105 protein-coding genes and 1 pseudogene are annotated in these 114,081 nt (G+C 69.2%); 45 read left to right on the forward strand and 61 right to left on the reverse strand.

The genetic code is table 11. The annotated features are described in order from the left end of the window. Positions 1–128: 128 nt before the first annotated feature. Positions 129–1,376, reverse strand: coding sequence for an RNA polymerase sigma factor (locus ACIRON_RS24400; RefSeq protein ID WP_402996328.1), 1,248 nt, complete (start codon positions 1,374–1,376; stop codon positions 129–131). A 7-nt stretch (positions 1,377–1,383) separates the two neighbouring features. Beyond that, a complete protein-coding gene (locus ACIRON_RS24405) occupies positions 1,384–1,758 on the reverse strand; it encodes a YciI family protein (RefSeq protein ID WP_402996330.1) in 375 nt (124 codons plus the stop codon). 150 nt (positions 1,759–1,908) lie between these two features. Here ACIRON_RS24405 and ACIRON_RS24410 point away from each other — a divergent pair, with 150 nt between their 5' ends. Next, a complete protein-coding gene (locus ACIRON_RS24410) occupies positions 1,909–3,231 on the forward strand; it encodes an MFS transporter (protein ID WP_402996332.1) in 1,323 nt (440 codons plus the stop codon). Here the strand turns inward: ACIRON_RS24410 and ACIRON_RS24415 are convergent. From ACIRON_RS24415 to ACIRON_RS24450, 8 genes are all read right to left on the reverse strand, one after another. After that, complete coding sequence (locus ACIRON_RS24415) at positions 3,160–4,041, reverse strand: alpha/beta fold hydrolase (protein ID WP_402996334.1); 882 nt, start codon at positions 4,039–4,041, stop codon at positions 3,160–3,162. The two genes, ACIRON_RS24410 and ACIRON_RS24415, sit on opposite strands and share 72 nt — an antisense overlap. Positions 4,042–4,221: 180 nt before the next feature. Next, positions 4,222–5,325, reverse strand: coding sequence for a glycosyltransferase family 2 protein (locus ACIRON_RS24420; RefSeq protein WP_402996336.1), 1,104 nt, complete (start codon positions 5,323–5,325; stop codon positions 4,222–4,224). Positions 5,326–5,345: 20 nt separating this feature from the next. After that, entirely contained in the window at positions 5,346–6,701 is a 1,356-nt protein-coding gene (locus tag ACIRON_RS24425) for a metallophosphoesterase (protein WP_402996338.1), read from the reverse strand. 110 nt (positions 6,702–6,811) lie between these two features. Then, the gene (locus tag ACIRON_RS24430; protein ID WP_378727401.1) at positions 6,812–7,717 is read right to left on the reverse strand and encodes a pseudouridine-5'-phosphate glycosidase; all 906 of its coding nucleotides are present in this window, start codon (positions 7,715–7,717) and stop codon (positions 6,812–6,814) included. Further along, a complete protein-coding gene (locus ACIRON_RS24435) occupies positions 7,714–8,652 on the reverse strand; it encodes a carbohydrate kinase family protein (RefSeq protein ID WP_402996341.1) in 939 nt (312 codons plus the stop codon). Before ACIRON_RS24435 ends, ACIRON_RS24430 begins: the two co-directional genes overlap by 4 nt. 91 nt (positions 8,653–8,743) lie before the next feature. Continuing rightward, positions 8,744–9,664 (reverse strand): calcium-binding protein, encoded by a 921-nt coding sequence (locus tag ACIRON_RS24440; RefSeq protein WP_402996343.1) that lies wholly within the window; start codon positions 9,662–9,664, stop codon positions 8,744–8,746. 164 nt (positions 9,665–9,828) lie between these two features. Then, positions 9,829–11,097, reverse strand: coding sequence for an alpha-hydroxy-acid oxidizing protein (locus tag ACIRON_RS24445; RefSeq protein WP_402996345.1), 1,269 nt, complete (start codon positions 11,095–11,097; stop codon positions 9,829–9,831). A gap of 115 nt (positions 11,098–11,212) precedes the next feature. Continuing rightward, on the reverse strand, positions 11,213–11,857 hold the full coding sequence (locus ACIRON_RS24450) for a TetR/AcrR family transcriptional regulator (RefSeq protein ID WP_402996347.1): 645 nt from the start codon (positions 11,855–11,857) through the stop codon (positions 11,213–11,215). A 72-nt stretch (positions 11,858–11,929) separates the two neighbouring features. Between ACIRON_RS24450 and ACIRON_RS24455 the strand changes: the two genes are divergently transcribed. Further along, on the forward strand, positions 11,930–12,844 hold the full coding sequence (locus ACIRON_RS24455; protein ID WP_402996349.1) for a sterol desaturase family protein: 915 nt from the start codon (positions 11,930–11,932) through the stop codon (positions 12,842–12,844). A 61-nt stretch (positions 12,845–12,905) separates the two neighbouring features. Here ACIRON_RS24455 and ACIRON_RS24460 read toward each other — a convergent pair whose 3' ends face one another. The 7 genes from ACIRON_RS24460 to ACIRON_RS24490 all read right to left on the reverse strand — a co-directional run bounded on the left by ACIRON_RS24460 (position 12,906) and on the right by ACIRON_RS24490 (position 20,018). Beyond that, entirely contained in the window at positions 12,906–13,517 is a 612-nt protein-coding gene (locus tag ACIRON_RS24460; RefSeq protein WP_402996351.1) for a hypothetical protein, read from the reverse strand. Continuing rightward, positions 13,514–14,314: an HAD family hydrolase gene (locus ACIRON_RS24465; protein WP_402996353.1), complete on the reverse strand. Its 801-nt coding sequence runs from the start codon at positions 14,312–14,314 to the stop codon at positions 13,514–13,516. Before ACIRON_RS24465 ends, ACIRON_RS24460 begins: the two co-directional genes overlap by 4 nt. Further along, positions 14,311–14,802, reverse strand: a complete 492-nt coding sequence (locus ACIRON_RS24470; RefSeq protein WP_402996355.1) for a GNAT family N-acetyltransferase — start codon at positions 14,800–14,802, stop codon at positions 14,311–14,313. The genes ACIRON_RS24465 and ACIRON_RS24470 overlap by 4 nt, the downstream gene beginning before the upstream one ends. Before the next feature lie 49 nt (positions 14,803–14,851). Then, positions 14,852–15,712: an HAD family hydrolase gene (locus tag ACIRON_RS24475; RefSeq protein WP_402996357.1), complete on the reverse strand. Its 861-nt coding sequence runs from the start codon at positions 15,710–15,712 to the stop codon at positions 14,852–14,854. Next, positions 15,709–16,980 carry a serine--tRNA ligase gene (gene serS, locus ACIRON_RS24480; protein WP_402996359.1) on the reverse strand — a complete coding sequence of 424 codons (1,272 nt, stop codon included), beginning with the start codon at positions 16,978–16,980 and terminating at the stop codon, positions 15,709–15,711. Before serS ends, ACIRON_RS24475 begins: the two co-directional genes overlap by 4 nt. A gap of 52 nt (positions 16,981–17,032) precedes the next feature. Next, complete coding sequence (locus ACIRON_RS24485) at positions 17,033–17,722, reverse strand: peptidoglycan-binding protein (RefSeq protein ID WP_402996361.1); 690 nt, start codon at positions 17,720–17,722, stop codon at positions 17,033–17,035. Positions 17,723–17,822: 100 nt separating this feature from the next. Continuing rightward, positions 17,823–20,018, reverse strand: coding sequence for a calcium-binding protein (locus ACIRON_RS24490; RefSeq protein WP_402996363.1), 2,196 nt, complete (start codon positions 20,016–20,018; stop codon positions 17,823–17,825). Between the two features lie 157 nt (positions 20,019–20,175). On the opposite strand from ACIRON_RS24490, the gene ACIRON_RS24495 reads away from it, so the two are divergent. Further along, complete coding sequence (locus ACIRON_RS24495; protein WP_402996365.1) at positions 20,176–21,747, forward strand: YegS/Rv2252/BmrU family lipid kinase; 1,572 nt, start codon at positions 20,176–20,178, stop codon at positions 21,745–21,747. 407 nt (positions 21,748–22,154) lie between these two features. Here ACIRON_RS24495 and ACIRON_RS24500 read toward each other — a convergent pair whose 3' ends face one another. Continuing rightward, positions 22,155–22,565 carry a DUF4446 family protein gene (locus ACIRON_RS24500; protein WP_256328482.1) on the reverse strand — a complete coding sequence of 137 codons (411 nt, stop codon included), beginning with the start codon at positions 22,563–22,565 and terminating at the stop codon, positions 22,155–22,157. Between the two features lie 24 nt (positions 22,566–22,589). On the opposite strand from ACIRON_RS24500, the gene ACIRON_RS24505 reads away from it, so the two are divergent. From ACIRON_RS24505 to ACIRON_RS24540, 8 genes are all read left to right on the forward strand, one after another. After that, positions 22,590–23,429, forward strand: a complete 840-nt coding sequence (locus ACIRON_RS24505) for a prephenate dehydratase (RefSeq protein ID WP_402996367.1) — start codon at positions 22,590–22,592, stop codon at positions 23,427–23,429. A 3-nt stretch (positions 23,430–23,432) separates the two neighbouring features. Then, complete coding sequence (gene larB / locus ACIRON_RS24510) at positions 23,433–24,110, forward strand: nickel pincer cofactor biosynthesis protein LarB (RefSeq protein WP_402996369.1); 678 nt, start codon at positions 23,433–23,435, stop codon at positions 24,108–24,110. After that, complete coding sequence (larC, locus tag ACIRON_RS24515; RefSeq protein ID WP_402996371.1) at positions 24,107–25,423, forward strand: nickel pincer cofactor biosynthesis protein LarC; 1,317 nt, start codon at positions 24,107–24,109, stop codon at positions 25,421–25,423. Before larB ends, larC begins: the two co-directional genes overlap by 4 nt. Before the next feature lie 110 nt (positions 25,424–25,533). Then, on the forward strand, positions 25,534–26,136 hold the full coding sequence (locus ACIRON_RS24520; RefSeq protein WP_402996373.1) for a TMEM165/GDT1 family protein: 603 nt from the start codon (positions 25,534–25,536) through the stop codon (positions 26,134–26,136). A 25-nt stretch (positions 26,137–26,161) separates the two neighbouring features. After that, complete coding sequence (locus ACIRON_RS24525) at positions 26,162–27,364, forward strand: arginine deiminase (RefSeq protein ID WP_402996375.1); 1,203 nt, start codon at positions 26,162–26,164, stop codon at positions 27,362–27,364. 103 nt (positions 27,365–27,467) lie between these two features. Continuing rightward, complete coding sequence (locus tag ACIRON_RS24530) at positions 27,468–27,839, forward strand: cyclic nucleotide-binding domain-containing protein (protein ID WP_091044321.1); 372 nt, start codon at positions 27,468–27,470, stop codon at positions 27,837–27,839. 131 nt (positions 27,840–27,970) lie between these two features. Then, positions 27,971–28,858 (forward strand): adenylate/guanylate cyclase domain-containing protein, encoded by an 888-nt coding sequence (locus ACIRON_RS24535; protein WP_402996378.1) that lies wholly within the window; start codon positions 27,971–27,973, stop codon positions 28,856–28,858. 83 nt (positions 28,859–28,941) lie between these two features. Beyond that, on the forward strand, positions 28,942–29,814 hold the full coding sequence (locus ACIRON_RS24540) for a GyrI-like domain-containing protein (protein ID WP_402996380.1): 873 nt from the start codon (positions 28,942–28,944) through the stop codon (positions 29,812–29,814). Positions 29,815–29,934: 120 nt separating this feature from the next. Here ACIRON_RS24540 and ACIRON_RS24545 read toward each other — a convergent pair whose 3' ends face one another. Further along, positions 29,935–30,873 carry a DUF5926 family protein gene (locus ACIRON_RS24545; RefSeq protein ID WP_402996382.1) on the reverse strand — a complete coding sequence of 313 codons (939 nt, stop codon included), beginning with the start codon at positions 30,871–30,873 and terminating at the stop codon, positions 29,935–29,937. A gap of 35 nt (positions 30,874–30,908) precedes the next feature. Next, positions 30,909–31,679: a glycerophosphodiester phosphodiesterase family protein gene (locus ACIRON_RS24550; protein ID WP_256328485.1), complete on the reverse strand. Its 771-nt coding sequence runs from the start codon at positions 31,677–31,679 to the stop codon at positions 30,909–30,911. 377 nt (positions 31,680–32,056) lie between these two features. Between ACIRON_RS24550 and ACIRON_RS24555 the strand changes: the two are divergent. Further along, a pseudogene (locus ACIRON_RS24555) lies at positions 32,057–32,272 on the forward strand (alpha/beta fold hydrolase); the annotation flags it as partial. Here ACIRON_RS24555 and ACIRON_RS24560 read toward each other — a convergent pair. From ACIRON_RS24560 to ACIRON_RS24575, 4 genes are all read right to left on the reverse strand, one after another. After that, complete coding sequence (locus tag ACIRON_RS24560; RefSeq protein ID WP_402996528.1) at positions 32,263–32,523, reverse strand: hypothetical protein; 261 nt, start codon at positions 32,521–32,523, stop codon at positions 32,263–32,265. The pseudogene ACIRON_RS24555 and the gene ACIRON_RS24560 overlap by 10 nt on opposite strands. A 302-nt stretch (positions 32,524–32,825) precedes the next feature. Further along, positions 32,826–33,206, reverse strand: a complete 381-nt coding sequence (locus tag ACIRON_RS24565) for a DoxX family protein (protein WP_402996384.1) — start codon at positions 33,204–33,206, stop codon at positions 32,826–32,828. Between the two features lie 36 nt (positions 33,207–33,242). Next, a complete protein-coding gene (locus ACIRON_RS24570) occupies positions 33,243–33,971 on the reverse strand; it encodes an SDR family NAD(P)-dependent oxidoreductase (RefSeq protein ID WP_402996386.1) in 729 nt (242 codons plus the stop codon). Further along, a complete protein-coding gene (locus ACIRON_RS24575) occupies positions 33,968–34,738 on the reverse strand; it encodes a hypothetical protein (RefSeq protein WP_402996388.1) in 771 nt (256 codons plus the stop codon). The genes ACIRON_RS24570 and ACIRON_RS24575 overlap by 4 nt, the downstream gene beginning before the upstream one ends. Positions 34,739–34,931: 193 nt before the next feature. Between ACIRON_RS24575 and ACIRON_RS24580 the strand changes: the two genes are divergently transcribed. Further along, entirely contained in the window at positions 34,932–36,305 is a 1,374-nt protein-coding gene (locus tag ACIRON_RS24580; RefSeq protein WP_402996390.1) for a lytic transglycosylase domain-containing protein, read from the forward strand. 6 nt (positions 36,306–36,311) lie between these two features. Here the strand turns inward: ACIRON_RS24580 and ACIRON_RS24585 are convergent, their stop codons facing one another. Next, a complete protein-coding gene (locus ACIRON_RS24585) occupies positions 36,312–37,328 on the reverse strand; it encodes an NADP-dependent oxidoreductase (RefSeq protein WP_402996392.1) in 1,017 nt (338 codons plus the stop codon). 63 nt (positions 37,329–37,391) lie between these two features. Between ACIRON_RS24585 and ACIRON_RS24590 the strand changes: the two genes are divergently transcribed. The 6 genes from ACIRON_RS24590 to ACIRON_RS24615 all read left to right on the forward strand — a co-directional run bounded on the left by ACIRON_RS24590 (position 37,392) and on the right by ACIRON_RS24615 (position 42,419). After that, positions 37,392–38,285 carry an amidohydrolase gene (locus ACIRON_RS24590; RefSeq protein ID WP_402996394.1) on the forward strand — a complete coding sequence of 298 codons (894 nt, stop codon included), beginning with the start codon at positions 37,392–37,394 and terminating at the stop codon, positions 38,283–38,285. Then, positions 38,282–38,815 (forward strand): cysteine dioxygenase, encoded by a 534-nt coding sequence (locus ACIRON_RS24595; RefSeq protein ID WP_402996396.1) that lies wholly within the window; start codon positions 38,282–38,284, stop codon positions 38,813–38,815. Before ACIRON_RS24590 ends, ACIRON_RS24595 begins: the two co-directional genes overlap by 4 nt. Before the next feature lie 225 nt (positions 38,816–39,040). Then, on the forward strand, positions 39,041–40,102 hold the full coding sequence (locus ACIRON_RS24600; RefSeq protein ID WP_402996398.1) for an ABC transporter ATP-binding protein: 1,062 nt from the start codon (positions 39,041–39,043) through the stop codon (positions 40,100–40,102). After that, complete coding sequence (locus ACIRON_RS24605; RefSeq protein ID WP_402996400.1) at positions 40,099–40,755, forward strand: ABC transporter permease; 657 nt, start codon at positions 40,099–40,101, stop codon at positions 40,753–40,755. The genes ACIRON_RS24600 and ACIRON_RS24605 overlap by 4 nt, the downstream gene beginning before the upstream one ends. Then, on the forward strand, positions 40,752–41,465 hold the full coding sequence (locus tag ACIRON_RS24610) for an ABC transporter permease (protein WP_402996402.1): 714 nt from the start codon (positions 40,752–40,754) through the stop codon (positions 41,463–41,465). Before ACIRON_RS24605 ends, ACIRON_RS24610 begins: the two co-directional genes overlap by 4 nt. Before the next feature lie 27 nt (positions 41,466–41,492). Next, positions 41,493–42,419 carry an ABC transporter substrate-binding protein gene (locus ACIRON_RS24615; protein WP_402996404.1) on the forward strand — a complete coding sequence of 309 codons (927 nt, stop codon included), beginning with the start codon at positions 41,493–41,495 and terminating at the stop codon, positions 42,417–42,419. Here the strand turns inward: ACIRON_RS24615 and ACIRON_RS24620 are convergent. Beyond that, positions 42,412–42,987, reverse strand: coding sequence for a TetR/AcrR family transcriptional regulator (locus ACIRON_RS24620; RefSeq protein ID WP_402996406.1), 576 nt, complete (start codon positions 42,985–42,987; stop codon positions 42,412–42,414). The two genes, ACIRON_RS24615 and ACIRON_RS24620, sit on opposite strands and share 8 nt — an antisense overlap. 140 nt (positions 42,988–43,127) lie before the next feature. Here ACIRON_RS24620 and ACIRON_RS24625 point away from each other — a divergent pair, with 140 nt between their 5' ends. Together ACIRON_RS24625 and ACIRON_RS24630 are read left to right on the forward strand one after the other, a co-directional pair. Then, a complete protein-coding gene (locus tag ACIRON_RS24625) occupies positions 43,128–43,700 on the forward strand; it encodes a hypothetical protein (RefSeq protein WP_402996408.1) in 573 nt (190 codons plus the stop codon). A 1-nt stretch (position 43,701) separates the two neighbouring features. Beyond that, positions 43,702–45,162: a dihydrolipoyl dehydrogenase family protein gene (locus tag ACIRON_RS24630; RefSeq protein ID WP_402996410.1), complete on the forward strand. Its 1,461-nt coding sequence runs from the start codon at positions 43,702–43,704 to the stop codon at positions 45,160–45,162. Position 45,163: 1 nt separating this feature from the next. Here ACIRON_RS24630 and rraA read toward each other — a convergent pair whose 3' ends face one another. After that, a complete protein-coding gene (rraA, locus tag ACIRON_RS24635; RefSeq protein WP_402996411.1) occupies positions 45,164–45,655 on the reverse strand; it encodes a ribonuclease E activity regulator RraA in 492 nt (163 codons plus the stop codon). Beyond that, entirely contained in the window at positions 45,652–48,300 is a 2,649-nt protein-coding gene (acnA, locus tag ACIRON_RS24640) for an aconitate hydratase AcnA (protein ID WP_402996413.1), read from the reverse strand. The genes rraA and acnA overlap by 4 nt, the downstream gene beginning before the upstream one ends. Before the next feature lie 71 nt (positions 48,301–48,371). Here acnA and ACIRON_RS24645 point away from each other — a divergent pair, with 71 nt between their 5' ends. Further along, a complete protein-coding gene (locus tag ACIRON_RS24645) occupies positions 48,372–49,064 on the forward strand; it encodes a GntR family transcriptional regulator (RefSeq protein ID WP_402996415.1) in 693 nt (230 codons plus the stop codon). A 33-nt stretch (positions 49,065–49,097) separates the two neighbouring features. Here ACIRON_RS24645 and ACIRON_RS24650 read toward each other — a convergent pair whose 3' ends face one another. Then, on the reverse strand, positions 49,098–49,769 hold the full coding sequence (locus tag ACIRON_RS24650) for a TetR/AcrR family transcriptional regulator (RefSeq protein ID WP_402996417.1): 672 nt from the start codon (positions 49,767–49,769) through the stop codon (positions 49,098–49,100). 131 nt (positions 49,770–49,900) lie between these two features. On the opposite strand from ACIRON_RS24650, the gene ACIRON_RS24655 reads away from it, so the two are divergent. From ACIRON_RS24655 to ACIRON_RS24695, 9 genes are read left to right on the forward strand one after another with little or no spacing between them, the layout of a single operon-like run. After that, the gene (locus tag ACIRON_RS24655; RefSeq protein ID WP_402996419.1) at positions 49,901–50,698 is read left to right on the forward strand and encodes an enoyl-CoA hydratase-related protein; all 798 of its coding nucleotides are present in this window, start codon (positions 49,901–49,903) and stop codon (positions 50,696–50,698) included. Positions 50,699–50,726: 28 nt separating this feature from the next. Beyond that, entirely contained in the window at positions 50,727–51,875 is a 1,149-nt protein-coding gene (locus tag ACIRON_RS24660) for an acyl-CoA dehydrogenase family protein (RefSeq protein WP_402996421.1), read from the forward strand. 24 nt (positions 51,876–51,899) lie between these two features. Continuing rightward, a complete protein-coding gene (locus ACIRON_RS24665) occupies positions 51,900–52,640 on the forward strand; it encodes an SDR family NAD(P)-dependent oxidoreductase (protein WP_402996423.1) in 741 nt (246 codons plus the stop codon). Positions 52,641–52,665: 25 nt separating this feature from the next. Next, the gene (locus tag ACIRON_RS24670; protein WP_402996425.1) at positions 52,666–54,306 is read left to right on the forward strand and encodes an AMP-binding protein; all 1,641 of its coding nucleotides are present in this window, start codon (positions 52,666–52,668) and stop codon (positions 54,304–54,306) included. 5 nt (positions 54,307–54,311) lie between these two features. Then, positions 54,312–55,514: a 3-oxoadipyl-CoA thiolase gene (gene pcaF, locus ACIRON_RS24675; protein WP_402996427.1), complete on the forward strand. Its 1,203-nt coding sequence runs from the start codon at positions 54,312–54,314 to the stop codon at positions 55,512–55,514. Then, a complete protein-coding gene (locus ACIRON_RS24680) occupies positions 55,511–56,290 on the forward strand; it encodes an enoyl-CoA hydratase/isomerase family protein (RefSeq protein ID WP_402996429.1) in 780 nt (259 codons plus the stop codon). The genes pcaF and ACIRON_RS24680 overlap by 4 nt, the downstream gene beginning before the upstream one ends. Next, positions 56,287–57,186, forward strand: coding sequence for a 3-hydroxyacyl-CoA dehydrogenase family protein (locus ACIRON_RS24685; RefSeq protein ID WP_402996431.1), 900 nt, complete (start codon positions 56,287–56,289; stop codon positions 57,184–57,186). The genes ACIRON_RS24680 and ACIRON_RS24685 overlap by 4 nt, the downstream gene beginning before the upstream one ends. Beyond that, positions 57,186–58,337 (forward strand): acyl-CoA dehydrogenase family protein, encoded by a 1,152-nt coding sequence (locus ACIRON_RS24690; RefSeq protein WP_402996433.1) that lies wholly within the window; start codon positions 57,186–57,188, stop codon positions 58,335–58,337. The genes ACIRON_RS24685 and ACIRON_RS24690 overlap by 1 nt, the downstream gene beginning before the upstream one ends. Before the next feature lie 33 nt (positions 58,338–58,370). After that, positions 58,371–59,555, forward strand: coding sequence for an acyl-CoA dehydrogenase family protein (locus tag ACIRON_RS24695; protein ID WP_402996435.1), 1,185 nt, complete (start codon positions 58,371–58,373; stop codon positions 59,553–59,555). 34 nt (positions 59,556–59,589) lie between these two features. On the opposite strand, the gene ACIRON_RS24700 is transcribed toward ACIRON_RS24695, so the two are convergent. The 4 genes from ACIRON_RS24700 to ACIRON_RS24715 form a co-directional block, all read right to left on the reverse strand. Continuing rightward, positions 59,590–60,327: a hypothetical protein gene (locus ACIRON_RS24700; protein ID WP_402996437.1), complete on the reverse strand. Its 738-nt coding sequence runs from the start codon at positions 60,325–60,327 to the stop codon at positions 59,590–59,592. Between the two features lie 31 nt (positions 60,328–60,358). After that, positions 60,359–60,703 carry a VOC family protein gene (locus ACIRON_RS24705; RefSeq protein ID WP_402996439.1) on the reverse strand — a complete coding sequence of 115 codons (345 nt, stop codon included), beginning with the start codon at positions 60,701–60,703 and terminating at the stop codon, positions 60,359–60,361. Positions 60,704–60,837: 134 nt separating this feature from the next. After that, positions 60,838–62,274, reverse strand: a complete 1,437-nt coding sequence (locus ACIRON_RS24710) for an MBL fold metallo-hydrolase RNA specificity domain-containing protein (RefSeq protein WP_402996441.1) — start codon at positions 62,272–62,274, stop codon at positions 60,838–60,840. A gap of 104 nt (positions 62,275–62,378) precedes the next feature. Then, on the reverse strand, positions 62,379–63,575 hold the full coding sequence (locus ACIRON_RS24715) for an AAA family ATPase (protein WP_402996443.1): 1,197 nt from the start codon (positions 63,573–63,575) through the stop codon (positions 62,379–62,381). A gap of 205 nt (positions 63,576–63,780) precedes the next feature. On the opposite strand from ACIRON_RS24715, the gene ACIRON_RS24720 reads away from it, so the two are divergent. Continuing rightward, on the forward strand, positions 63,781–64,644 hold the full coding sequence (locus ACIRON_RS24720; RefSeq protein ID WP_402996445.1) for an Fpg/Nei family DNA glycosylase: 864 nt from the start codon (positions 63,781–63,783) through the stop codon (positions 64,642–64,644). A gap of 9 nt (positions 64,645–64,653) precedes the next feature. Beyond that, entirely contained in the window at positions 64,654–64,980 is a 327-nt protein-coding gene (locus ACIRON_RS24725; RefSeq protein WP_091043669.1) for a rhodanese-like domain-containing protein, read from the forward strand. On the opposite strand, the gene aat is transcribed toward ACIRON_RS24725, so the two are convergent. Continuing rightward, positions 64,977–65,708 (reverse strand): leucyl/phenylalanyl-tRNA--protein transferase, encoded by a 732-nt coding sequence (gene aat / locus ACIRON_RS24730; protein ID WP_402996447.1) that lies wholly within the window; start codon positions 65,706–65,708, stop codon positions 64,977–64,979. The two genes, ACIRON_RS24725 and aat, sit on opposite strands and share 4 nt — an antisense overlap. Before the next feature lie 56 nt (positions 65,709–65,764). Between aat and ACIRON_RS24735 the strand changes: the two genes are divergently transcribed. Together ACIRON_RS24735 and ACIRON_RS24740 are read left to right on the forward strand one after the other, a co-directional pair. Continuing rightward, positions 65,765–66,463 (forward strand): EcsC family protein, encoded by a 699-nt coding sequence (locus ACIRON_RS24735; protein ID WP_402996449.1) that lies wholly within the window; start codon positions 65,765–65,767, stop codon positions 66,461–66,463. A 90-nt stretch (positions 66,464–66,553) separates the two neighbouring features. Further along, complete coding sequence (locus tag ACIRON_RS24740; RefSeq protein ID WP_402996451.1) at positions 66,554–67,156, forward strand: AAA family ATPase; 603 nt, start codon at positions 66,554–66,556, stop codon at positions 67,154–67,156. Between the two features lie 18 nt (positions 67,157–67,174). Here ACIRON_RS24740 and ACIRON_RS24745 read toward each other — a convergent pair whose 3' ends face one another. The 9 genes from ACIRON_RS24745 to ACIRON_RS24785 form a co-directional block, all read right to left on the reverse strand. Further along, on the reverse strand, positions 67,175–68,374 hold the full coding sequence (locus tag ACIRON_RS24745) for a hypothetical protein (protein WP_402996453.1): 1,200 nt from the start codon (positions 68,372–68,374) through the stop codon (positions 67,175–67,177). Positions 68,375–68,386: 12 nt separating this feature from the next. Then, positions 68,387–69,508 carry a hypothetical protein gene (locus ACIRON_RS24750; RefSeq protein ID WP_402996455.1) on the reverse strand — a complete coding sequence of 374 codons (1,122 nt, stop codon included), beginning with the start codon at positions 69,506–69,508 and terminating at the stop codon, positions 68,387–68,389. After that, positions 69,508–70,617: a hypothetical protein gene (locus ACIRON_RS24755; RefSeq protein ID WP_402996457.1), complete on the reverse strand. Its 1,110-nt coding sequence runs from the start codon at positions 70,615–70,617 to the stop codon at positions 69,508–69,510. The genes ACIRON_RS24750 and ACIRON_RS24755 overlap by 1 nt, the downstream gene beginning before the upstream one ends. A gap of 100 nt (positions 70,618–70,717) precedes the next feature. Beyond that, a complete protein-coding gene (locus ACIRON_RS24760) occupies positions 70,718–71,656 on the reverse strand; it encodes a hydroxymethylglutaryl-CoA lyase (RefSeq protein WP_402996458.1) in 939 nt (312 codons plus the stop codon). Then, complete coding sequence (locus ACIRON_RS24765; protein ID WP_402996460.1) at positions 71,649–73,520, reverse strand: acetyl/propionyl/methylcrotonyl-CoA carboxylase subunit alpha; 1,872 nt, start codon at positions 73,518–73,520, stop codon at positions 71,649–71,651. The genes ACIRON_RS24760 and ACIRON_RS24765 overlap by 8 nt, the downstream gene beginning before the upstream one ends. 20 nt (positions 73,521–73,540) lie before the next feature. Then, positions 73,541–75,067, reverse strand: a complete 1,527-nt coding sequence (locus tag ACIRON_RS24770; RefSeq protein ID WP_402996462.1) for a carboxyl transferase domain-containing protein — start codon at positions 75,065–75,067, stop codon at positions 73,541–73,543. Between the two features lie 67 nt (positions 75,068–75,134). Then, positions 75,135–75,698: a TetR/AcrR family transcriptional regulator gene (locus ACIRON_RS24775; RefSeq protein WP_402996464.1), complete on the reverse strand. Its 564-nt coding sequence runs from the start codon at positions 75,696–75,698 to the stop codon at positions 75,135–75,137. Positions 75,699–75,732: 34 nt separating this feature from the next. Further along, on the reverse strand, positions 75,733–76,398 hold the full coding sequence (locus tag ACIRON_RS24780; protein WP_402996466.1) for a hypothetical protein: 666 nt from the start codon (positions 76,396–76,398) through the stop codon (positions 75,733–75,735). 10 nt (positions 76,399–76,408) lie between these two features. After that, positions 76,409–79,111, reverse strand: coding sequence for a DEAD/DEAH box helicase (locus ACIRON_RS24785; protein WP_402996468.1), 2,703 nt, complete (start codon positions 79,109–79,111; stop codon positions 76,409–76,411). A gap of 108 nt (positions 79,112–79,219) precedes the next feature. Between ACIRON_RS24785 and ACIRON_RS24790 the strand changes: the two genes are divergently transcribed. The 3 genes from ACIRON_RS24790 to ACIRON_RS24800 all read left to right on the forward strand — a co-directional run bounded on the left by ACIRON_RS24790 (position 79,220) and on the right by ACIRON_RS24800 (position 82,466). Then, positions 79,220–79,933 (forward strand): molybdopterin-dependent oxidoreductase, encoded by a 714-nt coding sequence (locus ACIRON_RS24790; RefSeq protein WP_402996470.1) that lies wholly within the window; start codon positions 79,220–79,222, stop codon positions 79,931–79,933. Between the two features lie 68 nt (positions 79,934–80,001). Next, the gene (locus ACIRON_RS24795) at positions 80,002–81,609 is read left to right on the forward strand and encodes a DHA2 family efflux MFS transporter permease subunit (protein WP_402996472.1); all 1,608 of its coding nucleotides are present in this window, start codon (positions 80,002–80,004) and stop codon (positions 81,607–81,609) included. 56 nt (positions 81,610–81,665) lie between these two features. Beyond that, the gene (locus tag ACIRON_RS24800) at positions 81,666–82,466 is read left to right on the forward strand and encodes an endo alpha-1,4 polygalactosaminidase (RefSeq protein WP_402996474.1); all 801 of its coding nucleotides are present in this window, start codon (positions 81,666–81,668) and stop codon (positions 82,464–82,466) included. 941 nt (positions 82,467–83,407) lie between these two features. Here the strand turns inward: ACIRON_RS24800 and ACIRON_RS24805 are convergent. The 4 genes from ACIRON_RS24805 to ACIRON_RS24820 all read right to left on the reverse strand — a co-directional run bounded on the left by ACIRON_RS24805 (position 83,408) and on the right by ACIRON_RS24820 (position 86,741). Beyond that, complete coding sequence (locus ACIRON_RS24805) at positions 83,408–84,232, reverse strand: hypothetical protein (protein ID WP_402996476.1); 825 nt, start codon at positions 84,230–84,232, stop codon at positions 83,408–83,410. A gap of 11 nt (positions 84,233–84,243) precedes the next feature. Further along, a complete protein-coding gene (locus ACIRON_RS24810) occupies positions 84,244–84,570 on the reverse strand; it encodes a hypothetical protein (RefSeq protein ID WP_402996478.1) in 327 nt (108 codons plus the stop codon). Then, positions 84,567–85,142, reverse strand: a complete 576-nt coding sequence (locus ACIRON_RS24815) for a hypothetical protein (RefSeq protein WP_402996480.1) — start codon at positions 85,140–85,142, stop codon at positions 84,567–84,569. The genes ACIRON_RS24810 and ACIRON_RS24815 overlap by 4 nt, the downstream gene beginning before the upstream one ends. A gap of 240 nt (positions 85,143–85,382) precedes the next feature. Continuing rightward, positions 85,383–86,741: a hypothetical protein gene (locus ACIRON_RS24820; RefSeq protein WP_402996482.1), complete on the reverse strand. Its 1,359-nt coding sequence runs from the start codon at positions 86,739–86,741 to the stop codon at positions 85,383–85,385. A gap of 147 nt (positions 86,742–86,888) precedes the next feature. Here ACIRON_RS24820 and ACIRON_RS24825 point away from each other — a divergent pair, with 147 nt between their 5' ends. After that, on the forward strand, positions 86,889–87,461 hold the full coding sequence (locus ACIRON_RS24825) for a hypothetical protein (RefSeq protein ID WP_402996484.1): 573 nt from the start codon (positions 86,889–86,891) through the stop codon (positions 87,459–87,461). A gap of 22 nt (positions 87,462–87,483) precedes the next feature. On the opposite strand, the gene ACIRON_RS24830 is transcribed toward ACIRON_RS24825, so the two are convergent. From ACIRON_RS24830 to ACIRON_RS24840, 3 genes are all read right to left on the reverse strand, one after another. Beyond that, positions 87,484–87,888 (reverse strand): hypothetical protein, encoded by a 405-nt coding sequence (locus ACIRON_RS24830; protein ID WP_402996486.1) that lies wholly within the window; start codon positions 87,886–87,888, stop codon positions 87,484–87,486. A 68-nt stretch (positions 87,889–87,956) separates the two neighbouring features. Further along, positions 87,957–89,231: a cytochrome P450 gene (locus ACIRON_RS24835; protein WP_402996488.1), complete on the reverse strand. Its 1,275-nt coding sequence runs from the start codon at positions 89,229–89,231 to the stop codon at positions 87,957–87,959. Beyond that, on the reverse strand, positions 89,218–89,523 hold the full coding sequence (locus ACIRON_RS24840; protein ID WP_402996490.1) for a hypothetical protein: 306 nt from the start codon (positions 89,521–89,523) through the stop codon (positions 89,218–89,220). The genes ACIRON_RS24835 and ACIRON_RS24840 overlap by 14 nt, the downstream gene beginning before the upstream one ends. A gap of 164 nt (positions 89,524–89,687) precedes the next feature. Here ACIRON_RS24840 and ACIRON_RS24845 point away from each other — a divergent pair, with 164 nt between their 5' ends. Further along, the gene (locus ACIRON_RS24845; protein ID WP_402996492.1) at positions 89,688–90,890 is read left to right on the forward strand and encodes a sensor histidine kinase; all 1,203 of its coding nucleotides are present in this window, start codon (positions 89,688–89,690) and stop codon (positions 90,888–90,890) included. After that, positions 90,887–91,576, forward strand: a complete 690-nt coding sequence (locus ACIRON_RS24850; RefSeq protein WP_091043727.1) for a response regulator transcription factor — start codon at positions 90,887–90,889, stop codon at positions 91,574–91,576. The genes ACIRON_RS24845 and ACIRON_RS24850 overlap by 4 nt, the downstream gene beginning before the upstream one ends. A 128-nt stretch (positions 91,577–91,704) precedes the next feature. Here the strand turns inward: ACIRON_RS24850 and ACIRON_RS24855 are convergent, their stop codons facing one another. From ACIRON_RS24855 to ACIRON_RS24875, 5 genes are all read right to left on the reverse strand, one after another. Beyond that, a complete protein-coding gene (locus tag ACIRON_RS24855; RefSeq protein WP_402996495.1) occupies positions 91,705–93,789 on the reverse strand; it encodes a DEAD/DEAH box helicase in 2,085 nt (694 codons plus the stop codon). A 13-nt stretch (positions 93,790–93,802) separates the two neighbouring features. Further along, a complete protein-coding gene (locus tag ACIRON_RS24860) occupies positions 93,803–95,443 on the reverse strand; it encodes an ABC-F family ATP-binding cassette domain-containing protein (protein ID WP_402996497.1) in 1,641 nt (546 codons plus the stop codon). A gap of 402 nt (positions 95,444–95,845) precedes the next feature. After that, positions 95,846–97,516, reverse strand: coding sequence for a M4 family metallopeptidase (locus ACIRON_RS24865; RefSeq protein WP_402996499.1), 1,671 nt, complete (start codon positions 97,514–97,516; stop codon positions 95,846–95,848). Between the two features lie 162 nt (positions 97,517–97,678). Next, complete coding sequence (locus ACIRON_RS24870) at positions 97,679–99,631, reverse strand: M13 family metallopeptidase (RefSeq protein WP_402996500.1); 1,953 nt, start codon at positions 99,629–99,631, stop codon at positions 97,679–97,681. A 126-nt stretch (positions 99,632–99,757) separates the two neighbouring features. Continuing rightward, complete coding sequence (locus ACIRON_RS24875; protein ID WP_402996502.1) at positions 99,758–100,177, reverse strand: hypothetical protein; 420 nt, start codon at positions 100,175–100,177, stop codon at positions 99,758–99,760. Positions 100,178–100,327: 150 nt separating this feature from the next. Here ACIRON_RS24875 and ACIRON_RS24880 point away from each other — a divergent pair, with 150 nt between their 5' ends. After that, positions 100,328–100,822 (forward strand): GNAT family N-acetyltransferase, encoded by a 495-nt coding sequence (locus ACIRON_RS24880; protein ID WP_402996504.1) that lies wholly within the window; start codon positions 100,328–100,330, stop codon positions 100,820–100,822. A gap of 143 nt (positions 100,823–100,965) precedes the next feature. Here the strand turns inward: ACIRON_RS24880 and ACIRON_RS24885 are convergent, their stop codons facing one another. Together ACIRON_RS24885 and ACIRON_RS24890 are read right to left on the reverse strand one after the other, a co-directional pair. Then, on the reverse strand, positions 100,966–102,180 hold the full coding sequence (locus ACIRON_RS24885) for a M15 family metallopeptidase (protein ID WP_402996506.1): 1,215 nt from the start codon (positions 102,178–102,180) through the stop codon (positions 100,966–100,968). Positions 102,181–102,240: 60 nt separating this feature from the next. Then, positions 102,241–102,813 carry a TetR/AcrR family transcriptional regulator gene (locus ACIRON_RS24890; RefSeq protein WP_091043740.1) on the reverse strand — a complete coding sequence of 191 codons (573 nt, stop codon included), beginning with the start codon at positions 102,811–102,813 and terminating at the stop codon, positions 102,241–102,243. A gap of 112 nt (positions 102,814–102,925) precedes the next feature. Between ACIRON_RS24890 and ACIRON_RS24895 the strand changes: the two genes are divergently transcribed. Then, a complete protein-coding gene (locus ACIRON_RS24895) occupies positions 102,926–103,489 on the forward strand; it encodes a TetR/AcrR family transcriptional regulator (protein WP_402996508.1) in 564 nt (187 codons plus the stop codon). 20 nt (positions 103,490–103,509) lie between these two features. Then, positions 103,510–105,852, forward strand: coding sequence for an MMPL family transporter (locus ACIRON_RS24900; RefSeq protein ID WP_402996510.1), 2,343 nt, complete (start codon positions 103,510–103,512; stop codon positions 105,850–105,852). Between the two features lie 68 nt (positions 105,853–105,920). Here ACIRON_RS24900 and ACIRON_RS24905 read toward each other — a convergent pair whose 3' ends face one another. Next, complete coding sequence (locus ACIRON_RS24905; protein ID WP_402996512.1) at positions 105,921–107,339, reverse strand: fatty acid desaturase; 1,419 nt, start codon at positions 107,337–107,339, stop codon at positions 105,921–105,923. A 77-nt stretch (positions 107,340–107,416) separates the two neighbouring features. Between ACIRON_RS24905 and ppgK the strand changes: the two genes are divergently transcribed. Next, on the forward strand, positions 107,417–108,172 hold the full coding sequence (gene ppgK / locus ACIRON_RS24910; RefSeq protein WP_402996514.1) for a polyphosphate--glucose phosphotransferase: 756 nt from the start codon (positions 107,417–107,419) through the stop codon (positions 108,170–108,172). Positions 108,173–110,329: 2,157 nt separating this feature from the next. Here ppgK and ACIRON_RS24915 read toward each other — a convergent pair. The 3 genes from ACIRON_RS24915 to ACIRON_RS24925 form a co-directional block, all read right to left on the reverse strand. Next, a complete protein-coding gene (locus ACIRON_RS24915; RefSeq protein WP_091043748.1) occupies positions 110,330–110,944 on the reverse strand; it encodes a nitroreductase family protein in 615 nt (204 codons plus the stop codon). A 133-nt stretch (positions 110,945–111,077) separates the two neighbouring features. Further along, positions 111,078–112,478, reverse strand: coding sequence for a Re/Si-specific NAD(P)(+) transhydrogenase subunit beta (gene pntB, locus ACIRON_RS24920; RefSeq protein ID WP_402996516.1), 1,401 nt, complete (start codon positions 112,476–112,478; stop codon positions 111,078–111,080). A gap of 12 nt (positions 112,479–112,490) precedes the next feature. After that, positions 112,491–114,020: a Re/Si-specific NAD(P)(+) transhydrogenase subunit alpha gene (locus ACIRON_RS24925; protein ID WP_402996518.1), complete on the reverse strand. Its 1,530-nt coding sequence runs from the start codon at positions 114,018–114,020 to the stop codon at positions 112,491–112,493. Positions 114,021–114,081 lie beyond the last annotated feature (61 nt).

Below are 114,081 nucleotides of genomic sequence, written 5' to 3' on the forward strand. Positions count from 1 at the left end.
ACCAAAACAAAAACCCACCCCCCGTGGCGTTCACCCACCCGTTGTTGGGTTTAGCCCTGACCCAAAGTCATTATTTCCTCACTTTAATTCGGATTTCCCCCCCCCCACTACCCCAACGTCACGGCAGATCACCCCCCACCCAGCTGATCCCTCCGTCTGGTCAGCAGCGCGACCTCGGCGGCGTTCTCGGCGAGCTCGATGGCCCTGTCGTACGCCACCCGGGACTCGCCGCTGCGGCCGAGCCGGCGCAGCAGATCGGCTCGGGTGGCGTGGAAGGCGTGGTAGTCGTCCAGGCTGGACCCCAGGTGCCGGTCGATCTCGGCGAGCGCGACCTCGGGGCCGTCCAACTCGGCGACGGCGATCGCGCGGTTGAGCCGGACGATGGGAGAGCCGTCGACCCGGATCATCTGGTCGTAGAGCGCGACGATCTGGGACCAGTCGGTGTCGCGGGCGTCGCGCACCGAGGTGTGAACCGCGTTGATGGCGGCCAGGATCTGGTAGCGCCCGGGCCGTGGGCCCCCGTTCGCGACCACACCGAGCCGCTCGCGCACCAGCGCGTGGCCCTCGGCGATCAGCGCGAGATCCCAGGATCCGCGGTCCTGCTCGTCGAGCCGGACCAGCTCGCCGGTCGCCGAGATCCGGGCCGTACGCCGCGCCTCGATCAACAGCATCAGGGCCAGCAGGCCGGCGACCTCGCCGTCCTCGGGGAGCAGCGCTCGGACCAGGCGGGTCAGCCGGATGGCCTCGAGGGTCAGGTCGCCGCGTACGGAGTTCTCGTGGTCGCCGGAGGAGAGGTAGCCCTCGTTGAAGACCAGGAAGAGGACGGCCAGGACGCCCGAGACACGCTCGGGGAGGTCGGCCGCCTCGGGGACCCGGTAAGGGATGTGGGCTGCCTTGATCTTGGTCTTCGCGCGGGTGATCCGCTGGCCCATCGTGGTCTCCTGGACCAGGAAGGCCTTCGCGATCTCGGGCACGGTCAGGCCGCCGACCATACGCAGCGTCAGCGCGATCCGCGCCTCGGGCGCGAGCGCGGGATGGCAGCAGGTGAACAGCAGTCGGAGCCGGTCGTCCTCGATCGCGCCGAGAGGCTCGTGCGGGGTGTCATCGTGCATCGCGACGGCCTCCTTCTGCTTGTCGTCACGCTTGGACTCGCGGCGGATCCGGTCGATCGCGCGGCGGTTGGCGGTGGTGGTGAGCCAGGCGCCCGGGTTGGGGGGTACGCCATCGAGCGGCCAACGCTCGACTGCGACCGTGAACGCCTCGGCCGCGGCATCCTCGGCGATGTCGAGGTCGCCGAAGCGCCTGGCGAGGCTGGCGACCACCCGTGCCCACTCCTCTTGGTGGGCCCGGGTGATCGCCTCGTCGATATCCGTCAACGGTGGTTCACGCCTCGGGGCCGGTCTGCATCGGGCGCACCTCGACCTTGCCGAGGCAGGCCGCAGAGGCCTCGCCGGCCAGCTTGAGCGCGACGTCGAGGTCGGGGACGTCGATGATCCAGAAGCCGGCCATGTACTCCTTGGCCTCTGCGTAGGGGCCGTCGGTGATGACCGGCTTCTCACCCATGCCGTCGACGACGGTTGCCGTCTTCGCGGCATCGAGACCGTCGGCGAAGACGAAGTAGCCCTCCGCCTGGAGCTTGTCGTTGAACTTCCCGGTCGCCTCGAACGAGGCCATCATCTCCTCCGGCGAGGCGTAGCCGTAGTTCTCCTTCTCGTAGTCCGAGTCGGGACCCCAGACGGACATCAGGTACTTGGCCATGGTGCTCACTCCTTTGTGTCGGACGGCCTCGGTGACCGCCTCTCACCCTTGCTACGAACGTCTACATCACGATCCGACACCTCTCATCGGAATTTCTCCAGGTAAATTCAGTCGTTTAGCATTGGTAACCATGTTGGAGGCCCCGCAGAAGTGAGCATCACCGCCAAGCTCAAGGGCGCCGTCGCCGACACCCGCCCCCTCCAGGAGCCGCACTTCCGACGCCTGTGGATCGCCGGGATCATCACCATGATCGGCGCGCAGCTGACCGTCGTCGCGGTGCCGGCCCAGATCTATGCGGACACCGGCTCCTCGGCGTACGTCGGGCTGACGGGTGTCTTCGGGCTGGTCCCGCTGATCGTCTTCGGGCTCTACGGCGGCGCGCTCGCGGACCACTTCGACCGGCGTACGATCCTGATGGTCTCGACCATCGGGCTGATCGGCACCAGTGCGCTCTTCTGGCTCCAGTCCGCGCTCGGCAACACCAACGTCTGGCTGCTGCTGTGCCTCTTCTCGGTCCAGCAGGCCTTCTTCGCGGTCAACTCGCCGACCCGGAACTCGCTGCTGCCCAAGATCCTGCCCGCCCACCTGCTCCCGGCCGCCAACTCGCTGCAGATGACGGTCTTCCAGGCGGGTGCCATCGCGGGCCCGCTGGTCGCCGGCGTGATGCTGCCGTTCACCGGGTTCACCTGGCTGTACGCCATCGACACCGTCACCCTCTTCGCGACGCTCTACGCGGTCGTGCTGCTGCCGAGGCTCCCCGTCGAGGGCGCCGTCGCGAAGGTCCCCGGGCTGCGTTCGGTGTGGGACGGATTCGCCTACCTGCGGCAACAGCCGGTGCTGATGATGAGCTTCGTGGTCGACCTGATCGCGATGGTCTTCGCGATGCCACGGGCGCTGTTCCCGCAGATCGCGCACGAGTCCTTCGGCGGCCCCGCCGAGGGCGGGATCGCGTTCGCGCTGCTCTTCGCGGCCATCCCGGCGGGTGCGGTGATCGGCGGGATCTTCTCCGGCTGGGTCTCCCGGATCGAGGCCCAGGGGCGCGTGGTCATCTGGTGCATCGCCGTGTGGGCCCTCGGGATCACCCTGTTCGGGCTCACCGTCGGGTTCGCGGATCTCGCTGTGGACCAGCGCACCACGGCGCTGATGCTGGGCCTCGCCGTGTTCTTCATGATGGTCGCCGGCGCCGCCGACGTGGCCTCCGCGGCCATCCGGATGTCGATCCTGCAGTCGGCGGCCGACGACAACGTACGCGGCCGGCTGCAGGGAGTCTTCACGGTGGTCGTCGCGGGTGGCCCGCGGGTGGCCGACGTCCTGCACGGAGGCGCGGCGGCCGTGGTCGGCACCGCTATCGCGACCACCGGCGGCGGCCTGCTCAACCTCCTCGGGATCGCGCTGTGCGCGCTACTCGTCCCGAGCTTCCTCGCCTACCGGGTCAACCGGAGCGCCACCACCGACCACGAACTCACGAAGTAGGTCCGCGAGCAGCTCGGGCTGGTCGATCGGCACCAGCGTCGAGGAGTCCTTGACGATCTCCAACCGCGCGTCGGGATAGTGCGCGGCCAGGCGCGGGCCGTGCTCGGCGGGCATCATCGTGTCCTGGTCGGCCCAGACCACCAGCACCGGCTTGGTGAACTTCTGCTGCCCCTCGGCCAGCTCGAGCAGCTCGTCGCGACCAGGTGCGCCGCCGGCGAACTTGATGAAGTCGCGGCGGATCGCCCGGTCGGTCAGCGACGGCGCGAACCAGCCGTGAACGAGGTCGTCGTAGAGGTGGTAGCTCTTGTCGACCGACATCCCGCCGTAGCCGGAGCTCATCTGCCGGAAGCTCTCCATGCGGAACAGCTGCAGCGCGGCGGTGAACAGCGGCGGCATCTTCGAGAGCACCGCCAGCGGCCTGGCCGCCTTGGGCGGGTAATTGTCGAAGGCCTCGCACGCCACCAGCGCCAGCCGCGCGATGCGGTCGGTGCGGTCGGCGTTGATGAGGAACTGGCCACCGCCCCAGTCGTTGAGGACCAGGGTGACGTCGTGGAGGTCGAGCGCGTCGAGGAAGTCGCCGAGGATGCTCGCCACACCCTGCTGGCTGAGGTCCGCGTCGGGCCGCATCGGCTGACGGTGACCGCCCAGCGGGAGCGTCGGCCGGATCACCCGGAAGCCACCGAGGTAGGGCAGCGCACGGCGCCACACACGGCCGTCCATCGGCACTCCATGGAGGAGTACGAGGACAGGTCCGTCACCGCCGGTATCCTCGAAATCGATCGGACCGGCCGACAGCTCGACGCTGGGCATTCAGTGGGCTCCTCGAAGCAATGGCGTGGGGTGCCCACACCTTGCCCCCAGGGGGACCGCCGTGCAACGGGAATCGCCCAATTCCCTGCGCATCTGGGTACATCGCAGGTCTTAGGTCCCTGAGCCACTAGGGCCGTCTTATACGCCCCAGGGCTTCTGGTCGAGTCCGACGGATCGGGCTCAGAGTCCGACGGGCAGGTCCTCCGCGGCGGCGAACGCCTCGATCCCCTTGGCCGGACCCCGCTCGTCGATCGTCTCGATGAGAGCGGCGAGGTCGTCGCGGCGGTCCTGCGAGACCAGCCAGGCCATCAGGCGCTGGCCACGCGGGACGGTGGTCTCCTCGAAAGGGACCCCGGCGTCGTACCAGAACTCCAGGACGGCGCCGCGCAGCAGCGACCAGTAGCGGTCGGGGTCCTCGGTGGTGGGGTTGACCGACGCCCGGAAGTGCTCCCACATGTCGATCGGGAGGATCTCGGTGCGCAGCGTACGCATCAGCTTCGACGAGCCCGAGCCGGCCACGAGCTCGACGGTCTGGCGCTTGGTGGTGATCCGCTCGAGCAGGTTGGCGATCTGGGCACGCTTCTGGGTCGCGGAGGAGAAGTCGGAGCGGACCCGCCAGTCGTAGACGACGTCGGTGAGGATGTCGAAGTTCCTGGCGGCCAGGAACGCCTGGGTCAGGGCCACCTGATCCTGGTAGCGGGTGCGCTCGGGGAAGGTGATGTCGTTGTCGGTCCAGAAGGAGCGCCGGAAGATCTTGTTCCACACGAACACGTCCGCGAGCATCAGCGGGGCGTCCTCGATCCGGCATCTGAGGCGCGTCCGGGTGTGGTTGCGGCGCATCAGCGGGGTGACGTACCTCCGCTCCTCACCGTTCACGAGGGTGACGCGCTCGGCCGAGCCGACGACGAAGTCGGAGCCCGTACGCCGCAGCGTCTTCACCATCGTGCTCCAAGCGTCACGGGGCAGGATGTCATCGGGGTCGACGAAGGTGAGCAGGTCACCGGTGGTGGCCTCGATCCCGGTGTGACGGGCGACGGAGACACCGGAGTTGGGTTGGGTGATCAGGGTGACCCGGGGATCGTTGGCCGCGATGCCCTTGACGATCTCGGCAGATCCGTCGGTCGAGCCGTCGTCGACGACAACCACCTCGATGGCGCAGACCTCACGCAACGGCTGATGAAGGATGCTGTCGAGGCTGTCGGCGACGTAGTCGGCCACGTTGTAGACGGGCACGACGACGCTCAGCAGCCTCGGCTTCCTCCTTCTGAATCCCCCCACGCGCATCAACTCTAATTGGGTGCGCATCAACGCGTCCTAGCGATGGTGAGCGTGTCGACCTCGGAGCCGTCCGTGGCGATGACTTCGAGGTCCAGCCTCGCCTGCCCCTGGGCGTCGCGCGGGTGGGCGTCGAAGAATGCGACCGAGTGGGTCGCGTCGCCGACGGCGCGGTAGGTGGTGGGCTCGGGGATCTTCAGGCCGTGCGCGTCGGTGTAGTAGGAGAGCACCGGCAGGACGTCGGGGTAGGTCGAGCCGCCACCGCCGCCCGCGGTGATGTAGATCGTCCCGTGGTTGGTGCTGACCGTGGAGCCGCGCGGCGCCTCCTGGACCGGCCTGCCGTCGCGCATCAGGTGGGTGCGCTCGTAGCAGTGGTTGTGGCCGTTGATCACGACGTCGACCTGGTAGCGGTCGAAGAGCGCCTCCCAGCGGTCGCGGATGCCGCCGTCCGAGGCGTGCGCGATGTTGGTGCAGTAGGCGCACTGGTGGAAGCCGACCAGGATGAAGTCGATGTCGTTACGGCCCCGGAAGTCGGTGAGCTGCTGCTCGAGCCAGCCGTCGAGGGTGCCTCCGAGGTATCCCGCGTTCCGCGTGTACTCGTACGTCGCGTCGTTGCCGTCGAGGGCGATGAAGGCCACGTTGCCGCGGACGAAGGAGTAGGTCTCCTGTCCGCCGCCGGCACCGTTGTCGGGGTGGCGGAAGCGAGCGCGGTGGCCGTCGTAGCCGAGCTCGCCGTTGCCGTTCTCCATCTCGTGGTTCCCGACGACGGTCATCCACGGGATCGCGTTGGCGCTGGGCTGGATCTGGGTCAGGAGCTCGTCCCAGACACCGAAGTCCTGCTGCGTCTTCCTGCTCTTGCCCTGGCCTCCGGTGTCGGCGTACGCGATGTCGCCGACGACGAAGGCGAACTCGGCGCGCTGCTGACGGATCAGGTTCACGTTGCGCGCGGCGTCCTCGGCCACACCCATGTCGCCGAAGGCGGCGAACCGGAAGGACCCCGTGGTCTTCGGGGCGGTGGTGAACGAGCCCCTGGTCGGGGTGCCCCCGTCGTGGCTGAGCCGGTAGTAGTAGTGCGTGCCCGCTCGCAGGTCGCTGAGGTCAACGTGGTGGTAGACGCTGTCGACCCGGATCGTGGAGAGCGACTCGGGTCGCACGGTGAGGCCGTAGTCGGGCGTCACGCCCAGGTCCAGCCGCGGCGCCTGCACCGACCCGGCGGTCGACCAGGAGACATTCATCTGCTTGACCGGGTCGGCCCCGTAGGACAGATGTACGCCGGTGGCCGGCGCGGCCGACCTGGCCGCCTGTGTCCACAGCACCGGGCCGGCGACGACGCCGGCACCACCGATCAGGCCGGCCTTGAGCAGTGTGCGCCTGGAAGGGGCCATCGTGGTGGGGCCAATGTGGGGGCTATCGGTCACGGGAGGATCAACGCATAGGTAGACGAGACGTTAGGCCACGTGCGGTGTCGCCGGGGTGAACGAGTGGTGATCGTTCGTCACGCGGCAACATGAGATGCTGCCATTTGCGCGCCGAAGGCTGCGTTGTCGCGTACCAGCGCGATGTTGGTCGCCAGGGAGTCACCGCCGGTCAGCTCGACGATCCTGGCGAGCAGGAACGGGGTGATGTCCTTGCCGTGGATGTCGCGTGCCTCGGCGTCGGCGAGGGCCTGGTCGATGTGTTTCCCGATCACCTCGGCGGGGATCTCGTCGGCGACCGGGACCGGGTTGGCGATGACCAGGCCGCTGGGGAGGCCGAGGTCCCAGGTGGCTTTCATCACCGCGGCAGCCTCGTCGGGGCCGTCGATGCGCAGCGGCGCCGCGAACCCGGAGCTGCGGGAGTAGAAGGCCGGGAACTCGTCGCTCCCGTTGACCAGGACCGGCACCCCATAGGTCTCCAGGGTCTCCAGGGTCAGGCCGATGTCGAGGATCGACTTCACCCCGGCGCTGACCACCGCGACCTGGGTGCGGGCGAGCTCGGTCAGGTCGGCGGAGATGTCGAAGGACGTCGCCGCACCCCGGTGTACGCCACCGAGCCCGCCGGTCACGAACGTCCTGATCCCGACCATGGCCGCCAGGCGCATGGTGGCCGCGACCGTGGTCGCGCCGTGGAGACCGCGGGCGACGACGTACGGGAGGTCGCGGACGCTGACCTTGGTCACCTCGGGGTCGGAGGCGAGCAGCTCGAGGTCGTCCTGGTCGAGGCCGGCGCGCGGGACGCCGTCGAGCAGCGCGATCGTGGCCGGGACGGCGCCGTTGTCGCGCACGATCTGCTCGACCTCGGTGGCCATCTTGACGTTGTCGGGATAGGGCATGCCGTGGCTGATGATGGTCGACTCGAGCGCGACGACCGGTCGGCCCTCGGCGAGCGCCGTGGCGACCTCCTCGGTGAGCCTCACCTTCACGCGAGCTCCCGCACGAGGGTCTCGTTGAGGTCCATCCGGACGGTGTCGTGGGTGCCACAGGTCAGCGCTGCCGCGGCGTGCCCGAACCGGGCCGCCTCGACCAGGTCGACGTCACGGAGAACCTCGTGCGTGAACGCGGCCAGCATCGCGTCGCCGGCGCCGGTGACGTCGACGACGTCGGTCGGCACAGCGGGAAGCTCCTGGTAGACGTCGTTGTAGCTGATCACCGAGCCGCGCGCGCCGAGGCGCACCCAGACGACGCCGACACCGCGGTCGTGCAGCGAGTGGACGGCCTTCTCGATCTCGGCATCGGTGCCGGCGGGCAGGTCGGTCAGCGCGGCCAGCTCGGCCTGGTTGGGCGTGACCAGGTAGAGCTCGCGATCGGCCCGGATCAGGTCCCGCGCCCGCCTCGCCTTCGACACCGAGACCGGGTCGAACCCGACGGGCACGCCGAACTCGCGGGCGAGGTCGATCGCCACGTCGGCGGTGCGGACCGGGATGTTGCCCTCGACGAGCACACCACGAGCGTTCTTGATCAAATCGCGGGCCGCCTCCACCACCAGCGGGGAGAACTCGTCGGTCGCGGCCATGTCGGCCACCGCGACCACCAGCTCACCGGAGGAGTCGAGCACGGCGTTGTACGTGCCGGTGCGTACGTCTGCCCGGCGTCGGACGTAGGTGCAGTCGACGCCGACATCCTCGGTGTAGCTGATCACCTCGTCGCCGATCGGGTCGTCACCGACGACCGAGACCAGCGCCACCGAGTCGCCCAGCCGGGCGAGGTTCTCCGCGACGTTGCGGCCCACCCCACCGGGCGAGAGGCCGGCGGAACCGGACATGCTCGAACCCATCACCACCTGCTCGTGGGCCCGAGCGTGGAGATCCATGTTGGAGCCGCCGATCACGACGATGTCTGGCGGAGATTGCGGGTTCATCACTTGCATCGTAAGTGGGGTGCTCAGATCGCGCCCCCTCATAAAGTATGAACTTGGCGCGGCCGAGGGGTGATGACGCGACCTGGTCGAGCTAGTACGTCAGTCGGTCGGCGCCGCTTCCTCCGGCAAGCTTGTCGGCTCCAGACCCACCGATGAGTCGGTCCTGACCGTCTCCGCCGGACAAGGTGTCGTTGCCGGATCCACCAGAGAGCCAGTCCCTGCCGACGCCACCGAACACCTCGTCGGAGCCACCGCCGGCCTCGACCTCGTCATTGCCGCCCTCACCCCAGATCCGGTCGCCATCGCCACCACCCTTGATCACGTCGTCGCCGGACGATCCCCAGATCCGGTCGCGCCCGTCCTCCCCGATGAGCCGGTCGGCCCCGGCGCCTCCGTACATCCTGTCGTCTCCGCCGACGCCGTAGACCCCGTCGTTGCCGGCACCGCCATAGACGTAGTCCTGGTCCGCCCCGCCGACGAGGAAGTCGTCACCGAGACCTCCGTAGATACGGTCGTTGCCCGGCCCCGCCCACATCGCGTCGTTGCCGGCGCCGCCGTAGACGACGTCGTTCCCCGCACCGCCGTAGACGTCGCCGCCGCCGCGGGCTCGGACGTAGACCGTGTCCGCACCGTTACCCGCGCTGATGTAGGTCCAATTGTTGCTGCCGTAGATGGTGTCGTTGCCGTTGCCACCGTAGAGCTCGGGCCCGGAGTACTCGACGATGCCACCGTAGATGACATCGTCACCATCGCCTCCGTAGATCTTTCCGCGCGGACCGTCGTCCAGGCGACAGATCGTGTCGTCGCCCGCAAGGCCATAGGTTTCGTCGACGTCGTACCCGGTGAGGATGACATCGTCGCCGTTGGTGGGCCTCTCGCCGTACCTCATGTCGACGGTGACCGTCTTACCGCCGCAGGTGGCGCCCCCGGCGGCAGCGGCGGGCCCGACAACGACCACGGCAGCGGGAAGAACAACAGCAGCGGCTACGGCGTGGCACCAACGAAAACGCATGAGCGAGCTCCATCTATCCGAACGAGCGAGTCGAGCAGTCACCTCGTCCCGGACACGATCGATCTGCGAGCGGGACGCTAGCAGCGCAGGCGTGTCGGCAGGGGTGAACCCGGCGTCCGTTCACAACCTGTGCCCGACGCGAGGAGCACCAGTGCCCCCGAGCTTCAGCCGAGGAGCTCGCGGCCGATCTCGTCGACGGAGCGGCAGCCGACGAGACCGAGGGAGAGGTCGAGCTCGGCGATCATGTGCTCCAGGACGGCCTGGACACCGGCGGCACCGGCGAGGGCGAGGCCGTAGACGTAGGGGCGGCCGAGGAGGACCGCGTCGGCACCCAGGGCGAGCGCCTTGAGGATGTCGGCGCCGGAGCGGATGCCGGAGTCGAAGAGGACCGGGATGCGGCCGTCGACCTCGTCGACGATGCTCGGCAGGGCGTCGATCGACGCGATGGCGCCGTCGACCTGACGGCCACCGTGGTTGGAGACGATGATCCCGTCCACGCCGTGCTCGAGCGCGCGCCGGGCGTCCTCGGGCGCCTGGAGCCCCTTCAGCACGATCGGCAGGTCGGTCATCTCCCGTAGCCGGTCGAGATCGTCCCAGATCAGGTCGGAGCGGGAGAAGACATCGAGGAAGGTCTCGACCGCGGCTCGGGCGTGGCCGGAGCGGAGGTTGTCGACGAGCTTGCCGGGATGGTGCTGGGCCATGGAGGCGACCGCGGTGAGCGCCGAGGGGATCTCCCGGAGCCCGGGTCGCACACTCATCCCGGAGCCCGCCGCGAGCCGCTCCTCGACGAGCGCACGGAAGGCGGGGTCGGAGGTGTACTGGGCGATCCCGAGTCCCCGGGCGAAGGGCAGATAGCCCAGATCGAGATCACGCGTACGCCACCCCAGCATGTGCGTGTCGAGGGTGACGACCAGCGCGTCGGAGCCGATGGCCTCGGCGCGGCGTACGAAGGACTCGACGATCGACTCGTCCTTCGACCAGTAGAGCTGGTAGAGCCGCGGGGTGTCGCCCAGGTCCTCGGCGACCTCCTCCATCGGGACCGATGCCTGGGTGGAGATCACCATCGGGATGCCCGTCGCGCGGGCCGCCGCGGCGACCTCGTGCTCGGCGCGGGGGTGGGCCAGCTCGAGCACGCCGACCGGGCCGAGCATCAGCGGCGCCGGCATGTCCACACCGAACAGGGTGGTGCGCAGGTCGCGGCTCTCGACGTTGGTGAGCATGCGCGGCACCAGCCGGTAGTGGTCGAAGGCGGCGGTGTTGGCGGCGACGGTTCGCTGCTGGCCGGCACCGCCGTCGACGTACGCCCAGGCCTCCTTGCTCATCGCCCGCTGGGCGGCCTCGGCGAGCGCCGAGGGTTCGGTCGGCACCACGGGACGGTGGCCGAACAGGCCCTTGCGGAAGATGGCCGACTGCAGGTCTCTGCCGATGCTCACGCGCGAAGGCTACTCGCGGAGGGCATTTTCCCGCCATGGCGGGCTTTTGCCGACGGTCTCGCCGATCTGGGGCGGCATTTTCCCGCCATGGCGGGAAAATGCCCCGCGCACCCGCTCAGCGCCCGGCCGGGTCGGCCACGACCGCCGCGGGCGGCTCCGCGCCGGAGAGCCCCACGATGAGCCGGTAGCACCGCGCGGTCATCTCGCTCCGCGTGACCTCGGGATGATCGAGCCACCAGGTGACGAGCGAGTCGACGACGTTCATCCACACGGCGGTCATCGCGGAGACATCGAGCGGGTCGTCGTCACCGACGAGCGCCATCAGCTCGCCGACGCCCTCCATCGCCAGCCGGGTGATCCGGTCGGTGTAGACGGCCCTCACGGCGGCGACGTCACCCGTGTCCGGGGCGGTCCCGTCGAAGAAGAGCCGCCACAGCCACGGCTGGGGCTCGAGGATGCTGAAGATCCCGTCGAGGGTGCGCAGACCGCGCTCGAGACCGACCGAGTCGTCGGCGGCGACCCGCTCCATGTCGCCGGCCAGCAGCTCGGCGCCGTAGGTGAGGCAGGCGGAGAAGAGGCCTTCCTTGGAACCGAAGTACTGGTAGACCAGCGGTTTCGAGATGCCCGCGTCGGCAGCGATCCCCGCGACCGACGCCTTGGCGAATCCGATGGTGCCGAACACCTCACAGGCTGCCCGCACGATCTGCAGCTCGCGGTCGGCGCGCGGGACGCCCTTGGTTCCAGCGTTGGCCCGTGACATGTCCAAGAGTCTAGCGGCGGCATATGACCTTGAGGTAACTTACTCGAAGGTCATATCCCTGGGAGGTCCCCCATGAACGACATGCTCGACCCGTTGAAGAACCCCTTGACGTACGCCATCCCGTTCTTCCTGATCTCGATCCTCATCGAACTGGCGGCGCTGAAATGGCTCGACCACGACGACAACCTGGCCGGTTACGTCTTCAAGGACGCGCGCACCTCGGTGCTGATGGGCCTCGGCTCGATCGTGTCGATGACCGTGTTCAAGGTGCTGACCTTCGCGGTCTACACGGCGATCTTCGCCTACGCGTCGCTGTGGCAGATTCCGGAGACGTGGTGGGGCCTGGCGATCTCGGTCGTGGTCGTCGACCTCGCCTACTACTGGAACCACCGCTTCGTGCACCGGACCCGAGTCGGCTGGGCAGCCCACCAGGCACACCACTCGAGCGAGTACATGACGTTCGCGACCGCGCTGCGGCAGAAGTGGAACCCGTGGTTCGAGTTCTTCTTCTTCCTGCCGCTGCCGTTCCTCGGCATCTCCCCGGCGGCGATCTACATCGCCTTCTCGATCAACCTGATCTACCAGTTCTTCGTGCACACCGAGACGATCGGCAAGCTGTGGCGTCCGATCGAGCTCGTCCTCAACACCCCGAGCCACCACCGCGTCCACCACGGCTCCGACCCGGAGTACCTGGACAAGAACTACGCCGGCATCCTGATCATCTGGGACCGCCTCTTCGGGACGTTCCAGCCGGAGGTCCAGCGCCCGACGTACGGCCTGACCTACAAGGTCGACACCTACAACCTTCTCCGGCTGGAGTACGGCGCCTTCCGTGAGCTCTGGAACGACGTACGCAGCGCCGACGGCTGGCGGCTCAAGCTGAGCTACGCCTTCCGGCCGCCGGGGTGGGCGCCGGAGGCCGGCCTATCGTCGAGGCAGCGGCCGGAGCCTGTCGAAGGGTATGCAGACCAGCGGACACATCCCTAGCGGAACTCCGCACGGGATGTGAGCCTTCGGCTGCATACCTCGACGAAGGAACCGCCCGGCGTCAGGAAGCCTTTCGCCGCCCGAGGATCATCACGATGATCAGACCGAGGATGCCGACGACGACGAGCGCGACACCGGGGGCGGCGACCTCGACGAGCTTCTGACCCTCGGGAGAAGCGGGCTCGCTGAAGCTCACCTGCTGGGGCTCGGGGGCGATCACCTCGGGGAACTCCTTGGCGATCTCGGCCTGGAGCTTGTCGGTGTATTCCTCGACGCGCGGCGCGCTGCCTGCGGCGAGGATCGTGCCGCCCTTCTTCTGCACGAAGAAGTAGTAGTCCTCGTTGGCGGTCAGCGACTTCTTCTGGCACACACCGGGGTTGAGCGCGACGTCGAGGTTGCTGCCGCCGGTGACGCCCTTGAGCGCCTTGACGACGGTCACCGGGTAGACCACCTGGCCCTTGGCGCCGGCCTTCCCGGGCCCGGTCACCCGCGCATGGAAGACCAGCGGCTCCTTGACCGCGTCGCTGAGCACGAAGGCGGGGCACTTCGCGGGAGCCGCAACCGGGGATGCCGAGGCAGGGGCGGGGCTCGTCATGACCACCGCTGCCACCGCAAGAGCGAAGGCAGCGAGGAACTGGGGGACGCGGCGCATGGCGAAGATCAAACCAGTCACAGGCCGAAGACTCCAGCCAGGACCCGCGCGACACCGTCATCTTCGTGCCCGGGCGCCAGGTGCGACGCGCACGCGACCACGCTCGGATGGGCGTCCGCCATGGCGTACGAGGTCCCGGCCCAGGTCAGCATCGGCAGGTCGTTGGGCATGTCACCGAAGGCGATCACGTCCGCATCGGAGATGCCGAGCTCGGTGCAGACCAGCTCCAGCGTGGAGGCCTTGGTGACGCCGGGAGCACTGATCTCCAGCAGCGGGAACGACGAGTGGGTGACGTTGACGCGATCACCGACGACGGCCGCCGCGGCCGCGAGCAGCTCGTCGGCGTCGTCGTGGTCGTGACGCCGGGCGAGCAGCTTGATCAGCGGCTCGTCGGCGAGCTCCTCGATCGGCGCGATGCGCTTGGCGGGCCGGAGGGCATCGGAGGTGTGGGCCGCGAACTCGGGCTCGCACGACCAGCCCTCGAGCGACTCGGTCGCGAAGACCAGCCCGGGGACCTCGTCCTTCAGCACCGCCGCCACCTCGGCGGTCAGGGTCGGCTCGATCAGCCGGGAGAGCCGGGGCTGATCGGTCGCGACGTCCCAGACCAGCGCTCCGTTGGAGACGATCGCCAGCCCGACGCTGCCGATGTGCTCGAAGAGCTCGCGGGTCCAGCGCAGCGGACGACCGGTCACGAAGATGACCGGCACGCCGATCTCCTCGAGCTTCACGAGCACGTCACGCGTGAAGTCCGAGACCGAACCGTCCGCTCTGACCAGGGTGCCGTCCAGGTCGGTGGCGACCAGCTTCGGCATCGTCATTCCTCTATTCTGCCACCCGGGACCGGCCTGGCCATCACCAGATGCCCGTCCTCGTCGGCGCCGCGCAGCTCGGTGAACCCGCACTTGGCGAGCACTCGGAGGCTGGCGGCGTTGGTGGGCTCGACAGAAGCCCGGATGCGTACGCCCTCTTCGTCCGCGCACGCCAGCAGACCCTTGAGCGCCTCGGTCGCGAATCCCCACCCGCGTGCCTCTTCGATCAGGCCGTAGCCGACCTCGGCCTCCGGGGTGCCGTCAGCGGCGGCGGCAGGTGGCCCGAAGAAGCCGATCGAACCGAGTACGGTCCCGTTGCGCATGATGTAGCGGGAGCTCCACCGGTCACCCTCGACCCACATCGTCGCCGCGTCGCGGTCGTCCTCGCGCGGGAACTGCGGGTGCCAGCTCTGCGGCCGCCCGATCGATCCGTCGGGATCGCGGATGGCCTCGACGTCGGCGCGGGTCCACAACGGCAGCGTCAGCCGCTCAGTCATGATGGTGGTGGGAAGGGTCACGAGCGCCAAGACTCTCAGAACAGCACTTTCAGAACCAGCGGGAGAGTTCCAGCGCCGCGCCGTCGTCGGCGACGTGGGCCGTCACCGCGTCAGCAATGGCCTGGACGACGTCGGGCGCGTTGCCCATCGCCACCCCGCGGCCCGCCCATTCGAGCATCTCGACGTCGTTGCGGCCGTCACCGATGGCGAGTACGTCGGCGGGCTCGAGGTCGAGCTGGTCGCAGACGTAGGAGAGGCCCGACGCCTTGGAGACGCCGACCGGGGTGAGGTCGAGCCAGGCGGTGTAGCCGACGACGTAGTCGATGCCGTGCAGACCGAGCTCGCGGCCGAGGGCGAGGAAGTCCTCGGGGGTCGCGTCGGGGTCGCGGATGATCACCCGGGAGACCGGGCCGGCGACCATCTCCTCGACGGGAGCGACGAGGTTCTCACCGTTGCCCAGCTCGCCCGGCGGGAACGGCCGGTTGAACCGGTAGCCGATGCCGCGGTTCTCCACCGCGACCAGCACGTTCGGCCGCTGCGCCAAGATCTTCTCGACCGCCTCGCGGGCGTCGAAGGTCTCCTCGTGCACCACGTCGACCGGCGGGTAGCGCAGCACCACCGCACCGTTGGACGCAACGATCCACAGCCGGTCCGCCCCCTCGTCCGGGATGCCGATCAGGTCGGCGATCCCGGTCATCGAGTGGGCCGAGCGACCGGAGGAGAGCACCACGTGGGCCCCGGCGTCGTACGCCCGGCGGACCGCGTCGCGCACCTTGTCCGAGAGCGCCTCGGACGGCGTGCCCGTTCCGTCGACCCAGCGCAGCAGGGTGCCGTCGATGTCGAGCGCGACGACCTTGGGCCGCCAGGCGGCCTCACCGGGCCGAGCGGTGGTGCTCTCGGTCGTGCTCACTTCTGGATCGGCTCCAGGACCTCGCGGCCGAGCCACTTCTGCAGCGCCTTCGGCACCCGCACCGAGCCGTCGGCCTGCTGGTGGGTCTCCAGGACGGCGACGATGGCGCGGGTGATCGCGGTCAGCGTGCCGTTGAGGGTGGCGACCGGGGTGGTGCCACTCTCGGTGCGCTGCCGGATGTCGAGGCGGCGCGCCTGGAAGGTGGTGCAGTTGGACGCCGAGGTGAGCTCGCGGTACTTCCCCTGGGTCGGGATCCACGCCTCGCAGTCGAACTTCCGCAGCGCCGAAGGACCGAGGTCGCCCGCGGCGACGTCGATGACCTGGTACGCCAGCTCGAGCTTGTCCAGGAACGACTTCTCCCACTCGAGGAGACGCTGGTGCTCGGCGTACGACTCCTCGACGGTGGTGTAGACGAACATCTCCACCTTCTCGAACTGGTGGACCCGGATGATGCCCTTGGTGTCCTTGCCCGCCGAGCCGGCCTCCTTGCGGAAGCACGACGAGAACGCGGCGTAGCGCCGCGGCAGCGTGTCGGGGTCGAGGATCTCGTCGGAGTGGTACGCCGCCATCGGCACCTCCGAGGTGCCGACGAGGTAGAGGTCGTCGTCCTCGATCTTGTAGACGCCGTCATCGACCTGGTCGAGGAAGCCGGTGCCCTCCATCGCCTCCGGGCGCACCAGCGCCGGGGCGATGACCTGGGTGAACCCGGCCTCGCGGGCCTGCTCCATCGCCAGGTTGATCAGCGCGAACTCGAGCTCCGCGCCGACCCCGGTCAGGAAGTAGAAGCGGCTGCCCGAGACCTTGGCGCCGCGCTCGAGGTCGATCGCGCCGAGGAGCTTGCCGAGCTCGACGTGGTCACGCGGCTCGAAGCCCTCGGCCTCGAAGTCACGGGGCTTGCCGACCTTCTCGATCAGGACGAAGTCGTCCTCACCGCCGGCCGGAGCGTCGTCGGCGAGGTTGGGGATGGCCTTGAGGGCCTTCTTCCACTCCTCCTCGGCCTCCGCCTGAGCTGCGTCGGCCGCCTTGACGGCGACCGCGAGGTCCTTCACCTCGGCCAGCAGCTGCTGCTTCTCCTCGCCCTTGGCCTGGGCGACCTTCTTGCCCATCTGCTTCTGCTCGGCCCGCTTGGCTTCGAAGTCCGCGATCGCCGCGCGCCGGGCGCTGTCCGCGGACAGCGCCCGGTCCACCACGTCGGAGGACGCGCCACGGCGCTCCTGCGAGGCACGTACGCGGTCGGGGTCTTCGCGGAGGATGCGCGGGTCGATCATGCGGCAAGGCTAGTCGACCGGACCACCAGATCTCACTTCAGTAATCGACCGGTCACCAGTAGACCGGGCTGGTCTTGCCGCAGGGGCGCAGCCACGAGCGGTAGACCTTCACGTCGGTGAAGTTGTAGGCATAGCTGTCGTTGGTAAAGTACGAGCCACCCGTGTAGGTGATGTAGGAGGCCGATGTCGCGTACGTCTTCGGGAACCCGGAGTTCGACGCCGTCGAACGCGTGCCCTTGCTGGGGATCGAGCCGTGGATCACTGGGTCCGCGAGGGAGCCGCTGGTCTTGATCACGGCCTGCTTCCACCCGGTGCTGCGCTTGTTGGTGACGGTGTAGCGGATCGACTGGCCACCGCGGACGATGACGCAGGCGTACCAGTTAGCGGTGGCGCTCGAGGAGACGATCGTGCCGGCACCGGACATACCCGCCCTGATCTTCGACCAGGTACGCGACCCGGCGATGCCGTCGGCCGACAGCCCCTTCGCCCGCTGGTACTCCTTCACCCGGGCGGTGGTCGCCGACCCGAACGAACCGTCCGGCTTGAGCCCACCGAGCACCTTCTGGAGCAGCGTCACGCAGCTGCCGGTGTTGCCGGGACGTACGGTCTTCGGGCTGCTGATCGTGCAGCTGACCGCGGCGTCGGCAGGCGCCGTGCCCGCGTCCACCGCCACCAGTCCACCCGTTGCCACAGCCGCTGCTGCCAGCAGGCCGCCCATGCGCAACCGCACCGATGTCTTCACTGTATGGATCCCTCTCGATTCTTCTGCTCTGAACTCAAAGGGGCCAGTTTCCCAAGTCGGTGCTGCCGCCCGAACCCGTACCTCTCCCGTACCTCGGGGGCTACGGAATGCGTACGCGCCGCTCGACGGACGAGCTGCTGTCGCGGCCCGTGCCGCCGTCGCCGTAGTCGCGGCCGTAGCCGCCGATCAGCCGGTCGTTGCCCGAGTGGCCGTAGAGCGAGTCATTGCCTGAGCCGCCCTCGATCCGGTCCGAGCCACCAAGGCCGACAAGCTTGTTGGCTCCGCTGTTGCCCCGCAGGACGTCTGCGTAGTTCGTGCCGGTCAGCCGCTCGAAGGTCAGCAGGCGATCCGCTCCCGCGCCGGTCGACTGCACCGAGGTCGTGTTGAGCGCGACCTTCACGCCGTTGCGTACGTTCGAGTAGGCGACGGTGTCGGTGCCTGAGCCACCCTCCGCGCGGTCGTTGCCGAGGCCGGGGAAGATCGTGTCGCTGCCGCCTCCGCCAAGGAGTACGTTGGCGCCACCGTCGCCGATGAGACGATCTGCGTAGGGGCTGCCCTTCAGGTTCTGCATTCCCACGAGCGTGTCGGTGCCGCCACCGCCGGTCGCCTTGGACATGGTCACCGTCACGGGGTTGAAGGCCGTGACGTACGAGGCGGTGTCGATCCCCGTGCCGCCGTTCAGCGCGTCGTTGCCGTCGTTGCCGGCCAGGACGTCGTCGCCGCTGTCACCACGCAGGGAGTCGGCACCGTTGCCGCCCTCCAAGGTGTCGTTGCCGCTACCGCCTTCGATCGTGTCGTTGTCGGTGTCGCCCTTCATTCGGTCGTTGCCGCCGTCACCGAGCAGACGGTCGCTCCCGGACTCGCCGACCACGGTGTCCGCGCCGTCTCCGGCGCGCACCGTGTCGTTCCCGGGCCCGCCCTTCACGGTGTCGTTGCCGTCCCCGGCGTCGATGCTGTCGGCGGAGCCGACGGTCGGGCTGTAGTAGTCCTCGTCGCCATAGATCGTGTCGGCTTCAGCCTTGCCGTGGATCGAGTCGAGACCCGGACCACCGATCAGCTCGTCCTTGCCGGCTCCGCCTTCGATGAGGTCGTTCCCGGCGCCGCCCCGGAGGTAGTTGGACTTCGCTGCTCCATAGATCTTGTCGTCGCCGGCGTCGCCGTTGGCGGAGAGTGACGTGGACCCTCCGTAGATCGTGTCGTTGCCGTTGCCGCCGTTGGCGTCGCCGCCGATCGCCCCGACATGGATCGTGTCGCTCCCGTCACCGCCGAACGCCCTCGAGCTCATATCGCCCGCAAGGGTGATCTCGTCGTCCCCGAGCCCGCCAAACACGCGTCCCGAGCCCACGCCGTTGCTCAAAGTGTCGTTGCCAGCGTCACCGCTGATCAGATCCTGCGCCCCGTAGGCGCCGCCGGTGATCGTGTCGTTCCCACCGTCGCCCCACAGTTCGTCATAGTCGGCGTACGCACCATTCCCATTGCCGAGGAAGGTGTCGTCGCCATCACCGCCATGGACGACGTCCTCACCGGCACCGTCCTGAAGCGTGTCGTTCCCGGCTCCGGCGTCGATCTGGTCGTTGCCGGCCCCGGCATCGATGGTGTCGTCACCATCCGTGCCGGTGATCACATCAGCGTGGTTCGTGCCGGTCACTGCCTCGAAGCCGTGAGCGCTGGCTGCCCATGAGGTGACGCCTGATGTCATGTCGTAGGTGATCCCCGACGCCGAACTGAACAGGTAGAAGGTGTCCTTCGACGTGTCTTCAGACCCTCCCTCGAGAACGTCACCAGCAGCATCGGACGACGTGACCTGGATCCGGTCCGCACCAGCGCCTCCGTGAGCCACGTCAGCGCCCGCACCCGGAATGATTGCGTCTGCCGCTGCGCCGCCGTAGATGGCGTCGTCTCCGGCGTCGCCGTAGAGATGATCAGTGGTGTCACCGCCATGGATCAGATCATCGCCATCGCCTCCACGAACTGCGTTCGCACGGGAGTTGCTGAAGATCGTGTCGTTGCCCCCGTCCCCATAGACCGTGCCGATGCTCGAGGTGGGCCTGAAGCAGATGACGTCGTTGCCACCCAGAGCGTGCAGGCTGACGTTCTGGTCGGGCGCGAGCACGATCACGTCGTCACCCTCGGTCGGGACCTGACTCTCGACGCTGAGGTCGACGGTGACGGGCTTGCCGCCACACTCACCATCAGCCGCAGCGGCGGAGCCGGCGAGGAGGCCACCGATGCCGAGGGCGACGGCGGGGACGGACAGGAGCCCGATGAGGGCGTACGAGGAGGCGCGAGCGCGCATGAGAGACCTCACAACGACGAGGGACCGAGGGGTGCCGGCGCCGACCCGAATCATGCGCGGAAAGCGCACGATAGCGCTTTCCGTCATGCCGTACCCGCGGTTTTGTCCAGCACGTTCATTCACTGTGTGGAAGACGTTTCGCGCATACTGACTCACCGTGCTTGACCTTTCGCGCCGCGCCCTGCTGCTCTGGGCGGCCTCGCTGTTCGCTCTGTGCGCCCTGATCGGGATCGCGGGGATCAACGGGTGGCCGCCGGTCTCGACGATCGACGAGCTCGGCCGGGACGCGACGGCGGTGACGGCGGAACACGGCTGGATGCTCGACTTCGGGCACATCGTCGAGGTGGCCACGGAGTGGTATCTCGCCGTCGGCGTCGCCCTCCTGGTCGCCGCGGGACTGTTCCGGACCTACCTGCGCGCCGCGGTCTACGTCCTCGGCGTCGTGGTGGTGACGCTGGTCGTACGCCGCGGGGTCGTGCTGCTCGTCGACCGGGACCGGCCGGTGTGGCAGCTGACGTCGTGGCTGCACGAGTCACCGTCGTACCCGTCCGGTCATGCGACCGGGATCGCGGTGCTGGCGGGCGTGATCGCGGTGGTCGTGACGATGTTCGTACGCCGCCGCGGCATCCGCCGCCTGGCCTATGCCGGCCTCATCCTGCTGGTCGTGCTCGTCGCCGCCGACCGGGTCTTCCTCGGACGCCACTACCCCTCCGACGTGCTCGGCGGGATCCTCTTCGCCGCCGGCGCCGTCTTCCTCGGCATGGCCGTCTACACGCCCCTGCCCGCCTCGCACGCGCTGGGGCGGCGGCCGCTGGTCGACTCGGTACGCGGCAACCGGAGGATCGCGGTCGTGCTCAACCCGATCAAGGTCGAGTCGGTCGAGCATTTCAAGACGATGGTCACCACGATGGCCAAGGAGTCCGGCTGGAAGACGCCGACCTGGCACCTGACCACGGTCGACGACCCGGGCAAGGGGATGGCGCGAGCGGCCCAGGCGGAGGGCGCCGACCTCGTCCTGGTGTGTGGCGGCGACGGCACCGTACGAGAGGTCTGCTCCGCCTTGGCCGGCACCGGCATCGCGGTCGGGATCGTCCCCGGCGGCACCGGCAACCTGCTGGCCCGAAACCTGTCGATCCCGCTCTACATCCGCGCCGCGATCGACGTCGCGCTCACCGGGCAGGACCGGGCGATCGACCTGGTCGAGGTCTCGGGGGACAAACTCGACGACACCAACTTCCTGGTCATGGCCGGGATGGGCTTCGACGCCGCGATCATGAGCGGCGTCAACGAGGACATCAAGAAGCGGATCGGCTGGATGGCGTACGTCCTCTCCGCCTTCAAGAGCCTGATGTTCCCGGCGATGCGGCTGGAGATCTCCGTCGACGACGGCGAGTTCACCAGGCACCGGGCGCGCACGGTCGTGGTCGGCAACGTCGGCTACCTCCAGGCGAACATGCCGCTGCTGCCGGCGGCCGCGCTCGACGACGGCCTCATCGACGTGGTGCTGCTCTATCCGCAGCGGTTCTGGTCCTGGCTCCCCCTCGCGGCCCGGGTGCTGAGCAAGCGGCCGCGCACCGACAATCTGATCAACCGGATGACCGGTGCGAGCGTCGTGATCCGGACCAACCACGACCAGCCGCGCCAGCTCGACGGCGACACGATCTCCGAGGGCCGAGAACTGCGGATGCAGTGCCTTCCCGGGCGCCTGCTCGTCCGCGTGCCACGCTGAGGACGAGTCCCGATTCGGTCCCGAATCCACACGACACGCGATGGGGTAGAACGTCCTGAGAATCAGGGCCTAAAGTCCCATTTCCCGCGTGCTTTCGGCACGTTTGGCATCGATTCTCTAGTCAATTCGGGCCCGACTCGCCGAGACAGATGTCTTGTTGACAAGTAAATATTCATAAGGTGTCTGACACGACTCGGCGTCAGCCCAGTCGGCGTCTCCAGCTGGGCTCAAGCCTGACTCCGGCCGGTGACGTGCAAGACCCACACACTGGTCGGAAATCCCCCGCGACCAGTGGTCGACTCCCGGGCCGTCCCACCCGCAGCCCGGGTTTGAAAACCGGCACGCTCGGAACGGTTCCCCCGCCATGCCCGAGCGTGCCGGTGTCGTTTTCGGCCCTGGACCCGGGATCAGCTCCTGGGCTTGGCCTGCTGGACGGCCTCGGTCTCCTCCGGCGACATCAGCTGGGACGACTTCCAGCCACTGATGCTCTTCGCGTACGACCTCGCCTCGGTGCGCCCGTGGATCGAGGTGAGCACGACCCCGTCGCCGTTGTCGTCGAGCAGAGCAAGGCACCAGCTCAGGTGGCCACCGGCGTCTCCGAAGGCGTCGAAACGCACGACCGCGAGGTGGCGCAGGTTCATCGCCGACTCGGCGCGCAGGGCCGCGACCTCGGCGCGCAGACCGGCGACGTCGGTCGGCAGCGAATCGATGTCGACAGGGTCGGAGCGGCGTACGTCCTTCGTCCGCTGCCAGGCCGCTCCGGCGAAGACCAGGGCGGCGATTGCTGTCAGCAGACTGAGAATGGCAAGAGCGAGCACAACGGGCGAATCTAGACTGTCACTGTGTCCGAGCCACATCGCATCGCCTATCAGGGCGAACCAGGGTCCAACTCACACATGGTCTGCCAACGGCACTACCCCGAGCTGGAGTCGGTGCCGTGCGCCTCGTTCGAGGACGTCTTTGCGACCGTCGAGGCAGGTGAGGCGTCGCTGGCGATGATCCCGATCGACAACTCGCTGGCCGGGCGGGTGGCCGACATCCACCACTTCCTCCCCGAGTCCAACCTGCACATCATCGCCGAGCACTACCTGCGGATCCGGTTCCACCTGCTCGGCCTTCCGGGCGCCCACCTCGACGACATCCGTACGGTCCACTCCCATGTCCACGCGCTGGGCCAGTGCCGCAACATCATCCGGGAGCACGGCTTCACCCCGGTCGTCTCCGGTGACACCGCCGGTGCCGCACGCGAGGTGATCGAGGCGGGCGACCCGACGATGGCCGCGATCTCGCCGCCGCTGGCCGCCTCGATCTACGGACTGGACGTGCTCGCCACCGACATCGAGGACGCCGACCACAACACCACCCGCTTCGTGGTGCTCTCGCCCGACTTCATCCAGGCTCCCGCCGACAACGGGCCGGTGGTGACCTCGTTCATCTTCAACGTACGCAACCTCCCGGCGGCCCTCTACAAGGCGCTCGGCGGCTTCGCGACCAACGGGGTCAACATGACCAAGCTGGAGTCCTACATGGTGGACGGGAAGTTCACCGCCACGCAGTTCCTCGCCGAGGTCGACGGTCACCCGGACCAGCCGGGGCTGAAGCGTGCCCTGGAGGAGCTGGCCTTCTTCACCACCGACGTGAAGCTGCTGGGGGTCTATCCCGCCGACCCGGCGCGGTTCTGAGTCATGCCGGACGACGAGCCGACCGCCGACCTCGGTTTCGCCCGCGTCGACCTCGACCGGGAGCGCCGCACCGGTGACCCCGAGGTCGTGTACGCCGACGGCAAGACCCCCGAGCAGGTCGTCGCGATCCTTCGCCGGCTGCATGAGGCGCATCCCACGCGCGCCGTCCTGGCCACCCGGGTCTCCGCCGAGGCGGCCGCCCTGGTCGCGGCCGAGCTGCCGACGGCGGTCCACGATGCCGAGGCCCGCGCGGTCACGCTCGGGCCGCTGCCGACCCCGCAGGGCCGGGTGTGCGTCGTCGCCGCCGGGACCTCCGACGGACCGGTCGCGGCCGAGGCTGCGCTCACCTGCCGGGTCCACGGCGCCGGTGTCGAGCGGATCACCGACGTCGGTGTCGCCGGGATCCACCGGCTGATGGCCGTACGCGACCGGCTCGAGGAAGCCGACTGCCTGATCGTCGTCGCGGGGATGGAAGGTGCCCTGCCCTCCGTGGTCGGTGGGCTGGTGGGAGTGCCGATGATCGGGGTGCCGACCTCCGTCGGCTACGGCGCCTCCTTCGGCGGGCTGGCCGCGCTGCTGGCGATGCTCAACTCGTGTGCTCCCGGCGTGACCGTGGTCAACATCGACAACGGCTACGGCGCCGGGGTCGCCGCGGCTCGGATCGCGCGGCGGGCTCGGTGAGCGTCGTCTGGGTCGACGCCTCCGCCGGAGCATCGGGGGACATGCTGCTCGGCGCGCTCCTCGGTGCCGGGGTTCCGCTCCCGGTGATCGCCGCCGCGGTCGATGCGGTCGCTCCTGAGCCCGTGGATCTCGGCGTCGAGCAGGTGCGGCGTGGCGCCCTCGCCGCGACCCGGTGTCACGTCTCGATCGCGGACTCGGCCCATCACCGGACCTGGACCGACGTCCGGGCGCTGTTGACCGGCGCCGCTCTGGACGAGGCCGTACGTGATCTGGCGCTGCGGGTCTTCGAGCGGCTCGCGGTCGCGGAAGGTGCGGTCCACGGGATCTCGCCGGACCAGGTCCACTTCCACGAGGTCGGGGCGCTGGACGCGATCGCCGACGTGGTCGGGGTGTGCGCCGGCTTCGTGCACCTGGGCGGCACCGAGATCGTGGTCTCGCCGGTGGCGGTCGGCTCGGGCTCGGTCCGGGCCGCTCACGGCACCCTTCCGGTGCCACCGCCGGCCGTGGCGCGGCTGCTCACCGGCGTACCGTCCTATGCGGGGCCGCCGGGACACCCGGCGATGGAGATGTGCACGCCGACCGGTGCCGCGCTGCTCACCACCCTCGCGACGAGCTGGGGGGCTCAGCCGCCGATGACGACCGCGGCGATCGGGGTCGGCGCGGGCAGCAAGGATCCGGAGGGCTGGTCGAACACCCTCCGCGTGCTGGTCGGCGAGGCTGCTGGGGCGGAGGCAGAATCCCGCCATGGCGGGGAAGTGCGGGCGGATCCTGCGGCAGAGGCGGGCATTTTCCCGCCATGGCGGGAAAATGCCCCCGCCCCGGAGAACGAGCTCGTCATCGAGGCCAACATCGACGATCTCGAACCTCGGCTGATCCCGGGAGCGATCGACGCGCTGCTGGCGGCCGGCGCGCACGACGCCTGGATCACCCCGATCCTGATGAAGAAGGGGCGCCCGGCCTACACCCTCCACGCCCTCGCTCCTTCCACCGCCGCCGACGCGGTCCGGCGGGTGTTCTTCCGGGAGACCTCGACCATCGGCGTACGCGAGCACGAGGTCGTCAAGCACGCCCTGCCCCGCGAGATGCTGACCGTGAGCGTCGGCGGACACCCGATCGCGGTCAAGGCAGCCCGCCTCGACGACGAGGTCGTCAACCTGCAGCCCGAGTGGGACGACGTGGCCCGCGCCGCCGCCGCCCTCGACCGCCCCGCCATCGACGTACTCGCCGAGGCGAAAGCCCTCGCCGAAGCGTCACCCCGGTCGGCCGAAGCGTCACGTACGTCGGCCGACACGTCAGCCCCGGCGAACGAGTAGGCATCCGGCGACGCCTCGACCGACGTACCTGACGTCTCGGCCGACGCGAGCGACGGCTCGGCGGGGTGCGAGGATGAGGGCCGGACGTAAAGAACTGGAACGGAACCCTGATGGACATCACCGTCGTCGCGCTGGCCTTCGCCGCGATCTTCGTCGTCGAGCTCCCCGACAAGACGTTTCTGGCGACGCTGGTGCTGTCGACGAAGTACCGGCCGATCTTCGTGTGGCTCGGGGTGGGCGCGGCGTTCGCGATCCAGACGCTCATCGCGGTGGCGATCGGCGGGGTGGCCACGCTCCTCCCGACCGACGTGATCCACGTCGTCGCCGCTCTGCTCTTCCTCGGCGGCGCGGTGTTCCTGTTCATCGAGGGGCGCCGCCACCACGGCACCGCGACGGAGGACGACGGCAGCGAGTTCGCCGACAAGGCCAAGGACGTTCGCGGCTTCCGCCAGGTCCTGGCCAGCTTCATGGTCCTCTTCGCCGCCGAGTGGGGAGACCTCTCCCAGCTGCTGAGCGTCTCGCTGGTGGCCCGCTACCACGACCCGGTCTCGGTCTTCATCGGCTCCTGGGCCGCGCTGCTGGCGGTGTCGGGGCTCGCGGTGCTGCTGGGACGTACGCTGCTCCGGTTCATCAAGCTGCACGTCCTGCACTACGTCGGAGCCGTCGTCTGCCTCGCCCTGGGCATCCTGACCCTGGTCGAGGTGTTCGCCTGAGCGGGGGTCGCCTAGGCTGCCCGGCATGGTAGAACTTGGCGCCGACAGCGAGGTCGGACGACTGCGTACGGTCATGCTCCATCGGCCCGGCCGGGAGCTGACCCGGCTGACGCCGCGCAACAACGACAAGCTGCTCTTCGACGGCATTCCGTGGGTCAAGCGGGCCCAGGACGAGCACGACGCATTCGCGGACGCACTGCGGGATCGCGACGTCGAGGTGCTCTATCTGACCGACCTGCTCACCGAGACCCTCGAGGTGCCCGAGGCGCGGAAGCTGGCGCTCGAGAACGTGCTGGGCTCGCTCACCCTCGGCGACACCCTGCGGGACTACCTGAGCGGTGCCCTCGCCGACGCCGGACCGGCCGAGCTGACCGACCACCTGACCGCGGGCATCCGCAACGACGAGGTACGCGGCGGCCACGGTCTGGTCACCAGCCTGCTCGCCCACGACGACTTCCTGATCGACCCGCTCCCCAACCTGCTCTTCACCCGCGACTCGTCGGTGTGGATCCGGGACCGCGCGACCGTCACGAGCCTGGCGATGCCTGCGCGCAAGCGCGAGACCGCGCTGACCGAGCTGATCTACCAGTTCCACCCGCGCTTCCGGGACAGCCCACGGCTGCACGGCGCCCACCTGGAGCACGTCGAGGGTGGGGACGTACTCCTCCTGGCTCCCGGTGTGGTCGCGGTCGGGGTCGGGGAGCGCACCACGCCCGCAGGGGCCGAGCGGCTCGCCCGCCAGGTCTTCGCCGAGGAGCTCGCCCACACCGTGCTCGCGGTGCCGATCGCACAGGAGCGCGCGACGATGCACCTGGACACGATCGCCACGCTGGTGAACACCGACAAGATGGTGGTCTACCCGAACGCGGTCGACTCGCTGGTGGCCTACGCGGTGACCCCCGGCGCCGATGGCGGTCGGCTGAACATCGCGGCCCCGCGTCCGTTCCTCGAGGTCGCCGCCCAGGCGATGGGCATCGACAAGCTCCACCACGTCGACACCGGTCTCGACCCGGTCGCCGCCGAGCGCGAGCAGTGGGACGACGGCAACAACACCCTGGCCCTGGCGCCGGGCGTGGTCGTGGGCTACGAGCGCAACACGCAGACCAACGAGGCCCTGAACGCCGCCGGGATCGAGGTCATCGCGATCGCCGGCTCCGAGCTGGGCTCCGGTCGCGGCGGCCCGCGCTGCATGAGCTGCCCGATCGCCCGTGACCCGCTGCCCGCATAGTTGCTTAACCCGCGGGTAACCCCTGTAGACGAACATCGTTGATCTCTGTAACTGTCGTCACATCGCGGCAGCCACCCCACAGCCGACCCCGAAGGAAACCCTCGTGACCGAGTCGTTCTTCTCCATGTTCACGCCCAAGGAGATCGCGCACATCAGTGCCACCGGCACCCGCGTGCACCTGCCCGAGGGCTGGTCGCCGATCTGGGAGGACACCCCGCCGGACAAGGCCTACATCATCCTCGACGGCACCGTCTCGGTCCGCCGGGACAAGGAGGAGATCGCCCAGTGCGGTCCCGGCGACATCATCGGCGAGGCGGCGATCCTGCGTGGGTCGCTGCGTACGGCCTCCATCGTCGCGCTCACCCCGCTCGACCTGATCCACCTCAGCGCCGACAAGCTGCAGCAGCTGTCCGTCGAGATGCCGTCGTTCGCACGGGCGCTGGACAAGGTCGCCAAGGAGAGGTTCGACTCCTGACCCTCGACGATCAGGCTGACGAGAGCCTCGGCCAGGGACGTAGCCGTGAGGCCGACATCGAGCTGGCCGAGGCTCTCTCCGTCGTCGAGTCCTTCGTCCTCGGCCAGACGCCCACGCTGACCCGCGTCGAGGTGGCGGATGCCGCCGGCGTACCGATGGAGGTCACCGAGGACCTCTGGCACCACCTCGGCTTCCCGCACGCGGGCGAGGACGAGATCGCCTTCACCGATGCCGATGTCGAGGCGCTGCGGATGACGCAGGAGCTCGTACGCCTCGGGGTGCTCAGCGAGGACCGGCAGGCCGCGCTCGTACGGACCTGGGGACGGTCCTACGCGCGCCTGGCCGAGTGGCAGACCTCGCTGCTGGCCGAGGTCGCCCGGGAGCGGGGCGGCGACGAGGTCGAGGACCTGGTCGCACTGAGCGCGCAGGTGCTGCCGATCGTCGAGTCGCTGCAGGACTACGTCTGGCGCCGCCACCTGGTCAGCGCCGCCCGGCGGATGCTCACCGTCGCGGACGCCTCCGCGGTGCCGCTGGCGGTCGGCTTCCTCGACATCGTCGGCTACACCTCCCGCTCCAAGCGGCTCAGCGACAAGGAGCTGGTCGACTGGGTCGAGGAGTTCGAGGACACCTGCTCCGACGTCGTCGTCGAGCACGGCGGACGGGTGATCAAATACCTCGGCGACGGGGTGTTCTTCACCTTCGAGGACGTCGCCGCTGCGGCCCGGACAGCCTTGGACCTGGCCGCCCTCGGAGAGGATCGCGAGAGTCAGTTTCCGCACGTCAGGGCCGGGATATCCTACGGTGACGTGGTGCTCCGGCTCGGCGACGTCTTCGGCCCGACGGTCAACATCGCCGCCCGCCTGACGACTCTGGCCCGGCCCTCGTCGGTGGTCATCGACGAGAACGCCGCCGCCGCGCTCGAGGACGTAGACGGCTTCCAGGTCGAGAAGATGCGGCGTACGAGCGTGAAGGGCTACTCCCGCCTGCAGGCGTTCCGGCTGCGTTCTCGGTCCGACTGAACCGGGCCAGACTGAATCTGACCAGAAAGGTCGGGCACCGGAGGTTGCTCCCGGGCGAGGCTTGATGGCGAAAGGAGGACCACATGATCGGAACGCTCAACACCCTGGTCGACCTGGTCGAGGCAGAGCTCGACAGCGGGCTCGCCGGCGAGGTGGACGTGGCCCGGGTCGCCCGCGACCACGGCACCACCGAGTATCACCTGCGCCGGATGTTCTCGGCCCTGGCCGGGATGCCCCTGTCCGAATACGTACGCCGCCGCCGGATGACCCTGGCAGCGGCCGACCTGGTGGGCGGTGCCCCTGACCTCCTGGAGGTCGCGGTGCGCTACGGCTACGGCTCGACCGAGGCGTTCGGGCGTGCGTTCCGTGCCGTGCACGGTTCGGCGCCCGCCGACGTACGCCGATCCGGTGGTCCGCTACGCACACAACCCACGCTCAGGTTCCGCCTGAGCGTCGAAGGGAGCACCCCGATGGACGTCACCATCAACGACATGCCCGAGCTGCGGCTGGTCGGCCACGCCACCAAGGTCCCGCTGATCTACGAGGGCGTGAACCCGCACATCCAGGCACACATCGCCTCTCTCGAGCCGTCGGAGCACGTTCGGCTCAAGGAGCTCAACGACACCGACCCGCGTGGCATCCTCGCCGTCACCGAGTCCCCGTCGCCCGATGCACCGGAGGGGTCGATGATCACCTATCTGCACGGGGTCGCGGTCACGCCGTCGGTCACGGTGCCCGACGGGCTCGACAACATCACCGTTCCGGCCGGCTCCTGGGCGGTCTTCGCCTCCAGCGGCCCGCACCCGGAGACGCTGCAGCGGCTCTGGGCCGCCACCGCGACCGACTGGTTCCCGTCGAACCCGTGGCGGCTCCGCCCCGGCCCGTCCGTCCTGCGCTACCTCGAGCTCACCGAGACGTACGCCTCGTGCGAGCTGTGGTTGCCGGTGGAGCGGTGAATGTTCACCGAGGCGATGTCCTGAGCCTGTCGAAGGGTAGCTCGGTGAACGGTCACTTCCCTCACGGAGCTCCACGAAGGAGGTGAGTGCTGACCGAGGTAACTCGGTCAGCATCCACCCTCAGCGGATGGTGACCTGACGGTTCGCGAGCCCGGCGCGAGCCGAACGCACCTCGGGGGTGATCTCGGAGTCGTCGGCGAGGGCCTCGTCGAGCAGCTTCTTGAACGCCACCGCCGGCTCCTCGAGCGCCTCGGCGCCGGTGCCGACCGGCAGGTCCCAGACGGGGGCGAGCAGGCCGTGGGCACGGAACATGCCGACGAAACGCGCGTCGGGGACGATCACGTCCTCGCCGGTCACGTGCAGCCGCGCGAGCGCGGTCAGCAGGGCGTCCTCGGGCTCGGGCATCACCCAGCGCAGGTGCTCCTTGGCGCCCACCGAGGTCCAGTACGCGGCCTCGACCGAGGTCAGTCGCTCGGTCGGCAGCACCGACTCGTTGGCGTGCTCGAGGGCGTGCTCGAAGTCGCCCTTGTCCTCGACGTCAGCGAGCCACCAGTCGAAGCCCTCGTGGACGTTGACGTCCAGCGACGAGTCGGTCACCAGGTCCTGCAGCCGCGGGCCGGGACCGGGCGCGCTGGTCAGACCGAAGATGCCGGACTCGCCCGCGGCACGGCTCTCCAGCGCCTGGAGCAGCGCCGCGGCGATGTCGCGCGACACGTCGCCGTAGTTGTGCTGCACCTGCAGCCCGGCCCAGACCTCGCCCGAGTCGCGCGACATCGCCGGCGCGGCGCCGGGCAGCAGGGTGCCCAGCGTGACGGGGGTCGACTCGAAGCCCTTCACCGTCAGCGACACCGTCGCCGAGGGCACCAGCTCACGCAGCGCGACCAGGTCGCACTCGCCGGGAAGGCCCTCGAACGGGCGCCCCACGAACGCGCCGCCGGCGGCACCGTGGCACGCCTTGTAGCGCTTGCCGGACCCGCACGGGCAGGCCGCACGCGGGTTGGGACCGTCCGTCGGGGCCGCAGCCGCCTGACGGTTCTTGACTCGGGACTTCTTGGCCACGGCCAAACCCTAACCTGCCGGCCCCCTGGCCGGGCTCAGCGGCCGAGCAGCTCCAGCATGAACCCCGGGCGGTCGGTGATGACCGCCTTGACCCCGAGGTCGAGGCAGAGCTTGAGCTGCTCCTCGGTGTTGACGGTGTAGACGTGGAGGTTGCGGCCCTTCGACGCCAACCGCCGCGCGAGCTTCGGGTGGGCGGTGAGCATCTCGATGCCCGCTCCGAGCCACCAGTCCGGGCCGATCGCGTGCCGGAGGAGCGACCAGTTCGCGGCGCGGTCGATGAGCTGGACCAGAGGTACGCCCGGTGCCAGCCGCTCCACCCGCTGCAGTGCCGTGAAGGAGAAGCTCATCACCCGCACCGGGCTGCCCGGGCCCGCCCAGCCGAAGTCGTTGAGCACGTCGACCAGCCGGCCCTCGGTCAGCCCGCCGTAGCGCGTGGGGTGCTTGGTCTCGATCGCCATCTCGACGTGTCGGCCGTAGTCCCGCACGACCCGCAGCAGCCGGTGCAGCGTGAGCACGCCTCGCATGTCCCGGTCCGGCGGCTCGTCCTCACCGTCCCAGAACCCGTTCTTCCAGGCCGCGAAGTCGATCGCCTGCAGCTCGGCGAGGGTCATCTCCGAGACCAGCCCGCGCGCGCCGATCCGGCGCAGGTGCCGGTCGTGCACGCAGACGAGATGACCGTCCATGGTCAGACGTACGTCGCACTCCAAGGCGTCCGCACCCGCGTCCAGGGCTGCGACATACGCAGCGAGGGTGTGCTCCGCGATCTCATGACTGGCGCCGCGATGCGCGACCACCTGGGGCCTCATGAGGAGATTGTGAGCCATCGGACCAGCCGCATGGCGCGACACGAGCGAGAAAAGTCACCAACCACGCGGCCAGCAGGTAATGCGGTACCAGCGACGTACGTCCTCTGGCATCGTCTCGCGGACACGATCCCGTTCGGAGGAGACACATGGATCTCGGAGACCAGAACGTCGGCGGGCCGCGGGACCTGGGCCATTTCCTGGACCAGGCTGGGTTCGATCGGTTCCAGAAGGCGTACGCGAGGGCGTTCGAGAAGCTGCCACCGGCTCGGGTGCAGGAGGTCGGGACGAGCTACGGCCGCGTGCGCGCCTACTGGTTCGGCGACACCGCCGACGGCGTCCCGCTCGTGCTGCTGCCCGGCAGCGGTGCCGCGACCCCGATGTGGTCGCTCCATCTCGCCGATCTGACGGCGCTCGGCCACCCCGTGGTCGCGATCGAGCCGATCGGGCAGCCCGGGGCCAGCCGGCAGACCCGGCCGATCAAGAACGCCGAGGACACGACGACCTGGTTCACCGAGGCGCTCGAGACGCTCGCGCCCGAGGGCGCGCACGTGATCGGCATCAGCCTGGGCGGCTGGCTCGGCCTTCAGACCGCCGTACGCTCCCCCGAGCGGTTCCGTTCGCTGACCGTCATCGACCCGCCGAGCGTCTTCGCCCGTCTCAGCGCGACGTTCCTGGCGCTCGCGATCGGCTCCTCGATCACAGCGCTGCCCGTCTCCCTCCGCCGCCGGATGCTCGACACCCTCATCGGGCTCGGCCCGTCCACCCCGGACGACCCGGACACCGTGCTGAGCATGACGGGCACCGAGACGTACCGGCTACGGCTGCCACCGCCGGCAGGGCTCACCGACGACGACCTCACCGGTGTGAAGGTTCCCGTGCTCGCGCTGATCGGCGGCCGCACCCGCGTCCACGACGCCACCAGGGCGGCAGCGCGGGGGCCGGGGGGGGGGGGGCGCGCCGGGGGGGGGGGGGGGGGGGGGGGGGCGGGGCCCCCCCCCCCCCCCCCCCCCCCCCGGGGGGGGCGGGGGGGGCGGGGGGGGGGCCGCCCGCGACGGTGGAGGTGTGGACGGAGGCCGGTCACGTGGCCAACGCGACCGACCCGGAGCGGTTCGCGGCCGCCGTCCGCGACCACATCACCGCCCACGCCTAGATCGGCATGACCTCCAGTCGACCGAACGCGACGAACGCCGCCAGCCCCCAGAAGACGAGATCACCGTAGAAGGCGCCCCACTCCCGGCGGATGATGCGAGTGGTCGCCGCGCCGGTCATGATCAGCACCAGCCCGAGCGCGGCGAGCGGCACCAGCCACGTCGCGACCCCGGTCACGGCGGGCAGGATCAGCCCGGCGGCGGCCAGCAGCTTCATCACGCCGATGACCTTGAGGAAGCCGTCGGGGAAGTCGTCGGCGTAGCGCCACCCGTCGAACGTGTTGCGGAACCGCTCCTTCGACAGCAGCAGCATCGCCAGACCACCGGCCAGGAAACCGGCAGCGAGAAAGATCGTCACGATCCACAAGATGATGTTCATGCCAACCAGGACGACGTACGCCGCCCGGCTGTGACATCACCGCCCGCCGGTCACCCGCAGCGTGGTCGCGGTGACGTAGGAGGCCTTGTCGCTCATCAGCCAGGCGACCGCCTCGGCGACCTCGTCGGGCGAGCCCGCGCGGCCGATCGGGATCTGCGGCGCCATCCGCGCGATCCGGCCGGGGTCGCCGGTGTTGGCGTGCATGTCGGTCTCGGTGAGCCCGGGGGCGACCGCGACGACCCGGATGCCGAGCGGGGCGACCTCGAGCCCGAGGCCCTTGGTGAGCGCGTCGATCCCGGCCTTGGCGGCGGCGTAGTGGACGTACTCACCCGGTGATCCGAGCGTGGCGGCACCCGAGGAGATGTTGACGATCACGCCACCCTCGGAAAGCGCCGACACCGCTGCCCGGGCGACGAGCGTGGGACCGAGCAGGTTGACGGCGTACGTCCTGCGGATCTCGTCCGCGGGAGTGTCGACGAGGGGTGCGTAGCGGTAGGTCGCGCCGGCGTTGTTGACCACGCCCGTGAGCGGGCCGGCGGCCTCGAAGAGCGCGGCGATCCCGGCGTCGGTGGTGATGTCCGCAGCCACGATCTCGCACGAGACCCCGAGCGCTCTGATCTCCTCGCGCGTCGCGACAGCAGCAGCTTCGTCGGACAGATATCCGAGCACGAGCGGGTGGCCGTCAGCAGCGAGCCGTCGAGCGACGGCGGCACCGATCCCGCGGGTGCCTCCGGTGATGAGAGTGCCCAGAGTCCTATCTTTCACACCCGAAGGGTGTCACGCAGCCTCCACGCCACCAACGCCAGTGCCAGGACGCCGGCCAGCGCCCAGCCGGCGGGGTAGTGCACCGCAGGTTCGTTCCAGCGCTCGTGGAAGTAGACCAGGTGCGAGGAGAGCAGGCCGGCGTCGACCGAACGGCCCTCCTGGATGAGTACGCCGATGGCGACCAGCACCGTCAGCAGCGTCTGCATCGCCCAGCCCAGGATCCAGGCGGGCACCCAGGCGACGACATCGACGGCGCGGCGTACGGAGGTCACGAGCACGGTCACCAGGGCAGCCGCCAACAGCGCGTCGATGACCGACGACGGCAGCTCTCCGGGGAGCATCCCGTCGAGCCAGAGAGGTACGCAGACGGCCGGCGCGGCCAGCATCGGCGCCCGCAGCACGCACGGCCCGAGGCTCGCCGCGATCCCGGCCGCGAGGCCGGCGACCGTCGTGATCGCGGCGATGGCGATCAGATGGGTCAGCATCGACGGGTCGTTCGCCACCGGTCCGGCAGCGAAGGTCAGCCCCAGGAATGCCGCGGCCACGACACCGGTGCCGGCGAGCACGGCACTGAGCAGCCGGCGGTCCGGGCGCAGCCCCGCGGCGAGCCCACCGAGCGCGGCCGCCAGCAGCGCGAACGAGACCAGCTCGGCGACCATCGGGGCGAGCAGCAGCGGCTGCGGCTGGACGAGCTGGGGCAGGAAACCGATGCCCCAACCCGCGGCCGCGACCAGCGGAACCATCCACAGACGAGTCCGTTCAGTCATGTCGACCACGGTGACAGGCGCAAGGTGAGACCAGGCGGCGTACCGGGGAACACCAGCCCAACGTCAGGTGGCCCGACCGTGGCCGTTCATCACCAAGGTGAGGGGATTTTTAATTGCACGGCGCAGAAATGGAATACCTGGGTAGGCTCAGGGGACGGACACGTACCCCACGCGTGGAAGAGGTGAGACCGGCATGACCAAAGCATCCCGAAAATTCTGGGCCAAGAGCATCAGCACTGCGGCGCTGACCAGCATCGGGCCTCGGGCCGTTGCCGCCGTCGCACTGACCGCTGCCTTCGCGGTCCTGGCTCCGAACGAGGGAAGCCTCGACACCGGTCATCAGCAGCCTGAGCTGCCCGATCCGGGCGCTCTTCAGGACCCCCTCGGCATCTCCGGCGGTCTGGGTGGCGTGAAGAACCTGACCCCGACCGACGCCGTGAGGCTGGCCGCCAACGCCGAGGAGCTGTCCATCCCGCCGGTCGCCCTGGCTGCGTACCAGCGCTCGGCCACCGTGCTCAACGACGCCGACGCCTCCTGCCGCATCGACTGGGCGCTGGTCGCCGCGATCGGCATGGTCGAGAGCAACCACGGCCGCTTCGGCGGCAGCGAGCTCAACTCCAACGGCCTCGCCCTCCCCGCGATCATCGGCCCGCAGCTCAACGGCGCCGGCAACTACGCCGCGATCCACGACACCGACAACGGCCTCTACGACCACGACACGGTCTACGACCACGCTGTCGGCCCGATGCAGTTCATCCCCTCCACCTGGACCTTCGCGGGTGCCGACGGTGACGGCGACAACCGCCGAGACCCCCAGGACATCGACGACGCCGCCGTCTCCACGGCGGCGTTCCTGTGTGCCGGCACCGAGGACGTCAGCACCGACTCCGGCGCCCAGTCCGCGGTCTACCGCTACAACCAGAGCGATACGTACGTCGAGGCAGTGCTGAAGATCGCGGAGCAGTACCGCAGTGGCGAGTTCCCCGGCTCGCCGAGCGTGGATGGTGAGTCCACCTCCACGATGAGACCCACCGCCTCCGCCCTCCCGCGCACGTCGAACACCGTCAAGCCGATGACCAAGTCGGAGACCAAGGCCGCGCCGGTCAAGACGCCGGCCAAGGATCCGGTCGAGAGTCCGGCGCCGAGCAAGTCGCCGTCCCCCACCGGCAACCCCACGGGCGACTCCGACTCCGACGACAACTCGTCGGGTGGCGAGACCGAGAGCCCGACGCCCACGCCTACGCCCACCCCGACTCCGACGCCCACGGATCCCCCGACCACCGAGGAGCCGGAGCCGGTGCCCACCGTCGCGAGCCGGTGCGAGGACGCAACGGTCTCCGCGTACCCCACCCTCGAGGCGGACAGCGAGCTCTACAAGGCGGTCCTGAAGGCATGCGCCGATAACTTTGGCGAAACTGTCCCCGAACCGGCGCTCGCCACTGAGTACGTCGTGGGCCTCGCCGACTCCGAGGACCCGACTTTCACCGACCTCCCCGACCCGGTCAAGGAGGACGCCGAGGCCGAGGCCCCCGACGAAACCGTCACGGAGCCCACGGCCGGCGAGTGAGCCGGGTCAGCCGACCTTGATCACCGTCTTGCCGAAGTTCTGACCCCGGAGCATCCGGTTGAACGCGGCGGGCGCGTTCTCGAGCCCATCCGTGATGTCCTCGCGGTAGCGCAGCTTGCCCTCGGCGAGCCAGCCGGTCGCCTCGGCGAGGAAGGTCGCCTCGTGGTCACGGACGAACTCGGTCTGGATGAAACCCCTGATCAGCAGCGACTTGTTGAGCACCTGCCGCATCAGGCCGGGCGCCCGGTCGGGCCCCTCGGGCGCGGCGGTGTCGTTGTAGTGCGCGACGATCCCGCAGACCGGCACCCGGGCGAACTTGTTCAGCCGCGGCAGCACGGCGTTCCACACGTGCCCGCCGACGTTCTCGAAGTAGACGTCGATCCCGTCGGGGACCGCCGCCTTCAGCTGCTCCTTGAAGTCGGGCGCCCGGTGGTCGAGGGCAGCGTCGAAGCCGAGCTCGGTCAGATGCGCGACCTTCTCCGGCCCACCGGCGATTCCCACGGCGCGGCAGCCGAGGATCTTCGCGATCTGTCCGACCGTGGCGCCGACGGGACCGGTCGCAGCCGCCACGACGACGGTCTCGCCGGGCTTGGGCTGCCCGATCTGGGTCAGCCCCGCGTACGCCGTGAACCCCGGCATTCCCAGCACGCCCAGGGCGGTGGAGACCGGCGCGACGGACGGATCGAGGCGGCGGGTGTGCTTGGCCGGCGCGACGGAGAACGCCTGCCAGCCTCCGTACGCCAGCACGACGTCGCCCACCTGCCGCGACGGATCCCGCGACTCCACGACCTCGGCGACCGTGGCGCCGGGCAGCACGTCGCCCAGGGCGGTCGGCGCGGCGTACGACGGCGCATCGCTCATCCGCCCGCGCATGTAGGGGTCGAGCGAGAGGAACCTCGTACGCAGCAGCACCTCGCCGTCCGCAGGCGTCGGCACCTCGGAGGTGGCGATCGTGAAGTCCTCGGCGGTCGGCTCACCGATCGGGCGGGCACGGAGCAGGATCTGGGTGTTCGTGTCGGTCATCCCGCCATGGTGCCTCACCGCGGCAGGCTTGCTTAATCACAACTAAACCTATTGACTTAACCCATGAAACCCACGGTCGACGTCCACCAGCACCTGTGGCCGCCGGGGTTGGTCGAGGAGCTGCGCCGCCGGCGGCAGCCTCCGTACCTCGACGGCTGGGTGCTCCACCTCGACGGGGAGCCGCCGTACTCGGTCGATCCCGCAGATCACGATCTCACCCGTCGCGCCGCCCAGGAGGACGGGCTCGTCCTGCTGTCGCTCTCCAGCCCGCTCGGGATCGAGTCGCTCGCCCCGGTCGAGGCGCACGGACTTCTCGACGCCTGGCATCGCTTCGCAGACGACCTGCCCGCAGACTACGGGCTGTGGGCCGCGCCGGCCCTCGTCGAACCGGACCTCGACGGCCTCGCGAAGACCCTGGCGCACGACCGCGTCCACGGCCTCCAGGTGCCGGCGACCGCGCTGGCGACCCCGGCCGCACTCGAGGCCCTCGCGCCGGTGCTCGCGACCGCCCAGCAGGCCGACCTGCCCGTCCTCGTGCACCCGGGTCCGGCCGCCGACCCCACCGCAGCGGACCTGCCGTCGTGGTGGCCCGCCCTGACCTCGTACGTCGCCCAGCAGAGCGCCGCATGGCACTCCTGGCACGTCGCGGGGAGGTCGCTGCTGCCGACCCTGCGGATCGCGTTCGTGGGGCTGGCCGGACTCGCGCCGCTCCACCACGAGCGCCTCGCGCAACGTGGCGGGAACCTCGGCGCGATCGACCGGCACGTCTACTACGAGACCTCGTCCTACGGCACCCAGGCGATCGACGCGATGTCGCGCGTGGTCGGCGTCGACCCGCTCGTCAGCGGGTCGGACCGGCCCTACGCGGAGCCGACCGATCCCGGCCTCGGCGATGCCCTGAGCCGGGCGATCTTCGTCAACAACCCGCACCATCTACTCACCGGAGGAGACCGATGACCATCACCGAACCGACCATGGACTCGGTCCTTTGCGCCCCGGACCTGCCCGAGCTGCCGGGACGTACACTCACTCCCGGCGAGCTGCGCGCCTGGGTCGACGAGCTCGCCACGCACCCCGAGCGGTGGGAGCACCTGCTGCGCCACGACACCGACGGGCGTCACTACGTCTCGCTCTACCGGGACAAGGACATCGACGTGTGGCTGCTGTGCTGGAACACCGTCGACGACACCGGCTGGCACGACCACGACATCTCTTCGGGCGCGGTCGCGGTGACCCACGGGTCGGTCTTCGAGCTGCAGCCGAGGTTCGGCGGTGAGCCCGTGCAGCGCGAGATCGGCGCGGGCCGCAGCTTCGGGTTCGGGCCCGACCACATCCACCGGATGAGCGGTGCGGTCGACGGCTCCGCCTCGATCCACGCGTACTCGCCGCCGCTGTGGCGGATGGGGCAGTACGCGATCAGCGACGACGGCGTGATGCGCCGCGTCTCGGTCTCCTACGCCGACGAGCTGCGCCCGCTCGAGGACTGAGCGACCCCGGCGCGGACGCGGCGACATCTCGGGCGTCGGGTCCCCGGTTGACCGACAGGCCGGGGGAGATGTGGCACATTTCAGGCATCGAGGAGCGAGGATCGGACACCGAGACCGACTTTCCTTTTCTGTTTAACATCTTCGGTTCCATCCGCTGATCTGGCAGGCTGATGATCTTGTGCAACGGCGTCCGCAGGTGAAGAACGACAGACAGGAGCGGTGGCTGTGATCGAGTTCGAGGGCGTGACCAAGCGCTATCCGGACGGCACCGTTGCGGTGGACGACCTCTCTCTGACGGTCGACACCGGGCAGATCACCGTGCTCGTCGGGCCGTCGGGATGTGGCAAGACGACCGCGCTGCGGATGATCAACCGGATGATCGAGCCGAGCTCCGGCCGGATCCTGATCGACGGTGACGACGTCACCAGCCGTCCCGAGGCACAGCTGCGGCGCGAGATCGGCTACGTGATCCAGGGCGCCGGGCTCTTCCCGCACCGCACGGTCCTCGACAACGTCGCGACCGTCCCGATCCTGCAGGGCATCTCCCGCCGGGAGGCCCGCACGAGCGCCCTCGACCTGCTCGAGCGCGTCGGGCTCGCGGCCGACCTCGGCGAGCGCTACCCGGCCCAGCTCTCGGGGGGACAGCAGCAGCGCGTCGGCGTCGCCCGGGCGCTCGCGGCCGACCCGCCGGTGCTGCTCATGGACGAGCCGTTCTCGGCCGTCGACCCGGTCGTACGCGACGACCTCCAGCAGGAGCTGCTCCGGCTCCAGGGCGAGCTCGGCAAGACGATCGTCCTGGTCACCCACGACATCGACGAGGCGATCCGGCTCGGCGACAAGGTCGCCGTCTTCGCCCAACGCGCCCGCCTGGCCCAGTTCGCCCCGCCCGCCGATCTCCTGGCCGCCCCTGCCGACGACTTCGTCGCCTCGCTCGTCGGTCGCGACCGCGGCTTCCGGGGCCTCGGTTTCGCCGACGGGAGCTCGGTCGCGCTCACACCGATCGACCACGGCGTCGACGGGCTCACCCTCGAGGTCGACCACGACGGCCGACCGCTGGGCTGGCGCGGTTCCGACGGGCTCCTCCCGACCGAGGGCACCTTCAGCGACGGCGCCAACCTGCGTACGGTCACCGACCTGGTCATCCTCTCGCCCGCCGGCGCCGCGATCCGGGTCGACGCCGAGGGTCGCGCCGACGGACTGGTCCTACTCGAGGACCTGGCCGGCAGCGTACGTTCTCAGCAGCGCGAGCGGCTGGCGGCACTGTCCAGCTCGGAGGCCTCCGGGTGAATGACCTATGGCGGTATCTCGAGACCAACGGTGACGACGTTCTCACCGCGCTCGTGCAACACATCTGGCTCGCACTGCTGCCGGTGGCGATCGCCTTCGTCCTGGCCCTGCCGCTGGGCGCCCTGGTCCATCGCTACGTCCCGGCGCGCCACATCGCGCTCACCGCAGGCAGCGTGATCTACACCGTCCCGTCGCTGGCCCTGCTCCTGCTGCTCCCGGGCATCCTCGGCACCAGCGTCCTCGATCCGATCAACGTGGTCATCGCGCTCACCCTCTACTCGCTCGCCCTGCTCGTCCGTACGACCGCCGACGGTCTCGATGCGGTCGACACCACCGTCCTGCAGGCCGCGACCGCGATGGGCTATCGGCCCCTACGCCGCTGGTTCACCGTCCAGCTGCCGCTGGCGATGCCGGTGATCCTGACGGGTCTGCGGGTGGCGACCGTGGCCAACGTGAGCATGGTCAGCATCGCGGCCCTGATCGGCATCGGCGGCCTCGGGCAGCTCTTCACCCGAGGGTTCCAGCTCGGCTTCTACCTGCCGCCGATCATCATCGGGCTGGTCCTCTCGGTCGCCCTCGCGGTCATCGCCGACGTCCTCATCGTCGCCCTCCAGCGCGGGCTCACCCCGTGGGCGCGAGCGGGTGCCCGATGAGTCTCGACTACCTGCTCGACGCCGCCAACTGGTCGCTGACCAGCCCCGACGGCTTCCCCCAGCGCATCCTCGAACACCTCGGCTACACCGTCCTCGCCCTGGCCATCGCCGCAGTGATCGCGTTCCCGATCGGCCTGCTGATCGGCCACACCGGCCGCGGCGCACTGGTCGCCATCAACCTCGGCAACGCCGGCCGCGCGCTGCCGACCCTCGGTGTGCTCATGCTCGCGCTCGGCCTGGTCGGGATCGGCCTGGTCCCGGTCACGATCGCTCTGGTCGTGCTCGCCATCCCACCCATACTCGCCACGACGTACGCCGGCATCCAGTCCGTCGCCGACGAGACCGTCGACGCGGCACGAGGTGTCGGCATGACCGAGGCCCAGATCGCCTGGCGCGTCGAGGTCCCGATCGCGCTGCCGATCATCATCGGCGGCCTGCGCAACGCGTCGCTCCAGGTGGTCTCGACCGCGACCATCGCCGCGTACGTCGGTCTCGGCGGCCTCGGTCGCTATCTCTTCGACGGGCTGGCCACGCTCCAGTACGACCAGGTGGTCGCCGGCGCGATCGTGATCGCGATGCTCGCCGTGGCGGTCGACCTGGCACTCGCCGGTGCGCAGCGGCTCCTCGTCTCGCCCGGCGTCGACGGCCGCGGCGCCCGAGACCGTCCGACCACCGTCCGCCCCGAACCCCAACCCGAACCCGCCGGCTGATCAATCCAGCAACCGAGAGGTATCTCAATGTCCCGCCGAATCCGCACCACCGCGTACCTGTTCGCGACGCTCGCCGTGGCAGGCACCCTGACCGCCTGCGGCGGTGACCCGCTCGACTCCGGATCGGACTCCGACTCGGGCGGCGGCACGATCGTCGTCGGCTCGGCCAACTTCCCCGAGAGCGAGCTGCTCATGGAGATGTACGCCCAGGCTCTCGAGGCCGAGGGCGTCAAGGTCGAGACCAAGCCCAACATCGGGTCCCGCGAGGTCTACATGGAGGCCTTCAAGAGCGGCGACATCGACCTGCTGCCGGAGTACAACGGCGCCCTGCTGGCCTACCTGACGCCCGACGGTGTCCCGGAGGACATCTCCGCTCCCGAGGACGTCTACGAGGCGCTCCAGGACGTCCTGCCCGAGGGCAGCGAGACCCTGCCGCAGTCGGAGGCCGAGGACAAGGACACCCTCACCGTCTCCAAGGAGACCGCCGAGAAGTACTCCCTGACGAGCATCGAGGACCTGGCTCCGGTCGCGAAGGACCTCTCGCTCGGTGGCGCCCCCGAGTTCAAGGAGCGCCACCAGGGCCTCGTCGGCCTCGAGGAGGTCTACGGGGTCACGTTCAAGGAGTTCAAGCCGCTCGACGCCGGCGGCCCGCTGACGACCGGCGCGCTGGCCAAGGGCGACATCGACGTCGCCAACGTCTTCTCCACCGACTCGGCGATCCCCACCAACGGATGGGTCAGCCTGGAGGACCCGGAGAACCTCTTCCTCTCCCAGAACGTCGTCCCGCTGATCCGCTCCGAGGCGCTCAGCAGCGACGCCGAGACGGCGCTCAACGCGGTCTCCGAGGCGCTGACCACCGCCAACCTCACCGAGGCACTGGCCAAGGTCCAGGTCGACAAGGCCGACCCGGCCACCGTCGCCAAGGAGTTCCTCGCCGACAACGGCGTCAGCTGAGCGCTGACCCCAGGTTGCTCCGGTAGGTGAGAAGTCCTTCGAGGCCTCGCAGGAACGTCTCGCCCACCGGGGCCGGATCGGTCAGACAGCCGGCCGCCATCGCACCGTCTCGCAGCATGACGAAGTGGCGGCCGGCGAACTCCGAGTCGGGCTTCCCGGTGGCCGCGAAGAGCTCGGTCATCGTGGCCAGGAACCAATGCCGGTGCTCGAGCACCGCCTGATGGACCACGTGCGCCGGGTCCGGATACTCGGCCGCGGCGTTGAGGAACGCGCAACCCCGGAACCCCTCGCCCTGGATGTCCGCGGCGATCGACCGGCCGACGGTCCGGATGAGATCGTCGGGATCCTCGACCTCTGACCGGGCGGCGTCCACGCGCGCCCGGATCGCCTCGTCGGCCTGCGTCAGGTACGCCACGACGAGGTCGTCCTTGCTCCGGAAGTGTCGATAGAGCGTTGCCCGAGTGACCTGCGCCTCGGCGATCACGCGATCCACTCCGACCGAGTGCAGACCCTCGGTGTAGAAGAGCCGACTCGCCGTGCTGAGCAGTCGATCCCGGGCCTCAGACATCCGCCATTCCTCTCGTTCTCGTTGTCTCGACGGTAGCAGACAGAACGATCGGTCTTGCATTTGTCAATCGGCTGGGGCAGACTCTCGATTCAGGTAGAACGATCGTTCTGTCTCCCAGCTTGATCCGAGAAAGGGATCCCATGTCCACCTCCGTCGAGACCGGCCACTCCGGCACACTGAGCGCCCCGACCAGCGCACTGCCGAAGCTCTACTTCTTCCGCTTCGGGTTCGCGATCGTCTGGGCCGTCCTGGTCGCACTCACCGCGACGACGCTCAACGCCGCGAGCATCGCGCTGCTGGTGATCTACCCGCTGTTCGACGTGGTGGCCGCCGTCGTCGACCACCGCACCTCGGGCGCCAACGGCCCGCGCGTCCTGCTCTACGCCAACATGGCGCTCAGCCTGCTCACCGCTGTCGGCGTCGCCGTAGCCGCCACCTCCGGGATCCCGGGAATCCTGCGGGTATGGGGCGCCTGGGCGATCACCGCCGGCCTGGTCCAGCTGTTCGTCGCGGTACGCCGCTACCGACTCGGCGGCCAGTGGGCGATGATCCTCAGCGGCGGGATCTCGACCTTCGCCGGAACCGGCTTCATCCTGATGGCCGCCGGCCCGAAGGCGTCCCTCACCGGCCTCGCGGGCTACGCGACGCTGGGTGGAATCTTCTTCCTGATCTCTGCCCTCCGACTGCGCCAGCGCGCGGGTAAGGTCGACTGACATGACGACCACCAGCAAGGAACTGACCGTCGACGTCATCGTCATCGGTGCCGGACCCACCGGGGAGAACGTCGCGGACCGCGCGGTGCAGGGCGGGCTGAGCGTGGCCGTCGTCGAGAGCGAGCTGGTCGGCGGCGAGTGCTCCTACTGGGCCTGCATGCCGACGAAGGCGTTGCTCCGCGACGCGGCGGCGCTGCGTGCCGCCCGCGCCCTCCCGGCCGCCGGCCAGGCGGTCACGGGCACGCTCGACCCCGCCGCCGTGTTCGCCCGGCGCAACAGCTTCGCCTCCGACTGGAACGACGCGGGCCAGGTCGAGTGGCTGACGGGCGCCGGGATCAAGCTGGTCCGCGGCCACGGGCGCATCACCGGCACCCGCGCCGTCACGGTCACCGACTCCGACGGCACGACCACGAACCTCGAAGCACGCCAGGCCGTGGTCGTCTCCACCGGCAGCTCCTCCCTCATCCCGCCGATCCCCGGCCTGGACGAGGCCCGCCCCTGGACGAACCGCGAGGCCGCCGGCGCCACGTCGGTCCCCGGCCGCCTGGCGATCATCGGCGGCGGGGTGGTCGGCGCCGAGATGGCGACCGCCTTCAGCGCCCTCGGGTCGCAGGTGACGCTGATCTCCCGCACCCGGCTGCTGCCGAGCGTCGAGGAGTTCGCGGGTGAGCAGGTGGCAGATGCCCTCCGGACGTACGGGGTGACGCTCCACCTGGACGCCGGCGCGACCGAGGTCCGGCGTGATGACGGCGGCGAGGTGCGGGTGACTCTCTCCGACGGCACCGAGGTGACCGCGGACGAGGTCCTCGTGGCCACCGGTCGGGTTCCCAACACCAAGGACCTCGGGCTCGAGCACGTCGGTCTCGAGCCCGGCAGCTGGCTGAAGGTCGACGACGCCCTGGCCGTGGTCGACGACAGCGGGCAGCTGGAGGACGGCTGGCTCTATGCCGCTGGTGACGTCAACCATCGGGCGCTGCTGACCCACCACGGGAAGTACCAGGCCCGTGCGCTGGGCGATCTGATCGCGGCACGCGCTCGCGGCGAGGAGCCCGACCTGAGCACCTGGGGGCGTCACGCCGCCACCGCCGACGAGCGCGCCACGACCCAGGTGATCTTCACCGACCCCGAGGTCGTCGCCGTCGGACACTCCGCCGAGTCGGCCGAGGCGGCCGGCATCGAGGTAGGCGTCGTCGACTACGACCTCGGCTCGGTCTCGGGCGCATCCCTGCACGCGGACGGCTACCGCGGTCAGGCTCGGATGGTCATCGACGAGCAGCGCAAGATCCTGGTCGGCTTCACCGCGGTCGGCCCGGACATCGCCGAGCTCCTGCACGCCGCCACCATCGCGATCGTCGGCGAGGTCCCGCTGGACCGCCTGTGGCACGCGGTCCCCGCCTACCCGACCATCAGCGAGATCTGGCTCCGCCTGCTCGAGACCGCGGGACGCGACCGCTGGGTGTGACCTAGAGCATGGGCTCGACCGCTGGGAGGACGACGATCCCGTCGTCGTCGCTGACCAGGTAGGACCCAGGGGTGAAGGCGGCGCCGCCGAAGGTGACGACGACATCTCGGCGTCCGACGCCGTCCTTGCGGCTGCGCCGTGGGTTGCTGCCGAGGGCCTTGATGCCGATGGGGAGCTCGGCGAGTGCGGCGATGTCGCGGACGGCGCCGTTGACGACGATGCCTGCCCAGCCGTTCTCGGCGGCGAGTGCGGCCATGTTGTCGCCGAGCATCGCGACGCGGGTGGAGCCGTCGGTGTCGACGACGATGACCCGGCCCTCGCCGGGTTCGGCGACGATCTCCTTGAGCACGAGGTTGTCCTCGAAGGCGCGGAAGGTGGCGATCGGTCCTTCGAAGTGGCGTACGCCGCCGAGCTGGCGCAGCTGCAGGTCGCAGGACTCCAGCGACTCCTGGTGGATGTCGTAGAGGTCGGAGGTTCCGGGGCGGTCGGTCATGAAGGGTTCTCCTCGGTTCGGCGCAGGGTCTCTCGAAGGACGTACGGCAGCAGCCCGCCGCTGCGGTGGTAGGTCTGTTCGCGGGCGGTGTCGAGCCGCACCGTGACGGTGAAGGTGGTGGTCCCACCGGCCGCGTCGGTGGCGGTGACCTCGACGGTCTCCGGGGCGGTGGTCCGGCCGGCGAGCCCCTCGACGGAGAAGACCTCGGTGCCGTCGAGCCCGAACGAGTCGGCGGACTCCCCCGGCAGGAACTGCAGCGGCAGGACGCCCATCCCCACCAGGTTGGACCGGTGGATCCGCTCGAAGGACTCGGCGAGGACGAACCGCACGCCCAGCAGCGAGGTCACCTTCGCGGCCCAGTCCCTGGACGAGCCGGTTCCGTACTCCTCGCCGGCCAGCACCAGCAGCGGGGTGCCGCCCGCGGCGTAGCGGTCGGCGACGGCATGGACCTCGTCCACGACCGGCTCGACGTCGCCGCCGGTGAAGGCCGCCGTACGTCCGCCGGGACCGTCCGGCACGAGCCGGTTGTCGAGCCGGGGGTTGGAGAAGCCACCCAGCCGCATGACCTGCCAGTTCCCGCGGCGGGAGGCGTAGCTGTTCAGGTCGCGGGGCGCGACCCCGCGCCCCCGCAGGTGTCGTCCGGCCGGGCTCTGCGTGGGGATCCGGCCGGCGGGGCAGATGTGGTCGGTGGTGACCGAGTCGCCGACGTACTCGAGCACCCGAGCTCCATCGATGTCCTGGAACGGCGGCAGCTCGGTCAGCGCTCCGTCCAGGAAGGGCGGGCGGCGCAGGTAGGTGGACTCCTCGTCCCACGGGAAGGTCGCCTCCGCCGGTGCGTCGAGCGCCTGCCAGTTCTCGTCGCCCTCGAAGATCGTCCGGTAGACGTCGGCGTACAGGTCCGGGGAGTTGGTCCCCTCGACCGTCGCGGCGATCTCCGTGTCGCTGGGCCAGATGTCGGCCAGGTGGACCGGCTGCCCGTCGCGGTCGGTGCCGAGCGGCTCCCGGGTCAGGTCCAGCGCGACCGTCCCGGCCAAGGCGTACGCCACCACGAGCGGCGGCGAGGCCAGGTAGTTGAGCGAGACCTCGTTGTGGATCCGGCCGTCGAAGTTGCGGTTGCCGGAGAGCACCGAGGCGACGACGAGGTCCTCGGACTCCACCCGCTCGGCGAGGTCCGGCACGAGATCGCCCGAATTGCCGATGCAGGTCATGCAGCCGTAGCCGACGACCGAGAACCCGAGCTTGTCCAGGTAGGGAGCCAGACCGGCTCGCTCCAGGTATCCGGTCACCGCCTTGGACCCCGGCGCCAGGCTCGTCTTGACCCATGGCTTGGCGACCAGGCCGCGCTCGACCGCGTTGCGGGCGAGAAGCCCCGCGGCCACCATCACCGCCGGGTTCGAGGTGTTGGTGCACGAGGTGATCGAGGCGATCGCGACCGCTCCGTGCGTGGCTCCGTGGGTCGGCCCGTGGGTCGGTCCGTCGGCCGGCGCCCGATCCCCCAGGAACTGCGTCAACGAGCCAGGGGCCTGATCGAGGTCGAGCCGGTCCTGGGGCCGGCGGGGCCCGGCGAGACTGGGCCGGATCTCGTCGAGATCGACCCGGATCCGCTCGTCGAAGACCGGCACCACGGACGGGTCGTGCCACAGACCCTGCATCCTGGCGTACGCCTCGACCACGGCCACGTGCTCTGCGGTCCGTCCGGTCAGACGCAGGTAGTCGAGCGTGAGCTGGTCGATCGGGAAGACCGCGGCGGTCGACCCGAACTCCGGACTCATGTTGGCGATGGTGCACCGGGTCGCGATGCTCGTCGCGCTTGCGCCCTCACCGAAGAACTCGACGAACTTGCCCACCACTCCGTGCCGGCGCAGCCGCTCGGTCAGGGTGAGGACCAGGTCGGTCGCGGTGACTCCGGGGCGGAGCTCTCCGACCAGCTCGACCCCGACCACGGGTGGGATCAGCATGGAGACCGGCTGGCCCAGCATCGCCGCCTCGGCCTCGATGCCCCCGACGCCCCAGGCCAGCACCGAGAGCCCGTTGACCATGGTGGTGTGCGAGTCGGTGCCGGCCACCGTGTCCGGGAAGGCGACGCCGTCACGGACGGTGACCACGTCGGCCAGGAACTCGACGTTGACCTGGTGCATGATCCCGGCCCCGGGCGGGACGACCTCCAGGCCCGCGAACGCCTGCTTGCCCCATTTGAGGAAGCGATAGCGCTCTGCGTTGCGCTCGTACTCACGTCCGACGTTGAGCCGCGGCGCGTCGGGACGGGCGAAGTAGTCGGTCACCACCGAGTGGTCCACGGTGAGGTGCGCGGGGACCACTGTGTCGACCAGCTCGGCCGCGTGACCGGCCGTGACGACCGCGTCGCGCAGCGCCGCCAGGTCGGTCAGCACCGGCACTCCGTTGGTGTCGTGCAGGAACACCCGGCTGGGGTGGAAGGCGATGTCGTGCGGACGCCGGGACCTGTCGACGACCGCCCGGATGTCATCGCCGGTGACCGTCTCGCCGTCCTCATGGCGCAGCAGGTTCTCCAGCACGATCTTGTGACAGAACGGCAGGCGCTCGCCCCCCGGAACCGCGTCGATCCGGCGCACCACCACTCGTCCGTCTGCGGTGTCGAGCCACCCGTGACTGTCGAAGCTGTTCATCCCGTCCCCTCTTCGCTGAGCCTATAGGCTACAGGATGTCGTCTGTCGGCTCAATCCACTAGCCTTGCGCCGTGGAGTCACTGAGCTCAGGCCCCGCTCGGCCGTTCCAGAGCAAGAGCGAGTACGCCTACGAGGAGATCAAGCGCCGGATCCTGTCCGAGGAGCTCGGTCCCGGTGCCGTCGTCAGCCAGGAGCGCATCGCCGCGGAGATCGGCGTGAGCACGACCCCCCTGCGCGAGGCGCTCAAGCGGCTGGCGACCGAGGGGATGGTCAACCTCTCCTCACACCGGGACGCGCGGGTCGTCGAGCTGACCGCCGACGAGGCGCGCAGCCTCTACGAGGTCCGTGCCTGCGTCGACCCGCTGGCCGCCTCCCTGGCCGCACAGCGACGCACCGACGGTGACGCGAGCCGGATCGAGGCCGCACTCACCACCCTGGAGCCGCTCTCCGGTCACGCCAGCATGGAGAGCCTGGTCGCTCACCGCGCATTCCACCGCGCCGTCTATCGCTCCTCCCACAACGAGCCGCTCATCGGCGTCCTCGAAGGGCTGTGGGACAAGGCCGACCGCTACCGCCAGGTCGGGCTACGCACCCAGGCCGACTCCCGCTCGGACATCGAACGCGTCCGCACCGAGCACAAGGCTCTGGCCGCCGCCGTGCTCGACCAGGACGCCGACCGGGCCGAGCAGGTCATGCGCGACCACATCAGCGGCAGCCTGGGCCGGCGCGCCATCGAAGCCCTCGGCGAGACTTCGACGCACTGACCGGCCCAGCCTCGGACCCTGCCTGCGAACGGATCAGCGACCGACGGTCAGCAGATCGGCGTACGTGTCACCGAGACCGTCCGCCAGGATCGCCCGCAGAGCGAGGGCGAGCTGGTCGCGGATGTAGGAGTCGAGGGTCCTGGTCTGCTCGAAGTACCAGTGCTTGAGCGCCCATGCGTGTGCGAGCAGCAGCAGGTTGTAGGCGACCAGGTCCGGGTCGGCGGCGACCAGCTTCCCGGCCTCGACGCCGTCACGCACCGCTGCGCGCAACGGCTCGCTGGTCTCGACCTCGAGGCGCTTGATCCGATCGCGTCCGGCCTCGTCGAGCGACTTCGACTCGCGGTAGGTCAGCACCGCGGCGTGACGATGGGAGTCGATGACCCGGCAGTACGCCGCGAAGGCGGCCGCCAGGCGGCGTACGGGATCCTCGCCGGCCTCCTCGACCGCCGCCGGGACCGTGGTCGAGAAGGCGTCGAGCACGTCGGTGATGACGGCGAGGAGGACGTCGTCCTTGCTGCCGAAGTAGCGATAGATCAGGCCGACACTCACGCCCGCCTCGGCCGCCAACGCCTGCATCGAGACCGCCTCGGAGCCGTCTCGCTCCATGAGTCGAGCCGCCGCGTCGAGCAGCTGGCGGGAGCGGTGCTCGACCAGCGCCTGCCGGGCGGCGTCGTGCGGCTTGATCGACGTTTCGGGCTCTGACATGGGTCTCCTCCTGAGATGAATCGAGATTCATCCTAGGGCAAAAACTCCTCACCAGACGTTGACCATCCCTGAAAATGAACATACGTTCACTCTCACTGAACCAATATTCACTCTTTGCTGTGGAGGCAGTCGTGAGCCAGTTCGAGGACATCACCTACGAGGTCGACGGCGCGGCCGGGATCATCACCATCAACCGGCCGAACCGCTACAACGCGTTCCGCGCGAAGACGGTCGACGAGCTCATCGCCGCCTTCAACGCGGCCTGGTCCGACGAGAACGTACGAGCCGTGGTGCTGACCGGCTCGGGCGAGAAGGCGTTCTGCACCGGCGGCGACGTCAAGCAGCGCGCCGAGACCGGCGACTACGGTCCCGCCGAGCTGGGCAGGTTCCGCATCGGGGACCTCCACAAGCTGATGCGCGACATCCCCAAGCCGGTCATCGCCGCGGTCAACGGCATCGCGATCGGCGGTGGCCACGTCCTGCAGGTGCTCGCCGACGTCTCCATCGCCAGCGAGACCGCTCGCTTCGGCCAGGCCGGCCCGCGGGTCGGCTCCTTCGACGCCGGGTTCGGGTCGGCGTACCTGTCTCGTGTCGTGGGCGAGAAGAAGGCCCGCGAGATCTGGTTCTTCTGCCGGCAGTACTCCGCCCAGGAGGCGCTCGACATGGGTCTGGTCAACAAGGTCGTCCCGGCCGACGAGCTCCTGAAGGAGGCGAAGTCCTGGTGCGAGGAGGTCTCGGCGCTCAGCCCGACCGCGATCCGCTTCCTGAAGCAGTCCTTCAACGCCGACACCGACCACCAGGCCGGGCTGTCGAACATGGCGATGAGCGCGCTCGACATCTTCGGCGTCTCACCCGAGGGCATGGAGGGCGCGACCGCGTTCGCCGAGAAGCGCACGCCCGACTTCGCCCCGCACGTCAACTGGCACTGAGCCGCGAACGCGAGCGAAGGAAGAGACCATGCACTACGGGTTCGACGAGGACGAAGAGGCCTTCCGCATCGAGGTGCACCGGTGGGCCGAGAAGGTCCTCGCACCGCACTACCAGGCCGACGACAAGGCGGCGGTCTTCCGCCGGCAGCAGGCCCTGGACATGGCCCAGATGGGTCTGACCAGCCTGCGCATCCCGGAGGAGTACGGCGGCCAGGACGCCACCGCCGTCATCGCGGGCATCGCCGCGGAGGAGGTCGGCCGTGCCGACTTCAACGCCGGCTACCTGATCATCAACACCGCGCTGATCAGCGACATCCTGGTGCGCAACTGCACCGAGGAGCAGAAGCAGGCGTGGCTGCCCGGCATCGCGTCCGGCGAGATCGTGCCCTGCATCATGATCACCGAGCCGGGAGCCGGCACCGACGCGGCCAGTCTCGGGCTCAAGGCCGTCCCTGACGGGGACGACGCCTGGGTGCTCAACGGCGAGAAGACCTCGATCACGCTGGGCATGGCCGCCGACGGCGCCGTGGTGCTGGCGCGTACGGGTGGGGATGGCGCCCGTGGGGTCAGCGCCTTCTGGGTCGACATGTCCGACCCGGGGATCTCCCGGACCGCGTTCGACGACCTGGGCAGCCGCGCCATCGGGCGGGCCTCGATCCACTTCGACGGGGTCCGGGTCACCCGCGCCGACATGATCGGCGAGGAGGGCGGCGGGTTCGTCTCCGTCATGCAGGGCTTCGACTACTCGCGGGCGATCATCGGGCTGCTCTGCCTGGGAGCCGCTCAGCAGAGCCTCGACGAGGCCTTGCAGTGGTCGCGCGACCGGGTCGCGTTCGGGAAGCCGATCGGCACCTTCCAGGGCGTCTCGTTCCCGCTCGCCGAGCAGGCGACATACGTCGCAGGTGCCCGTCACGTCTGCTACGAGGCGCTGTGGCGCAAGGACAACGACCGCGACCACAGTGCCGAGGCCGCGATGGCGAAGTTCTGGGCTCCCAAGCTCGCCACCGACGTCATCCACCAGTGCCTGCTGACCCTCGGCCACATCGGCTACTCGACCGAGCACAAGGTCGGCCAGCGCCTGCGCGACGTCATCGGCCTGGAGATCGGTGACGGCACCGCCCAGGTCTCCAAGCTCGTCATCTCCCGCAACCTGCTCGGTCGCGCGTACGCGCCCTGAGCCCGCACTCGAAGGGACAGCACCATGGGAAAGCTCGACAACAAGATCGCGATCGTCACCGGCGCCGGGCAGGGCATCGGCGCCGGCGTCGCCGCCAAGCTCAGCGCGGAGGGGGCGACGGTCGTCGTCACCGACATCAACGAGGAGACCGCGAAGCAGACCGCGTCGGCCCTCGGGAACGGCGCCATCGGCATCCGCACCGACGTCACCGACCGCGACTCGGTGGACGCGATGGTGGACCAGGTCCTCGCCGAGCTCGGTCGGATCGACGTACTCGTGAACAACGCGGGCTGGGACAAGGGCGAGCCGTTCGTGGACTCCGAGCCGGAGACCTGGGACCGGATCATCCAGATCAACCTCTACGGCGTGCTCAACACCTCCAAGAAGGTGCTCCCGATCATGGCGGAGCAGGGCTACGGCAAGGTGGTCAACCTCGGCTCCGACGCCGGCCGGGTCGGCTCCTCGGGCGAGGCCGTCTACTCGGCCGCCAAGGGTGGCGTCATCGCGTTCACCAAGGCGATGGCCCGCGAGATGGCCCGCGCCAAGGTCAACGTGAACTGCGTCTGCCCGGGACCGACCGACACCGCCCTGTTCGCCTCGATGGGTGGCGACAAGCTGCGCGAGGCGCTGCAGAAGGCGATCCCGCTGCGCCGCCTCGGCCAGCCCGAGGACCTCGCCAACGCGATCGCCTTCCTCGCCTCCGACGAGGCCTCCTTCATCACCGGCCAGACCGTCAGCGTCAGCGGCGGCCTCACCATGAGCTGACCTGGCTCAGGAACGGGAACCGGACATGTTCGAGACACTGCTGTCCCCCGAGCGGATCGCTCGGGAGACCCGCGCCGGGCACTGGCGCGACAAGGTCATCACCGACTTCCTCGCCGAGGCGGCCGACGCGACCCCGGAGAAGGTCGCCTTCGTCGACAGCCGTCGTCAGGTCACCTTCGCCGAGCTCGCGGCCGAGGTCGACCGGGTGGCGCTCGGGCTGCGCGCCCGGGGCATCGGCCGCGGCGACGTGGTCTCCTTCCAACTGCCCAACTGGATCGAGTGGATCGTGGTCCACTACGCCGCGACCCGGGTCGGCGCGGTCAGCAACCCGCTGATCCCGATCTACCGGGAGCGCGAGGTCGGGTTCATGGTCGGCATGGCGAAGTCGAAGCTCCTCGTGGTCCCCTCCGAGTTCCGGGGGTTCGACTACCCCGGGATGGTCGAGCGGCTGCGCGGCGGCTGGGACTTCGACCCCGAGGTCGTCGTGGTCGGCGAACAGTCCTGGACCGACCTGGTGGCCGCGGGTGACGGCCAGAATCCGGCCGTCCTCGACGAGCTGCGACCCGACCCCAACGACGTCACGCTGCTGATCTTCACCTCGGGCACCACCGGGGAGCCGAAGGGCGTCATGCACACGCACAACACGATGGTGGCGGCCAACGACCCGCTGCCCGAACGGCTCGGCATCACCGCCGACAGCGTGCTGCACATGGCCTCGACCCTGGCCCACCTCACCGGATTCCTGTACGGCGCCAGGCTGAACGTGCAGAACGGCGCGACCTGCGTCCTGCAGGACGTCTGGGACCCGCAGGTCTTCGTCGAGCTGATCGCCAAGCACCGGATCAGCTACACCTCGGCCGCGACACCGTTCCTGCACGACCTGATCACCGCGGCCAACCTGGCCGATCACGACACCGGCTCGCTGGTGCGGTTCTGCTGCATGGGCGCGCCGATCCCGCGGGCGATGGTCCGCGAGGCCAAGCAGAAGCTGCCCGGCCTGGTAGTGGTCGGCGGCTGGGGCCAGTCCGAGGAGGGCCTGGTCACCATCGGCATCCCGGGTGATCCCGAGGAGAAGATCGTCGAGACCGACGGCTTCCCGTGGCCCGGGATGGAGATCCGGGTGGTCGACGTGACCTCCGGTGAGGAGCTGCCGACCGGCGAGGAGGGCGCCCTGCAGGTTCGTGGACCCTTCCTCTTCGTCGGCTATGCCGAGCGGCTCGAGCTCACCCGCGAGCAGCTGCGACCCGCGGCCGACGACCGAGGCGACTGGTTCGACACGGGCGACCTGGCGTACGTCGACGCCGACGGCTATCTCCGGATCTCGGGTCGCACCAAGGACGTGATCATCCGGGGAGGGGAGAACATCCCGGTCGCCTACATCGAGAACGTCCTCTACGAGCACCCGGACATCGACGCCGTCGCGGTGGTCGCGATGCCGGATCCGCGGCTCCAGGAGCGGGCCTGCGCGTGTGTGGTCCTCCGCGACGGGCAGGCCGGCTTCGGGATGGAGAAGATGCGGACCTTCCTCGCCGAGAAGGGGGTCGCGAAGCAGTACTGGCCGGAGAAGGTGGTCGTGCTCGACGACTTCCCCAAGACCCCGAGCGGCAAGATCCAGAAGTTCCAGCTGCGCGAGCAGGTCTCCGGCGACACGGGTGGTGCGGGGTGAGCACCATGAGCACCGCCTATCTGGTCGACGGGCTGCGTACCCCCTTCGGGCGGTACGCCGGTGCGCTGGCCGCGGTCCGGCCGGACGACCTCGCCGCCCATGTGATCGGCCACCTCGTCGACCGGTACGCCACGGTCGACTGGGCGCGCCTGGACGACGTGCTCCTCGGTTGCGCCAACCAGGCCGGCGAGGACAACCGCAACGTCGCCCGGATGGCCGGGCTGCTCGCCGGCCTCCCGGTCGACGTCCCGGGAGGCACGGTCAACCGACTGTGCGGTTCGGGCCTGGACTCGGTCGCGCAGGGCGCCCGGATGATCCGGGCAGGCGAGGCCGACCTGGTGGTCGCCGGCGGCGTCGAGTCGATGACCCGGGCCCCGTGGGTGATGCCGAAGGCGTCGCGGCCGTGGTCGCGTACCAACGAGATGCACGACACCACCATCGGCTGGCGGTTCGTCAACCCCGCCATGGAAGCCGCATACGGCACCGATGCGATGCCGCAGACCGCGCAGAACCTCGCCACCGAGCGCGAGATCAGCCGGGCCGACCAGGACGCGTTCGCGCTCCGCTCCCAGGAGCGGGCCGCGAAGGCGATCGCTGACGGACGGCTGGCACGAGAGATCACCTCGGTCCCGGTACCGATTCGCGGCAGTGGCGACCCGGTCATCGTCGACGCGGACGAGCACCCGCGCTCGACGACCCTCGAGAAGCTCGGCGCGTTGAGGCCGATCGTCGAGAACGGTTCGATCACCGCGGGCAACTCCTCCGGCGTCAACGACGGGGCCGCCGTCGTGCTGCTGGCCTCCGAGCGGGCCGTCTCCACCTACGGTCTCGACCCGCTGGCCCGGGTGAGCGGAGCAGCCGTCGCCGGCGTACCACCCCGGATCATGGGTATCGGCCCGGTCCCGGCCACGCGCAAGCTCCTCGACCGTGCCGGACTCACGATCGGCGACATCGACGTGATCGAGCTCAACGAGGCGTTCGCCGCGCAGGCGCTCGCGGTGACCCGCGAGCTCGGGCTCCCCGACGACGCCGACCACGTCAACCCCAACGGCGGCGCGATCGCGCTGGGCCACCCCCTCGGCGCCAGCGGCGGCCGCCTCGCCCTCACGGCCGCCATCGAGCTGTCCGTACGCAGCGCCCACCGCGCCGTCGCCACCATGTGCGTCGGCGTCGGCCAGGGCATCTCACTACTCCTGGAGACCCCATGACGACCTACGAGACCCTCCTCGTCGAGGTCAACGACCGCGTCGCGGTGATCACGCTCAACCGGCCCGAGGTCCGCAACGCGATCAACGCCCAGGTCCAGACCGACCTGCGGGCCGCGCTCGACGCTCTCCGCGGAGACGACTCGGTCGGCGCCGTGGTGCTGACCGGTGCCGGCGAGAAGGCCTTCGCCGCCGGCGCCGACATCGGCCAGCTGCGGAGCTACGACCTGCACACCGGGCTGGCTTCCTCGATGCAGCGGCTCTACGACGAGGTCGAGACGTTCGAGAAGCCCACCATCGCCGCCGTCAACGGGTACGCCCTCGGCGGAGGCTGCGAGCTCGCGATGGCCTGCGACATCCGGATCGCCGCCGACACCGCCCGGTTCGGTCTCCCCGAGACCAACCTGTCGGTCCTGCCCGGTGCCGGCGGCACCCAGCGGCTCGCCCGGCTCGTCGGCGTCGGCCGCGCGATCGACCTGATCCTGACCGGCGACCTGCTCACCGCGGACGAGGCGCTGGCCGCCGGCCTGGTCACTCGAGTCGCCGAGCCCGAGACGCTGCTCGCGACGGCGCGGGAGGTTGCGCGGTCGATCCTCGCCAAGGGGCCGCTGGCGGTTCGGCTGGCCAGGACGGTGATCCGCACCGGGATGGACGCCGACCTGCGTACCGGACTGGTCGTCGAACAGCTCGCCCAGTCACTGCTCTACACCACCGACGACAAGCGCGAGGGCGCCCAGGCGTTCCTGGCCAGGCGGACACCGAACTGGAGCGGACTGTGATCGACAAGGTTCTCGTCGCTGGCTCCGGAGCCATGGGGTCGCAGATCGCGATGGTCGCCGCGCTCGCCGGCTGCGAGGTCACCCTCTACGACATCGACCGGGGCGCGCTCGAGCGTGCGCTCGTCGATCTGCGCACGCGGCTCGACCGGCAGGTCGCCAAGGGCCGCCGGCCGGCCGACGAGGTCGAGGCCGCCCTCGACCGCCTGTCGTTCACCACTGATCTCACCGAGGAGACCGCCGACGTCGACCTGGTGATCGAGGCGATCGTGGAGCGGCTCCCCCTCAAGCGCGCCTTCTTCGCGCGACTGGACGGGCTCTGCCCCGCGCAGACGCTGCTGGCCAGCAACTCCTCCAGCTTCGTACCGTCCTCGATGGCCTCCGCCACCGCCCGGCCCGACCGGTTCCTCAACCTGCACTTCTTCAACCCCGCTCTGGTGATGGCGTGTGTGGAGGTGGTGCGCGGGCCGCGCACCGGCGACGTCGCCGTCGAGGCGGCGCTGGAGTTCGTGGACCGTCTCGGCAAGACCCCGGTGGTGCTCGACAACGAGATCCCCGGGTTCGTCGCCAACCGTCTCCTCGGTGCCGTACGCGACGAGGCGATCGGACTGCTCGAGGGCGGCTACGCCGGGGTCGAGGCCATCGACACCGCCGCGCGGACCGCGCTGGGTTACCCGATGGGGCCCTTCGAGCTGATGGACCTCACCGGCATCGACATCGGCTACCTCACCAGGACCGCCCGTTTCGAGGAGACCGGCGACCCGGCCGACGCGCCGTCGGCGACCGTGACCGCGCTGGTCGAGCAGGGCCACCTCGGCCGCAAGAGCGGCCGCGGCTTCTACACCTACGACGAGGCGGGCAACCGCACCGGCACCGCCGACCTGAAGGGACAGGACTGATGGATCTCACGCTCACCGAGGAGCAGCTCGCGTTCAAGAAGATGGCGCGGGACTTCCTCGACAAGGAGGTCGTACCGTTCCGGGCCGAGTGGGACCGTCGCGAGGCGGTCGACCTCACGATCGTCCCCAAGCTCGGCGAGCTCGGCTTCTTCGGCCTCACCATCCCGGAGGAGTACGGAGGCGTGGGCGGCGACTACATCACCTACTGCCTCGGCATGGAGGAGCTCGGCCGCGCCGACTCCTCGATCCGCGGGATCGTGTCGGTCTCGATGGGCCTGTTCGGCAAGGTCCTGCTGGATCACGGCTCGGAGGAGCAGAAGCAGCAGTGGCTCCCCGGCATCGCGACCGGCACGGAGCTCGGCTGCTTCGGGCTCACCGAGCCCGACAACGGCTCCGACCCTTCGGGCCTGAAGACCCGGGCCGTACGTGACGGCAGCGACTGGGTCATCAACGGCTCCAAGATCTTCATCACCAACGGCACCTGGGCCGACGTCTGCCTGGTCTTCGCCCGCACCGGAGGCGAAGGAGCCCGGGGCATCTCGGCGTTCCTGGTGCCCACCGACGCTCCCGGCTTCGGGCGCACCGAGATCCACGGCAAGCTCGGCCTGCGGGGCCAGGCCACCGCGGAGCTGAGCTTCGACAACGTACGTGTGCCGGCAGATGCGCTCGTGGGTGCCGAGGGCGACGGCTTCAAGTTCGCGATGACCTCGCTCGACAAGGGCCGGGTCTCGGTCGGCGCCGGCTGCACCGGGATCATCCAGGGCTGCCTCGAAGCCGTCGTGGACTACACGACCCAGCGCCGTCAGTTCGGCAAGCCGATCGCCTCCTACCAGCTCGTCCAGGACATGATCGCCGAGATCTCGGTCGACGCCGATGCCGCGCGGCTGCTCACCTGGCGTGCCGCCTCGCTCATCGAGGCGGGCGAGCCGTTCGGCACCGAGGCCTGCAAGGCCAAGCTCTTCGCCTCCGAGGCCGCGGTCAAGGCGGCCAACCTGGCGATCCAGGCCTTCGGCGGCTACGGGTACGTCGACGAGTACCCCGTCCAGAAGTACATGCGCGACGCCCGCGTCATGACCCTCTACGAGGGCACCAGCCAGATCCAGAAGCTCCTCATCGGCCGTGCCGAGACCGGCATCAACGCGTTCGTCTGACCCCGAAAGCCGATCTCCGAAAGGAGGGCCACCATGGCCCAGACCCCGTTCGACCTGTTCTCGATCGACCACCTCCTCACCGAGGAGGACCGGGCGATCCGCGACACCGTCCGCGCCTATGTCGACAAATCGGTGAAACCCCATGTCGCCGACTGGTACGAGACCGGCCAGATCCCCGCCAAGGAGCTCGCCAAGGAGCTCGGCAGCCTCGGCGTCCTCGGCATGCACCTGGAGGGCTACGGCTGCGCCGGGACCACGGCGACCGCGTACGGCCTGGCCTGTCTCGAGCTCGAGGCCGGTGACTCCGGGCTGCGCTCGCTGGTCTCGGTGCAGGGCTCCCTGGCGATGTATGCCATCTGGAAGTGGGGCAGCGAGGACCAGAAGCAGGAGTGGCTGCCCCGGATGGCCGCCGGCGAGGCGATCGGCTGCTTCGGCCTCACCGAGCCCGACTTCGGCTCCAACCCCGCCGGCATGCGCACCCGCGCCCGACGCGATGCGTCGGGCGACTGGATCCTGACCGGCAACAAGATGTGGATCACCAACGGCTCCGTCGCCGACGTCGCCGTGGTCTGGGCCCAGACCGACGAGGGCGAGGACGGCAAGGGCGTACGCGGCTTCGCGGTCCCCACCGACACCCCCGGTTTCTCCGCCCCCGCGATCAAGCGCAAGCTCTCGCTGCGCGCCTCGGTGACCAGCGAGCTGGTGCTCGACAACGTACGGCTCCCCGACTCCGCCGCCTTCCCGGAGGTCAGGGGTCTGCGGGGTCCGCTCTCCTGCCTGAACGAGGCGCGCTTCGGCATCGTCTTCGGCGCACTGGGTGCTGCCCGCGACTGCGTCGAGACCGCGATCGACTACGCGGCCGGCCGCGACATCTTCGACAAGCCCCTCTCGGCCTACCAGATCACCCAGACCAAGCTCGCCGACATGACCCTCGAGCTCGGCAAGGGCATGCTGCTCGCCGTCCAGCTCGGCCGGCTCAAGGACGAAGGACGGCTACGTCCGGAGCAGATCTCGCTCGGCAAGCTCAACAACGTCCGCGAGGCGATCGCGATCGCCCGGGAGTGCCGGACCGTCCTCGGCGCCGCCGGGATCACGCTGGAGTTCCCGATCATGCGCCATGCCAACAACCTCGAGTCGGTCCTGACGTACGAGGGGACCAGCGAGGTGCACCAGCTCATCATCGGCCAGGCGCTGACCGGGCAGGCGGCCTACCGCTAGCGCGAGCCCCACGCGGGTGGAGCCGGGGCCCTCGTCATCGCGCGGCTGCCGTGGGCTCCCGGTGCTCCGCCCGGCTCGCCGACAGCAGCCCACCGATCAGCAGGGCGAGCGAGACCAGCAGGAGTACGGCACCGAGGCCGAGCAACACGGCGATCATGGCGCCGAGCACCGGGACCGACGCCCCGGCGGCTGCCACGGCGGTCACCGGAGCGCTGCCGTCGGCGTTCATCACCACGATGGTCCAGTCGCCCGGCTCGATGTCCCAGGTGAGGGTCTGGGGCCCGGTGCCGGTCGACGAGGCGGTCCAGAACCCGGCGTCGGCGGGGAGGATCGTCGGAGGACCTCCGGCCACCGCGTCGTACGTCGGGGTCCGGCCGTCGAGGCCGTCGATCGTCGAGTGCTGAACCCCGGCGAGGTACGCGGCGACATCCGCTGAGCGCGCGATGCCCACGAAGACCGGCCGCTCCTCGGCCGAGGTGACGACCAGCTTCGCGTCCCCGATCAGTCGTTCGGGGACGTCCACCCCGGGGCCGGTCTCGATGTCGATCGTCCCGGAGGTGATCGCGTGACCAGGAGCGGAGATCGCCACCCCGTCGGTCATCAGATAGCCGTCGGAGTCGCGCAGGACCGAGGCCACGCTCAGAGCAGCTCCGCCGGCGATCAGGCCGAGCGAGATGACCAGAAGAACGCTTCCCGCCACGACGGCGATGACCCGCCCAGCCGTCCAGCGTGGTCGGTCCGGGAGAGTCTCCGCGGCTCGTTCACTCGTCATCGGTCGAACCTCTCTCTGCTGTCTTGGCACGTCATTCGCGGAACAGGCCGATGATGTTGCCGCCGGGGTCGCGGAACATGGCGAAGAACCCGACGCCGGGGATCTCCATGGGCGACAAGACGGTCTCGCCACCCAGCTCCCCGACGCGACCGAGACTGGCCTCGAGGTCGTCGGTCGAGACGTACACGGTGACGTAGGAGGGCATCTCGTCGCGGGTCTGCATCATGCCGCCACCGATTCCCTCATCTCCGGCTGTCACGAGCCAGTAGTCGGGGCCCGCCCCCTGGATCTCCCAGCCGAACAGGTCTCGATAGAACGCGACGAGTCGCTCCCCGTCCGCGCCGGCGATCTCGAAGTGCACCACAGGATGTGCCATGACCGTCTCCCTTGTCGTCTCGGTCGAGCATCCGCCGAGACGGCGGGGCGAACCCAGGGACGAAGTGCCGCCAGGGCTGGTCCTTGGTCCCCGACCGCTGCCGGAGCCATCGCTGAGGCGAACGGCAGGGGGGGTCATGAGCTCAGGAGCACCCGTTCGCCCAGGCGAGGTACGACGGCCACGGTGCCGAGCTCGTCCTGGATGCGGTCGGCCAGCGCTCGCGACGACGCCGGCTCGCCGTGCACGACGTAGACGGTCCGCGGGAGCTCGGGCGCCGAGGCGACCCACGCGACCAGCTCGTCGGCGTCGGCATGGACGCTGAAGTCCGTGAGCGCCACCACCTCCGCGCGGACCGGGACGTACCTACCGTGCATCTTCAGTGTCCGGGCGCCTTCGGCCAGCTGTCGTCCCCGCGTGCCCTGGGCCTGGAAGCCGGTGAGCACGATGCTGTTGCGCGGATCGGGGAGCTGGCGAAGCAGGTGATGGACGATCCGACCGCCGGTGGCCATCCCCGAGGCCGAGATGATGATGCACGGCTCCTTGGGGCGGTTGAGCCGCTCAGACCCGGCAGCGTCCCGCACCCGGTGGACATCGAGCTGGTCGAGGTCCCTCAACGGCGCCGACCGCTTGGCCTTGAGCTCGTCGCTGTGGGCCGCCGCGGCCGCTCGGTAGACGTCGAGCGCGTCCAGCGCCATCGGGCTGTCGACGAAGATCGGGACCTTCGGGATCTCGCCCGCGCGACGCAGCCGGAGCAGCTCCAGGAGGACCAGCTCGGTCCGGTCCACGGCGAAGGCGGGGACCAGGACGACACCGCCGCGGTCGATGGTGCGGCGTACGGCGCTCGCGAACAGGTCGGGGTCCGGCGCAGGATGACTGCGGTCGCCGTAGGTCGACTCGAGCACCAGCGTGGAGGCCGCCGGTGGAGGCACGGGGGCTCGCAGGATCGGATGGTCCGGCCGGCCGAGGTCTCCGCTGAACACGACTCGAGAATCACCGACATCGACCGTGGCCACCGCCGACCCGAGGATGTGGCCCGCGCGACGCAACGTCACGACCATCTCGCCGACCGAACGCGGCTCGCCGAACGCGATCGGGTGCAGCCTCTCGAGCGTCCGCTCGGCGTCTACCCCCGTGTAGAGCGGGAGCGCAGGGTCGTGCTTCGACCAACCACCTTCGTTCGCGTACCGCGCGTCCTCCTCCTGGAGATGCGCGCTGTCGCGCAGCACGATCGCGGCCAGCGCCGCGGTGCCCGGCGTGCACAGCGCCTCTCCGGCGAAGCCGTCCCGCACCAACCGCGGCAGATAGCCGGTGTGGTCGAGGTGCGCGTGCGTCAGCACGACGGCGTCCAGGTCCGCGGGACGCACCGGGAACGGCGCCCAGTTGAGCCGTCGCAGGTCGCGTACGCCCTGGTAGAGACCGGCGTCCACGAGCAGCCGATCGGCTCCTCCCGTCACCAGGAACCGGCTTCCTGTCACCGTGCCGGACGCCCCGAGGAACATCAGAGCCGGATGCTTCGAGCGGGAGGCGCCGGGGTCGATCTCACCGAGGGCGGAGGTCTGGGAAATGGCCATCGGGCTTCCCTTCACAGGTGATGGTGTCACCACGCTGCTGCATCCCTCAGGGTGCGGGGAGGGTCATCCGGCCTTCGCGAACGTGACCGATGACCCGATCAGGCTCAGCCCTGCTGGCGCAGGTAGCGGCCGAAGTGGGGAACGGTGAACGCGATCCGGCCACGTTCACCGGAGTAGATCAGGCCCTTCTTCATCAGCGCGTCACGCGCCGGGGAGAGCGACTGCGGCTTCTTGTTGAGGAAGGCGGCGACGTCCGCGGTGGCGACGGTGCCGATGTCGTCGGCGCCGAGCTCGACGGCGGCGTCGGCCATCGCCCGCAGATAGTCGCGCTCCGCGGGGGTGGCGCGCTCGTAGCGCGAGCCGAAGAAGCCGACCGCCAGCTCGCGCTCGGCCTCGGGAGCCGCGACCTTCACGTCCTCCAGGGTGATCGGTGAGCGCGGCGCCTGGTCCCACACGGTCTTGCCGTAGGCCTGGATGAAGTAGGGGTAACCGCCGGTGGCGGCGTACATCTCGGCCAGGGCGGCGGGCTCGAACTCGGCCTCCTCCTCGCCGGCGGGGGCGGCGAGGGCACGGTCGGCGGCGTCACGCTGCAGACGGTCGATGCGCTGGTAGGAGAAGAGCCGCTCGGAGTAGGACTTGCTCGCCGAGAGCACCGCCGGCAGGTGCGGCAGGCCGGCGCCGACGACGATCACCGGCAGTCCCGACTGGCTGATCTCGTGGCAGGCCGCGCACATCGCCGAGACGTCGTCGGGGCCGAGGTCCTGCATCTCGTCGATGAAGACGCCGACCCCCTTGCCCACGTCGGCAGCGAGCCCGCCGACGTCGGTGAGCAGCTCGACCAGGTCGATCTCTATGTCACCGGAGTCGGCCCGGCCCCGCACCGCCGGCGCCTCGATGCCGGGTGACCACTGCTCGCGCAGCTTGGCGTTGGGACCGGCCTCCCGCTGGGCGAAGCTCCGGATCACACCCAGAACGTGATCGACGTCGTCCCCGTTCGGATGACCCAGCTCGCGCACCGCCTGGTGCAGGGCACTCGACAGCGGCCGGCGCAGCGACTGGTCGGGGCGCGCCTCCATCTTCCCGGTGCCCCAGCCCTTGCGGACCGCCGCGGACCGCAGCGTGTTGAGCAGGACGGTCTTGCCGACCCCACGGAGCCCGGTGAGCACCAGCGACCGCTCCGGGCGACCGCGTGCCACCCGCTCCAGCACCACGTCGAACTGCCCGAGCTGCTCGTTGCGACCAGCGAGCTCAGGGGGCCGCTGACCGGCGCCAGGAGCGTACGGATTGCGGATGGGGTCCATGATCAGACGATATCCACATCTCTAGGACGCGTCTTAGATTTCGCTAGCGATCCACATCTTTCACGAGCGTAGGTCTCTATTCGCCTTTCTAAGATCAATCCTAGAAAGGCGCAGACTCTCACATCGATTGCTAGCATCGAACGTGTGTTCGATGCTAGCGGGATTTGCTCCCACTGCGCAAGCCTGACGACCTAGACTCGCGGACATGCCGGAACTCCCCGAGGTCGAAGCGCTCGCCGAGGACCTGCGCGGTCGCCTCGACGGCCGCGCGATCACGAAGGTGCACGTCGCGCAGTTCAGCGCGCTGAAGACGTACGATCCGCCGCTGAGTGCCGTCGAGGGCACGCTCGTGGACAACGTGAGTCGCCACGGCAAGTTCATCGACATCGAGGCGAGCGGCGTCCATCTGGTGCTCCACCTTGCCCGCGGCGGCTGGATCAGGTGGCGCGACGAGATCCCGGCGGCACCGCCCCGCCCGGGGTCGAAGTCGGGGCTGGCGATCCGGGTCGTCCTCGATGACGACACGGGTCTGGACATCACTGAGGGCGGCACCAAGAAGCGCCTGGCGCTCTACGTCGTCCACGACCCGCAGGACATCCCCGGTGTCGCCTCACTGGGCCCCGACCCCCTCGCCGACGACTTCACGCTGGCCAGGTTCCGCGAGATCCTCGCAGGTCAGGGCCGTAAGCAGATCAAGGGCGTGCTGCGGATGCAGTCGATCATCGCGGGCATCGGCAACGCCTACTCCGACGAGATCCTGTGGGCGGCGAAGATGTCGCCGTTCAAGCCCTCGGAGATGACCGAGGAGGAGTCCGAGAGCCTCTACGCCGCGCTGCGGACGACACTCGAGGAGGCCGTCCAGCGCGACTCCGGCCTGGCGATGAGCGAGCTCAAGGGCGAGAAGAAGACCAACCTCGCCGTGCATGGCAAGGCGGGCAAGAAGTGCCCGGTCTGCGGAACCACGATCCTCGAGGTCAGTTTCGCCGACTCGAGCCTGCAGTACTGCCCGACCTGTCAGACCGGCGGGAAGCCGCTCGCCGATCGGCGGATGTCCCGGCTTCTCAAGTAGGCTTGACCGGTGACCATCCCCACCGTCGAGATCGCCGGCGTGCCCGATCCCCTGCCCGTGGCCGTCCTGGACGTCCGCGAGGACGACGAGTGGGCCGCGGGCCACATCGAGGGCGCGACGCACATCCCGCTCCAGGAGCTTCCGGCGCGCCTCGGCGACCTGCCCGAGGGCCAGACCCTGGTGGTCTGCAAGGTCGGCGGACGTAGCGCCCAGGCAGTCAACTACCTCGCCCAGCAGGGCTTCGAGGTCGTCAACCTCGCCGGCGGGATGCTCGACTGGGCCGCCGCCGGGCGGCCGATGGTCAGCGAGACCGGCGCCGAGGCGTACGTCCTCTAGGACTCCGCCACCGAAGGGCCGCCGAACGCCTCCGGGAGCGGCAGCCTGAGCGCCTTCTCCAGGCGGTCGAGGTAGTCGTTGCGACCCATCTCGACGACGCCGAGCGAGGCCAGATGGTCCGTGCGCCACTGCACGTCCAGGATCCGCTGGTCGATCGACCCCGCATCGCGCAGCGCCGAGACCAGCCCGACGAGGGCGACCTTGGACGCGTCGCGGACCCGGTGGAACATCGACTCACCGGCGAAGAGGCCGCCGATGGCGACCCCGTAGAGCCCGCCGACCAGGCGGTCGTCCTGCCAGGCCTCGACCGAGTGCGCCCAGCCCAGCTCGTGCAGGTTCCCGTACGCCCGGCGGATCCGCTTGTCGATCCAGCCGTGGGGCCGGCGCGGGTCGGCGCACGAGGCCACCACCTGGTCGAAGCTGGTGTCGATCCTGATCTCGAAGTCCCGCGCCGACCTGCGCAAGGACCGCGAGACGACGAGCCCGTCCAGCGGAAGTACGCCGCGCCGGACCGGTGAGAACCACATCATCGGATCCCGCTGGGACTCCCCGGGCATCGGGAAGATCCCGTGCCGGTACGCGGCCAGGAGTGTCCCGGGCGCGACATCCGCACCCATGCCCACCAGATCGTCGAGCTCAGCCCCACCGTGGCCCGCACCTGGGTCCCGGAGGTCGGCAAAGGCCCACGGCGAAGGCTCGGGTTCGATCGGTCCCCCACGTTTCGCCACGACGAAACGTTATCGCCCCGCGCGGCGCCAACCACCACACACTTAAGATTTGGCTCATGATCGGACCCAAGGCAGTGCTCACCAGTGCGGCCGGCCGGCTCGCGCCCAAGGTCATCCAGTCCGCTCCCGGCGTGACCACCACCGTGGTCCGGCAGGCGCTGCACCACGCGATCGTCGGGGTCGGCCCACTCCCGGCAGCGGCCGCGGCCGCCGAGAAGCACCTCAAGGAGCACGACAACGACGTCGAGCTCGCGGTGAAGCACGTCATCGACAACCACGTGCGGCTGGCCGGCGTCGGCGGCTTCGCGACCAACATCGGCGGTGTGGTCACCCAGGCGATCACGCTCCCGGCCAACATCACCGGGATGGCCATCATCCAGTGCCGCCAGGTGGCCGCGATCGCGCATCTGCGTGGCTACGACCTGACCGATCCCCGCGTCCGCAACGCCGTCCTGCTCACCCTCCTGAGCGAGGAGAAGGTCGGCAAGCAGATCCAGGCGAAGAAGGTCCCCGCTCCGCCGATGGCCATCGCGACCGCGCCGACCTACGACCGTGCGATCGACGCCATCGTCGCCGCGGAGGTGGCCCAGGAGCTGCTCAGTCGGGTCACCGGCAGGGGCATGATCTCCATGGCCGCCAAGCGGATACCGCTGGTCGGCGGTGTCGTCGGCGCCGGGGCCGACGGCTGGATGACGTACCAGATCGGTCGCTACGCCTCGCGCGAGCTGCTGCCGCGTCACCCCGAGAACCCCTGAACCCGGCTCACAGGAACTTCACAGGTCCGTCCTACGTTCCTCTGAAAACGGAACTCCACACTGTTGGTGTCCGCTTGGGAGGAGCAGCAGATGACCGTCGACACGACGTGCGCCCCGATCAGCCCAGCCCGCGCTGCCGGGGTCGAGGTGAGACCTCACCTGCTCCTCCTGGGCGGCGTACCCGGCGCCGGCAAGAGCACGCTGATCCGCGACGTGGCCGACCGGCGTCCTGACGTACGCACCCTCGACCCGGAGACCCCGGGGCGCTGGCTCGCGGCACGGCTGCCGGAGGTGCCCTACCGCCTCTACCGGCCGCTGGTGCACCTGTGGCACGCGATCGCGACTATCGTCCTGGTCCTGCTCGGCCCGACCCCCGGTGGCCACACCCTCCTCGTCCACGACCCGGCCACCCGGCCCGGTCGGCGCGAGCTGCTCGGGCGGATCGCCAGCGCCCGCGGCTGGCGTACGTCGCTGGTCATGATCGACGTGCCGCGCGTCGCGGCGCTCGACGGCCAGCACGAGCGCGGGCGGATGGTCCGCGCCGAGTCCTTCGAGCGTCACTGGGGCCGCTGGACCGACGACCAGCCGCGGCTGCTGACGGCGGCGACCTTCGGTGACGCCGACGGCTCCTGGGACCGGGTCCACGTCTTCGACCGTGCCCGCGCCGCGGGACGGCTCGAGGCGATCCTCTAGGACACGCTAGGACACGCCCTACCGCCGAACGAGGCGGTAGACCTTCAGGACCGCGCGGCCCCACCAGCGACGCTCGAGGCCCTCGCGGGCACGCTGCTTCGGCACCAGCGACCGGGTGTGCTCCAGCTCGGCACGCAGCTCACCGACCTCGTCCTCCAGGCGCGCCTCGGACTTGCGCAGCCGGATGGCCTCCTGGAGCAGCGCGTCGATGGTGGCGACGCCGGCGTCGAGCACCTCGCGCGAGGAGATCGTGTCCGGGTCGACGAACGGCTTGCCCGCCAGGTCGGCCGGCACCAGCAGCTCCTCCAGCCCACCGACGACGTCGTAGCCACGTCCCGACAGCGCCTCGACCCAGCCCTCGGAGAGCGCCTCGACCCACGGCAGGATCGAGGGGGAGAGCGCCAGGCGCGCGGAGTCGCGGCGCTTGGCCAGCGTGCGGTGGGCCAGGAACTCGCGTACGAAAGGCCGGTAGTCGGCCGGCTCGAGCACCGGCACGACCGTCAGGTTGATCTCGCGGAGCAGGGCCGCCTCGGGTACGCCGAGGGACGGGTTGCCGCGGTCGATCCCCTCGAAGTCGATGGTCAGGTCGTCGAGGCCGAAGGCGGTGGAGAACCGCTCCCACAGCAGCGACGAGGACGAGCCCGGCGGCGGGACGGTGATCAGGTGGACGCGCTCGGGCGCGATGCCCTGGGTCCACCTGTCGAGGATGTCGGGCAGCTCCTGGACGCCCCAGAACCACGATCCGATCCGCCCCTCGCGGGCGGGGTCGCGGATCTCCTCGAGGAACTCGGCGTATGTCACGACCGAGCGGTGCTTGACGTTCTCCTGCCACTCGGCCGGGATCTGCCGGGCCAGGTCGCGCGCGGAGAGCATGATGTGGATCTCGGAGTCGCCGCCCAGCGAGTCCAGCGCGTGCTTGGCCTGCTGCCAGGACGCGCTCGCCAGGATCTCGTGGGAGATGATCACGGTCCCGTTCTCGACGGAGCGCACCTTCTCCGCGAGCGCGTCCCAGGCGCCGGTCGCCTCCTCCTCGATGCCGCCCCACGGCAGGTCCATCAGGTCGAGGGCCGCCAGGAAGTGGGCGTCGAAGCGATCGGCGAAGTAGTGGACTCCCTGCCCGGCGAGGGACTCCCGGTTGTGGAAGAGGACGTCTTGAAGATAGGACGTGCCCGTCTTCGGGGTGCCGACATGAAGCAGCACGCGCCGCCCAGTCTCCAACGTTCTACTCCTCTAGGAACGCCCCGCCAGCAATGACAACGCGAGCGCCAGCGCCCGGCGCTCGTCGGGACCCTGCGTCGCCACCCCCGAGGGGAGCAGCCGGTCAGGGTCTCCGTGGAGAGCGTATCCGGCTTCCACCAATGCATCACGTTGGGCCCGCGCCTGTGTTTCGACCCAATCCAAACTTTGCGAAGGGACGCCGACCTCTCGGGCGTCCGGAACGAGCGGTTCGAGCTTCTCCAGGCGTGGTCGCAGTTGACCCATCAGCAGCTTCCGCTGGGTCTCGAGATCGGTTCGTACGCTGAGAACCTGCCCGATCACGCGAGCGACCTCGTTGCCCTCGGCCGAGATCGGCCAGGGGCCGGGCAGGGTGTCCACACCGAGCAGGCCGGGCAGCAGGGCGGGATCGGTGACGATCTCGACGCGGCCCTTCCCGACGCGTGCGGCCCACCAGCGGGCGATCCTGGGCAGGTCGGCACGGGGACCGAGCCACCCGCGCCACTGTGCGTCCCGGATCCAGATGTTCCAGGGGTTGACCCGGTTGGTGAAGGTGCGGAACCTCCACGCACCGGCGGCGACCTCGTCCAACGGGCCACCGAGGACGTAGACGGTGTAGCCGTCGCCACCGGGCAGCCTTCCGCGCCGCTCCAGCTCCTCGCGGATGGGCAGCGTGAGCCACGGCGAACCGACCAGGCGATAGGGGAACTTCTGCTGGGCGGGCTGCGACTTCCTCGGTCGGCGCGACCACCGTCGCGGGCGCGGAGCGGGCGCGGTCTCCACGGTGGCGAGCAGGTCCTCGGCGAGCAGCACGCTCGCCGCTCTCAGCAGCTCGCGCGCCGACAGCGTCGACGGGTCGACCGGCAGCGGCCCGTAGGTCCTCGTCTCGGTGTCCCCGAGCAGCGGCAGGTCGCGGCGGCCGCGGCCGGGCGGGCTCGTGCTCAGCAGGGCGTCGACCCGGGAGGGCTCCGACGGGCCGGTCGTGTTGAGCCGCCGCAGCAGCTCGAGCATCTCGGCACCCGGCAGGTGGTCGGTCGTGGAGGGCGTGGCGGGCTCGGACCAGGATGTCCAAGGAGTCGTACCGCCCTCGCGCAGGTGCGCGGCCCAACCCCAACCCCTGGTGGGTGCAGCTGGCATCAGGAGCGTCGCCCCTTGACCCGCCGCATCAGGCCGGCGGCACGGGAGGCGACCGGGCCCTGGGGCGGGTCGGTGCGAGCGGCCTCGACGACGACCGCGACCAGGGCGTCGATCGCCGCGTCGGCGACGTCCTTGGTGCGCGGCGCGTCCGGGTCGATCCACTCGACGTCGGCGTCGGGACGCTGCGGGTGGAGGTCGTCGAGCTCACCGGCGATGTCGACCTTGGCCAGCTCGGCCCACTCGATCCAGGACTCGGCGACCTGGTCGGCCCAGTCGAAGGCGTACGGCGGCAGGGTGACCCGCTCGCGCCCGTCGCGGTGGGCGAGGGTGCGCTTGGCGATCACGTCGGTGACCAGGTGGCGGTAGTCCTCGCGGGGGAGCTCCTCGGCCTCGAGCCGCGCGTTGAGCCGGCGCAGCAGCGTCGCCTCCGCGCGACCGAGCGACTGGTTGTGGCGGTCGCTGTCGATCGGGGTCCAGGACTCCTCGATCCCGACGACCTCGCAGAACCGGCGCCAGAGCACCTCGCTCGGCGCTCCGTCGTGCGGCACGGTGACCAGGTGCACGCGCTCCGGCGGCAGGTTGCGACCCCACCGGCTGAGCACGTCGGGCAGGCCGTGCGTACGCCAGAACCAGGCGGCCGAGCGGGACTGCTTCGCGGTCTGCATCCGCTCGAGGTAGCGGGCGAAGGTGACCTTGCGCTCGCGCTGCACCTGGTCCTGCCACTCCGCGGCCAGCACACGCGCGATGTCACGGGCGGTGTAGACGATGTGCACCTCGGTGCGGCCGCCCTCGCCGAGGTCGGTCATCGCCTTCTCGACCCGGTCGGGCCGGGCGCCGGCGAAGAGATGGTGGCTTATCAGGATCGTCTCGAACTCGTGGCGGCGCACCCGCTTGACGAGCGTGTCCCACTCGCCGTGGACGGTCTTCCTCATCCCGCCCCACGGGCGGTCGATCAGGTCGAGGGCCGGCCGGAAGAAGTCCGGCTGGCCGCCGACCGGGTAGAAGACGCCATGGTTCTCCAGGGACACCCGGTTGTGGAACAACCTGTCCTGGAGGTACGTCGTGCCCGTCTTCGGAGCGCCGACGTGGAGAAAGACTTTGCGCGCCATGATCCCGCTATTCTGCACCAAGTTAGTAGAGATTGTCGCGGCGGTCCGTCTTTTGTCACCCGGCCGTCACTCTTGAGTGCAGTCTAGGGCGTGTCCCCAGCTAGCCCCGCAAGGCACGTACGACGGCCGAGGGACTCGGCCGGCCGAGGTGGTCGGCGAGCCAACGGCTCGTGTCAGCGACCTTGCCGAGATCGACACCGTGCTCGATCCCCAGGCCGTCGAGCATCCAGAGCAGGTCCTCGGTGGCCAGGTTGCCGGTCGCGCTCTTGGCGTACGGACAACCGCCCAGACCGCCGGCGCTGGCGTCGTAGGTGGTCACGCCGGACTGGAGGCCGGCGAGGGTGTTGGCCAAGGCCTGGCCGTAGGTGTCGTGGAAGTGCAGCGCGAGCCGGTCGGTCGGGACGCCTTCTGCTGTGAAGGCTCCGATCAGCGCCTTCACGTGGCCGGCGGTCGCGACGCCGATCGTGTCCCCGAGGCTGAGCTCGTCGGCGCCGAGATCCAGGAGCCGCTTGCCAGCCTCGACCACCTTCGCGATCTCAACCCGGCCCTCCCAGGGGTCGCCGAAGCACATCGACAGATAGCCCCTGACGGTCATCCCGGCGTCCTTGGCCCGAGCCATCGTCGGCTCGAACATCGCCCACTGACCGTCGAAGGTCTGGTTGAGGTTCTTGTTGGCGAAGGTCTCCGTCGCGCTGCCGAAGACCGCGATGTGCCGCAGCCCCAGCTCGAGCGCGCGGTCGAGACCCTTCTCGTTGGGGACGAGCACCGGGAGCTCCCGCGCCCTGTCGCCGAGCCGGTCGACCAGCTCCTCCATGAGCTGTTTCGCGTCGGCCAGCTGCGGCACCCACTTCGGGTGCACGAAGCTCGTCGCCTCCACCGGGCTCAGCCCGGCATCGAGCAGCCGAGTGATCAGGTCGGCCTTGACGCCGGTGTCGATCGCCGTCTGCTCGTTCTGCAGGCCGTCCCGTGCACCGACCTCGTAGATCGTGATCCTGTTCGGGAGGTCGTCGTGGGGCACGACCGCGGGGAGGTCAGTCATCGGCCGGCTCCACCACGAACAGCTCCGCCCCGAGCGGTACCTGGGAGCCGGCACCGACACCGACCACGGTCACGGTGCCGGCGAACGGGGCCTTGAGGGAGACCTCCATCTTCATCGCCTCCATGACGCCGAGGACCTGGCCCTCGTCGACGGTGTCGCCGACCTGGACGCGGACGTCGATGACGGTGCCGGGCATCTTGGCCTCGACGGCGCCGTCGCTGTGGTGGGCGGCGGCGCCGGCGACGCGGTCGGGAGGGGAGAAGTCGAAGCGGTGTCCTTGGTGGACGATCTCGGCGAGGCCGGTCTGGACGTTGATGGCCGCCCAGTGGCGTACGCCGTCGACGATGGCCACGAGCACGTGGTCGGCCGCGCTGAGCTGCCGGACGAGGTGACTGGCGACATCACTGGCGACGCGGCCGGAGGGGCGGTCGACGGTGACGCTGCGGTCGAGGTCGACGACGGTCGGCGCCGGTGAGCCGGCGAGCCGCCAGCCGTCGGCACGGAACGGCGTCGTGGTGTCCGACGCCGCCGACAGCATCGCGCTGACCCAGGCGACGAGCGCGCGCGGGACCTCGGAGTCGGGTGCGGGCACCTCGTTGCGGTCGAGCCAGGCGGTGTCGATCTCCGCGTCACGGAAGGCGTCCGAGGCGGCCAGCACGCGCAGGAAGCCGGTGTTGGTGGTCAGTCCGAGGACGGCGGTCGCGTCGAGCGCCTTGACCATCGCCGCACGGGCCTCTTCGCGGTCGGTGCCGTGGACGATGACCTTGGCGAGCATCGGGTCGTAGGCGGTGCTGACCACCTGCTCGCTCTCCAGCGCGTGCTCCACCCGAGCACCCTCGGGCCAGCGCACGATCGAGGTCCGGCCGGCCTGCGGCAGAAAGCCCTCGAAGGCGTCCTCCGCGTAGACCCGGACCTCGATGGCGTGGCCGTCGACGCGTACGTCGTCCTGGGCGATGCCCAGCGGCTCACCGGCAGCGACCCGGAGCTGGAGCGCGACGAGGTCGACACCGGTGATCTCCTCGGTCACCGGGTGCTCGACCTGGAGACGGGTGTTCATCTCCAGGAAGTAGGCGTCGCCGGTGGCGTCGTCGAGCAGGAACTCGACGGTCCCGGCGCCGGTGTAGTCGACCTGGCGGGCGAGCGCGACGGCGCTGGTCAGGACCAGGTTCCGCTGCTCGTCGGTGAGCGTCGGAGCCGGAGCTTCCTCGATCACCTTCTGGTGGCGACGCTGGGTCGAGCAGTCGCGCTCGAAGAGGTGGATGACGTTGCCGTGGGTGTCACCGAAGACCTGCACCTCGATGTGACGGCCCCGCTCGACGTACTTCTCGATCAGGAGGGTCTCGTCGCCGAACGCGCTCAGCGCCTCGCGGGCGGCCGCCGCGCGGGCCTCGTCGAGCTCCTCCGACGAGCGGACGATCCGCATGCCCTTGCCGCCGCCACCCGCCGCGGCCTTGACCAGCAGCGGGTAGGGGCTGTCCTCGCCCCGCGGAACCACGGGTACGCCGGCGGCGACCGCGATCTCCCGGGCCGCGTCCTTGCGGCCCATCTGCTCGATCACCTCGGGCGTCGGGCCGACCCAGGTCAGCCCCGCCTTCGCCACCGCCCGCGCGAACTCCGCCCGCTCGGAGAGGAACCCGTAGCCCGGGTGGACGGCCGCGGCACCTGCCTCGGCAGCAGCCGCGACCACCGCGTCGGCGTCGAGGTAGGACGCGACCTCGACGGCCTCGTCGGCGTCGCGTACGTGGGGCGCATCCGCGTCGAGCGCGGTGTAGATCGCGACCGTCCGGATCCCCAGCTCACGGCAGGTGCGGAAGACGCGTCGCGCGATCTCGCCGCGGTTGGCGACCAGAACACTCTCGAACATCCCTGACTCAAACATCCCAGTCACATCCTGAAGATTCCGTAGCGGGGTTCGGGCGTCGGCGCGTTCGCCGCCACCGCGAGCCCCATCGCCAGCACCCGTCGGGTGTCGGCGGGGTCGATGATCCCGTCATCCCACAGACGCGCGGTGGCGTAGTAGGGCGAGCCCTGGGTCTCGTACTGGTCCCGGATCGGCGCCTTGAACTCCTCGTCGTCCGGCTTGCCGGCGACCGTCGCGAGCACCGATGCGGCCTGCTCGCCGCCCATGACCGAGATCCGCGCGTTGGGCCACATCCACAGGAACCGCGGGTCGTACGCACGCCCGCACATGCCGTAGTTGCCGGCGCCGTAGGACCCGCCGATGACGACGGTGAACTTCGGGACCACCGAGCAGGCGACCGCGGTGACGAGCTTGGCGCCGTCGCGGGCGATGCCGTTGTTCTCGTACTCCTTGCCGACCATGAACCCGGTGATGTTCTGCAGGAACACCAGCGGGATGCCGCGCTGGTTGCACAGCTCGACGAAGTGAGCGCCCTTGAGCGCCGACTCGGAGAAGAGGATGCCGTTGTTGGCGACGATCCCGACCGGCTGCCCCTCGATGTGGGCGAACCCGCAGACCAGCGTCTCGCCGTAGAGCTGCTTGAACTCCTGGAAGCGGGAGCCGTCGACGATGCGGCGGATCACCTCGCGTACGTCATAGGGGGTCTTCGTGTCGGCGGGTACCACGTCGGCGAGCGTCTCAGGAGACTCGACCGGCTCGTCGTACGTCGTCGTCCGCGTCTCCTGCTCCGGCAGGGTCGAGACGATCCCGCGGACGATCTCGAGCGCGTGCTTGTCGTCGTCGGCCAGGTGGTCGACGACGCCCGACTTCGACGCGTGGACGAGCCCGCCGCCGAGCTCCTCCGCGGTGACCTCCTCGCCCGTCGCCGCCTTCACCAGCGGCGGCCCGCCGAGGAAGATCGTGCCCTGGTCGCGCACGATCACGGTCTCGTCGCTCATCGCCGGCACGTAGGCACCACCGGCGGTGCACGAGCCCATCACCGAGGCGATCTGTGGGATCCCGCGGGCGGACATGTTGGCCTGGTTGAAGAAGATCCGGCCGAAGTGCTCACGGTCAGGGAAGACCTCGTCCTGCTTCGGCAGGAACGCGCCGCCGGAGTCGACGAGGTAGATGCACGGGAGGTTGTTCTCCGCGGCGATCGTCTGCGCCCGCAGGTGCTTCTTGACCGTCAGCGGGTAGTAGGTGCCGCCCTTCACGGTCGCGTCGTTCGCGACGACCATGCACTTGCGGCCGGCGACCAGACCGATCCCGGCGATCACCCCCGCGGACGGCACCGCCCACTCGTCGCCGTCGTCGTACATCCCGTACGCCGCCAGCGGACTCACCTCCAGGAACGGTGACCCGGGGTCGAGGAGCCCGTCCACCCGGTCTCGCGGAATCAGTTTCCCGCGATCGGTGTGCCGTTGCCGGGAGCGTTCGCTCCCCCCTTGCCGTACGCGCTCGAGCCGCTCTCGCAGCTCGAGTGTCAGCTCGCGCAGATTCGCCGCCATGGAGCGAGGTTAACGTTCATTAACCTCGCGTGACAAGCCCCACACCGAAGTCACCCTCTGCCGATGCCTACTCGGCGAGGGCACCTCGGGCCATCTTGGTGAGCACGGCACGGGTGGATTCCTCGGGAAGGACCCGGTTGTGAGGGGTCGAGTTGATGAGGCCGAAGACCGCGTGGGCCATGGCACGAGCGCTGTCGAGGGCCAGCGCCGGGTTGCGGTCGCGGAGCTGGTCGGCCCAGAGGTCGACGTACTTCCGCTGCAGGGTGCGCACCTGCTCGCGCGCCTCGTGCGGGAGCGACTGCCAGTCACGCTCCTGGACGACGATCAGGGCCCGGTCGCGCAGCGCGAAGTCGACGTGCCAGTCGATCAGCGCCTCGATGGCCCCGGCAGTGCTCGACGCGCCCTTCACCCGGGCGCGTCCTTCGCGGAGCAGCTCCTGGGAGATCGAGACGAGCATCTCGGCGAGCATCGCGTCCTTGCTCGGGAAGTGCTTGTAGAGCGCCGGGCCGGAGATCCCGCAGGCCGCGCCGAGCTCGGAGACGGAGACGCCGTGGAAGCCGCGGGCCGCGAAGAGCTCGGCCGCGGTGTCCAGAATCTGCTCGCGCCTGGTCTTGGTCGGGGCCGAGGTCATTCCGCCAGGCTATCGCGTCAGCTCCAGGGCCATCTCACTCCTCGAGCAGGTGGCGTGCCCGGAGCACCGCGTCGAGCGCGATCTCGACGTCGTCGACCTGGTCGCGGGTCGCCTCGCCCGACGGCCGTTCGTCCAGCTGCTGGGGCAGGCCGCTCCGCAGAAGCCCCAGCAGTTCCTCACGCTCCGCGCCACGCAGATGGAGCAGGACGGAGGCATCGCGGTCGACCGTCCAGCAGAGCTGATGGAGCACCGCGAGCGAGTGGCCGCACACCGCGTGCCAGTGCCCGCACGTGCACGTCACCGCGAGCTCGTCGCCGTAGGGAACCAGCTCGACCCCGGCCTCCTCGGCGTGCTCGGCCACGTCCAGCGGCAGCTCGCCGACCAGGAGAGCCTCGGCCCGGTCGGGCGAAGCACCGAGGACCTCGGCGAGCGCAGCGACGGAGTTCCCGTCCAGCACCGGAACCGTGCCGGTCAGCGTCCACAGCCCGCGCTCGTCTTCGACCGCGGCCGCGAACCGGCCGGCCTCGACGACCAGCCCGCCGATCCGCCCCGAGCGGGCCAGCGCCCGGGCACCGGAGAGCTGGTTGTCGTCGTACGCCAGCTCCTCGATCGCCCGCAGGAACGCCCGACCCCACCACGACTCGACCCGCACCATCCCACGCCGGTGCGGCTCGCGGGCGAAGGTCAGCGCCTTGCTCATGCCGCCCTGCTCATGAGGCGATCCGGCGACGTTTTCGGCGCTTCTGGGGGCCGAGCTTCACCAGCTCGCGAAGCTCGGCGTTGGAGAGCTCGGTGAAGGCGGCCTCGCCGCCCCCGAGGACCGCGTCCGCCAGCACTCGTTTGCGCTGCAGCAGCTCCGCGACCCGCTCCTCGACGGTGCCTTGGGTGATGAGCCGATGCACCTGGACCGTACGCGTCTGGCCGATGCGGTGGGCCCGGTCGGTGGCCTGGTCCTCGACCGCGGGGTTCCACCAGCGGTCGATGTGGATCACGTGGTCGGCGCGGGTCAGGTTGAGACCGACCCCGCCGGCCTTGAGCGAGAGCATGAAGACCGGCACCTCGCCGCCCTGGAAGCGCTCGACCATCCGCGAGCGCTCCGGGACCGGGGTGCCGCCGTGCAGGAACTGGTGCTCCACACCGGAGGCGGCCCAGTGGGCCTCGAGGAGACGAGCCATCGCGACGTACTGGGTGAAGACCAGCACCGCCCCGTCCTCCGCCAGGACCGTCGAGACCAGCTCGTCGAGGAGGTCGATCTTCTGCGACCGCCCCACGATCCGGCCCCCTTCCTGCTTCAAGAACTGCGCCGGGTGGTTGCAGATCTGCTTGAGCCCGGTGAGCAGGCTCAGGACCAGCCCTCGACGTTGCGGGTCGTCGGCGTCGAGCCGCTCGATCCTCGCCATCGCGTCGCGTACGTAGGCCTCGTAGAGCACCGTCTGCTCCCGCGTCAGCGACAGCAGGTGGTCGGTCTCGGTCTTGGGCGGGAGCTCGGGAGCGACCCCGGGGTCCGACTTGCGGCGGCGCAGCAGGAACGGGCCGACCAGCGCCGCGAACTCCTTCGCCTTCCCGACGTCCGCGCCGGCCTCGATCTGGCTCGCCCAGGCGCGCCGGAAGGCCAGCCGGCTGCCGAGCAGACCCGGCACGCACCAGTCCAGCAGCGCCCACAGCTCGGTCAGGTTGTTCTCCACCGGGGTGCCGGTCAGGGCCACCCGGGCGCGCGAAGGGATCTCGCGGAGCGCCTTCGCGGTAGCGGAGGAGGCGTTCTTCACGTGCTGCGCCTCGTCGGCGACGACGAGCCCCCAGGGCACCGCCGAGAGCAGCTCGGCGTCGCGCCGCATCGTCCCGTACGTCGTCAGCACGACGCCGCTCGCACCCTCGACGTCGCGCTCGGCGCCATGGTGGCGTCGCACCTCCACGTCGGGCGCGAACCGGGCGAGCTCGGCCTCCCAGTTGCCCAGCAGGCTCGCCGGGCAGACCACCAGGGTCGGCCCGGGACGCTCGTTCTGGCGATGGAGGTGGAGCGCGATCGTCATCAGGGTCTTCCCGAGCCCCATGTCGTCGGCCAGACAGCCACCGAGCCCGAGCGAGGTGATCCCGGCCAGCCAGGTCAGTCCCTCGACCTGATAGCCCCGCAACGTCGCCTTCAGCCCGTCCGGCACCTCGACGGCGGGTCCCTCGGTCGCCGCGATCACCTGGTCGCGAAGCCGCCCGATCGAGGCCCCGATGATCACCTTCTCGCCCGGCGCGGCCTCGGCGACCTCCGTCGGCACCTGACCGGTCAGCGCGACGGCCAGCGCCTCTCCACCGCTGATCCGTTTGAGCAGCCGCTTGCGCGCGCGTCGGAGAACCGATGGATGGACGACCGCCCATGCCCCTCTCAGCCGCAGCACCGGACCCGCGGCCGCCGCCAAGGCGTCCATCTCGGCGGCATCGAGCGGCTCGCCGCCGAGCGCCAGCTGCCACTGGAACGCGAAGAGCCCCTTCTCCCCGAGCGGCGACTCGCGCATCAGATCCTCTCGCGCGTCGGTCGACGAGGACGCCACGCGGTCCACTGCCACCGACGTCGTCAGGTCGCGCGACAGCGAGCGCGGCCAGAGCACGTCGACACCGCGCTCCTTGAGCCACTCGACCCCGTCCTCGAGCAGGCCGGCTACCTCGTCGCCAGCCAGGGTCAGGGACGAGGGCACCGGCTGGTCGAGCAGCCGGTCGAGCACGGGCCACGCCTCGGCGGCGCCGCGGAGAGCGACCTGCGCATGCGTACGCGCCCGCGGGCCGAATCCGTGATCGGCGTCCTCCTCGTCCCACAGCCGGGCGGCATCGGCCACGTGGAGCGGGTCGGCCTCGTCGTGCACCTGTGGCACCAACGTCAGCGACCCCACGAGCAGGTCCTCCTCCGGCGCCTCGACCCGGAAGGAGAGCCGCACCAACGACGGCAACGAGGCCGTCACCGGCCCCTCATCGGTCCGGTAGCGCGCCAACCGGGTCTGCAACGACTCCCGGAACGCGCCCGACCCGGATGCCTTCGGCGCCGAGGTCGGCACCGCGTCCGCGACCGCCGCCACGACCTCGCGCACCAGGAGCTCGGCCGCCTCACCGTCCAGGTCGTCATAGGCGCGCGAGGAGGCCAGCAGCCGCACCCTCTCCTCGTCCTCCGGCGTGTAGCGGACCGCCCACGAACCATCGGCGGGCTCCAGCTGCCCCGCGGCGACGAACCGGAGCCCGAGATGGGCTGCCGAGGCGACCAGCGCGACCGAGGGATGCAGGTCGGAGGCTGCGTACGCCTTCTTCAGGACCGGCAGCGCGGCCCGCATCGGCAACGACACCGACCGCCGGGAGTCCACGAACTCCACGGCCGAGTCCCGCGGCGGCTGCGCCGGGCGGAAGACCGCGCGGCCGGTCACGGGTACGAAGGACATGGACACGACCGTAGCCGCCAGCACCGACGGTTTCTCATCCTCGAGGATGAGGGCATCGCGCCCGAAGGTCGAGGCGCGCCATGCCGGGGCCCTGCCACGGTGACTGACATGACCAAGACCACCCACCCCCGCGCCGCGCTCCCGCCCGGGCAGCAGCGGATCGACTTCTTCCCGCGCTTCGGGCGACGCGTCGATCAACCCCCACCCGAGGTGGGCGCACGGCCGACAGTCGTCTTCGGTGGCGCGCTCACGACCCCGCTGGAGATCTCCGTGGACGAGCTCGTCGGCGCCGACCGTCGCGAGCTCGACGCCGACTTCCACTGCGTCGCCGGCTGGTCGGTGACCGACCTGCACTGGGAAGGCGCCGCCTTCGCCGACGTCTATCAGCGGTACGTCGCACCGGCCCTCACACCGGGCACGACCGTGACTCACGTGATGGTCCGCGGCCTCGACGGCGAGCACTTCGTGGCCCGGCTCGAGGATCTCCTGGCCGAGGACGTAATGCTCGCCGACCGACTCGGCGGCCAGCCGCTCGACGGCGATCACGGCGCTCCGCTGCGGCTGGTCAACCCGGCGCAGTACGGATACGCCAACATCAAGCACGTGTGCCGGATCGACGTACTCGCCGGCCCGCCGCATGCAGGCTCACCAGCGCTGGTGGACCGGCTGCTCCAGTCCCACCCGCGGGCGCGGGTCTGGGAGGAGGAGCGCCACGGCACGCTGCCCGGCTGGCTGATCCGCCCGGTCTACCGAGCGATCAAGACCCTCATGCTCGCCGCGGCCGTGCGTCGCGGTAAGGCGGCGGGTGAGCATGTTGGGTGAGCCAGGTCACCATTCAAATGCGAATAATGGCTAGGGGACTTATCAACCCACACGTAGGCTGTCAACCCGTGACAGAAACTTCTGCCAAGCCTGAGAAGGCGCCGGACGACCACCTCGACAAGAGCGTGCTGATCGTCGCAGGCGTCGTAGTGCTCGGATCGATCATGTCGATCCTCGACATCACCGTCGTCTCCGTCGCACTGGAGACCTTCCAGCGCGAGTTCGACGCCACCTCTGCCGAGGTCGCCTGGACGATGACCGGCTACACCCTCGCCCTTGCGACGGTGATCCCGCTGACCGGTTGGGCCGCCGACCGGTTCGGCACCAAACGCCTCTACATGACCGCGATCGTGCTCTTCGCGCTCGGCTCGGCGCTGTGCGCACTGGCCACCACGCTGCCGATGCTGGTCGGCTTCCGCGTACTCCAGGGCCTCGGCGGCGGCATGCTGATGCCGCTCGGCATGACGATCCTGACGCGCGCCGCCGGCCCCGAGCGGGTCGGTCGGGTGATGGCGATCCTGGGCGTACCCATGCTCCTCGGCCCGATCCTCGGCCCCATCATCGGTGGCGCGCTGATCGACTCGGCCTCGTGGCACTGGATCTTCCTGATCAACATCCCGATCGGCGTCATCGCGCTGGTCTACGCCTGGCGGGCGCTGCCCAAGGACCACGTCGAGCCGTCGCAGTCCTTCGACTTCCTCGGCATGGTGCTGCTGTCCCCGGGTCTGGCGCTGTTCCTCTACGGCGTCTCCTCGATCCCCGAGGCCGGCACGTTCCTGGACGCCAAGGTGCTCTCCTTCATGGTGGCGGGCCTGGTGCTGATCGCCGCGTTCATCCCGTGGGCGCTGTCGTCCCGCAACGACCACCCGCTGATCGACGTACGCCTCTTCGGCAACAAGGAGCTCACCGTCGCGGTGGTCACCCTGTCGATCTTCGCGATGGCGTTCTTCGGTGCCTCGCTGCTCTTCCCGCTCTACTACCAGCAGGTACGCGGCGAGGACGCCCTCCACGCCGGCCTGCTGCTGGCCCCGCAGGGTCTGGGCGCGATGGTCACGATGCCGATCGCCGGCATGCTCGCCGACCGCACCGGTCCGGGCAAGATCGTCCTCAGCGGTCTCACCACGATCGCGGTGGGCATGTTCATGTTCTCGCGGCTCGACGAGGCCACGCCCTACTGGTACCTCCTCGTGTCGCTGTTCATCATGGGCCTCGGCATGGGTGCCACGATGATGCCGACCTTCGCCGCCGCCCAGGCGACGCTGCGCGAGCACACCATCGCCCGAGGTACGACCCTGGTGAACATCGTCCAGCAGGTCGCCGCCTCCGCCGGCACCGCGCTCTTCTCGGTGCTGCTCACCAACGCGCTGTCCAGCAAGGACTCGATCTCCGCCGCGGACGACCTCGCCGACAAGCTCGGGGTCTCGGCCGGCGGTCTGGAGTCGTTCATGTCCGACCCGGCCAACCAGCAGAAGGTCGGTGAGGCCGCGGCTTCGCTGGGTCTCGACCCCGCCAAGCTGCCCGAGGTCTTCCAGGCCATCCCGGCAGAGATGGCCGAGGCGTTCTCGACCACCTTCGTGATCGCCGCGATCCTCGTGCTGGTCACGCTCATCCCCGCGTGGTTCCTGCCGAAGAGCAAGGCCGAGCACGGAGCCGCCGCTCCCACGGTCCTCCACTGATCCGCCTACGTACGCAGGGCCGGGCTGCCGCTGGCAGCCCGGCCCTCGTTCTGCTTGTGAGCCTGATCTTGTTGGCGGCGTGCGGTTCCCCGGCTTCGCCAACTGCCGACGACACAGCTCCCGACCTCCCGCCGACCGACGGCGTCTTCGACTACCAGCTCGGCGGCACCGCGGACCATCTGTCCGACGGCACCCGGATCGACGTGGTCGCCCGCGACGCCACCGCCGCACCCCTCGACGGCGCCTACAACGTCTGCTACGTCAACGGCTTCCAGACCCAGCCCGACGCCGACTGGTCCGAGCACTCATCGGCGCTGCTGCGCGATGCCTCCGGCGAGCCCGTACGCGACCCCGACTGGCCCGACGAACTCATCCTCGACCCCTCCACCGCCTCCGCCCGCGAGGCGATCCTCGAGGTCGTCGCCCCGGTCATCTCGGACTGCGCGGACGCCGGCTTCGACGCCGTAGAGATCGACAACCTCGACACCTGGACCCGCTTCGACGCGATCTCGCAGGAGGGCGCCCTCGCCCTCGCCGAGTCCTACGTCTCGGCAGCTCACGACGAGGGCCTCGCGATAGCCCAGAAGAACGCCGCCGAAGCCGCCCGCCCCGCCCACGACGACCTCGGCTTCGACTTCGCGGTCGTCGAGGAGTGCGGCGCCTACTCCGAGTGCGCCGCCTACACCGACGTCTACGGCGACCACGTACTCCAGATCGAATACCCCGACTCGCTAGCCGAAGCCGACCTCACCTTCGCCGACGTCTGCTCGAGCCCCGACCACGCCCCTCTCACCATCCTCCGCGACCGCGACCTCGTCGGACAGGACGACGCGGCGTACGTCTATGACGAGTGCTGAAGGGTTAACGGCTCTTCACAGATGACGGTGCGGCGACGGATCGACCTGCGGTCATTGCATCGAGACACAGGCAAGGCCGGTTGCGCGCCGCCCGCCCATGGCTCCGCACGACGTGTGATTCAGAAGCGCCTTTCGGCGCGCGCCAGCACCTGCGCGAGAAGTCCTGCCACCGCGCCAGCAGCACGGAGCCACCGCTCCCACAACCCTCCTCAGATCCACCCACGTACGTGGGGCCGGACCCTCAACCATAAAGAGCCGTCAATCACGCCGTCGAACTTGCGGGCAAATCATCTCGCGGAAATAGACCAGCGGACTTGCCAGGTAATTTTGAAACGACTCGAATCGGATGGCTTATTCCGTCGTCATCGTCGCAACCTTATCGATGACCTTGTCACCGAGTCCGTTGACCTCTCGACGATCGGCCTCTGCCGTCGATGAAACCGTTACCTCGACGACAATCGACGATCCCGGAACGACACTCAACGACTGAACACGCGGTGTCGACAGATACTCCGAGAACTGCACTCGGCATATGCCTTCCACCATCGAAGACTCTTGCTCTCGATCACATAGTTCTACCGGCTTCCTATTAGCAATTTCCTTAGCTATGGACCTCGATTCGCCACCATAACCTGTCGCCCGGACGCGCAACGAAAAACTACCGTTCGGAGTGTCTCCCTCAACGTCGCATTCCAGACGGCTTATTAGACGATCCGAAGTCGAAGACGGAGTCGAAGAACCAATAATCCATCGCTCACTCGATGTACGGGTGAAAACATCGATGTCATCGATCTCTTGGCACAGGTCGTCGACATCAAATTTCGGGGCCGGGTAAACTTCACTATTTGCGTTTTCAGCACTGCACCCGCCGAGCGCCAAACTAGACATCAATCCTAAGAAGAGACCCGAAGCGGTTGCGATCCGGAGGGTTCTAATCTTTATCACCACTTCGTCCGGTTCGTCAGATCACGGCCATCCACACCACTGATCTCTGGCCAAGCATTTCCTGCCATCAGACCTTCAAGCGAGTTCCCGGACTTTAGGACGTTCCACGCAGTGGCCCCTGCAGTCGCATCTTCTGCAACGTATCGGATGAGCGTATTAGCCAACTCCGCCACCTTGACGAAGATCGACAGAATTACTTTAATTGCAGGACCAACTTCCAGTGTGATGATCTGCGCACCGCTAGCCGCCTGCTCAATCGAATCAACAATCTCTCCAGCATATCCGAGGATTGCCGACTGGATGTCTAGCCACGAGGAAATGATCGTGCTTGAAGCGTCACCAAGTGCAGTTGCTGCGTCCCCGAGTCCGCTGGCAGCGCCCAGCGCCGCGGAGGCTTGCTTAGGAGCCTGCCGGGCAAACGCCTCCGGTCCTTCTCCCTCGCTCCAGGCAGCCTGAACGCGGCTGATCGCATCCGGTAGGTACGAATCTCCAATATCGGTGAGCACACGCCCAGCGTTGATATATCCGTTCGAAAGCAGATTTAGCGTGATCGGGTCGCCGTTGATCTCGCCGATCTTCTCAATGATCTTGGGGGCCTCCTCCTCGAATGTATCGACCAGCTCACGAATTGCATCCTGCAGCGCATCGATGCCTCGATTAACGGTGTATACCAACCACGGCTTTACGGCCCACTCCCAATTAGAGATTTCGTCAACCTTGGTATTGAACCTCCTCTGAACTGATTCAATTCCAGCATTGAGGTTCTTTTGAAATTCATTAAGACCGTCCTGAACCATCTTTTCAAAGTCAGTGTATGCCATCGGCGCTTCAGTCACTTCACACGCTCCGGGGCAATACTCTTCTCGAGGTCTTTGAATATGCCTCTGATATCTTCATCTGTCGCACCATGGTCGCGCGCGACCGCAAGCAGAGTTCTACGATACTCTCGAGCGGTTTCGATTCCAGTTGAAAGAGCCGTATCCATCTGATCGATAAAGGCGTCATGGTGCCCGCCCGAAGCACGGAGCAAGGGCCCGAATGATCCGCCTTTATCGAGACCCGCGCGAACTTCGCGTCGGGCATTCGAAAGTTCCTCGTCCATGAATTCGAACTCCCATGCCGCTTGGATCAGTCGTTCGACATCAATCCGGATGGTCATACTGCCCACTCTCCCGCATTGATAATCGCCTCGCGCATCGCTTGTTCAATGTTGCGAACACTCGCGGAATGTAGCCACACCTCGTCGATCCTCACCTTCATTGCTCCGAACCTGCCACCAGGAAGCGACACCGAGAGATAGCCATTCTCGGAGCTTCCAGATGCAGATGCGGGCCGAAGGCGACTACCATTAACCGGTCGTCCATTAGCGTCGAGCCCCCGTCGCCGCCGCTCCCATGGGTCGCGCCATCGAAACGTTCCTCTGCGAAGAGATTCGACTCGCTCTTCTAGTTCCCTTCGGCGGGGGCTCAATTCAGCTGAGCGCTGCGCCCGCAACCCATCCGCCGCCGCGTAGGCCTGCTCGAATGCCTCCGCGAAGGATCGACTTGTCGTTCTGACACCGGCGAAGTCATCGATGCGGACCTCAGTGAATCGGACCGCGGCGTCAAGAGTGACCGAGACGCGGTCGCCATCATCCTTACCCTGCTGCGGCGGCACCTCCTGGAAGTATGTGTCACCCAAGTCGTCCTGCAGACGCTGCAGCCGTTCTTGGCCGCGCAGATCAAGGCTCATGTCCAACTTCCCGAGTAAGGTTCTTTGCGGAGAGATATGCGCAATCAAAGTTGGCACGAGAACTGCCGATCCGTCAACGCCAAACGCACGCGATTGCAACTAAGCGCTCGCAGACGCATTTCCTGTCCATGACTGACCCCGACACATCTCGGGCAGGTGGAAACTACACGTATCGGCGGTACGTCGACAGTTCGGCCGCGCCGGTGCCCAATGCCAGGGCACGTTTGTACGACGTTGGCGCTAGCGACGATCCCTTTTGTCGCTGGTGTCGTCCGGCGATTCGTTACGGACCCACCCACGGGATGCGTTGGGATCGAGGACGTCGCTTGCGGTCTCGGTCCAGTCGTCGGTGTAGTCGGCTTCCCACTCTTGGTTCTGGCTGCCGTTCTGGTCCTTCTTCTTGCCACCACGGCCGCCAGCACCGCCGGGTCCACCACGGCCGCCAGCACCGGCGCGGCCGGCTCCACGACCTCCAGCGCCGGTTCCACGGCCGCCGGCTCCCGTGCCACGGGCACCCGCACCGCGAGCGCCCGCACCGGCGCCGGAGCCCGCGCGGGCACCACCCGTGGCACCGGCCCGAGCAGCTGCAGACCTGGCCGCGGCTGACCTCGAGGTGGCGCTGGCAGTAGCCGCCTTCGCCGACGCACCAGCGCCGAACTTGCTGGCGATCGCCTTCGCGACACCGGCACCGAGCAGCGCGCCGCCAGCACCCACAGCGAGCGCGGTGGCGCCGCCGGCGCCTCCACTGAGCGGTGCCAAACCGTCCGCCGTCTCGACCATCGCGTACGAGGTCGCGGGAGCCGGTGATCCATCAGCGTTGATCCACTGGCCGTTCTTGTTGTCCCACTCCGGACGGTTCTCGGCCTGGTACTCCTTGATCTTCGCGTCCTCGGCCTCGATCTTCTCCCACCCCCAACCGTCGGGGTAGGTGCCGTTGGCGTTGATCTTGGCCTTCCGCGCCTGAGCCGCGGCGATGGCGCTGTAGGAGCCCGGGACCGACGTCGGCGAGCCCGACGGGCGCTCCTGCCGCGAGTCATCCGGGTCGACCAGCGCACGAACCTTCGGGTCCGCTTCGATCACCGAGGTGTCAACCGCCTGTACCTTCGCAGCCGCCTTACGCTCGGCATCAGCGATGGCCGCCTCGCGCGCGGCGTAGTCAGCCTTGGCCTGTGCGAGCGCCGTCTCGTTTTCCTCCGCCTGCCGCTTGCCTACCTGTTTCGCGTCAGTCGGGTATTCGGCCGCGTTCACACCGGGGTGGGAATCCGGCAGAGAGCTGTCGATCTCCGCTTTGGCGATCATCGCCTCATGGATCCGCACACGCACCACTGCCAGCGCATCCTCCGCGTCCCGGATCTTGTCCCGCTTCTCATGCGCGAACTTCGAAGAGTCCACCAAGCTGTTCTTCATCGCAGCGCCGGACTCCATCGTTTCCGAGAACCCGTTACCTGCCTTGCTGGCGTTGTTGCCCATGGTCGTGCCAGCACTACCGAACGCACGACGCCCGCCGTTCCAACCCTCGGTCATCGTCGTGATTGCACCGGGATCAGCCCCGCGGACATAGTCATCAAGCCTGAGCGCCCAAAAACCCTTGACTGACATGCAGACCCTCCCGGAAACGATTGGAGTCCTCCCGACCCCCACTTGCGTACGGTACCCAACCTCGATGACGGATCTCGCCAGAGTTCGCCAACAACTGTGCTCTAATCTCGACGCATGACGACCTCTCGGCCCTTAGCAATCGCAGCCATGGCCATCGCAGCCGCCCTGACAGCAGCCGCCTGCTCATCGGCGAACGAGGACCCCGCAGGGGAACCGACCTCCGCTTCAGCAAGCCCGTCATCGACCGCGGAATCCACTGCACCGACTGTGCCTTCGGACTGGCAGACCGTGGCTCTCGAAGATGTGGCCGAGATCTCTGTCCCCGCAGATTGGACCGTCAAGTCCAGCACTGACGCTTTGGACACGTTGTCGGCCCCGAAAGATGCGGTTGGCTTCCCGCCCGGTTCGGCCACCGTCGGGGTCGGAAACTTGGCCGGGGGCGACCAAGCGGACCAGCTCGAGTGGGTGGCCAAGCGCGCTATGGAAAATGACTACGCGGGATACGCTAATCTCAAGCGCCTTCCCAACGAGGTCATCAACGGCACATCCTTCTACCGGTTCCAGTACGAGTCTGATGCCTATTGGTTTGATGCCTACGGCACCGTCACCCCTGACGGCGAGTACAACATCGTGTTCGAATGGCAGTTCGACAAGACCATCAGCCGCAAGCAGGCCGAGGCGATCTGGGGTCCCGTGATGCCGACGTTCAAGATGCTCTGATATCGGAGCTGCCGAGGCTGGGTCAGATGGGCAGGTTGCGGGCCTTTGCGAGCGTGTCCTTGTTGAAGAGCACCAGCGGATTGCTCATGATCTGAGTGGCTTCCATGAATTTCCGAAGCACCAGGGCAGCTGCCTCGGCCTGGGCGTCGGCGCCTTCCAGCTCCTTGACCGCGACCTCGATGCCTTGGTCCATCGTGTTCATCGCGGTCTCGGACTCGGTCAACGCCGTGCGGATGGCCGTATGGCCCTCCTTGACCAGACTGAACAGGTATTTCCCGTCCGCCGAGTCACCGAACATCCCGGCCGACGGAGCAACCATCGCGTCCCTCGCAGCGACGACATTGTCCTTCTCGGCGGTCAGGTCCTTCCGCACCTGGCCGAGCGCGATGTAGTCGACTGCGATCTCTTCGCCGTTGCCCTCGCCCATGATTCGCCCTCCCGAGGCTTCCGATCGCACCCCCGGCGGGTGCCTCAGTAGGAGTAGTACACCACGCCTCATAGGGCGACGGGCAGGGATGCGTAGCCGCGGAGGATGCGGGTGGGGCGGCGTACGGCTTCGCCTGTGACTCGCAGGTCGGGGAAGCGGTCGAGCAACATGCGGAGGCCGACGCGGGCTTCGAGGCGGGCGAGGCTGGCGCCGAGGCAGAAGTGGGCGCCGGCGGAGAAGGAGAGGTGCTGGTCGGCGTTCGGGCGGGTGATGTCGTACGTGTCGGGGTCCTCGAACACCGACGGGTCTCGGTTGGCGCCGCCGAGGACCACGGCGACAGCAGTGCCTCGGGCGACGTCCACACCACCGACGCGAGTCGCCGCATAGGCCTCGCGGACGGTGGCCATGACGGGCGGATCCCAGCGCAGGGTCTCCTCGATGACCCCGTCGACGAGGGACGGATCGTCGAGGAGCAGGGCGCGCTGGGACGGGTGGGCGTCCAAGGCCGCGACCGCGTTGCCGAGCAGGTTGACGGTGGTCTCGAAACCGGCCGCCAGCAACAACAGCCCGAGGGCGTGGAGTTCGACGTCGTCGAGGTCGCCGGCGATCACCAGGGCGCTGAGGAGGTCGTCGCCGGGGTCGGAGCGGAGGCGGCGTACGTGGTCCTCGAACCAGTGGTGCAAGGACCTCATCGCGGTCTCGACCTGGGAGTAGTCCCGCCAGGACAGCCCCGGGTCGAGGATCGCGGCGGCCTGGTCGCCCCAACGGAGGATGTCGGCACGATCCGCGGCAGGGACCCCCAACAGCTCGGCGATGACGGCGATCGGAAGCTTCGCGGCGTACTCCTCGATGATGTCGACCTGCCCCTCGCGCGGGTCGATCTCGTCGAGCAGGTCGCCGGCGACCGCGGTGACCATCTCGGCCATCGAGCTGATCCGGCGGGCGGTGAACGCCTTCGAGACGTGCTTGCGGTAGCGGGTGTGCAGGGGTGGGTCGACGGCGAGCATCGACGGCGGGTCGACCGGACCCAGGACGTCGGGCGCGCTCACCTTGCCGAGCAGCCACCGCAGCGGCACCGGCAGCTCACCCTGACCGTCACCGACGCCGAAGTCGCTGCTGCGCAGGATCTCGTTGGCGGCGGCGTACGAGACCGTGCCGGCCATGAACGGGTTCATGTGGATCGGGCCGCGTGCCCGCAGGCGCCGGTAGTCCGGCACCTCCTGCGTCCACATCAGCTCGGCGAGCGGGTCACCGCGCCTCGACGCGAAGCTCAGCACCGCACGGTTGATGCCCTGGGAGAGGGCCCAGCGGGCGTACGACCTCGGCAGCTCACGCCGACGCATCGGCCAGCTCCTCGCTGAACTCGTGGGTGCCGATCCGGCCCATGAGCGGCGCGAGGTCGGCCAGCAGGTCGGCGAAGGTCGCCTCGTAGTCCTCCTGCGAGAGCGTCGGGTCGAGCTGCGCCTGGAAGCGGATCCGCCACCGGTGGCGCAGGGCCTGGGCCAGACTCTCGGGAGTGCCGAACGCCTCGGCGTAGGCCGGCGACCAGGGCAGCCGGCGGGCGAAACCGGCGCGCAACTCGGCCTCCGCCTCGTTCAGCAGCCGGTAGCGCTCATGGGTCTGCGTCCACGTCATCGTCCTCACCGTCTCCGTTGTCGTCGGGATGAGAACGACGCTACGGACCGACCGCGCCGGACACATCGGACGCTGGCAGGCACCTGAGCTCCTACCCTGGTAGGAGGCCGGCCGCCTGCCACGGTCGGATGCGGCCCGGGTCACGTCTTCCTAGACTGAAGAGCATGAGTGTCCAGAGCCTGGCTCGCGGCTTGCGCGACTTCATGGACGGACGCGTACGCGGCAAGGGCCTCGACATCCCCTGGTGGGCGCCGCTGCTGTCGGCCGGTGCCCTGATCGGGGTGGTCACGGTGGCCGCGCTTCAGCGTGAAGCCACCGGACCGGCGGTCATCGCCAGCCTGATCATCGTGATCCCGTCGCTGAGCCTCTTCTTCGTGCCGTCCTCGAGCGACTGGCTCAAGCACAACCTGTGGGTCATCGACGCGGTGCCGACGCTCGCCGGGGCTGCCTGGCTGATGTCCCAGCCCGCGTCGGGGTTCTGGCCGCAGCACGACTTCGCGCCTGCCGTGCTGGTCCCGATCACCCTCGAGATGGTCATCCGCGAGGGCCTCCGCACCGGCACCCTCTACGGCATCGCCTCCGGGGTGGTGATGGGGGTCTTCGCCGCGGACACACCCAGCGGGATCGGGGTCCATTTCCTGCTGCTCTTCGTCGGCTGGGTCTGCGGTCTGATGATGCTTGCCCAGATGCGGGCGCTGCGCGCCGAACGGCTCGCCCGATCGCAGGAGCACGCCCGCGCGACCGAGGCCGAGCGCACCCGGATCGCGCGCGAGATCCACGACCTGGTCGGCCACTCGCTCTCGATCACGCTGCTGCACCTGACCGCCGCGCGCCGCTCCGTCGCCGAGGGGGACGACCCCGACGAGGCCGTGTCCGCGCTCACCGAGGCGGAGGCCGTCGGGCGCCGGGCGATGGCCGAGATCCGCCGTACGACGGGCCTGCTGACGACCTCCGGCGCCGGGACGGCTCCGCTTCCCGGAGCCGCGGACGTGGTCCGGCTCGTGGAGGAGGGCCGCAGCGCGGGGCAGTCGATCACCTTCTCGTCGTCCGGGGATCTCTCCCGCATCGACGCCGGCGTCGGGCTGGGCATCTACCGGATCCTGCAGGAGTCGCTCGCCAACGCCATCCGGCATGCTCCCGGGGCGCCGGTCTCGGTGTCGTTGGCGGTCGCCGACGGCGTACGCCTCTCCGTGCAGAACCCGCTCGTCGGCAGCCGGCGAGGGGTCGGCGAGGGGTCCGGGCTGGCCGGCATGGCGGCCCGAGCTGAGCAGCTCCGCGGCCGGCTGTCGGCGGGAGCCGAGGAGACGATGTGGAAGGTTGACCTGGTGATCCCACCGCACTGTCTCGTACGCAGGGCCCTGGCATGACCTCGGTCAAGGGCCCCGTCAACGGATCCGAGCCGATCCGGGTGATCGTGGTCGACGACCAGGAGCTCGTACGCAGCGGCCTGCGCCGCATCCTGCGACGGCGCGACGGGCTGGAGATCGTCGCCGAGTGCGCCGACGGCTCGGAGGTGGTCGCGGCTCTCGAGGCCAACCCCGCCGACGTCGTGGTCATGGATCTGCGGATGCGGCAGGTCGACGGGATCACCGCGACCGGCCTCGTGCGGGCCCTGCCGTCGGCGCCGCCGGTGCTGGTGCTGACCACGTTCGACGAGGACGAGCTCGTCTCCGGCGCCCTTCGCGCCGGGGCCGCCGGCTTCATGCTCAAGGACTCGCCCGCCGAGGAGCTGGTCATGGCCGTACGCTCCGTCGCTCTCGGCGACGCCTGGCTCGACCCCGCCATCACCGGCCGCGTCCTGGCCACCTACCGCTCCGCCGTCGCGCCGGCGTCGAGCGCCGTCGAGGTCTCCGAGCTGACCGACCGCGAGCTCGAGGTCCTCCGCGGCCTCGCCTCCGGCTGGACCAACTCCGAGATCGCCGAACGGCTCGTCATCTCCGAGCTCACCGTCAAGTCCCACATCGGCCGCATCTTCGCCAAGCTCGACCTCCGCGACCGCGCCGCCGCCATCGTCTTCGCGTACGACCACGGCATCGTCCGGCCCGCTACCTGACCCCTGCCGAAGCGTCAGCCGCGTCGGCCGATGCGTCACGTACGTCGCTCGAGTGGGCAGCGGCGTGACGTCTCGGCCGGCGCGAGTGACGTCTCGGCCGACCTGGGTGACGCCTCGGCGGGGGCTGGTCAGGTGGTGGTGGCGAGGACGAGGGGGTGGACGGTGGCGGCGCCGGCGTCGAGGAGGGCTCGGGCGGCGAGGGTGACGGTCCAGCCGGTCGCGACGCGGTCGTCGATGAGGAGTACGTCGGCACCGGGCGGGACATCGGCGTGGAGCGAGAAACGGCGGCCGATGGCGGCGACGCGCTGGGCGGAGTTGGAGGCGCCCTGGCCGGGGCCGACGTCGGGGTCGACGATGGCCCACGAGCCGAGGACGGGGATGCGGAGATAGCGGGAGAGGCCTTCGGCGAAGTCGCGGGTCAGGGTGGGGCGGGTCGACGACTCGACGTAGACGATTCCGCCGACCCGAGGACGCCAGTCGCCCAGGACCTCGACGACCGCCTTCACCAGCGGCACCGGGACCGGGCCGTCCTGTGCGGGTTCGCGGAAGAGGTCGCGCAGCGCTTGGCCGTAGCCGAGGTCGGTCAGCCGCGCGACCGCGCGCCCCTCGAGCGGGCCGTCCTTGATCTTGCCCTTCAGCGAGATGCCGAGCCGGTCGAGCCCGGTGGGCCACATCTTCTTCGGCTCCACGACCACCCCGGGACGCGCCAGCCGCGCCGAGGCCTCCTCGACCGCACCCTCGGAGACCGACGATGTCACCGCGAAGCCACCGCAGTTGTCGCACCGACCGCAGTCGACGGCACCGGGATCGTCGAGCTGCTCGCGTAGGAACCGCATCCGGCACTGGTCGGTCGAGATGTAGGCGAGCATCGCGTCCTGCTCGCGGCGCCTGGCCTGAGCGACCCGCTCATACCTCTCCGCGTCGTAGTCCCACGGGACACCCGTCGCCTCCCAGCCGCCGCCGACCCGGCGGGCGGCGCCGTCGACGTCGAGCACCTTGAGCATCTGCTCCAGGCGTGACCGGGACAGGTCGACGTACGTCTCCAACGCCTGCGTCGACAGGGCCCGGCCCGCCTCCGACAGAACCCCCAGGGTCTGACGCACCTGCTCCTCGCGCGGGAACGCCAACGAGGCGAAGTAGGCCCAGATGTCGCGGTCCTCGATGCCGGGAAGCAGCACGACGGAGGCGTCGGAGGTGCCACGCCCGGCACGGCCGACCTGCTGGTAGTAGGAGACCGGAGAGGACGGCGCCCCCATGTTGACCACGAACCCGAGCGTCGCGTCGAAGCCCATCCCGAGCGCCGAGGTCGCCACCAGTGCCTTGACCTTCCCAGCGGCCAGCGACTCCTCCAGATCGGCCCGCTCGGCCGCCTCCGTGCGCCCCGAGTACGCGGCCACGTCATGGCCGCGCGAGCGCAGATAGTCGGCGATCTCCTCGGTCGCGGCCACGGTCAGGCAGTAGACGATGCCCGAACCGGGCTGCTCGGAGAGATGGTCGGAGAGCCAGGCCAGGCGCTGCTCAGGAGTCTTCAGTGTGACCACCCCGAGCCGCAGCGACTCCCGGTCCAGCGATCCGCGAAGCACGAGAACCCCCTCGCCCATCTGCTCGGCGACGTCCGAGGTCACCCGAGAGTTGGCGGTCGCGGTCGTCGCGAGCACCGGGATCCCGTCGGGAAGGTCGGCCAGCAGCGTACGGATCCGGCGGTAGTCGGGCCGGAAGTCGTGCCCCCAGTCGGAGATGCAGTGGGCCTCGTCGACCACCAGCAGGCCGCACTCGGCAGCCAGCCGAGGCAGCACCGCGTCGCGGAACTTCGGGTTGTTGAGCCGCTCGGGGGAAACCAGCAGGACATCCACCTCACCGGCGTGGATGGCCTCCTCGATCGAGATCCAGTCCTCCGGGTTGGTCGAGTTGATCGTCACCGCCCTGATCCCGGCCCGCTGCGCCGCCGCGATCTGGTTGCGCATCAGCGCGAGCAGCGGCGAGACGATCACGGTCGGCCCGAGCCCGGCCTCACGGAGCAGCAGCGTCGCCACGAAGTAGACCGCCGACTTCCCCCAACCGGTCTTCTGCACGACCAGTGCCCGGCGACGCTCGACGGCGAGCGCCGAGATCGCCGACCACTGGTCTTCGCGCAGCGTCGCGTCATCGCGCCCCACGAGGGCACGCAGATGCGCCTCGGCACGAGCACGTACGTCGGTGGCCGGATCAGTCATGACCACAGGTCTATCAGGGACCTCCGACAGACCCGCCCAGCGCCAACCTCGGCCAGTCGGAGAGGTCGCTCAGCATCTGACGATCGTGAGTGGCCACCACGACCGCCGCGGAGGTCGCCCGCAGCGCGGCCGTCAGCTCGTCGACCAACCCGGCCGAGAGGTGGTTGGTCGGCTCGTCCAGGATCAGCAGCTGCGGGAGCGAGGCGAGGCGCAACGCCAGCTCGAGCCGCCGCTGCTGCCCCTGGGACAACCGGGAGGCAGGCGTACGCCGCGCCTCGGCGTCCACCAGACCGGTCGACCGGAGCGAGGGGATCGCCCGCTCCGGCACCACCCCGGCGGTGACCAGCTGCCCACAGTGACCGGCGTAGATCTCCGCCGCGGTCAGACCGGGGGACCACGCCGGCTCCTCCTGACCGACGAGCGCGACCCGCACCCCCGACGAGGTCCGGACCGACCCCACGACAGGCGCGAGCAACCCGCCCAGCACCTGCAGCAACGTCGACTTGCCGGCACCGTTCGGCCCGGTGACCAGCAGCCGGTCACCGGCGGTGATCTCCAAGGAGACGGGTCCGCCCAGACGATCCGGCACCGACACCTCGTCACACCGCAGCAGCGTGCCGGCCCCCGGCGAGAGCGCCGGGAAGCCGAGCGACATCGGCGGCTCCGGCACGGAGATGCGGTGCGCCTCGAGCGCCGCGAGGTCACGGTTGAAGGAGCGCACCAACCCGGGTGCGCGGGTCTGTCGCTGGTGCTTCCCGGTCCCCTTGGGCGGGCGCCAACCGGTGCTCAGCCGGTCCCGCGCCACCGAGACCGAGTCCTGCAACCGCCGATGCTCCTCCTGCTGAGCCGCGTAGTCCTGCTCCCAGCGTTCCCGGTCGCGGCGCCGGCCGTCCTGCCAGCCCTGGTAGCCACCGGCGTACGTCCTGGGCCGGCCGTCCTCGCTCGGATCCAGGTCGAGGAACTCCTCGCCGACCTCGCGCAGCAGCGCGCGGTCGTGAGAGACGAGCACCACCCCGCCGGCGTGGGTCCTGACCTGCTCGGTCAGGAACGCCAGCCCCGACGCGTCGAGATGGTTGGTCGGCTCGTCGAGCACGAGGAGATCGTGGTGCGCCCCGAGCAGACAGGCCAGCCGCACCCGGTAACGCTGCCCGACCGACAACGTCGCCAGCCGACGTCCGTCATCGGTGCACGCGCCCAGCGCTTCGAGCGCGATCTGGACCCGGCGATCGGCGTCCCAGGCATCCAGCGTGGTCGCACGCTCCAGCGCGGCGGCGTACGTCCCGTCGGCGTCCGTCGGATCCTCCGACAGGGCCTCCGCCGCGGAGTCGAGAGCGCGCAGCGCGGCGTGCGACTCGGCCAGCGCGGCGGAGGTGAGGGTGCCGACGGTGTCCCCAGGACGTACGTCCAGGGCTTGCTGGGCGATCCCGCGACTCCCGTGCCGCTGAACGCGGCCGGAGTCGGGTTCGAGCAGCCCGGCGAGGACATGGAGCAGCGTGGTCTTGCCCCGGCCGTTCTCGCCGACGATGGCCAGCCGGGACCGCTGGGTGGCGGAGACGGTCAGGGAGACGCCGCGCAGGACGGGGCGACCGCCCCGGGTGACGGAGATGTCCTCGGCGCGCAGGTGGGCAGAGGTGTGGTGGGTCTGTACAGACACGAAAGTGAACTTCCAGCTCGCGAACGGGAGCCGGGAGAGCGAGAGCAGCTACCCGGCATGGCCGGACAGCGGCGTGAGTATTCCTCGCAGCGCCGCCGTCAGGCGGCGGGGCGCAGGCGCATGTACGCGATACCTGGGTGCATGCCTCCAGGGTAGACAGCGACCACCCGTCCACGCGAACCGTTATTCACCCGAGCGCAGAAAGACAACACCGAGCCGGCGCTGTTGGTCCTCCCCCACGGGGACCCGCAGAACCGGCCCGGCGTGTCCAGTATGCGTCCTATCGCCGTACCGGCATAACCACACGCCCGAATTCGTACTTTAGTTACCCAAAGCGGTCGACGGCGCCGCCTCCGGTAGGAAACGACGCCGTCGAGCCACTCTGTTGTCGGTGTGGCGAGATCAGCTCACGGAGACCGCGGTCCACGTCGCCTCGACGGCCGCGACCTCCGGGCTGGAGGCACCGTAGAGGTCCGAGGCCGCCTTCACCGTCGCGTCGCGCGCGCCGGCGTAGTCGGTGGTCGAGGTGAAGTAGGTCGAGTTCGCCCGGAACCAGATCTGCTCCGCCTTGTCGCGACCGATCCCGGCGATCGTCGAGCCGTCACAGGTCGTGCTCGAGTGCTCGACCCCACCGATCGTCTTCGTGCCCGAGCCCTCGGAGAGCAGGTAGAAGAAGTGGTTGCCGACACCGCTTGAGTAGTGGACGTCCAGGTCGCCGGTCGAGGAGGACCAGCAGTTGACCGAGCTGCCGTCGAAGGACGGGTTGTCCATCCGGCGCAGCGGGTCGCCACCGTCGAGGATGAAGGACTCACCGATCAGGTAGTCGCCCTGGTCCTCGGCGTTGTCCGCGTAGAACTCGACCGCGGTCCCGAAGATGTCCGAGGTGGACTCGTTGAGCCCGCCGGACTCCCCGGAGTACTCCAGGCCCGAGGTGTTCTCGGTGACGCCGTGCGTCATCTCGTGGCCCGCGACGTCCAGGGAGACGAGCGGCCCGTAGCCGACACCGTCGCCGTCGCCGTACGTCATCTTCTCGCCGTCCCAGAAGGCGTTGACGTAGTCGTTGCCGTAGTGGACCCGGTTGTAGGAGCCCGAGCCGTCGCCGAAGATGCCGTCGCGGGCGTGGACGTTCTTGAAGTAGTCCCAGGTGACGTTGGTGCCGTACTGCGCGTCGGCCGCCGCGGTCGCCCGGTCGTCGTTGGAGCCGGTGCCGAAGGTCGTGGTCGGGCTCGTGACCACCGTCCCGGCCGCGCACCCGAACCCGAGGAGCTGGCACAGCAGGCTGTCCTCGGCGTTGTTCATGTCGGTCGTGTAGGTGCCGCCACGGGTCTCGTCACGCAGCTCGTACGTCGAGCCGTTCTGCTTCACCTGCAGCGGGATGGTCCCGGAGTAGAGGGTGTTGCCCTCGCCATCGATCGTGTGGATGCCCTCGACCCGGCGCAGCACCTTGCCGCTGTCCGCGTCGACGTAGGTCGCCAGGCGCGAGGGGGTGCCGTCGGCCTGCTTGCCCTTGGTGGTCACCCGCCACGCCAGCGTCGGGGTGCCGTCGACCGCGTCGACGACGAGCTCGGGCGCGTACTTCTTGTCGGCCTGGAGCTTGGTGATCGTCTTGGTGACGGCGTCCAGGGTCAGCGCGGCCTTGGTGGCCACGGCCTCGGTGATGGCCGGCTTCACCGAGAGGTCGAGCACCTTGGTCAGCCCCTGGGAGACGGAGGTCAGGGCGCCGGACCTGCTCTGGTGGGCGACCAGGTCGCCGCCGACGACCTCGAGGCCCTTGTACGTCCGGTTCATCCGCACGTGGGTGGCACCGTTGGTGTCCTTCAGGGTCACCACGGGCTCGAGCTCCTGGCCCGCGCCGACCTTCCAGGTCGACGGCTTGCTGGTCAGCGCGTCGATCGCCTTGTCGGCGATCGACTCGTCATCGATGACCTTCTGGGCAGCCAGTGTCTCTGGCGTGATGGCGGAGGCCGAGTCAGCAGGGGTGGCGCCGGCTGGGCTTCCGAAGGACGCGATGAAGGCGGTTCCTGCAACGGCGGCAGCGGTGGTGGCACCGGCCGCTCGAACGAATCTACGCATGGGGGTTCTCCTCGAGATCAGGACCAGGATCGGACCGGATCCTTCCACCCGAATCGGGACTGCGACCGAACAAATTCGTGCAATGCAGCTTTATGAAGCGGTCGCCCCGCGTAACTCGTTTACGTCGTTATCAAGAATTAACCAAACGCACCCGGGGGCATGTCACCAGATGCGCACCCGGTCCTCCGGATCGAGCCACAGTCCGTCGCCCTGAGCAGTGCCGAAAACCTCGTGGAACTCGTCCAGGTTCCGCGCGATGTTGGCACGGAACTCCGGCGGGCTGTGCGGGTCGATCGTGAGGTACTGCTGCGCCTGCTCCCTGCGCCGCACCGTACGCCACACGTAGGCCCAGTTGAGGAAGAGCCGCTGCCGGTCGCCGACGCCCGCGGAACCGCCGGTCGCGAGCATGTAGGCGGTGTGCGCGATCGTCAGGCCACCCAGGTCACCGATGTTCTCGCCGACGGTCAGCGCGCCGTTGACGAACTCGCCCGGCAGGTCCCGCGGCGACAGCTGGGAGTACTGCTCGATGAGCGCCTTCGTCTTCACCTCGAAGGCCGCCTTGTCCTCCGGCGACCACCAGTCCTGCATGTTGCCGTCGCCGTCGAACTGGGCACCCTGGTCATCGAAGCCGTGCCCGACCTCGTGGCCGATCACCGCGCCGATGCCGCCGTAGTTCTCCGCCGGGTGGGCGTCCTTGTCGAAGAAGGGCCGCTGCAGGATGCCGGCCGGGAAGCAGATCTCGTTGGTGCCGGGGTTGTAGTAGGCGTTGACCGTCTGCGGCAGCATGAACCACTCGTCGCGGTCCACCGGTCCGCCGAGCTTGCCGAGCTGCCGGTCGGTCTCGAAGACCGAGGCCGCCGAGACGTTGCCGATCAGGTCGTCCTTGGAGATGGTCAGCGCCGAGTAGTCGCGCCACTTCGACGGGTAGCCGATCTTCGGCGTGAACTTGTCGAGCTTCTCGTAGGCCTTCTCCTTGGTCTCCTCGCCCATCCAGTCGAGCTCGGAGATCGACTTGCGGTAGGCCTCCAGGAGGTTGTGGACCAGCTCGTCCATCTGCGCCTTCGCCTCGGGCGGGAAGTGGCGCGCGGCGTACTCCTTGCCGACCGCCTCACCGATCGCACCCTCGACGATCGCGACCCCGCGCTTCCAGCGTTCGCGCAGCTCAGGGGTGCCGTTGAGGGTGCGGCCGTAGAAGTCGAAGTTGGTCTCGACGAAGTCGTCGGTCAGGTAGGGCGCCGCCCAGCGCAGCACGTGGAAGTAGAGCCACGACTTCCAGTCGTCGATGTCGACCTCGCCGAGCACGGTCGAGAGGTGGGCGAAGAATGACGGCTGCCGCACGACCACCTCACCGAGCACCGCCTCGGTGGTCAGCTTCGAGCCGGAGAGGTTGCGGACGTACGCATCCCAGTTGAAGTTGGGGGCCAGCTCGCGCAGCTCGGCGAGGGTCAGCAGGTTGTAGGTCTTCTGCTTGTCGCGGGTCTCCTCGCGCGCCCAGTGGCCCTCGGCAAGGCGGGTGTCGATCCGGATGATCGTCTCGGCGGCCGCACGCGGGTCGGGGTGCTCGGCGAGCTCGTAGAGGCGGGTCAGGTAGTCGGCGTACTTCCCCAGCACCTCGGCGAACTTCTCGTCGAAGTAGTAGTCCTTGTCGGGGAGGCCGAGACCGCCCTGGAGCAGGTTGAAGATGTAGCGGTCGGAGGCCTTGTCGTCGTTGTCGACGTAGGAACCGAACAGCCCGTGACCGCCGATCCGCTCGACCTCACCCAGGAACGCCGCCAGGTCGTCCGCGTCGCGGAGCCCGTCCACGGCGGCCCTCAGGCCATCGAGCGGACGTACGCCCCGCGCGGCCACGCCGGCCTCATCCATGAAGCTCGCGAAGAGGTCACCGATCTTCTGGGCGTCGCTGCCCGGCTCGCCGCCGGATGCCGCGAGCTCCTCGATGATCGCGCGTACGTCCTTCTCGGCCTGGTCGGCGAGCATCACGAACGGCCCCCAGCTGGACCGGTCGGACGGAATCTCGACCTCCCGGAGCCAGGTGCCGTTGACGAACCCGAACAGGTCGTCCTGCGGCCGAATGCTGTCGTCCATGCCCGGGCGGGCGTCATCAAGAATGCTCACAGGCCCAGCGTAGAGGCGGGTCCCCAGCAGGTCAGGCAATAACCCCGCACATGCGGGGAAGTTGCGGTGTTCGCGCGGTCTGCGGTCGCGACAACCCCGCACGTGCACGGTCTTGTCCAGCAGCGCTCAGGACCAGCCCGGGAAGTGTGCTCGCCAGGCGTCGGAGAGCACCGCTGGGACGCCGGGTTCGCCTCGGAGGCGCAGCACGCGGTGGATCCGTTCCAGCGTGCGACCGGGCGACTTGTAGATGTCCTTCGCGACGAAGACCATGATGCGCCACTGGTCGTCATCGATGGCCTCACGTCGTTCGAGATCGGCCCTCGCGGCCGTCGCATGACTCGCCCACGCCTTCTCACCGAACGGCATCAGCACGGCCTCGGCGATGAGCAGCGGCGTCACCTCGACCGTCGCCGCAACGTAGACGCCGTGCAGCAAACGCTTGTAGGCAGCTGTTCGCAGGTCGCTGATGTTCCCCTGCGCGGCCGCCCACGCGCGTGTGAATGGCCGCTTCGGGTCGAACGCGACGGAATCCTGATCCTCAGTCATTCATCAACCATGTGCGGCTCGCACCACGGCGTCGCGCCCAAATTGCAGCCTGTGGATATCCAAGGTTTGAAGCGAGCCTGGGGACGGTGAACGGCCCGTTCCAGCGGAAACTCAGATGGCCTCAGCGCGCGATCTGGGTAGGGTCTGGCAATGCCCGAGTTGCAGCGGCTCCATGCCGACCATGCGCCGGCGGTCCTCGCCTTCGAGCTGGCGAACCGCGCCTACTTCGCTGCCTCGATCTCCGACCGTGGTGACGACTTCTTCGACCAGTTCACCGACCGGTACAACGCCTCGCTGACCGAGCAGGAGGCAGGCATCTGCGCCTTCTACGTGCTCGTCGGCGAGGACAGCTCGGTACTCGGCAGGTTCAACCTGTACAACGTGGAAAACGGCACCGCCAGACTCGGCTACCGGGTCGCGGAACGGATCGCCGGCCGTGGGGTAGCTACCGCGACCGTCCAAGATCTGTGCAGGATTGCGACGGCGATGCACGACCTGCGCACACTGCGGGCTGCCACCTCCCACGACAACGCCGCGTCCCAGAAGGTGCTGGTCAAGGCCGGGTTCGTCCCGGTTGGCCCGACCGCCCCGGGCGATCTCGGTGGCGAGTCAGGCACTTGGTACCTGCGCGACCTCCAGGCGTAAATGTTGACCCTGCTCGCGAGTCGGGCCCGGGTTCGTCGAACGTCGATACAGAATCGCGCATCTGCGGGGTTCTTGCGCCGCCTCTGCCCCCAGCCGCTGGAACTTCCATGCACATGCGGGAAAGTCGCCGGCACCGAACAGGATCAGCCCGGTTTGACGATGCGGTTCATCTCGAAGTGCATGGGGTCGGTCCACTTCCAGTTGCCGCCCCAGGTGAAACCCCAGCGCTCGAAGATGGCGACGACGGTGCGGTCCATCTCGCCGACGGTGCCGCGCTGGTTGCCGGCGGTGTTGAGGTCGACGGCGGTGCCGAAGGCGTGGTTGGAGAGCTGGGTGGTGTTGGCGATGAAGCGGGGGTAGTAGCAGCCGGCGTACTGCTTCGGGTCGATCGTCTTGGCCAGGCCGCGGTCGACGACCTCCTGCAGCGCGGCGCGCAGCTGCGGGATCATCACCTTGTTGCAGGTCACCGAGCCGAGGATCGGCACCTGGGCGGTCACGATGTGGGAGCTCACCCAGCTCGAGGCGGGGGTGATGGTGCCGTCGCCGTTGGCCCGGTAGGTGTAGTTGCCGACGGCTTGGGCGACGGTGCCGACGACGTACGCCTTCTGGGGAGCGTTGGGGTCGAGACCCGCGCGGGCGACGACGTCGAGGCGCTGGACCGAGGCGTCCGAGCCGACGACCTTCTGGATCGGCTTGACGACCCGGTTGGGGGCGATGGCGGCGGTGGAGACGATGAGCGCGTTGCCCTTCTCCATGCCCATCTCCTCGCCCCACTTGTGGTTGACGACGGCCGCGGCCAGACCCGGCGGCTGGGGAGCGTAGGCACCGACGTGGACGGAGGCTGCGTCCTTCTTGGAGCCGAGCCTGACGAACCCGTCCTTGTCGGCCGGGAGCTCGTCCTGGCGCTCGGGGTCGATCGCCACCTCACCGCCGGCGACGCGCTGCCAGACCTCGTCGGAGTCGGCGCTCTGGAACGGGGCGAAGTTGCGGTAGGTCGACGGGTCGACGGCGACCACCTTCACCAGCCGTCCCTCGACACTGACCTGGGCCATCGAGATCTGCTCGACCCCGGAGACGCCGTCGAGTCCCCGGATCTTCTTGACGTCGCCGGAGGAGAGGGTGTCCTCGGAGAGGATCAGCAGGTCGGTGGAGTGCAGCGTGCCCTCGCGCTTGCCGGGGATATCGACGGCGTGCGACGGGTCGGCGACGGGGCTCTCGTCCTCCGCGGGCCCGCTGGCGCTGGGGCTGCTGGTCGGCGAGCCCGAGCTGGGCTTCGACGGCTCGCCCGCACAGGCTGCCAGGGTCACCACGAGGACCGCGCCGATCGCCGCGGTCGCTCTCAACGAGACCTTTCGCATCCTTTACCTCCCCGCAGGAAGGTTAGGCGAGGGCTGGTGAGCACCCAACTCACGGGTAACTCAGGCAAGGACGCGCGACAGCAGCCAGGCGATGTCGTCGGCGGTCTCGTCGGGCGACTTGGTGGGCTGCATGACGTGGCTGAGCACGACGCGAACGACCGTCTCGATGGCGACATCCGCCTGGTGGTCGCTCAGCCCGTGGTCGAACCTCTCGATGTGCTCGTGGATGATCTCGGTCGCGTAGCCGAGCAGCCCCTCGCTGTGGCTGGTCAGGTAGGGCAGCAGCTCGGTGTCGGCGCCGTGGGTCGCCGAGACCACCGCGTGCAGCAGCTTGTTGTCCTGGGCACGGTCGAGGACGGCGTACGTCGCCTGGCGGATCGCCGGCAGGAAGTCGTCCTCCTGGTCGAAGGCGGCGCTCACGACGGCGAGGAACTGCTCGAGCTCACGCAGGATCAGCGACTTCGCCAGCGCCGGCTTGGCGCCGATGTCGTTGTAGACCGTCTGCCGGCTGACCCCGCACCGCTCAGCGATGCGCGACATCGTCACGCTCGCCCATCCCGTCTCAGTGGTCATCTCGACGGCAGCGTCGAGGATCCGCTGACGAGTGGTGGTCTCAGGTCTGCCGCTCCCCATGGGCGCCAAGTCTAGTGGCCGTGCGGGGCGGCCACGTGAACCAGCCCACATTGTTTTGCACTCGATACCCCCAGGGTGCAAGAATGCACTCTGTGAGAGAAAGTGCAACGCCGTGAAGCGGCTCGAGGGGACCCCCAAGGCGATCCACCGCGCCGCGCTCGAGCTCACCGAGGAGTTCGGGTACGACGGGTGGACCATGGACCATCTCGCCGACCGCGTCGGCGTCTCGCGACGTACGTTGTTCAACCACGTCCCGGGCAAGATGGACGCCGTCCTCGGACCCGACCACGACCCGGACCCGGCGCTGGTCGCGACGTTCGTCGAGGGCGGGCCGACGGGCGAATTGCGCGCCGATCTCTGCGCCCTGATCCGTACGCTGCTCGAGGCCGACCACATCGACGGCGAGGAGCTCCGGCTCATTCGGCACGTCTTCGTCCGCAACCCGCAGGTGCACGAGGCGGCACACGGCCGTTTCGAGAAGGCCACCCACCACTTCGCCGAGGTGCTCTCCGCGCGCGAGGGCAACAGCATGTCTCCGGAGCTCGCCGGAGTCCTCCTCAAGCTCGTGATCGTCGTCTTCGACGCCGCGCTCGACAGCTATCTCGAGAACCCGTCGGACGGCACCGTCGCCGACCACTTCACCCGGATCTTCGACGACCTCGTCGATCTCTTCTGACCTACTAGGGAGAACCCCTCATGGCCAAGCTGCTCTATCGACTCGGAAAGACCGCCTACCGGCGATGGCCGGTGTTCATCGCCGCCTGGCTGGTCGTGATCATCGGCATCGGCGCGGTGGCGACCACGATGTCCAAGCCCATGTCCACCACCTTCACCATGCCCGGCCTCGAGTCGGTCGAGGCCGCCGAGGAGCTGCCCGAGATCATGGGCACCGAAGGCGGTTCGGTGCTCGACGCCGCCTCGATCGAGGTGGTCGTCGCCGCTCCCGAGGGCGAGACCCTCACGACTCCCGAGAACCAGGCCGCCGTGAACGACCTCGTCACGAAGCTCGCCGCGCTCGATGACGTACCCGACCAGATCTCCTACCTCTGGACCCCGGAGATGGCCGAGGCCGCTGCCCCGGCGACCGCGAAGGCGATGTCGGCCGAGAGTGGCCAGAAGGTGACGACGCAGCAGGCGCTGCAGATGCTGCTCGGTCAGCTCCAGGCCCAGCCGACCCTGTCCGAGGACGGCCGGATCGGGCTCATCTCGACCGAGTTCGAGGACCTCGAGGCGACCGACGTGACTCCTGAGATGCAGAAGGAGGTCACCGACGTCGTCGACGACGCCGCCGAGGCCTCCGGCCTGCAGATCGAGGTGCGCGGCCAGGGCATGCAGGTCATGGAGATCGGCAGCGCCAGCTCGGAGCTGTTCGGCATCATCATCGCCCTGTTCATCCTGCTGATCACCTTCGGCTCGTTCGTGGCCGCCGGCCTCCCGATCATCACCGCCGGCGTCGGCGTCGGCATCGGCACGATGGGCATCACCGCCCTGACCGCGTTCACCGACGTCTCCTCGACCACCCCGATGCTCGCCACGATGATCGGGCTGGCGGTCGGGATCGACTACGCCCTGTTCATCCTCTCGCGCTACCGCAGCGAGCTCGACCACACCGACGACCGCGAGGAAGCGATCGGCATCGCGGTCGGCACCGCCGGCTCGGCGGTCGTCTTCGCCGGCCTGACCGTCGTCATCGCCCTCGCCGCGCTCAGCGTCGTCGGCATCCCGTTCCTGACCGCGATGGGCCTCGGCGCCGCCGTCACCGTCGTGGTCGCGGTCCTGGTCGCGCTCACCCTGCTGCCTGCGATCCTCGGCCTGTTCAAGTCGAAGGCCTTCGGCCTGAACGTACGCCGCTACAACCCGAAGCGTGAGGCCGACGGCCACATCCTCAACAACGGCGTACGTTGGGCCCGGTTCATCGGCAAGGCGCCGATCCTGTGGGTGCTGATCGCCGTCATCGGCCTCGGTTCGCTGGCCATCCCGTTCAAGGACCTGCACCTGGGCATGCCGGGCGACGGCACCGCTCCGGAGGACAGCTCGCGCCGCCAGGCGGTCGAGCTGGTGGAGGAGGGCTTCGGCCCGGGCCGCCTCGACCCGATGATGCTCGTGGTCGACGCCCGCGACATGTCCGGCGACACGGCCGCCAAGCAGAAGGCCTATGCGGAGGTCGCCGACTGGGCCGCCTCGCTGGACGGCGTCGCCAAGGTGGTCCCGCCCTCGGGCAACGACAACGGCGCGGTCATCCTGATCGAGCCGGAGACCACCCCGGAGGACGAGGCGACCGAAGACCTGCTCGCCGAGCTGCGTGACGGCGAGGGCGCGATCGAGGAGGCGACCGGCACCGACCTCGCGGTCACCGGCACCTCGGCGATCATGTCCGACATCTCCGAGAAGCTCAACGACGCGCTGCTGCCCTACCTCGCGATCGTGATCGGCCTGGCGTTCATCCTGCTGATGCTCGTCTTCCGCTCGATCCTGGTGCCGCTGACCGCGACGCTCGGCTTCCTGCTCTCGGTCCTGGCCACCCTCGGAGCCACGGTCGCGATCTTCCAGGAGGGCGCCTTCGGCATCTTCGAGGGCCAGCCGATCGTCAGCTTCATCCCGATCTTCCTGATCGGGCTGGTCTTCGGGCTGGCGATGGACTACCAGGTCTTCCTGGTGACCCGGATCCGCGAGGCCCACGTCCACGGCGCCTCCTACCGCGAGGCCGTGGTCGACGGGTTCCGCAACTCGGCACGCGTCGTCACCGCCGCGGCGCTGATCATGACCGCGGTGTTCTCCGGCTTCATCCTGATGGACGACCCGATCATCAAGTCGATGGGCTTCGCGCTCTCGGCAGCGGTCATCTTCGACGCCTTCGTGGTCCGGATGCTCCTCATCCCGACCCTGATGTACCTGATGAAGGAGAAGGCCTGGTGGCTGCCGAAGTGGCTCGACCGGATCCTCCCCAACGTCGACGTCGAGGGCGAGAGCCTGGAGCGGCACTACCTCTCCGACCGCTACGCCGACGAGAAGCGTGAACCGGAGCTCTCCAAGAGCTGACGGCTCCTGACGAAAAGACAGCCCCCGATCTCGTACGAGGTCGGGGGCTGTCTCCTGTCCGAGGAGGGCTACGAGACGGAGTCCGAGGCGAGAGGCACGAAGTCGACCTTCTCGCGCACGCCACAGTCCGGGCAGCACCAGTCGTCCGGCACGTCCCCCCACGATGTGCCGGCGGCGAACCCTTCGGCCTCGTTGCCCTCCTCCACCCGGTAGGTGTAGCCGCACCCGGGACAGCGGGCCGCCAGCACCTCCTGACCGATGACCTGCGCGACGGTGTCGTCGCCGGCATCGGCACGATCTGCGACCGGCGGCGGATACGCGGCCAGGATCCTGGCCCGCTTGCGCGGCAGGATGTTGGCCCGCGAGATGTCGCCGTCGAAGTGCGCCAGCACCCTGGGGTCCATCACCCGGCGCCAGACCGGCGGCAGGATCGCGATCAGGATCATCCCGGCATAGCCCGTCGGCAGCACCGGGGACTCCTTGTAGTCGCGCAGGGTCTGGTAGCGGCGTACGGGGTTGGCGTGGTGGTCGCTGTGGCGCTGCAGGTGGTAGAGCAGCACGTTGGTGGCGATGTTGTTGGAGTTCCAGGAGTGGCTGGGGTCGACGCGCTCGTAGCGCCGGCCGACCTTCTGTCGCAGCATCCCGTAGTGCTCCATGTAGTTGATCACCTCGAGCAGCGAGAACCCGACGACGGCCTGGATCAGCAGGAACGGGACCACCACCGGCCCGAGCCAGACGATCAGCGCGCCCCAGAGCACCGCGGACATCAGCCAGGCGTTGAGGACGTCGTTGCCGATCCGGAACGGGTGCTGGTCACGGCGGGCGTACCTCTTCTTCTCCAGCCGCCAGGCGCTCTTCAGCGACCCCGAGACCGTGCGGGGCCAGAAGGCGTAGAAGGACTCGCCGACCTTGGCCGAGGCCGGGTCCTCGGGGGTCGCGACGCGGACGTGGTGGCCGCGGTTGTGCTCGATGTAGAAGTGGCCGTAGAAGCTCTGCGCGAGCGCGACCTTGGAGAGCCAGCGCTCGACGTCCTCGCGCTTGTGGCCGAGCTCGTGGGCGGTGTTGATGCCGATCCCGCCGATGCAGCCGACCGAGATCGCCAGCCCGACCCTGTCGATGATGCTCAGCGTGTGGCCGTCCAGGGCGCCGTGGGCGGCGATCGCCATGCCGCCGACGAAGACGGCGTACTGCAGGGGGAGGTAGGAGTAGACGATCCAGCGGTAGTAGCGGTCGTTCTCCAGCGCCTCGATCATGTCGTCGGGCGGGTTGGACTGGTCGAGCCCCGCGAACAGGTCGATCGCCGGGACGACGATGAGGATGATGATCGGCCCGGTCCACAGGAACGCGCCGATGTCGGTGAGATGCCAGCCTCCGATCGCGATGAAGCCGAGAATCGGGACCACCAACCCCAGCAGCCACAGATAGCGCTTCTTGTCGCGCCACCGGTCGGTCGACCCCTCGGGCACGGTGCTGTTGGCGATCTCCATCGTCGTCTCCCTTGACAAATCAGGATGATCTGTCAAGTGTCGTACGTCACGTCACCGGTTGTAAATAGGATGGGCTCATGACGACGAGCCTGCCCTTCGGCATCGACTTCGGCGGCACGGGCATCAAGGGTGCCCCGATCGATCTCGCGACCGGCGAGTTCGCCGAGGAACGCGTACGCATCCCGACCCCCGAGAGATCCACGCCCGAAGCGATCGCCGAGATCTTCGTGGACCTGCTCGCCCAGTTCCCGGACTACGACGGGAAGGTCGGCGTGACCGTCCCCGGCGTCGTACGTCACGGGGTGGTCCACTCCGCGGCCAACATCGACAAGTCCTGGATCGGTGCCGACGCGGACGCGATCTTCACGGCGGCCACCGGCCGGGACGTGCACGTGGTCAACGACGCCGACGCCGCCGGACTGGCCGAGGTCCGCTACGGCGCCGCCCAGGGTCGCCGCGGGCTGGTCATCATGACCACTCTCGGCACCGGTATCGGCTCGGCACTCCTCTACGACGGCATGCTCGTGCCCAACACCGAGCTCGGCCACCTCGAGCTCGACGGCCACGACGCCGAGACCCGCGCCTCCAACGTCGCCCGCAAGCGCGAGGAGCTCTCCTGGAAGCACTGGGCCAAGCGGCTGCAGAAGTACTACCAGCACCTGGAGATGCTCTTCTCCCCCGACCTATTCCTTGTCGGCGGAGGGGTCTCGAAGGAGGCGGCGGAATTCCTGCCGCTGCTCGACCTGGACACCGAGATCATTCCGGCGAAGCTGCTCAACACCGCCGGGGCCGTAGGGGCCGCGCTGTACGCCGAAGAGCTCGCCACCGACTGATCCCGGCGGCGCCGGCGGCGCTGGGGGCATCGGTGGCATCGGGGGCGTCGGCGGAGCCGGGCGGTCCCACGGAGCGCCCGCCTTCTTCGTCTCCTTGACCTGGGCAAGGAAGGCCTTGCGGTTCGCCCGCCGCAGCCGGCGAGCCTCGCGCCGGCCCTTCGCCCACGGGCTGCGGAGCACCCGGAACGCTGCGTACGCCGCACCGGCGAGCACGAGCAGTGCGACCAGACCGGCGACCAGCGCCCAGTCGGCCCGGGCGCGCACCCCGGACGCGGTGGCCGAGGCGTCCTCGAGATGGCCGTCGTCCAGGTCGGCGCGAGCACTGGCCGCGCCCAGGTCGAGGAACAGCACGAGCTCACCGAGCTCGGTCAGCGGGTTCTGCATCCCCTCGACCTCGGCCGTCGCGTCACCGACCTCGGTGACCACCTCGGCGGCGCGGGGAAGCATGGTGGCGAGCTCGCGGTACCGGGACTCGTCGTTCGCGCCCTCGTAGGCGTCCTTGACCGCGGTCGGCACCGGCAGACCGGCCTTCTCGGCCGCCGCCTGGACCGTGGCGGCATCGGCGTTCGCGTCACCGATCTGCCCCACGACACCGTCCACGTCCTCGAAGCTCCACTCGGCCATGACGCTGCGGAGCCCCCGCGGCGGCAGCCACTCGCCGTTGACACGGTCGATCTCGGCGTACGTCTTGCGGGCCTTGGCCCTCGGCTCGAGCTGCTTGGCCTCGGCGCGGGTGAGCACCCAGTTCTTCAGCGGCTTCTCCGGGGAGCCGTCGGTGTCGTACTTCTGCACGATGTCGAGGAAGAAGCGCCAGTCGACCGGACCGCTGGTGATCTGGTCATCGGCGGCGTCGTAACCGCTGCGGCCGTCGTAGACGTCGTCGACCACACGGGTCAGCTCCTCGTCGGAGAGGTCCGCGAGCATGGCCGAGACGGCCGTGTAGGCAGCCGGATAGCCGTACGCGTCCTTCTCCTGGCTCCACCCGGCGGCATCCCAGGTCAGCAGAGGGAACGCGGCCTTGCCGCGACGCTTCACCTTGCCGTACTTCTGTCCCTTGGCACCGACCTTCTTCGTCGCATGCTGGGCGATGACCTCGGTCAGGCCTTCGCTCAGCCAGCGGCCCTCGACGATGTCGGGGTTGATCCAGGCGTGGGTCATCTCGTGGTAGAGGATCGCCGTGTCCAGGTCCTCGGAGACGACGATCTCATCGGCGTCGGAGTCGAACCAGGCGTAGCCGACCGCTTCCGACGACCCGTCCTCACGAACCGTCTCCAGTCCACCCGGCCACTCGTTTCCGGTCAGGTCCTCCAGCAGCGGCATGCCCTCGGTGACCCGCTTCTCGGCAAAGTCGAGCCACTCCTTGTCCTCGGGGAAGCTCTGCAGCGACAGCTTCGTGTCACCGACCTCGATCTTCTTCTCGTCGAAGGCCTTCGGGTCGCGGGCAGAGACGTCGGCGTCGACGAAGTCGCCTTCGGAGTGCCAGGTCGTCGTGTTGCCCTTGGTCCGCTTGTCGAAGTCGCCCGAGGAGGCGGTGAACGTCATCGACTTCGGGAGCACGACGTCGACGGTCACCTCCCCGTCGTCACCGAGGCCGATCACGGGGAAGACGGCGTACCCCTCGCCGATCCGGATGTGGTTCTTCTTCGCCCGGATCGGGGCACCCTTCAGCTCGTAGGTCCAGGTGATGGTGCGCGACTTGCCGTAGTAGAGGTTCGGGAAGGACACCGTCACCACCTCGAGAGGGGTGCCATCGATCTTCTCGGTGCTCACCGGCAGCTTCGTCCCGTTGCTGGTCGCTCTGACCTTCTTCGCCCCAGCCGGGATCGGGATCGCGTGGCCGGTCAGGAAGTAGTAGGTGGTGGCCGTGCTCGGCTGCTGGTTGGTGACCGTGACCTCGGCCTTGACCTTGACGGTGCGGGCCTTCTCGTCGAGCACATAGCGGGTGCGGGAGGACTCGCCGACACCGTCGTCGGGCGCCGCGACGGCGACCGGAGCGGTCATCACCAGCCCAGCACCGAGCACCCCCAGCACGAGCAGACCTGCCGCGACGCGCCGGAACCGACCTGCTCCCTGACCGTTCTTCACCCAGGAACCTTAGACCGATGCCCCGATGGGTACGTCCTTTTTATGGCCTTCTGGGATGCAGGGCCCGGGGCATCACGCCCAGGGCGTGCCCCATTTGTCGGCGAAAGCCGTCTCCTCGAGCGGCCGCCGGACACGCTCGCGCTCCTCCCGCTCGGCATCGTGCGGATCGACCTGGGCCGGGTCGCCATGGAGTCCGACCGCGATCCCGGTCATCACCTTCCACCAGTCCGGTACGCCGAAGGCCGCTGCCACGGCATCGTGGTCGAACCCGGCGAACTGGTGGGAGGAGAGGCCGAGCGAGGCGGCCTGGACGGTCAGGTGCGCCGCGGCCTGGCCGAGGTCGTAGTGGGAGTAGTCCGACCACTTCGGGCCGTTGCCGTCGGGGCCCACACCGACCTGGGCGATCGCGACGAACACGGCCGAGGCGCGTGGGACCCAGCCGGAGTTGCCGCGCGAGAGGTGGGACACGAAGGTCTCGTGGCCTGCCGATCCCCGGGGCAGGACCAGGAACGACCACGGCTGACTGTTGCCCGCGCTCGGCGCCCACCGGGCCGCCTCGAGGAGCAGCCTGATCTCGGCGTCGGCAAGCTCGTGGGCCGGGTCGAAGACGCTCACCGACCAGCGGTCACGCAGGTGCTCGGTCAGATCCTCGGCGCCGGGCTGGGGCGCGCGCTTCGCGGCAGTCATGCCCCTATTCTGCAATGTCTACCGACTTGGACGACAAACTGTCTCACAGGTTCCAGAGCACGAGCGAGTGAGCCGGAGATGACGACGGGCTGGCGACGTACAGGATCCTGTACGTCACCAGCCCGTCGATCGGTCAGGCAGGCACCCGGGCGAGGGCGCTGACGATCTCGTCGACCTTGGTCTTGGCGTCGCCGAAGAGCATCTGCGTGTTCTCCCGGAAGAAGAGCGGGTTCTGCACACCGGCATAGCCCGCGGCCATGGACCGCTTGAAGACGACCACGTTCTTGGCCTCCCAGACCCGCAGGACGGGCATGCCCGCGATGGGCGAGGTGGGGTCCTCGGCGGCGGCCGGGTTCACGGTGTCGTTGGCACCGATGACCAGGACGACGTCGGTCTCGGCCAGGTCGTCGTTGACCTCGTCCATCTCCAGGACGATGTCGTAGGGCACCTTGGCCTCGGCCAGCAGCACGTTCATGTGGCCCGGGAGACGGCCGGCGACGGGGTGGATACCGAAACGTACGTCCACGCCCTTGTCCCGCAGGATGCGGGTGAGCTCGGCGACCGGGTACTGCGCCTGGGCGACGGCCATGCCGTAGCCCGGGGTGATCACGACCGAGGAGGCGCCGGCGAGGAGCTCGGCGGTGTCCTCGGCGTTGATCTCGCGGTGCTCGCCGTAGTCGACGTCACCGGACGGCCCGGCATCGATGCCGAACCCGCCGGCGATGACCGAGATGAACGAGCGGTTCATCGCCTTGCACATGATGTAGGAGAGGTACGCACCCGAGGAGCCGACCAGGGCGCCGGTGACGATCAGCAGGTCGTTGCTCAGGAGGAAGCCCGAGGCGGCCGCGGCCCATCCGGAGTAGCTGTTGAGCATCGAGACCACGACCGGCATGTCACCGCCACCGATGGAGGCGACCAGGTGCCAGCCGAGCGCCAGCGCCACGACGGTGACCGCGATCAGCAGCGGGAGCGTCGGGTTGATGACGTACACGACCGTCAGGATCACGAAGACGACCAGGGCGCCGATGTTGATGACGTTCTTGCCGGGCAGCATCAGCGGCGCCGACTTCATCCGCGCGGAGAGCTTGAGGAAGGCGACGATCGAGCCGGTGAAGGTGACCGCACCGATGAAGACACCGATGAAGACCTCGGCCGAGTGGATGGCTCCACCGTGGACGTGGCCGGCGGCGGCCTCGAGGTGGCCGTTCCAGCCGATCAGGACGGCGGCCAGACCGACGAAGGAGTGCAGCAGCGCGATCAGCTCGGGCATGCCGGTCATCTCGACGACCTTGGCACGCCACAGGCCGATGACGGCGCCGATGGCGACGGCGGCGACCAGGACGATCACCGCAGTGGCGGTGCCGCCGTCGACGACCTGGATGACGGTCGCGACCAGCGCCAGCGTCATGCCTGCTACGCCGTAGAGCCAGCCCTGGGAGGCGGTCTCGTGCTTGGACAGCCCCGCCAGCGACAGGATGAAGAGGAGGGCGGCGACGAGGTAGGCCGCACCGGCGATCGAGAAGATATCCATGATGTGCGTACCTCAGGCCTTCCGGAACATCGAGAGCATGCGGCGGGTCACGGCGAAGCCACCGAAGATGTTGATGCTCGCCAGCAGCGTGGCGATGCCCGCGAGGACGAGCACCACGTTGTCAGCGACGGTGAGCTGCAGCAGGGCGCCCACGACGACGATGCCGGAGATCGCGTTGGTCACCGACATCAGCGGGGTGTGCAGCGCGTGGTGCACATGGCCGATCACGTAGAACCCGATCACCACGGACAGCGTGAGCACCGTGAAGTGCCGGGTGATCTCGGCCGGGGCGACCGCGTTGAGCAGGAAGAGCGCGAGCGCACCGGTGCCGACCAGCGCGAGCTTGGCGCCGGCGGAGAGCGGCTTCTTCTCCTCCTTGACCGCGACCTCGGCGGGCGCGGCGACGGCCGGAGCCGCGGAGACCTGCACCGGCGGGGGCGGCCAGAGCACGCCACCGTCGTGCACGACGGTCAGGCCGCGCTGGACCTGGTCCTCGAGATCGAGGGCGAGCACGCCATCCTTCTCGGGCGTCACCAGCTTCATCAGGTTCACCAGGTTGGTGCCGTAGAGCTGGCTGGACTGCGCGGGAAGGCGCGCGGGCAGGTCGGTGTAGCCGATGATCGTGACGCCGTTGGGCGTGATGACGACCTCGTCCTTGACGGTGCCCTCCACGTTGCCGCCCATCGCGGCCGCCATGTCGACGATGACCGAGCCGGACTTCATGGAGGCCACGTCCGCCGCGGTGATCAGCTTCGGCGCCGGACGGCCCGGGATCAGCGCGGTCGTCACGATGATGTCGACGTCCTCGGCCTGCTCGGAGTAGATCTCCGCGGCGCGCTGGTCGTAGGCCTCCGAGGTCGCCTTCGCGTAGCCGTCGGTCGACTTCTCGACCTCGACCTCCACCTTCAGGTATTCACCGCCGAGCGACTTGACCTGGTCGGCGACCTCCGGGCGAGGGTCGGTCGCCCGCACGATCGCGCCCAGCGAGCTCGCCGCACCGATGGCGGCCAGACCGGCCACACCGGCACCGGCCACCAGCACCTTCGCCGGTGGCACCTTGCCCGCCGCGGTCACCTGGCCGGTGAAGAAGCGGCCGAAGTGGTGAGCCGCCTCGACCACGGCGCGGTAGCCCGCGATGTTGGCCTGGCTGGAGAGGATGTCCATGGACTGGGCGCGCGAGATGCGCGGCACCGCGTCCATCGCGAAGGCGTCGACCTTGCGGGCGGCCAGGGCGTCGAGGAGCTCGGCGCTCTGTGCCGGTGCCAGCGGGGCGACCAGGGTGGCGCCGCTCTTCAGCAGCTCGACCTCGCCGACGGAGGGCGCGTTGACCCGGAAGACCAGGTCAGCACCCCACGCGTCGGCGTCGGTGCCGATGCGGCCGCCTGCCTCGGCGTACGCCTCGTCCTTGAAGCTGGACGCCTCGCCGGCTCCACCCTCGATGACGACGTCATAGCCCAGACCGGTCAGTTGTTTGACGGTCGCGGGGGTGGCCGCCACCCGGGTCTCCCCGGGCTTCGTCTCTCGGGTCACTCCGATGAGCATCCTCGACTCCTTGGTCTAGCAGCGCAGTGTCTTCAGTCTCCAGCATGGTGGGATCCCGGTC

Source organism: Nocardioides sp. NPDC101246, assembly GCF_044767415.1.
Taxonomy (GTDB): domain Bacteria; phylum Actinomycetota; class Actinomycetes; order Propionibacteriales; family Nocardioidaceae; genus Nocardioides.

Coding starts and splice junctions, on each gene's coding strand:
- ACIRON_RS24405 (WP_402996330.1), bottom strand. CDS start 1,758: ATGGCCAAGTACCTGATGTCCGTCTGGGGTCCCGACTCGGACTACGAG.
- ACIRON_RS24415 (WP_402996334.1), bottom strand. CDS start 4,041: ATGCCCAGCGTCGAGCTGTCGGCCGGTCCGATCGATTTCGAGGATACC.
- ACIRON_RS24420 (WP_402996336.1), bottom strand. CDS start 5,325: ATGCGCGTGGGGGGATTCAGAAGGAGGAAGCCGAGGCTGCTGAGCGTC.
- ACIRON_RS24425 (WP_402996338.1), bottom strand. CDS start 6,701: ATGGCCCCTTCCAGGCGCACACTGCTCAAGGCCGGCCTGATCGGTGGT.
- ACIRON_RS24435 (WP_402996341.1), bottom strand. CDS start 8,652: ATGAACCCGCAATCTCCGCCAGACATCGTCGTGATCGGCGGCTCCAAC.
- ACIRON_RS24440 (WP_402996343.1), bottom strand. CDS start 9,664: ATGCGTTTTCGTTGGTGCCACGCCGTAGCCGCTGCTGTTGTTCTTCCC.
- ACIRON_RS24450 (WP_402996347.1), bottom strand. CDS start 11,857: ATGTCACGGGCCAACGCTGGAACCAAGGGCGTCCCGCGCGCCGACCGC.
- ACIRON_RS24455 (WP_402996349.1), top strand. CDS start 11,930: ATGAACGACATGCTCGACCCGTTGAAGAACCCCTTGACGTACGCCATC.
- ACIRON_RS24465 (WP_402996353.1), bottom strand. CDS start 14,314: ATGACGATGCCGAAGCTGGTCGCCACCGACCTGGACGGCACCCTGGTC.
- ACIRON_RS24470 (WP_402996355.1), bottom strand. CDS start 14,802: ATGACTGAGCGGCTGACGCTGCCGTTGTGGACCCGCGCCGACGTCGAG.
- serS (WP_402996359.1), bottom strand. CDS start 16,980: ATGATCGACCCGCGCATCCTCCGCGAAGACCCCGACCGCGTACGTGCC.
- ACIRON_RS24490 (WP_402996363.1), bottom strand. CDS start 20,018: ATGCGCGCTCGCGCCTCCTCGTACGCCCTCATCGGGCTCCTGTCCGTC.
- larB (WP_402996369.1), top strand. CDS start 23,433: ATGCCGGACGACGAGCCGACCGCCGACCTCGGTTTCGCCCGCGTCGAC.
- ACIRON_RS24520 (WP_402996373.1), top strand. CDS start 25,534: ATGGACATCACCGTCGTCGCGCTGGCCTTCGCCGCGATCTTCGTCGTC.
- ACIRON_RS24525 (WP_402996375.1), top strand. CDS start 26,162: ATGGTAGAACTTGGCGCCGACAGCGAGGTCGGACGACTGCGTACGGTC.
- ACIRON_RS24540 (WP_402996380.1), top strand. CDS start 28,942: ATGATCGGAACGCTCAACACCCTGGTCGACCTGGTCGAGGCAGAGCTC.
- ACIRON_RS24550 (WP_256328485.1), bottom strand. CDS start 31,679: ATGAGGCCCCAGGTGGTCGCGCATCGCGGCGCCAGTCATGAGATCGCG.
- ACIRON_RS24565 (WP_402996384.1), bottom strand. CDS start 33,206: ATGAACATCATCTTGTGGATCGTGACGATCTTTCTCGCTGCCGGTTTC.
- ACIRON_RS24575 (WP_402996388.1), bottom strand. CDS start 34,738: ATGACTGAACGGACTCGTCTGTGGATGGTTCCGCTGGTCGCGGCCGCG.
- ACIRON_RS24580 (WP_402996390.1), top strand. CDS start 34,932: ATGACCAAAGCATCCCGAAAATTCTGGGCCAAGAGCATCAGCACTGCG.
- ACIRON_RS24585 (WP_402996392.1), bottom strand. CDS start 37,328: ATGACCGACACGAACACCCAGATCCTGCTCCGTGCCCGCCCGATCGGT.
- ACIRON_RS24590 (WP_402996394.1), top strand. CDS start 37,392: ATGAAACCCACGGTCGACGTCCACCAGCACCTGTGGCCGCCGGGGTTG.
- ACIRON_RS24595 (WP_402996396.1), top strand. CDS start 38,282: ATGACCATCACCGAACCGACCATGGACTCGGTCCTTTGCGCCCCGGAC.
- ACIRON_RS24610 (WP_402996402.1), top strand. CDS start 40,752: ATGAGTCTCGACTACCTGCTCGACGCCGCCAACTGGTCGCTGACCAGC.
- ACIRON_RS24615 (WP_402996404.1), top strand. CDS start 41,493: ATGTCCCGCCGAATCCGCACCACCGCGTACCTGTTCGCGACGCTCGCC.
- ACIRON_RS24620 (WP_402996406.1), bottom strand. CDS start 42,987: ATGTCTGAGGCCCGGGATCGACTGCTCAGCACGGCGAGTCGGCTCTTC.
- ACIRON_RS24625 (WP_402996408.1), top strand. CDS start 43,128: ATGTCCACCTCCGTCGAGACCGGCCACTCCGGCACACTGAGCGCCCCG.
- ACIRON_RS24630 (WP_402996410.1), top strand. CDS start 43,702: ATGACGACCACCAGCAAGGAACTGACCGTCGACGTCATCGTCATCGGT.
- rraA (WP_402996411.1), bottom strand. CDS start 45,655: ATGACCGACCGCCCCGGAACCTCCGACCTCTACGACATCCACCAGGAG.
- acnA (WP_402996413.1), bottom strand. CDS start 48,300: ATGAACAGCTTCGACAGTCACGGGTGGCTCGACACCGCAGACGGACGA.
- ACIRON_RS24650 (WP_402996417.1), bottom strand. CDS start 49,769: ATGTCAGAGCCCGAAACGTCGATCAAGCCGCACGACGCCGCCCGGCAG.
- ACIRON_RS24660 (WP_402996421.1), top strand. CDS start 50,727: ATGCACTACGGGTTCGACGAGGACGAAGAGGCCTTCCGCATCGAGGTG.
- ACIRON_RS24665 (WP_402996423.1), top strand. CDS start 51,900: ATGGGAAAGCTCGACAACAAGATCGCGATCGTCACCGGCGCCGGGCAG.
- ACIRON_RS24670 (WP_402996425.1), top strand. CDS start 52,666: ATGTTCGAGACACTGCTGTCCCCCGAGCGGATCGCTCGGGAGACCCGC.
- pcaF (WP_402996427.1), top strand. CDS start 54,312: ATGAGCACCGCCTATCTGGTCGACGGGCTGCGTACCCCCTTCGGGCGG.
- ACIRON_RS24680 (WP_402996429.1), top strand. CDS start 55,511: ATGACGACCTACGAGACCCTCCTCGTCGAGGTCAACGACCGCGTCGCG.
- ACIRON_RS24690 (WP_402996433.1), top strand. CDS start 57,186: ATGGATCTCACGCTCACCGAGGAGCAGCTCGCGTTCAAGAAGATGGCG.
- ACIRON_RS24695 (WP_402996435.1), top strand. CDS start 58,371: ATGGCCCAGACCCCGTTCGACCTGTTCTCGATCGACCACCTCCTCACC.
- ACIRON_RS24700 (WP_402996437.1), bottom strand. CDS start 60,327: ATGACGAGTGAACGAGCCGCGGAGACTCTCCCGGACCGACCACGCTGG.
- ACIRON_RS24705 (WP_402996439.1), bottom strand. CDS start 60,703: ATGGCACATCCTGTGGTGCACTTCGAGATCGCCGGCGCGGACGGGGAG.
- ACIRON_RS24710 (WP_402996441.1), bottom strand. CDS start 62,274: ATGGCCATTTCCCAGACCTCCGCCCTCGGTGAGATCGACCCCGGCGCC.
- ACIRON_RS24715 (WP_402996443.1), bottom strand. CDS start 63,575: ATGGACCCCATCCGCAATCCGTACGCTCCTGGCGCCGGTCAGCGGCCC.
- ACIRON_RS24720 (WP_402996445.1), top strand. CDS start 63,781: ATGCCGGAACTCCCCGAGGTCGAAGCGCTCGCCGAGGACCTGCGCGGT.
- ACIRON_RS24735 (WP_402996449.1), top strand. CDS start 65,765: ATGATCGGACCCAAGGCAGTGCTCACCAGTGCGGCCGGCCGGCTCGCG.
- ACIRON_RS24740 (WP_402996451.1), top strand. CDS start 66,554: ATGACCGTCGACACGACGTGCGCCCCGATCAGCCCAGCCCGCGCTGCC.
- ACIRON_RS24750 (WP_402996455.1), bottom strand. CDS start 69,508: ATGCCAGCTGCACCCACCAGGGGTTGGGGTTGGGCCGCGCACCTGCGC.
- ACIRON_RS24755 (WP_402996457.1), bottom strand. CDS start 70,617: ATGGCGCGCAAAGTCTTTCTCCACGTCGGCGCTCCGAAGACGGGCACG.
- ACIRON_RS24760 (WP_402996458.1), bottom strand. CDS start 71,656: ATGACTGACCTCCCCGCGGTCGTGCCCCACGACGACCTCCCGAACAGG.
- ACIRON_RS24765 (WP_402996460.1), bottom strand. CDS start 73,520: ATGTTCGAGAGTGTTCTGGTCGCCAACCGCGGCGAGATCGCGCGACGC.
- ACIRON_RS24770 (WP_402996462.1), bottom strand. CDS start 75,067: ATGGCGGCGAATCTGCGCGAGCTGACACTCGAGCTGCGAGAGCGGCTC.
- ACIRON_RS24775 (WP_402996464.1), bottom strand. CDS start 75,698: ATGACCTCGGCCCCGACCAAGACCAGGCGCGAGCAGATTCTGGACACC.
- ACIRON_RS24780 (WP_402996466.1), bottom strand. CDS start 76,398: ATGAGCAAGGCGCTGACCTTCGCCCGCGAGCCGCACCGGCGTGGGATG.
- ACIRON_RS24785 (WP_402996468.1), bottom strand. CDS start 79,111: ATGTCCTTCGTACCCGTGACCGGCCGCGCGGTCTTCCGCCCGGCGCAG.
- ACIRON_RS24790 (WP_402996470.1), top strand. CDS start 79,220: ATGACCAAGACCACCCACCCCCGCGCCGCGCTCCCGCCCGGGCAGCAG.
- ACIRON_RS24805 (WP_402996476.1), bottom strand. CDS start 84,232: ATGGCATACACTGACTTTGAAAAGATGGTTCAGGACGGTCTTAATGAA.
- ACIRON_RS24810 (WP_402996478.1), bottom strand. CDS start 84,570: ATGACCATCCGGATTGATGTCGAACGACTGATCCAAGCGGCATGGGAG.
- ACIRON_RS24815 (WP_402996480.1), bottom strand. CDS start 85,142: ATGAGCCTTGATCTGCGCGGCCAAGAACGGCTGCAGCGTCTGCAGGAC.
- ACIRON_RS24820 (WP_402996482.1), bottom strand. CDS start 86,741: ATGTCAGTCAAGGGTTTTTGGGCGCTCAGGCTTGATGACTATGTCCGC.
- ACIRON_RS24825 (WP_402996484.1), top strand. CDS start 86,889: ATGGCCATCGCAGCCGCCCTGACAGCAGCCGCCTGCTCATCGGCGAAC.
- ACIRON_RS24830 (WP_402996486.1), bottom strand. CDS start 87,888: ATGGGCGAGGGCAACGGCGAAGAGATCGCAGTCGACTACATCGCGCTC.
- ACIRON_RS24835 (WP_402996488.1), bottom strand. CDS start 89,231: ATGCGTCGGCGTGAGCTGCCGAGGTCGTACGCCCGCTGGGCCCTCTCC.
- ACIRON_RS24840 (WP_402996490.1), bottom strand. CDS start 89,523: ATGACGTGGACGCAGACCCATGAGCGCTACCGGCTGCTGAACGAGGCG.
- ACIRON_RS24845 (WP_402996492.1), top strand. CDS start 89,688: ATGAGTGTCCAGAGCCTGGCTCGCGGCTTGCGCGACTTCATGGACGGA.
- ACIRON_RS24850 (WP_091043727.1), top strand. CDS start 90,887: ATGACCTCGGTCAAGGGCCCCGTCAACGGATCCGAGCCGATCCGGGTG.
- ACIRON_RS24855 (WP_402996495.1), bottom strand. CDS start 93,789: ATGACTGATCCGGCCACCGACGTACGTGCTCGTGCCGAGGCGCATCTG.
- ACIRON_RS24865 (WP_402996499.1), bottom strand. CDS start 97,516: ATGCGTAGATTCGTTCGAGCGGCCGGTGCCACCACCGCTGCCGCCGTT.
- ACIRON_RS24875 (WP_402996502.1), bottom strand. CDS start 100,177: ATGACTGAGGATCAGGATTCCGTCGCGTTCGACCCGAAGCGGCCATTC.
- ACIRON_RS24880 (WP_402996504.1), top strand. CDS start 100,328: ATGCCCGAGTTGCAGCGGCTCCATGCCGACCATGCGCCGGCGGTCCTC.
- ACIRON_RS24885 (WP_402996506.1), bottom strand. CDS start 102,180: ATGCGAAAGGTCTCGTTGAGAGCGACCGCGGCGATCGGCGCGGTCCTC.
- ACIRON_RS24890 (WP_091043740.1), bottom strand. CDS start 102,813: ATGGGGAGCGGCAGACCTGAGACCACCACTCGTCAGCGGATCCTCGAC.
- ACIRON_RS24900 (WP_402996510.1), top strand. CDS start 103,510: ATGGCCAAGCTGCTCTATCGACTCGGAAAGACCGCCTACCGGCGATGG.
- ACIRON_RS24905 (WP_402996512.1), bottom strand. CDS start 107,339: ATGGAGATCGCCAACAGCACCGTGCCCGAGGGGTCGACCGACCGGTGG.
- ppgK (WP_402996514.1), top strand. CDS start 107,417: ATGACGACGAGCCTGCCCTTCGGCATCGACTTCGGCGGCACGGGCATC.
- ACIRON_RS24915 (WP_091043748.1), bottom strand. CDS start 110,944: ATGACTGCCGCGAAGCGCGCGCCCCAGCCCGGCGCCGAGGATCTGACC.
- pntB (WP_402996516.1), bottom strand. CDS start 112,478: ATGGATATCTTCTCGATCGCCGGTGCGGCCTACCTCGTCGCCGCCCTC.
- ACIRON_RS24925 (WP_402996518.1), bottom strand. CDS start 114,020: ATGCTCATCGGAGTGACCCGAGAGACGAAGCCCGGGGAGACCCGGGTG.